101 protein-coding genes, 1 pseudogene and 2 riboswitches (2 of these 104 running past the window's edge) are annotated in these 114,484 nt (G+C 70.9%); of the genes and pseudogenes, 42 read left to right on the top strand and 60 right to left on the bottom strand.

Annotated elements, in window-relative coordinates:
* The 3 genes in view from modA to M1L60_RS08330 are tightly spaced (each overlapping or abutting the next) and all read left to right on the top strand, a layout consistent with a single transcriptional unit that may run on beyond the window.
* Positions 1-714: the 3' portion of a molybdate ABC transporter substrate-binding protein gene (modA, locus tag M1L60_RS08320; protein ID WP_253236739.1), read on the top strand. Its footprint begins 72 nt before the window's first position; the window shows 714 of its 786 coding nt (coding positions 73-786); its start codon lies off the left edge, out of view; it ends in the stop codon at positions 712-714.
* The gene (locus tag M1L60_RS08325; RefSeq protein WP_256516201.1) at positions 711-1,493 is read left to right on the top strand and encodes an ABC transporter permease; all 783 of its coding nucleotides are present in this window, start codon (positions 711-713) and stop codon (positions 1,491-1,493) included. Before modA ends, M1L60_RS08325 begins: the two co-directional genes overlap by 4 nt.
* Positions 1,490-2,524 (top strand): ABC transporter ATP-binding protein, encoded by a 1,035-nt coding sequence (locus M1L60_RS08330; protein WP_253236740.1) that lies wholly within the window; start codon positions 1,490-1,492, stop codon positions 2,522-2,524. The genes M1L60_RS08325 and M1L60_RS08330 overlap by 4 nt, the downstream gene beginning before the upstream one ends.
* A gap of 1 nt (position 2,525) precedes the next feature.
* Here the strand turns inward: M1L60_RS08330 and M1L60_RS08335 are convergent, their stop codons facing one another.
* Both M1L60_RS08335 and M1L60_RS08340 read right to left on the bottom strand, forming a co-directional pair.
* Entirely contained in the window at positions 2,526-3,089 is a 564-nt protein-coding gene (locus M1L60_RS08335; RefSeq protein ID WP_253236741.1) for a DUF1349 domain-containing protein, read from the bottom strand.
* 19 nt (positions 3,090-3,108) lie between these two features.
* Complete coding sequence (locus M1L60_RS08340) at positions 3,109-3,510, bottom strand: RidA family protein (protein WP_253236742.1); 402 nt, start codon at positions 3,508-3,510, stop codon at positions 3,109-3,111.
* Between the two features lie 62 nt (positions 3,511-3,572).
* Here M1L60_RS08340 and M1L60_RS08345 point away from each other — a divergent pair, with 62 nt between their 5' ends.
* Positions 3,573-4,517, top strand: coding sequence for a helix-turn-helix transcriptional regulator (locus tag M1L60_RS08345; RefSeq protein ID WP_253236743.1), 945 nt, complete (start codon positions 3,573-3,575; stop codon positions 4,515-4,517).
* On the opposite strand, the gene M1L60_RS08350 is transcribed toward M1L60_RS08345, so the two are convergent.
* Positions 4,490-4,987: a DUF1990 domain-containing protein gene (locus tag M1L60_RS08350; protein ID WP_253236744.1), complete on the bottom strand. Its 498-nt coding sequence runs from the start codon at positions 4,985-4,987 to the stop codon at positions 4,490-4,492. The two genes, M1L60_RS08345 and M1L60_RS08350, sit on opposite strands and share 28 nt — an antisense overlap.
* A 183-nt stretch (positions 4,988-5,170) precedes the next feature.
* Between M1L60_RS08350 and M1L60_RS08355 the strand changes: the two genes are divergently transcribed.
* A complete protein-coding gene (locus M1L60_RS08355; protein WP_253236745.1) occupies positions 5,171-5,536 on the top strand; it encodes a hypothetical protein in 366 nt (121 codons plus the stop codon).
* 46 nt (positions 5,537-5,582) lie between these two features.
* Here the strand turns inward: M1L60_RS08355 and M1L60_RS08360 are convergent, their stop codons facing one another.
* On the bottom strand, positions 5,583-6,788 hold the full coding sequence (locus tag M1L60_RS08360) for an amidohydrolase (protein ID WP_253236746.1): 1,206 nt from the start codon (positions 6,786-6,788) through the stop codon (positions 5,583-5,585).
* Between the two features lie 44 nt (positions 6,789-6,832).
* On the opposite strand from M1L60_RS08360, the gene M1L60_RS08365 reads away from it, so the two are divergent.
* Both M1L60_RS08365 and M1L60_RS08370 read left to right on the top strand, forming a co-directional pair.
* Positions 6,833-8,008, top strand: a complete 1,176-nt coding sequence (locus M1L60_RS08365; protein ID WP_253236747.1) for an alpha-amylase family glycosyl hydrolase — start codon at positions 6,833-6,835, stop codon at positions 8,006-8,008.
* 56 nt (positions 8,009-8,064) lie between these two features.
* A complete protein-coding gene (locus M1L60_RS08370; RefSeq protein ID WP_253236748.1) occupies positions 8,065-8,649 on the top strand; it encodes a DUF1684 domain-containing protein in 585 nt (194 codons plus the stop codon).
* On the opposite strand, the gene M1L60_RS08375 is transcribed toward M1L60_RS08370, so the two are convergent.
* Together M1L60_RS08375 and M1L60_RS08380 are read right to left on the bottom strand one after the other, a co-directional pair.
* Positions 8,636-9,394: an adenosylcobinamide amidohydrolase gene (locus M1L60_RS08375; RefSeq protein ID WP_253236749.1), complete on the bottom strand. Its 759-nt coding sequence runs from the start codon at positions 9,392-9,394 to the stop codon at positions 8,636-8,638. The genes M1L60_RS08370 and M1L60_RS08375 overlap by 14 nt on opposite strands.
* Positions 9,391-10,041 (bottom strand): GNAT family N-acetyltransferase, encoded by a 651-nt coding sequence (locus M1L60_RS08380; protein WP_308208438.1) that lies wholly within the window; start codon positions 10,039-10,041, stop codon positions 9,391-9,393. Before M1L60_RS08380 ends, M1L60_RS08375 begins: the two co-directional genes overlap by 4 nt.
* 99 nt (positions 10,042-10,140) lie before the next feature.
* On the opposite strand from M1L60_RS08380, the gene M1L60_RS08385 reads away from it, so the two are divergent.
* Positions 10,141-11,166, top strand: coding sequence for a hypothetical protein (locus M1L60_RS08385; protein WP_253236750.1), 1,026 nt, complete (start codon positions 10,141-10,143; stop codon positions 11,164-11,166).
* A gap of 62 nt (positions 11,167-11,228) precedes the next feature.
* Here the strand turns inward: M1L60_RS08385 and M1L60_RS08390 are convergent, their stop codons facing one another.
* Positions 11,229-11,597, bottom strand: coding sequence for a VOC family protein (locus M1L60_RS08390; protein WP_253236751.1), 369 nt, complete (start codon positions 11,595-11,597; stop codon positions 11,229-11,231).
* A 62-nt stretch (positions 11,598-11,659) separates the two neighbouring features.
* Between M1L60_RS08390 and M1L60_RS08395 the strand changes: the two genes are divergently transcribed.
* Positions 11,660-12,100 carry a MarR family winged helix-turn-helix transcriptional regulator gene (locus tag M1L60_RS08395; RefSeq protein ID WP_253236752.1) on the top strand — a complete coding sequence of 147 codons (441 nt, stop codon included), beginning with the start codon at positions 11,660-11,662 and terminating at the stop codon, positions 12,098-12,100.
* Here M1L60_RS08395 and M1L60_RS08400 read toward each other — a convergent pair.
* The 3 genes from M1L60_RS08400 to M1L60_RS08410 form a co-directional block, all read right to left on the bottom strand.
* Positions 12,097-12,846, bottom strand: coding sequence for a discoidin domain-containing protein (locus M1L60_RS08400; RefSeq protein WP_253236753.1), 750 nt, complete (start codon positions 12,844-12,846; stop codon positions 12,097-12,099). The two genes, M1L60_RS08395 and M1L60_RS08400, sit on opposite strands and share 4 nt — an antisense overlap.
* Positions 12,847-13,036: 190 nt before the next feature.
* On the bottom strand, positions 13,037-14,692 hold the full coding sequence (locus M1L60_RS08405) for a sulfatase-like hydrolase/transferase (protein ID WP_253236754.1): 1,656 nt from the start codon (positions 14,690-14,692) through the stop codon (positions 13,037-13,039).
* A 63-nt stretch (positions 14,693-14,755) separates the two neighbouring features.
* On the bottom strand, positions 14,756-16,975 hold the full coding sequence (locus M1L60_RS08410; protein ID WP_253236755.1) for a putative bifunctional diguanylate cyclase/phosphodiesterase: 2,220 nt from the start codon (positions 16,973-16,975) through the stop codon (positions 14,756-14,758).
* A 110-nt stretch (positions 16,976-17,085) separates the two neighbouring features.
* On the opposite strand from M1L60_RS08410, the gene M1L60_RS08415 reads away from it, so the two are divergent.
* The 3 genes from M1L60_RS08415 to M1L60_RS08425 are packed head-to-tail and all read left to right on the top strand — an operon-like array spanning position 17,086 to position 21,346.
* Positions 17,086-17,676, top strand: a complete 591-nt coding sequence (locus tag M1L60_RS08415) for a TetR/AcrR family transcriptional regulator (protein ID WP_253236756.1) — start codon at positions 17,086-17,088, stop codon at positions 17,674-17,676.
* Entirely contained in the window at positions 17,676-19,412 is a 1,737-nt protein-coding gene (locus tag M1L60_RS08420; protein ID WP_253236757.1) for an ABC transporter ATP-binding protein, read from the top strand. The genes M1L60_RS08415 and M1L60_RS08420 overlap by 1 nt, the downstream gene beginning before the upstream one ends.
* The gene (locus M1L60_RS08425) at positions 19,409-21,346 is read left to right on the top strand and encodes an ABC transporter ATP-binding protein (RefSeq protein WP_253236758.1); all 1,938 of its coding nucleotides are present in this window, start codon (positions 19,409-19,411) and stop codon (positions 21,344-21,346) included. The genes M1L60_RS08420 and M1L60_RS08425 overlap by 4 nt, the downstream gene beginning before the upstream one ends.
* 63 nt (positions 21,347-21,409) lie before the next feature.
* Here the strand turns inward: M1L60_RS08425 and M1L60_RS08430 are convergent, their stop codons facing one another.
* From M1L60_RS08430 to M1L60_RS08460, 7 genes are all read right to left on the bottom strand, one after another.
* Complete coding sequence (locus tag M1L60_RS08430) at positions 21,410-24,268, bottom strand: Calx-beta domain-containing protein (protein ID WP_253236759.1); 2,859 nt, start codon at positions 24,266-24,268, stop codon at positions 21,410-21,412.
* A 14-nt stretch (positions 24,269-24,282) separates the two neighbouring features.
* Positions 24,283-24,360: riboswitch (cyclic di-GMP riboswitch) on the bottom strand.
* Positions 24,361-24,744: 384 nt separating this feature from the next.
* Positions 24,745-25,935: a hypothetical protein gene (locus M1L60_RS08435; RefSeq protein WP_253236760.1), complete on the bottom strand. Its 1,191-nt coding sequence runs from the start codon at positions 25,933-25,935 to the stop codon at positions 24,745-24,747.
* 99 nt (positions 25,936-26,034) lie between these two features.
* On the bottom strand, positions 26,035-26,262 hold the full coding sequence (locus tag M1L60_RS08440) for a ferredoxin (RefSeq protein WP_253236761.1): 228 nt from the start codon (positions 26,260-26,262) through the stop codon (positions 26,035-26,037).
* A complete protein-coding gene (locus tag M1L60_RS08445) occupies positions 26,259-27,482 on the bottom strand; it encodes an NADH-ubiquinone oxidoreductase-F iron-sulfur binding region domain-containing protein (RefSeq protein ID WP_253236762.1) in 1,224 nt (407 codons plus the stop codon). The genes M1L60_RS08440 and M1L60_RS08445 overlap by 4 nt, the downstream gene beginning before the upstream one ends.
* Positions 27,479-28,249: a ferric reductase-like transmembrane domain-containing protein gene (locus tag M1L60_RS08450; protein ID WP_253236763.1), complete on the bottom strand. Its 771-nt coding sequence runs from the start codon at positions 28,247-28,249 to the stop codon at positions 27,479-27,481. The genes M1L60_RS08445 and M1L60_RS08450 overlap by 4 nt, the downstream gene beginning before the upstream one ends.
* A 99-nt stretch (positions 28,250-28,348) precedes the next feature.
* On the bottom strand, positions 28,349-29,284 hold the full coding sequence (locus M1L60_RS08455) for an FAD:protein FMN transferase (protein WP_253236764.1): 936 nt from the start codon (positions 29,282-29,284) through the stop codon (positions 28,349-28,351).
* Position 29,285: 1 nt separating this feature from the next.
* On the bottom strand, positions 29,286-29,525 hold the full coding sequence (locus M1L60_RS08460) for a hypothetical protein (protein ID WP_253236765.1): 240 nt from the start codon (positions 29,523-29,525) through the stop codon (positions 29,286-29,288).
* Between the two features lie 168 nt (positions 29,526-29,693).
* Between M1L60_RS08460 and M1L60_RS08465 the strand changes: the two genes are divergently transcribed.
* On the top strand, positions 29,694-32,360 hold the full coding sequence (locus tag M1L60_RS08465; protein WP_253236766.1) for a helix-turn-helix transcriptional regulator: 2,667 nt from the start codon (positions 29,694-29,696) through the stop codon (positions 32,358-32,360).
* Here M1L60_RS08465 and M1L60_RS08470 read toward each other — a convergent pair.
* From M1L60_RS08470 to M1L60_RS08495, 6 genes are all read right to left on the bottom strand, one after another.
* Positions 32,357-32,974 (bottom strand): response regulator, encoded by a 618-nt coding sequence (locus M1L60_RS08470; RefSeq protein ID WP_253236767.1) that lies wholly within the window; start codon positions 32,972-32,974, stop codon positions 32,357-32,359. The two genes, M1L60_RS08465 and M1L60_RS08470, sit on opposite strands and share 4 nt — an antisense overlap.
* A complete protein-coding gene (locus tag M1L60_RS08475; protein ID WP_253236768.1) occupies positions 32,971-34,080 on the bottom strand; it encodes a sensor histidine kinase in 1,110 nt (369 codons plus the stop codon). The genes M1L60_RS08470 and M1L60_RS08475 overlap by 4 nt, the downstream gene beginning before the upstream one ends.
* Positions 34,077-34,868 carry an ABC transporter permease gene (locus M1L60_RS08480; RefSeq protein WP_253236769.1) on the bottom strand — a complete coding sequence of 264 codons (792 nt, stop codon included), beginning with the start codon at positions 34,866-34,868 and terminating at the stop codon, positions 34,077-34,079. Before M1L60_RS08480 ends, M1L60_RS08475 begins: the two co-directional genes overlap by 4 nt.
* Entirely contained in the window at positions 34,865-35,701 is an 837-nt protein-coding gene (locus tag M1L60_RS08485; RefSeq protein WP_253236770.1) for an ABC transporter ATP-binding protein, read from the bottom strand. The genes M1L60_RS08480 and M1L60_RS08485 overlap by 4 nt, the downstream gene beginning before the upstream one ends.
* 94 nt (positions 35,702-35,795) lie before the next feature.
* The gene (locus M1L60_RS08490; protein ID WP_253236771.1) at positions 35,796-36,554 is read right to left on the bottom strand and encodes an ABC transporter permease; all 759 of its coding nucleotides are present in this window, start codon (positions 36,552-36,554) and stop codon (positions 35,796-35,798) included.
* Positions 36,551-37,468, bottom strand: a complete 918-nt coding sequence (locus tag M1L60_RS08495) for an ABC transporter ATP-binding protein (RefSeq protein WP_253236772.1) — start codon at positions 37,466-37,468, stop codon at positions 36,551-36,553. The genes M1L60_RS08490 and M1L60_RS08495 overlap by 4 nt, the downstream gene beginning before the upstream one ends.
* 53 nt (positions 37,469-37,521) lie before the next feature.
* Between M1L60_RS08495 and rnhA the strand changes: the two genes are divergently transcribed.
* From rnhA to M1L60_RS08510, 3 genes are all read left to right on the top strand, one after another.
* Positions 37,522-37,989, top strand: a complete 468-nt coding sequence (gene rnhA / locus M1L60_RS08500) for a ribonuclease HI (RefSeq protein WP_253236773.1) — start codon at positions 37,522-37,524, stop codon at positions 37,987-37,989.
* A gap of 77 nt (positions 37,990-38,066) precedes the next feature.
* Entirely contained in the window at positions 38,067-39,281 is a 1,215-nt protein-coding gene (locus M1L60_RS08505) for a hypothetical protein (RefSeq protein WP_253236774.1), read from the top strand.
* Positions 39,282-39,290: 9 nt separating this feature from the next.
* Entirely contained in the window at positions 39,291-39,632 is a 342-nt protein-coding gene (locus M1L60_RS08510) for an MmcQ/YjbR family DNA-binding protein (RefSeq protein ID WP_253236775.1), read from the top strand.
* 497 nt (positions 39,633-40,129) lie between these two features.
* Here M1L60_RS08510 and M1L60_RS08515 read toward each other — a convergent pair whose 3' ends face one another.
* The gene (locus M1L60_RS08515; protein WP_253236776.1) at positions 40,130-40,978 is read right to left on the bottom strand and encodes an NAD(P)-dependent oxidoreductase; all 849 of its coding nucleotides are present in this window, start codon (positions 40,976-40,978) and stop codon (positions 40,130-40,132) included.
* A gap of 18 nt (positions 40,979-40,996) precedes the next feature.
* On the opposite strand from M1L60_RS08515, the gene M1L60_RS08520 reads away from it, so the two are divergent.
* The 8 genes from M1L60_RS08520 to M1L60_RS08555 all read left to right on the top strand — a co-directional run bounded on the left by M1L60_RS08520 (position 40,997) and on the right by M1L60_RS08555 (position 48,352).
* On the top strand, positions 40,997-41,479 hold the full coding sequence (locus M1L60_RS08520) for a hypothetical protein (RefSeq protein WP_253236777.1): 483 nt from the start codon (positions 40,997-40,999) through the stop codon (positions 41,477-41,479).
* Positions 41,480-41,589: 110 nt separating this feature from the next.
* Positions 41,590-42,606: a LacI family DNA-binding transcriptional regulator gene (locus M1L60_RS08525; RefSeq protein WP_253236778.1), complete on the top strand. Its 1,017-nt coding sequence runs from the start codon at positions 41,590-41,592 to the stop codon at positions 42,604-42,606.
* 319 nt (positions 42,607-42,925) lie between these two features.
* Entirely contained in the window at positions 42,926-44,194 is a 1,269-nt protein-coding gene (locus M1L60_RS08530) for an ABC transporter substrate-binding protein (protein ID WP_253236779.1), read from the top strand.
* A 134-nt stretch (positions 44,195-44,328) separates the two neighbouring features.
* A complete protein-coding gene (locus tag M1L60_RS08535; RefSeq protein ID WP_253236866.1) occupies positions 44,329-45,156 on the top strand; it encodes a carbohydrate ABC transporter permease in 828 nt (275 codons plus the stop codon).
* A complete protein-coding gene (locus M1L60_RS08540; protein WP_253236780.1) occupies positions 45,153-46,037 on the top strand; it encodes a carbohydrate ABC transporter permease in 885 nt (294 codons plus the stop codon). The genes M1L60_RS08535 and M1L60_RS08540 overlap by 4 nt, the downstream gene beginning before the upstream one ends.
* Before the next feature lie 120 nt (positions 46,038-46,157).
* Complete coding sequence (locus M1L60_RS08545; RefSeq protein WP_253236781.1) at positions 46,158-46,511, top strand: hypothetical protein; 354 nt, start codon at positions 46,158-46,160, stop codon at positions 46,509-46,511.
* Between the two features lie 18 nt (positions 46,512-46,529).
* Positions 46,530-47,492, top strand: coding sequence for a DNA polymerase domain-containing protein (locus M1L60_RS08550; RefSeq protein WP_253236782.1), 963 nt, complete (start codon positions 46,530-46,532; stop codon positions 47,490-47,492).
* A gap of 53 nt (positions 47,493-47,545) precedes the next feature.
* Entirely contained in the window at positions 47,546-48,352 is an 807-nt protein-coding gene (locus tag M1L60_RS08555; protein ID WP_253236783.1) for a nucleotidyltransferase family protein, read from the top strand.
* Here M1L60_RS08555 and M1L60_RS08560 read toward each other — a convergent pair.
* Positions 48,319-48,924 carry an alpha/beta fold hydrolase gene (locus M1L60_RS08560; RefSeq protein ID WP_253236784.1) on the bottom strand — a complete coding sequence of 202 codons (606 nt, stop codon included), beginning with the start codon at positions 48,922-48,924 and terminating at the stop codon, positions 48,319-48,321. The genes M1L60_RS08555 and M1L60_RS08560 overlap by 34 nt on opposite strands.
* 119 nt (positions 48,925-49,043) lie before the next feature.
* Here M1L60_RS08560 and M1L60_RS08565 point away from each other — a divergent pair, with 119 nt between their 5' ends.
* Genes M1L60_RS08565 through M1L60_RS08575 form a run of 3 tightly spaced genes read left to right on the top strand, consistent with a single transcriptional unit; the run spans position 49,044 to position 51,341 of the window.
* Positions 49,044-50,162, top strand: a complete 1,119-nt coding sequence (locus M1L60_RS08565; RefSeq protein ID WP_253236785.1) for a sensor histidine kinase — start codon at positions 49,044-49,046, stop codon at positions 50,160-50,162.
* Positions 50,159-50,812 carry a response regulator gene (locus M1L60_RS08570; protein ID WP_253236786.1) on the top strand — a complete coding sequence of 218 codons (654 nt, stop codon included), beginning with the start codon at positions 50,159-50,161 and terminating at the stop codon, positions 50,810-50,812. Before M1L60_RS08565 ends, M1L60_RS08570 begins: the two co-directional genes overlap by 4 nt.
* A gap of 4 nt (positions 50,813-50,816) precedes the next feature.
* Entirely contained in the window at positions 50,817-51,341 is a 525-nt protein-coding gene (locus M1L60_RS08575) for a P-loop NTPase family protein (protein WP_253236787.1), read from the top strand.
* On the opposite strand, the gene M1L60_RS08580 is transcribed toward M1L60_RS08575, so the two are convergent.
* The 5 genes from M1L60_RS08580 to M1L60_RS08600 all read right to left on the bottom strand — a co-directional run bounded on the left by M1L60_RS08580 (position 51,328) and on the right by M1L60_RS08600 (position 54,093).
* Entirely contained in the window at positions 51,328-51,714 is a 387-nt protein-coding gene (locus M1L60_RS08580) for a GNAT family N-acetyltransferase (protein ID WP_253236788.1), read from the bottom strand. The two genes, M1L60_RS08575 and M1L60_RS08580, sit on opposite strands and share 14 nt — an antisense overlap.
* Positions 51,715-52,128 carry a pyridoxamine 5'-phosphate oxidase family protein gene (locus M1L60_RS08585; RefSeq protein WP_253236789.1) on the bottom strand — a complete coding sequence of 138 codons (414 nt, stop codon included), beginning with the start codon at positions 52,126-52,128 and terminating at the stop codon, positions 51,715-51,717. It abuts the gene before it with no gap.
* A 129-nt stretch (positions 52,129-52,257) separates the two neighbouring features.
* Positions 52,258-52,593 carry a PadR family transcriptional regulator gene (locus M1L60_RS08590; RefSeq protein ID WP_253236790.1) on the bottom strand — a complete coding sequence of 112 codons (336 nt, stop codon included), beginning with the start codon at positions 52,591-52,593 and terminating at the stop codon, positions 52,258-52,260.
* Between the two features lie 32 nt (positions 52,594-52,625).
* Positions 52,626-53,690: a DNA glycosylase AlkZ-like family protein gene (locus M1L60_RS08595; RefSeq protein ID WP_253236791.1), complete on the bottom strand. Its 1,065-nt coding sequence runs from the start codon at positions 53,688-53,690 to the stop codon at positions 52,626-52,628.
* A gap of 58 nt (positions 53,691-53,748) precedes the next feature.
* Positions 53,749-54,093, bottom strand: coding sequence for an ankyrin repeat domain-containing protein (locus M1L60_RS08600; RefSeq protein WP_256516213.1), 345 nt, complete (start codon positions 54,091-54,093; stop codon positions 53,749-53,751).
* Between the two features lie 169 nt (positions 54,094-54,262).
* Between M1L60_RS08600 and M1L60_RS08605 the strand changes: the two are divergent.
* The 3 genes and pseudogenes from M1L60_RS08605 to M1L60_RS08615 all read left to right on the top strand — a co-directional run.
* Positions 54,263-58,024, top strand: a pseudogene (locus M1L60_RS08605) (GH92 family glycosyl hydrolase); the annotation flags it as partial.
* A 132-nt stretch (positions 58,025-58,156) separates the two neighbouring features.
* Positions 58,157-60,199, top strand: coding sequence for an NAD(+) synthase (locus tag M1L60_RS08610; RefSeq protein ID WP_253236794.1), 2,043 nt, complete (start codon positions 58,157-58,159; stop codon positions 60,197-60,199).
* A gap of 73 nt (positions 60,200-60,272) precedes the next feature.
* Positions 60,273-60,953 (top strand): 4a-hydroxytetrahydrobiopterin dehydratase family protein, encoded by a 681-nt coding sequence (locus tag M1L60_RS08615; protein WP_253236795.1) that lies wholly within the window; start codon positions 60,273-60,275, stop codon positions 60,951-60,953.
* Positions 60,954-61,020: 67 nt separating this feature from the next.
* Here the strand turns inward: M1L60_RS08615 and M1L60_RS08620 are convergent, their stop codons facing one another.
* On the bottom strand, positions 61,021-61,779 hold the full coding sequence (locus tag M1L60_RS08620) for an SDR family NAD(P)-dependent oxidoreductase (protein ID WP_253236796.1): 759 nt from the start codon (positions 61,777-61,779) through the stop codon (positions 61,021-61,023).
* 85 nt (positions 61,780-61,864) lie between these two features.
* Here M1L60_RS08620 and M1L60_RS08625 point away from each other — a divergent pair, with 85 nt between their 5' ends.
* Positions 61,865-62,701, top strand: a complete 837-nt coding sequence (locus M1L60_RS08625) for a helix-turn-helix transcriptional regulator (RefSeq protein ID WP_253236797.1) — start codon at positions 61,865-61,867, stop codon at positions 62,699-62,701.
* Here M1L60_RS08625 and M1L60_RS08630 read toward each other — a convergent pair.
* Positions 62,680-65,562, bottom strand: coding sequence for a GH92 family glycosyl hydrolase (locus M1L60_RS08630; RefSeq protein WP_253236798.1), 2,883 nt, complete (start codon positions 65,560-65,562; stop codon positions 62,680-62,682). The genes M1L60_RS08625 and M1L60_RS08630 overlap by 22 nt on opposite strands.
* 166 nt (positions 65,563-65,728) lie before the next feature.
* On the opposite strand from M1L60_RS08630, the gene M1L60_RS08635 reads away from it, so the two are divergent.
* The 4 genes from M1L60_RS08635 to M1L60_RS08650 all read left to right on the top strand — a co-directional run bounded on the left by M1L60_RS08635 (position 65,729) and on the right by M1L60_RS08650 (position 72,849).
* Positions 65,729-68,479 (top strand): putative bifunctional diguanylate cyclase/phosphodiesterase, encoded by a 2,751-nt coding sequence (locus tag M1L60_RS08635; protein ID WP_253236799.1) that lies wholly within the window; start codon positions 65,729-65,731, stop codon positions 68,477-68,479.
* The gene (locus M1L60_RS08640; protein WP_253236800.1) at positions 68,476-69,690 is read left to right on the top strand and encodes a type III PLP-dependent enzyme; all 1,215 of its coding nucleotides are present in this window, start codon (positions 68,476-68,478) and stop codon (positions 69,688-69,690) included. The genes M1L60_RS08635 and M1L60_RS08640 overlap by 4 nt, the downstream gene beginning before the upstream one ends.
* Positions 69,687-71,198, top strand: a complete 1,512-nt coding sequence (locus tag M1L60_RS08645; protein ID WP_253236801.1) for a hypothetical protein — start codon at positions 69,687-69,689, stop codon at positions 71,196-71,198. The genes M1L60_RS08640 and M1L60_RS08645 overlap by 4 nt, the downstream gene beginning before the upstream one ends.
* A 445-nt stretch (positions 71,199-71,643) precedes the next feature.
* Entirely contained in the window at positions 71,644-72,849 is a 1,206-nt protein-coding gene (locus M1L60_RS08650) for an MFS transporter (protein WP_253236802.1), read from the top strand.
* A 71-nt stretch (positions 72,850-72,920) separates the two neighbouring features.
* Here the strand turns inward: M1L60_RS08650 and cobF are convergent, their stop codons facing one another.
* From cobF to dinB, 3 genes are all read right to left on the bottom strand, one after another.
* Entirely contained in the window at positions 72,921-73,670 is a 750-nt protein-coding gene (gene cobF, locus M1L60_RS08655) for a precorrin-6A synthase (deacetylating) (protein WP_253236803.1), read from the bottom strand.
* Between the two features lie 102 nt (positions 73,671-73,772).
* Positions 73,773-74,552: a maleylpyruvate isomerase family mycothiol-dependent enzyme gene (locus M1L60_RS08660; protein ID WP_253236804.1), complete on the bottom strand. Its 780-nt coding sequence runs from the start codon at positions 74,550-74,552 to the stop codon at positions 73,773-73,775.
* A gap of 500 nt (positions 74,553-75,052) precedes the next feature.
* Positions 75,053-76,246 carry a DNA polymerase IV gene (gene dinB, locus M1L60_RS08665; RefSeq protein ID WP_256516196.1) on the bottom strand — a complete coding sequence of 398 codons (1,194 nt, stop codon included), beginning with the start codon at positions 76,244-76,246 and terminating at the stop codon, positions 75,053-75,055.
* A 16-nt stretch (positions 76,247-76,262) separates the two neighbouring features.
* Here dinB and M1L60_RS08670 point away from each other — a divergent pair, with 16 nt between their 5' ends.
* Complete coding sequence (locus M1L60_RS08670; RefSeq protein WP_438862084.1) at positions 76,263-76,700, top strand: cupin domain-containing protein; 438 nt, start codon at positions 76,263-76,265, stop codon at positions 76,698-76,700.
* A 125-nt stretch (positions 76,701-76,825) separates the two neighbouring features.
* Positions 76,826-77,212 carry an Hsp20/alpha crystallin family protein gene (locus tag M1L60_RS08675; protein ID WP_253236806.1) on the top strand — a complete coding sequence of 129 codons (387 nt, stop codon included), beginning with the start codon at positions 76,826-76,828 and terminating at the stop codon, positions 77,210-77,212.
* 33 nt (positions 77,213-77,245) lie between these two features.
* Here M1L60_RS08675 and M1L60_RS08680 read toward each other — a convergent pair whose 3' ends face one another.
* The 13 genes from M1L60_RS08680 to M1L60_RS08740 form a co-directional block, all read right to left on the bottom strand.
* On the bottom strand, positions 77,246-77,851 hold the full coding sequence (locus M1L60_RS08680) for a carbohydrate-binding protein (protein WP_253236807.1): 606 nt from the start codon (positions 77,849-77,851) through the stop codon (positions 77,246-77,248).
* Positions 77,852-77,853: 2 nt separating this feature from the next.
* Positions 77,854-78,912, bottom strand: coding sequence for an ABC transporter ATP-binding protein (locus M1L60_RS08685; RefSeq protein ID WP_253236808.1), 1,059 nt, complete (start codon positions 78,910-78,912; stop codon positions 77,854-77,856).
* A gap of 11 nt (positions 78,913-78,923) precedes the next feature.
* A complete protein-coding gene (locus tag M1L60_RS08690) occupies positions 78,924-80,012 on the bottom strand; it encodes an ABC transporter ATP-binding protein (protein ID WP_253236809.1) in 1,089 nt (362 codons plus the stop codon).
* Positions 80,013-80,061: 49 nt separating this feature from the next.
* Positions 80,062-81,039, bottom strand: coding sequence for an ABC transporter permease (locus M1L60_RS08695; protein ID WP_253236810.1), 978 nt, complete (start codon positions 81,037-81,039; stop codon positions 80,062-80,064).
* Between the two features lie 157 nt (positions 81,040-81,196).
* Positions 81,197-82,939, bottom strand: coding sequence for an ABC transporter substrate-binding protein (locus tag M1L60_RS08700; RefSeq protein ID WP_253236811.1), 1,743 nt, complete (start codon positions 82,937-82,939; stop codon positions 81,197-81,199).
* A 31-nt stretch (positions 82,940-82,970) separates the two neighbouring features.
* Positions 82,971-83,996: an ABC transporter permease gene (locus M1L60_RS08705; protein WP_253236812.1), complete on the bottom strand. Its 1,026-nt coding sequence runs from the start codon at positions 83,994-83,996 to the stop codon at positions 82,971-82,973.
* A 610-nt stretch (positions 83,997-84,606) separates the two neighbouring features.
* A complete protein-coding gene (locus tag M1L60_RS08710; protein ID WP_253236813.1) occupies positions 84,607-85,512 on the bottom strand; it encodes a TIGR03619 family F420-dependent LLM class oxidoreductase in 906 nt (301 codons plus the stop codon).
* A 10-nt stretch (positions 85,513-85,522) separates the two neighbouring features.
* Entirely contained in the window at positions 85,523-86,944 is a 1,422-nt protein-coding gene (locus tag M1L60_RS08715; RefSeq protein ID WP_253236814.1) for an Hsp70 family protein, read from the bottom strand.
* A gap of 115 nt (positions 86,945-87,059) precedes the next feature.
* Positions 87,060-87,764: a tetratricopeptide repeat protein gene (locus M1L60_RS08720; protein WP_253236815.1), complete on the bottom strand. Its 705-nt coding sequence runs from the start codon at positions 87,762-87,764 to the stop codon at positions 87,060-87,062.
* A 21-nt stretch (positions 87,765-87,785) separates the two neighbouring features.
* Positions 87,786-88,436 (bottom strand): SDR family oxidoreductase, encoded by a 651-nt coding sequence (locus M1L60_RS08725; RefSeq protein ID WP_253236816.1) that lies wholly within the window; start codon positions 88,434-88,436, stop codon positions 87,786-87,788.
* 10 nt (positions 88,437-88,446) lie between these two features.
* On the bottom strand, positions 88,447-89,484 hold the full coding sequence (locus tag M1L60_RS08730) for a LacI family DNA-binding transcriptional regulator (RefSeq protein ID WP_253236817.1): 1,038 nt from the start codon (positions 89,482-89,484) through the stop codon (positions 88,447-88,449).
* A 76-nt stretch (positions 89,485-89,560) separates the two neighbouring features.
* Positions 89,561-90,817 (bottom strand): DUF1996 domain-containing protein, encoded by a 1,257-nt coding sequence (locus M1L60_RS08735; RefSeq protein WP_253236818.1) that lies wholly within the window; start codon positions 90,815-90,817, stop codon positions 89,561-89,563.
* Entirely contained in the window at positions 90,814-92,577 is a 1,764-nt protein-coding gene (locus tag M1L60_RS08740; protein ID WP_253236819.1) for a galactose-binding domain-containing protein, read from the bottom strand. Before M1L60_RS08740 ends, M1L60_RS08735 begins: the two co-directional genes overlap by 4 nt.
* Before the next feature lie 217 nt (positions 92,578-92,794).
* Here M1L60_RS08740 and M1L60_RS08745 point away from each other — a divergent pair, with 217 nt between their 5' ends.
* Complete coding sequence (locus M1L60_RS08745; protein WP_253236820.1) at positions 92,795-92,959, top strand: hypothetical protein; 165 nt, start codon at positions 92,795-92,797, stop codon at positions 92,957-92,959.
* Between the two features lie 53 nt (positions 92,960-93,012).
* Here the strand turns inward: M1L60_RS08745 and cobN are convergent, their stop codons facing one another.
* Positions 93,013-96,540: a cobaltochelatase subunit CobN gene (gene cobN / locus M1L60_RS08750; protein ID WP_253236821.1), complete on the bottom strand. Its 3,528-nt coding sequence runs from the start codon at positions 96,538-96,540 to the stop codon at positions 93,013-93,015.
* A 52-nt stretch (positions 96,541-96,592) separates the two neighbouring features.
* A riboswitch (cobalamin riboswitch) is annotated at positions 96,593-96,664 on the bottom strand.
* A gap of 176 nt (positions 96,665-96,840) precedes the next feature.
* Here cobN and M1L60_RS08755 point away from each other — a divergent pair.
* The 4 genes from M1L60_RS08755 (at position 96,841) to M1L60_RS08770 (ending at position 102,191) form a co-directional block, all read left to right on the top strand.
* Positions 96,841-98,178, top strand: a complete 1,338-nt coding sequence (locus tag M1L60_RS08755) for a ferredoxin-like domain-containing protein (protein WP_253236822.1) — start codon at positions 96,841-96,843, stop codon at positions 98,176-98,178.
* Entirely contained in the window at positions 98,178-98,795 is a 618-nt protein-coding gene (locus M1L60_RS08760) for a precorrin-8X methylmutase (RefSeq protein WP_253236823.1), read from the top strand. The genes M1L60_RS08755 and M1L60_RS08760 overlap by 1 nt, the downstream gene beginning before the upstream one ends.
* Before the next feature lie 103 nt (positions 98,796-98,898).
* Positions 98,899-100,455 (top strand): precorrin-2 C(20)-methyltransferase, encoded by a 1,557-nt coding sequence (locus tag M1L60_RS08765; RefSeq protein ID WP_253236824.1) that lies wholly within the window; start codon positions 98,899-98,901, stop codon positions 100,453-100,455.
* A 164-nt stretch (positions 100,456-100,619) separates the two neighbouring features.
* Complete coding sequence (locus tag M1L60_RS08770) at positions 100,620-102,191, top strand: glycoside hydrolase 5 family protein (RefSeq protein ID WP_253236825.1); 1,572 nt, start codon at positions 100,620-100,622, stop codon at positions 102,189-102,191.
* Here the strand turns inward: M1L60_RS08770 and M1L60_RS08775 are convergent.
* From M1L60_RS08775 to M1L60_RS08825, 11 genes are all read right to left on the bottom strand, one after another.
* Positions 102,125-103,363, bottom strand: a complete 1,239-nt coding sequence (locus M1L60_RS08775; protein WP_253236826.1) for a glycosyltransferase — start codon at positions 103,361-103,363, stop codon at positions 102,125-102,127. The two genes, M1L60_RS08770 and M1L60_RS08775, sit on opposite strands and share 67 nt — an antisense overlap.
* Complete coding sequence (locus M1L60_RS08780) at positions 103,338-104,561, bottom strand: glycosyltransferase family 4 protein (protein ID WP_253236827.1); 1,224 nt, start codon at positions 104,559-104,561, stop codon at positions 103,338-103,340. Before M1L60_RS08780 ends, M1L60_RS08775 begins: the two co-directional genes overlap by 26 nt.
* Positions 104,558-105,802, bottom strand: a complete 1,245-nt coding sequence (locus tag M1L60_RS08785) for a lipopolysaccharide biosynthesis protein (RefSeq protein ID WP_253236828.1) — start codon at positions 105,800-105,802, stop codon at positions 104,558-104,560. Before M1L60_RS08785 ends, M1L60_RS08780 begins: the two co-directional genes overlap by 4 nt.
* Complete coding sequence (locus tag M1L60_RS08790) at positions 105,796-106,560, bottom strand: hypothetical protein (protein ID WP_253236829.1); 765 nt, start codon at positions 106,558-106,560, stop codon at positions 105,796-105,798. Before M1L60_RS08790 ends, M1L60_RS08785 begins: the two co-directional genes overlap by 7 nt.
* Entirely contained in the window at positions 106,557-108,470 is a 1,914-nt protein-coding gene (locus tag M1L60_RS08795) for a putative glycosyltransferase family protein (RefSeq protein WP_253236830.1), read from the bottom strand. The genes M1L60_RS08790 and M1L60_RS08795 overlap by 4 nt, the downstream gene beginning before the upstream one ends.
* A complete protein-coding gene (locus M1L60_RS47750) occupies positions 108,467-109,591 on the bottom strand; it encodes a glycosyltransferase family 4 protein (RefSeq protein WP_253236831.1) in 1,125 nt (374 codons plus the stop codon). The genes M1L60_RS08795 and M1L60_RS47750 overlap by 4 nt, the downstream gene beginning before the upstream one ends.
* Positions 109,588-110,403, bottom strand: coding sequence for a glycosyltransferase family 2 protein (locus M1L60_RS08805; RefSeq protein ID WP_253236832.1), 816 nt, complete (start codon positions 110,401-110,403; stop codon positions 109,588-109,590). The genes M1L60_RS47750 and M1L60_RS08805 overlap by 4 nt, the downstream gene beginning before the upstream one ends.
* 77 nt (positions 110,404-110,480) lie before the next feature.
* Positions 110,481-111,257: an L-type lectin-domain containing protein gene (locus M1L60_RS08810; RefSeq protein ID WP_253236833.1), complete on the bottom strand. Its 777-nt coding sequence runs from the start codon at positions 111,255-111,257 to the stop codon at positions 110,481-110,483.
* A gap of 87 nt (positions 111,258-111,344) precedes the next feature.
* Positions 111,345-112,463: an aromatic ring-hydroxylating oxygenase subunit alpha gene (locus tag M1L60_RS08815; RefSeq protein WP_253236834.1), complete on the bottom strand. Its 1,119-nt coding sequence runs from the start codon at positions 112,461-112,463 to the stop codon at positions 111,345-111,347.
* Complete coding sequence (gene solA / locus M1L60_RS08820) at positions 112,460-113,596, bottom strand: N-methyl-L-tryptophan oxidase (RefSeq protein ID WP_253236835.1); 1,137 nt, start codon at positions 113,594-113,596, stop codon at positions 112,460-112,462. The genes M1L60_RS08815 and solA overlap by 4 nt, the downstream gene beginning before the upstream one ends.
* Positions 113,597-113,612: 16 nt before the next feature.
* Positions 113,613-114,484 carry the end of a GcvT family protein gene (locus M1L60_RS08825; RefSeq protein WP_253236836.1) on the bottom strand. The gene runs 1,480 nt beyond the window's last position, so the window shows 872 of its 2,352 coding nt (coding positions 1,481-2,352); the start codon falls outside the window, past its right edge; it ends in the stop codon at positions 113,613-113,615.

The raw sequence follows: 114,484 nt of genomic DNA on the forward strand, positions 1-114,484 counted from the left end.
GGCGGCCCGTCGAGCGGGGGCAGCGCCGCCGCCGGCGCCACCGGCTCGCTGACGGTGCTGGCCGCGGCGTCGCTGACCGAGTCGTTCAACCAGATCAAAGAAGACTTCCAGGCCCAGAACCCCAACGTCCAGGTCGTCATCTCGTACGGCGGAAGTTCGGGTCTGGCCCAGCAGATCACCTCGGGGGCGCCGGCCGACGTGTTCGCCGCGGCCAGCCCGGCCACCATGAAGACGGTGGTCGACGCGGGCGACGCCAACGGCGAGCCCACCGTGTTCGTCAAGAACCAGCTGGTGATCGCCACCGCCAAGGGCAACCCCGAGGGCATCAAGGCGCTGGCCGACCTCGAGAACACCGACCTCAAGGTCGCGCTGTGCGCCGAGCAGGTGCCGTGCGGGTCCGCGGCCAAGAAGGCGATCGAGGCGGCCGGGGTCGGCATCAAGCCGGTCACCCTCGAGCAGGACGTGAAGGCCGCACTGTCCAAGGTGAAGCTGGGCGAGGTCGACGCCGCGCTGGTCTACCGCACGGACGCCAAGGCGGCCTCGGCCGACGTCGACGGCGTCGAGTTCCCGGAATCGGCGGGCGCGATCAACGACTACCCGATCGTCACCCTCAAGAACGCGCCCAACCCGTCGGCCGCGACCGCGTTCGTCGCGTTCGTGCAGTCCGAGCCCGAGCTGAGGATCCTCACCGACGCAGGGTTCCAGAAGCCCTGAACAAGTTCCGCATCCCGCTCGCGCTGGCCGTTCCGGCCGCGATCGGCCTGACGTTCCTGATCCTGCCCCTGGCCGGGCTGCTGATCCGGGCGCCGTGGGCGACGCTGCCGGAACGCCTGACCGAGCCGGGCATCCTGGCCGCGCTGCGCCTGTCGCTGCTGACCGCGAGCCTGGCCACGGTGGTGTGCCTGATTCTCGGCGTACCTCTGGCCTGGGTTCTGGCCCGCACCGACTTTCCGGGCCGGCGGCTGGTGCGGGCGCTGGTGACCGTGCCGCTGGTGCTGCCGCCGGTGGTGGGCGGGGTGGCGCTGCTGCTCGTCTTCGGCCGGCGCGGGCTGGTGGGCGGCTGGCTCGACCAGAACTTCGGGGTCAGCCTGCCCTTCACCACGGCCGGGGTGGTCGTGGCCGAGGCCTTCGTGGCCATGCCGTTCCTGGTCATCGCCGTCGAGGGGGCGCTGCGCGGGGCCGACGCCCGCTACGAGGAGGCGGCGGCCACGCTCGGCGCGACCCGGTGGACGGCGTTCCGTCGGGTCACGTTGCCGCTGATCGCGCCCGGGGTGGCGGCCGGGGCGGTGCTGTGCTGGGCCCGCGCGCTGGGCGAGTTCGGTGCGACGATCACCTTTGCCGGCAACTTCCCCGGCCGTACGCAGACCATGCCGCTCGCCGTCTATCTCGCGCTCGAACAGGACGTGGACGCGGCCATCGTGCTCAGCCTCGTGCTGCTGGCCGTGTCGGTGGGCATCCTGGCCGCCCTGCGCGACAAGTGGGTGGCGGCATGACCCTGTCCTCCTCGATCAAGATCAAACGGGGCGACTTCACCCTCGACATCGAGCTGACCGCCGCCCCGGGCGAGGTGGTGGCGCTGCTGGGCCCGAACGGCGCCGGCAAGACCACGGCGTTGCGCGCGCTGGCCGGTCTGCTGCCGCTCGACGACGGCCGGATCGACCTGGACGGCATCCGCCTCGACCAGCTCGCCCCCGAGCAGCGGCGCATCGGCGTGGTCTTCCAGGACTACCTGCTGTTCCCGCACCTGACCGCGCTCGACAACGTCGCCTTCGGACCACGCTGCCACGGCGTGCCGCGGGCCGAGGCCCGGCAACAGGCCCAGGGATGGCTGGCCCGGGTGGGTCTGGCCGAGCACGTACGCAAGAAGCCCCGTCAACTCTCGGGCGGTCAGGCCCAGCGGGTGGCGCTGGCCCGGGCGCTGGCCGGCGAGCCTCGCATGTTGCTGCTCGACGAGCCGCTGGCCGCGCTGGACGCCCGCACCCGCCTCGACACCCGGGCCCAGCTGCGCGGCCACCTGACGGCCTTCGGAGGCGCGACGATCCTGGTCACCCACGACCCGCTCGACGCCCTGATGCTGGCCGACCGACTGGTCATCATCGAGGACGGCCGGGTCGTGCAGACCGGCGACGCCGCCACCATCACGGCCCAGCCCCGCACCGACTACGTGGCCCGCCTGGTCGGCCTGAACCTCTACCGCGGCCACGCCTCGGGTTCGACCGTGCGGCTGCCCGGCGGTTTCGACCTGGTGACCGCGGCCGAGGAGTCGGGCGAGGTCTTCGTGGCGTTCCCGCCGTCGGCGGTGGCCCTCTATCCGAGCCGCCCCGACGGCAGCCCCCGCAACACCTGGCCGGCCACGGTGTCCACCGTCTCGCGCCAGGGCGACGCGCTGCGCATCGAGCTGGGCGGCCCGATCCCGGTGGCGGCCGACGTCACGCCGGCCGCCGCCGTCCACCTCGGACTGGAACCGGGCCGCGAGCTCTGGGCCACGGTCAAGGCAACCGAGGTCCGCTCCTACCGCGCCTGAGTCATTCGAGACCGTCCCGCGAGATCGGCGGGCCGACCCGGAAGCCCCGGAAGGTGACCTCGAGCCCGGCCCGCTGCGGCGAGCAGCACATGACCCCCACGTCGACCGTCCCGGGCAGGTCCAGGTGGCCCAGCCGCACCAGATCCCACCCGCCGTTCCCGTCCCCACGGTGCACGCACACCGCCGACCCGAAGCGCGTCAGCCGGAGCGTGACCTCGCTGTGCCCTTGCGGGACCGGCGCCACCGACAGATCGGAGAAATCCCGGGTGAGTACGGTGCTCAGCTGCACCGCGCCCGACGTGACCTCGAGCCCGGTCTTGAGCCAGGTGCGCTCGTCGGCCCGCAGCATCAGACCCGCCTGGTCGAACAGGGCCGCATGCCCGGCCGCGACCACCACCTCGGCCGTGAAGTCGCCCGTCACCGGCCGGTGGTAGAAGTGCCCGTTGTCGGTGACGTACCCGTAGAAGGTGGTGCGCCAGAAATCCGTCTCGAGCCCGGTCACCGCCCGGATCCGACCGCCCTCGTCCGTCCACTGAGGTGGCTCGTTGAGCCAGACCATCGACATCACGCCAGTCTAGGTACCGTCAGGCGACGGCGGTGCCCTCCAGTTCGACCAGTTGGCCCGGGATCGCCAGCCGGGTGACGCCGAGCATCGTGGTGGCGGGGGCGACGCCGGCCGCGCCCAGCCGGACGGCCAGCACCCCGTAGTGCTGGAAGAGCAGGTCGACGTCGGTCGTGTAGACGGTGAGCCGGACCAGGTGGGCCAGAGTCATGTCGGCCGCGGCCAGCGCGGATTCGACGTTGTCGAGGCTCAGGGCCAGCTGGGCGGGCAGGTCGCCGTCGTGCTGGGGTTTGCCGTCGGCGTCCATCGCGGTCTGGCCCGACAGGTAGAGGGTGCGGCCGGCCCCCGAGACGAGTTCGCCCTGGTTGAACCCCAGCGCCACGGACCACGGGACCGGGTTCACCGCCGTGCGTTGAATTGTCATGCGGTCAGCCTGCCGACGAATCACGACAACCTGTGTCGTGTATTCCTGTTAGCTTTCCTCGGGTGCGCGCCGACCGGCTGGTCTCGCTCGTGCTGTTGCTGCGACGGTACGACCGGTTGTCGGCGCCCGCGCTGGCCCGGGAACTCGAGGTGAGCACCCGGACGGTGCTGCGGGACATCGAAGCCCTGTCGGCGGCCGGGGTGCCCGTCTACGCGGAACGCGGGCGACACGGCGGCTTCGCGTTGATGCCGGGGTTCCGTACGGAATTGACCGGCCTCAACCACGACGAGGCGCTGGCTTTGATGATCGCCGGCGCCCGGCACGGCGCCTTCGGCCTGGGCCCCGCGCTCGCGTCGGCCATGCTCAAGGTTGCCGACGCCCTGCCCGAGACCACCCGGGCCGCGGCCGAACGCCTGCTGATCGAGCCCGAGACCGACCTGCTGGCCCGCCGCCGGGCCACCGAGGACCTCGCGGGCCCGCTCGTCGCCGAGATCCGGAACGCGGTGCTGACCGGCCGCAAGCTGCGCCTGAAGTACGCGGCGAGCTGGCGCACGGTCGACCCGATCGGGCTGGTCACCGTCCGGGGCCAGACGTATCTGCTGGCCACCAAAGAGGGCGCCGACCGCACCTACCGCCTGTCGCGGGTGCAGGCCGCCGAGCAACTCGACGAACCGGCCGACCGCCCCGACCACGTCGACCTCGACGCCGTCTGGCGCGACCGCAGCACCCGCTTCCGCACCGGCGGCGACCAGATCACGGTCGAATTGCTGCTCGAGCCGGCCCGTCACGAGGAGCTGCTGGCCACTGCGTTGACCGTTCTCGCCGAAGAGGCCGGCCCGGGCGGCCGGCTGCGGCTGACCGTCACCTTCCAGGACGCGAGACACGCCGAATGGGCGCTGTGGCAGCTGGACGCCGAGGCCCTCACCCCGCAATCTCTGCGTACTGCCCTGCACGACCGGGCCACCGCCATCGCCGCGCGCTACGAACGCCCCATCGACCGCAGGTAGCGGCGGCGGTAGACGCGCTGGGCGACCAGCAGGGCCGGGAAGGCCCAGCGCCAGGCGCCCGGGGCGGGCCGGGTCAGCGAGCGGATGGTCAGCCAGACCCGATCGTCGGCCGACCGGTGCACGATGAAGGCTTCCTCACCGCTGACGGGATGTCCGACCAGAGTTCCGTACGAGAATCCGCGCCGATCCGGCCGGTCGACGACCTCGATCCGCCGGACGGGCTCGGTCACCGTGACCGGCCCGACCCGCGCGGTGAGCTCGAAATCGTCGCCACCGACCGGAGTCACGGTGAAACCGCTGCGGGTCTTCACCTGCCAGTCGAGCACACCGGCCCCGACCCGCTCCCAGTCCTGCGGGCCGCGCCCGACGCCGACCGTCCGCTCGAACGGCCGGTAGCCGGCGGGCCGCTCGTCCCAGACCGCCTGCCCCGGCCGCGTTCGCCCGACCACGTCATAGTTGAGCTCCGGCACCCCACCATGATCGCAAACGGCCGGCGGTGCGGAGGTGCAGCGTGATGACGGGACGTCACAGCCGAAGTCGAGCGCAGCAGCTGGATCGCGATGTGGCCGCGCTGCTGTCGTACATGGCGTTCATCGGGATCCGGAGCTTGACCCGGTCTTCGGTCGAGGAGGTGGCGCCGGCTACGCCTGGGGATGGGCGGCGGCGGACCGTGGCTGCCGGCCCACCTGGACCCCGAGGCCGTCCACTACGTGGTGCCCGACCCGGACAGCTTCTATTGGCCCGGCAACCCGAACGGCTCGGGCGGCACCATCCAGTGGTGGCAGTGCACCACCCTGCTCCGGATGACCGACGGAGAACAGGTGACGACCGGCCTCGCGGTGATGCCGGAAACCTTCACCGCCCTACCCTCGACCCTCCCCCGCCGACAACAACGCCGCCTGCTCCACACCGCCCGAACCACCGAGCGCGACGCATACCTCTGGAGCCGCGACCACAAGCCCGACTGCAGCCCCCAACGCTGCGGCTTCACCCCAGAACCCCGCCCGCAGCGGTCGTGACGGCATGTCCGCGTGGATCGGCGCGGATTCCTGACTGCGCCCCGGCTCACGTCGAGGGGTCGAGCCATTCGCGGGCGGCGGCGGTCAGGGCGGCCACGCCAACCTCGATCGTGGGGTCGGGGATGGGGTGGTAGTGCGGGGAGTGGTTGGAGGGGATCTTGCCGGCCGCCTCTAGGAACTCGGGGATCGTGGTGGCGGCGGCGAACGGGGCCGGGTCGGCGCCACCCAGGAGCCAGTAGGTGATGGGGGCGCCGGTGGCCGAGGCCAGGATGCCGACGTCCTCGCTGCTGGGCAGGGGGCCCGGGTTGAGCACGCGGGCCGCGCCGACCACCGACTCCAGGGCGGGGCGGGTGCGGTCGGTGGCGGGGACGTCGTTGGTCAGCGTGGGGGCCGACTCCTCGATGACGATCGTCGGCTCGCGTGGGGCGCCGGCCGCCGCGGCCTCGGCGGCGACGATGCGGGTGATCGCGGCCAGCACCCGGGTGCGGACCCCCAGGTCGTACGTGCGGATGTTGAGCAGCAGGGTGGCCGAGTCGGGAATGATGTTGTGCTTGGTGCCGGCCTGGACGGCGCCGACGGTGAGCACGGCGGTCTCCGTGGTGGCGATCTCGCGCGCGACGATGGTCTGCAGGCGCAGGACCGTGGCCGCGGCGATGACCACCGGGTCGATCGTCGTTTCGGGGCGCGAGCCGTGGCCGCCCTGGCCGTGGATGGTGACGCGCAGCGAGTCGGAAGCGGCCCACATCGGGCCGGGGGTCAGGCCGATGCTGCCGGCGGGGAGCGGGGCGACGTGCTGGCCGAGCACGATCTCGGGGCGGGGCACGCGGTCGGCCAGGCCGTCGTCGATCATCGCCTGGGCGCCGCGGGCCAGCTCTTCGGCGGGCTGGAAGACGGCGACCACCGTGCCCTGCCGATCCTGGGCCGCGGCCAGTTCGGCGGTGGCGCCCATCAGCCAGGTGACGTGCATGTCGTGGCCGCAGGCGTGCGAGACCCCGTCGACCGTGCTCGCGTAGGGCAGGCCGGTCTCTTCGGTCACCGGCAGCGCGTCCATGTCGGCGCGCAACCACACCGTGGGGCCGGAGCCGCGGCGCAGGACGCCGGCCACTCCGGTGCCACCGAGGCCCTCGATCACCTCGTACGCGTTCTCGCGCAGCCACGCCGCCGCGATGCCGGCCGTCCGATGTTCGTGGAACGACAGCTCGGGGTGACGGTGCAGATCCTTGTATACGGCGCGCAGCTTCGCCGGGTCCATCATCCGGACGTTACGCGGACCGCGAAGCAGGGGATAGTGGGCGGATGCGCGAATGGGTCGACCATGTGATCTGGTGGCACGTCTATCCGCTGGGGTTCGGCGGCGGGTTCCGGCGGCTGACCGGGTGGCTCGACTACGCCGTCGAGCTGGGCGTCAACGGGCTGCAACTCGGGCCGATCTTCGCCTCGGAGACGCACGGCTACGACACCACCGACCACTTCCGGCTCGACCCGCGGCTGGGTGACGACGCCGACTTCGACGCGCTGATCGCCGGCTGCCGGGAGCGCGGGCTGCAGGTCATGCTGGACGGGGTGTTCAACCACGTCGGGCGCAGCTTCCAGGCGCCCGAAAGCTGGTTCAAGCACACGGCTTCGGGCGAGCGGGCGGTGTTCGAGGGGCACGGCGCGCTCGTCGAGCTGAACCACGACGAGCCCGAAGTGCTCGATCATGTCGTACGGGTGATGAACCACTGGCTCGACCGGGGCGCGACGGCCTGGCGGCTCGATGTGGCGTACGGGGTGCCGCCCGCCTTCTGGAAGGCCGCCGTCGACCGGGTGCGGCCCGAGCGGCCCGAGGCCTGGTTCACCGGCGAGATCCTGCAGGGCGACTACGTGACGTTCCTGCGCGACAGCGGGCTCGACTCGATCACCCAGTACGAGTTGTGGAAGGCCACCTGGAGCAGCCTCAACGACGGCAACTTCTTCGAGCTGGCCTGGGCCCTGGAGCGCAACAACGAGGTGCTCGGGGCGGGGCAGCCGCTAACCTTCGTCGGCAACCACGACGTGACCCGCATCGCGAGCAAGCTCACCGACGAGCGGCACCTGGGCCACGCGCTGGCCGTGCTGTTCACCGTGGGCGGGGTGCCGAGCGTGTACTACGGCGACGAGCAGGGCTTCCGCGGCGTCAAGGAGGACCGGGAGGGTGGGGACGACGCCGTGCGGCCGGCCTTTCCCGAGTCGCGTGACGACCTGGCCCCGTACGGCTGGCCGGTCTTCCACCTGCACCAGCGGCTCATCAGCGTGCGGCGGCGGCACCCGTGGCTGGTCCGGTCGCGCACGACGGCCGAGCAGCTCACCAACGAGGCGGTCGCGCTCGTGTCGGCCGACGGCGACAACCGGCTGGTGACGCTGCTGAACGTCGGCGACGAGCCCTACCGCTTCACCGTCGACGGCTCGGAGGTCGAGGTGCCGGCGCACGAATGGAAGATCGTCGGCGAGTGAGGCGTGAGGGATTCATCACCCCGCGCCACACCTGATCCCGGCCTAGATTGACAGGCATGCAGGCACTCGAGCTGACCGACTACCGCGCCACCGTCGCGCGGATGTACCTGGCCGACACGAGCCTCGAGGAGTTCCGCGCCGAACGCGACAAACTGTTCGGCACCCACCCGCAGTCGGCCATCCCCTCCGACGAGCGGGCCGCGTTCACCGGCCTCAACTACCTCCCCCGCAACGACGACTTCATCGTCGAGGCCGACGTGCGCCCCGCGTCCGGCTCGATCGACATCGACACCGGCGGGCCCGACGGGGTGGTGCACTACAACCGGGTCGGCGTCATCGACTCACCGTTCGGCGAGCTGTCGCTGTGGTGGATCGCCGCCTACGGGGGCGGGCTGTTCCTGCCGGTGCGCGACGCCACCTGCGGCAAGGGCGCCTACGGCGGCGGGCGCTACCTCACCGACACCGTCAAGGGCACCCACGGCCGCGGGCTCGAAACCCTGTCCGGCTCGCGGGTCAGGCTCGATTTCAACTATCTCTACAACCCGTCCTGCGCGTACGACGACGCCTGGCTGTGCCCCCTGGCCCCGCCGGAGAACACGATCTCGGCCGCCATCGAGGCGGGCGAGCTCACCTACCACTGACGCCCCGGGTGCGCACCGCTTCATAGGCCGCACGCGCCAGCTTCGCCCCCCAGAACGACCGCGGCCCCGCATAGGCCGCGACCGGCCACTCGGCCGGGCTTTCATTGCGGACCTCGGTCGGGCTTTCGTTGCGGCTTCCGGCCGGGTTTTCTGTACGGGGCCCGGCCGCACTGTCGCTGCCGAGCTCAGCCGAGCTCTCGTGGCGGGGCTCAGCCGGGCACAGCACGCACACGGCGTCGGTCGGGGTGCCGGTGGCGTCCCAGCCGAGGTCGCGGATCGCTTGCGCCTTGGCCTCAGTGATGGTGGCCACGGCATTGACCAGGGCGCCCGCGCTGAGCCGGGCCGGCACCCAGGCCACGAAGTTGACCGTGCCGACGCGCGGCGCGAGCTCGACCGGCGGGGCGGCGGCCCGCACCGGCACGCCCAGCCCCACCGTCGCCCACAACTGCACGCCGCCGTCCGTGGTGGCGATGACCTCGGCCACGTCGACCCCGGTGAGCAGGCCGATGCCCGGGCCGCGCAGGCCCAGCCCCTCGGCCATGCCACGCAGGTGGTCGGCGGGGTCATCGCGGTCGTACGACATGGGCACGGTGGCATTGACAACCCACTCGCAGCGACCGATTCCGCCACCGAGGACGGCCGACGAGATCGCCAGCACCGGCTCGGGCAATTGCCAGACCAGCAGCGGCTCGTCCCGCCCGCCCTCGGCGCGATGCGTGAGAGTGGGCTCGGGCAGCGCAGTCACACCGGGTCTTCGGCGGCGCGAGCGCCAAGGCCGTCGGCGGCGGAAGCGTCAGGCTCTGCGGCAGCGGGGGCATCCGGGTCTTCGCCCGCAGCGTCCGGGTCTTTGCGGCCGGACCATTCCGGGGCCAGGACGGCCCAGATCTCGCTGTCGTGGCGGACGCCCTGCCACGGGAAGTTGGCCCGCAGCGTGCCCTCGTGGGTCATCCCGAGGCGGCGGGCCACGTTCGAGCTGGCCACGTTGTCGGGGCGGCAGTGCCACTCGACCCGGTGGACGCCGCGCTCGGTGATCAGCCAGTCGATCAGCCGCTCGGCGGCCCGGGTGATCAGCCCGCGCCCCGTGCCGGCCGGTTCGAGCCAGCAGCCCACCTCGACCACCCCGCTGTGCGGGTCGAGGTTGAACGCCATCACCCCGCCCACGAGCACGTCCTCGAGCCAGACGCCGAGGATCCGGCCCTCGCCGCCGGCCTGCAGATCGGCGTACCGCTGAAGGGTTTTGCGCGCTGACTCGAGGTCGGTGCTCCGGCTCGCCCACGGGATCCAGGGGTCGACGGTCGCCCGCGCCCTCTCCATGTGTGCGAGGAATTCCTCGGCCTGCCACGGTTCCAGCGGTCGGAGCTCGGCGCTCCCACCCAGATCGACCTTGAACACCGGGCAAGCGTAGCCGCCGCGTCCCGGAAATTTTCCCTTCGCCTCTCGTCCACCCGCCGCCTTTAGATTTACGATCATCGATCTACAGGAGGTAGGGTCATGGGCATTCGTCGCGTGATCGCGTGCGGCGTGGCCGGCGCGCTGACGGCAGTCGGCCTGGCCGCGCCGGCGCAGGCAGCACCGAGCCGGGCCGAGCTGGCTCTGCGCTGGGCGCCGATCCATTATCAGGACGTCGACTCCACCGGCAGTCACGCCCTGGGCGGCAAGAGCGACTTCATTACCCGGTACGACTTCGACGGCAACCTGAACGGCCGCGACAACTGGGACAACACCGGGAAGAACACTGCCGCCGCGGCGTACTACTCGGTGCTCGAGACCGGCACCCACTACTACCTCACGTATTTCTTCTTCCACCCGCGCGACTGGATCGACCACCCGTTCTTCGAGACCGAGCACGAGAACGACGGCGAGGGTGTGCTCGAGATCGTCGAGAAGGACGGATCCGAGTACGGCCAGTTGAAGGCCGCGGTCACTGTCGCGCACAGCGATTTCTTCTCGTACGCCCCGGCCGGCAGCGACTGGACCAACGGCGGCGAGACCATCGACGGCACGCTGCAGTTCAAGGCGTCCCCGCACGACGACTTCCAGCACCCGGTGACGGCGCAGGAGCGGGGTGGCCACGGGCTGAAGGCGTGGCCGCAGTACGACATCAACGGCGACGGCGTCGTCTATTACCCCTCGGCCACCGTGTCGGAGTCGCCCAGCAGCTCGAACGACCGCGACGTGCGCTACGAGCTGATCGACATCTTCGCGAGCGGCGGCCTGTGGGCGCAGCGCAACAACACCAACCTCTTCGCCAACCTGGGCACCTTCGCCGGCGACACGACCGGCGGCTGCGGTGTCGGGACGTTCTCGTGCGGCACCAACTCGGCCAATGCGCCGTGGGGCTGGGACGACGGCAACGACATCCCGGCCCGCGGTGAGATCGCTTCCGACCCGGCCAAGCTGGCCGCCGCCTACTTCACGATCCCGGGAACTCCGGCCCGGACGTACACCTACAACCCGTACGCCGGTGCGGCCGCGGCTCTGAAGGCCGCCCAGAACCTGCCTCCGACGATCGACTAGGTCCCGAGCCGATCGTCAAGGCGCTCCCCGTGGGTCGGCGTGACCCGCGGGGAGCGCCTCGTTCAGGCACGGTCGTGCAGCGTGATCCGGTAGCCGTCGGGGTCGGCGAAGGTGAACGTGCGTCCGAACGGCCCGTCGATGGGCGCCGTGACGATGGTGTGCCCGTCGGCGACCAGGGCGTCGTGGATGGCCTGGACGTCGGTGGCGTGCAGCCAGATCGCGGCGCCGAGGCCGGGCTGAGCGACCGAGTCGAGGTCGGTGCCGGGAACGAGGTCGCGCAGCGCGAACGCGATCGGCTTCGTGTCGAAGACGACGGCGTGGGGCGGACCGACCGGCGAGCGGACGAGCCCGAGATAGCGCTCGTAGAACGCCCGCGAGGCGTCGAGATCGCGGGCCTGCAGGGAAACGAAGTCGGGACCGGTGACCGGCATGGCAGCTCTCCTTCTGTCGTGTCAGTTAACTGACATGCATCAAGGTATGTCAGGATACTGACATGAGTCAAGACGGCATCGACCTGCCGACGTCACTGGGCTACCTGCTAAAGGAGGCGTCGAGCGCCCTGCGCGCGGCCATGGAAGAGGTGTTGCGCCCGCTCGACATGAGCGTGACCCACTACTCCTGCCTCGAACTGCTGGCGCAACGGCCCGGCCTGTCCAACTCCGAGTTGGCGCGCGGCGCGTTCGTCACCCGCCAGACGATGAACGTGCTGCTCCAGGCCCTGGAACGCGACGGCTACGTGACCCGCCCGGCCGCCGCCCCGGTCGGCAAAGCCCTGCCCACGCGCCTGACCCCCCGCGGCCGCCGAAGCCTCGAAAAAGCCAGCGCCGCCGTCCGATCCGTCGAACTCAAGATGCTGGCGGGCATGACCGACGCCGAACAGGCGGCCGCCTTCCAAGCCCTGCAGAGCATGATCACCTCGCTGCGCACCGGCTAGCGGATCTCCAACTCCCAGACGGAAAAGCCGTACTGGTTCGAGCGCTTGGTGCCGTACATCCGCACGTAGCGGGCCACCGCGCTGCCGGTGTCGACGCGGACGGTGCCGCCCTCCCCCGCCGTTGTCGACCAGACTGTGCGCCACTTCTTGCCGTCCAGGGAGACGTCGATGCGGTAGGCGACGGCGTGCGCGTGTTCCCAGATCAGGGTCACCTCGCTGACGATCCGGCGGGAGCCCAGGTCGACCTTGAGCCACTGGGGTTCGGCGAAGCCGCTCGACCAGCGGGTGGCCGGGTCGCCGTCGGCGGCGTCGGCGGCCGGCCACGGGGCACCCTCGCTGCTGCTCGCGGTGACCGTGCTGGTCAGGGCCAGGTTGGCCCGGGACGGGTTGGTGCGGGCGGTGACTTTGGGCGCAGCCGGCTTGACGGTCACCGAAGGTGACGGTGACGGCACTCGGCTGACCGGGGCGGCCACGGCCGACCGAGGCGCCGGGGACTCGATCGGCGCCGGGCCGGAGCCGGCCACCGTCTCGGTCGGGATCGCCACCGGGGGCACCCCGCGGTCGGGGATCGTCGCGTCGGCGGTGGCCCGGTAGGCCACGGCCAGGCCGCCCGCGGCGGCCACCACGACGGCCACGCCCGACGCCACCCACCAGCCCTTACGGGACTTGCGGCGGGGCGGCGGAGGCGGTGGCGCGGGTGGCGGCGGCGCGACCGGCGGGCGGCTGCGCGGCCGCGCCCCGGGCATGTGGGTCAACCTGAGGCTGTCCGCGCGGGACGGCCGCTGACGGTCTTCCACGAGAGACTCCCGTTCGTCCTTGGTGGACGCCCCCTCGCGGCCACCAAGCACGTATCTTGACGGAAGTTGGTTACGGAATGGAGTTACGGACGAGTAGACGGCTGTCGATCATGCGATAGCGATCTACGTCACTCTGCGTTCAGTGAGGCTCCCCTTGCGGGCTGTACGCGGTGAGGAACTTGTCACGGAACTCGTCCATCGGCCACAGCGGCGCGTCGGGCGCCGGCTTCAGGCCGTCGGTCCAGCCCCAGCCGTTGATCCGTTCGAGCACCTTGGGGTCCTTGGCCACGACCGAGATCGGCACGTCCTTGGTCGAATTGGTGCCGACGACGACCGAGGCCGGCTGGTGGTCACCCAGCAGCAGGAGCACCAGATTGTCGTCGCCGAAGTTCTCGACGTACGAGACGAGGCTGTCGACCGAGTAGGCGATCGACCCGGCGTACGCCTGCTTGGCCTTCTTGCCGTCCGACAGCACCTGCTGGGCGGTGGGCTTGCCCTCGATCATCGGCCCGTAGACCCGGCCGTCGCCGATCTTGTCCCACGGCAGCATCGCCGGCACCGGCGTCCACGGGGTGTGGCTCGAGGTCAGCGTCACCTCGGCCAGCAGCGGCGGGCGCTTCGCCTTCCCGAACTCGTACTCGTGGACCTGCTTCATCACGAACTGGTCGGGCATCGTCGACCAGCTCAGCATCGGGCCGTTGTAGCCGAGCGTGTGCGAGTCGTAGATCTGCTGGTAGCCGTAGAACTGCCCCTCGGGCCAGGCGAACGTGACACCCGGCTGGAAGCCGACGGTGCGGAACCCGGCCCGCTTGAACGCCGAGGTCAGCGTCATGCGGTCGGTCGCCACGAGGCTGCGGTAGCGGTTTTGGTTGTCGATCCACAGGCCGGACAGGAACGTCGAGTGGGCCAGCCAGCTGCCGCCGCCGAAGGTGGGCGAGGTCAGGTAGCCGCTGCGCGCGGCGAACCCCTTGGCCGCGAGCTTGGCCTGCCCGGTCTGCAACTGGGCCAGTACGGGTTGATTGAACTCGGGGTTCTCGACGGCGTCACGGCCGTAGCTCTCGACGAAACCGATGATCACGTCCTTGCCCCGCAGCGCGCTCAGCAGCTGGTCGTCGGGCATGTCGGCGAACGCGTCGTCCCGCACCTCGAGGGCGAAGTCCTTGCGGTCCTGGATGTCCTGGGGCACGGCGAGCACGGTGTCGCGGGCCAGCTCGGCGGCGCTCTGGCTGGCCACCGGGATGCCCCCGACGAGCTGGAAGCTCATCACGGCCAGGGTGACCCACGCGGCCGACAGCGTGACCACCGTTCCCCGTACGGGCCAGGGGTGGGCCCCGATGAGCCGGCTCAACCGGCGGACCGAGAAGGTCATCGCGACCAGCGTCACCACGGCCAGCAGCACGGCGGCCGCCGCGGCCAGCAGCGCACCGCCCCGGCCGAAGGAATCGATCATGAAGTTGAAGCCGTCCCGGAACAGCACCCAGTCGAGCACCGGGTCGAACGGGCGGGCCAGCACGGCGAAGAAGCCGATGTCGATGATCTTGAGAATGGTCAGGAGGCCGAGCACCACGCCCAGGACGGTCGCCGTGATCCGGCGGGCCCGGGGCGGCAGGGCCAGCAGCAACGCCACCGCCAGCAGCGCTTCGATGGGCACCCGGACCAGGGCGGTGAGCCAGAAGTTGCCCGGGGCGAGCCGGGTGATCTGATCCGGGAGCACCAGCGCGAGAAAGACGAGGAGGGCGGCGAGGGTGGTGACCACCCCGCCGGCGATCCGGCGCACGTGCTTGTTGACCGACACGGAGATTCCTTACCCGCAGAGTTGCACCTACCAACAGGTACACGCTGGGTGAGGGTAAGCGGTTCAAGCCGAGATGGTGCTCACCCCGTTCAGCAGGGCGCGGATCTGCTCCGGATCGGCCGGCCGGCCGAACAGGTAGCCCTGGCCGTGGTCGATGCCGAGGCGGCGCAGGGTCGCCCACTGGGCATCGGTCTCGATGCCCTCGGCCACCGTCTGCATCTTGAGCGCCTGCCCGAGACCGGCCACGGCGTCGACCAGGGCCACGTCGTCGGCGTCGGTGTCGACGTCGTCCACGAACGTCTTGTCGATCTTGATGACGTCGACCGGGAGCTGTTTGAGGTAGCTGAGCGACGAGTAGCCGGTGCCGAAGTCGTCGATGGCCAGCCGGACGCCGAGCCCGCGCAACGCGTGCAGGGTGCGCTTGGCCGTCTCGATGTCCTCCATCAGCATCGACTCGGTGATCTCGAGGGTCAGCGCGGCGGCGTCGAGGCCGGCGTCGTGCAGGGCGCCGGCGACGTCGTCGACCAGACCGGCGTACTGGAACTGACGGGCTGAGAGGTTGACGTTGATCTTGAGCGTGGCCGCGGCGGGTGACTCGGCGCGCCAGCGGGCGAGCTGGGCGCAGGCCTCCCGCAGCACCCACCGGCCGAGCGGGACGATCAGGCCGTTGGCCTCGGCCGCGGCGATGAAGTGGTAGGGGCCGAGCAGGCCGTCGCGCGGGTGGTTCCAGCGGACCAATGCTTCGACCGAGGTGACACTCTGGGTCTGCATGTCGACGACGGGCTGGTAGAGCACGGCGAACTCTTCGCGCTCCAGCGCCTGCTCGAGGTCGATGCGCAGCTGAGCTTCCTCGAGCACCGACATCGTCATGGTCGGGTCGAACACCGCGTACCCGTTGCGACCGGCCCGCTTGGCCGCGTACATCGCCAGGTCGGCGTTGCCGAGCAGCTGGTCACCCTGGTGGTCGCCGGCCGCGGCGGTCGCGATGCCGATGCTGAGCGAGCAGGTGACGTCCCGGCTGCCCAGGCGGATCGGCTCGCGGATGGTGCGGACCAGGCGTTCGGCCAGCGCGGCGGCGTCACCGGGCTCGAGGTCGCGCATCAGGATGGCGAACTCGTCGCCGCCGAGACGGGCCAGCACGTCGGACGGGCGGACGTGCCGGCGCAGCCGCCCGGCGATCGTGGTCAGCAACTCGTCGCCGGCGCTGTGCCCCAGGTTGTCGTTGACCAGCTTGAAGTCGTCGAGGTCGAGCAGCAGCACGGTGACCGGCCGGTCGTCGTCGGCGCCGGCCACGGCCTCGGCCAGGCGCTGCCGGAACAGGGCGCGGTTGGGCATCCCGGTCAGCGAGTCGGTGAACGCCTGGACGTGCAGCTTGTCCTCCAGCACGCGGCGGGCGCCGATGTCGCGCAGGCTGATCACAGCGGCCTCGATGTCGGGAGCGGCGACCCAGTTCGTCGCCAGCACGTCGACGTAGACCCAGCGACCGTCGGCCGCCTGCAGCTGGGACTCGGACCGCAGGCTCTGCCCGAGCGGGAGCGCCATCAGGTCGTCGAGGAACTTCTGGGCCGGGACGACGCGTTCGGCCGGCATCAGGTCGCTGAAGTTCCGGCCGACCAGCCGCTGCTTCGGCACCCCGAGCATGTGGGTGATCGACTCGGTGGCGTACACGACCATGCCGTCCGGCCCGATGGCGATCACCGCGTCGGCCGAGGCGGCGAGCAGGGTCTCGGCCCGCTGCTCGGCGACCCGGCGCCGGTTGTCCAGGGCCCGGCGGCTCTTGGCGTACAGCGCGGTCAGGCCGACGACGCAGCCCATCATCGCGACCAGCACCAGCGTGGTGCCGGCATTGGCGCCGGCCCGGTACGGCAGCAGCAGGGCGTACCCGCCGACCGACATCACGCCGAGCGTTATGACGAAGCGGGGTGACCAGAGCGCGGCCGCGGTGATCAGCAGCAGCACGACGGCCGGCACGTAGAGCATCCAGCCGTCCGGGTCGACGAACCCGAACAGCAGCATCACCGGCATCTCGCCGAGCCACCAGGCCGTCAGCCACCAGCGGGTCCGCTCCTGGCGGACCAGGCGGGCCCAGGGCAGCGGGAAGATCGCCACCTGAGCGGCCACGGCCAGGAGCACCGGCAGCAGCCACCAGCGGTCGGCGCCCTCCCACTCCAGGGCTATCCGGACGCCACCGATCGCGGTGACCACGGCCGCCATCGCCGCACCGATGCGCAGCTGGCGCGCCCAGTACTCGGCGGTGTGATCGTCCATCTCGACTGACTGCACGGGCGCACCGATCGGCCCGGTCGGCTTCGTCTTTAGTCTTTCGCGCCGGACCGAGGGACCCATGACAAATGTCAGTGGATGAGTGAGTGCTCGCTCAGTAGAGTGGCCGCGTGGAGAACAAGCGACGGCGGGTGCCCGCGCTCGCACCCGAGGAACGCCGCGCGGCCCTGATCGACGCGACCATCCCGCTGCTGCACGAGCACGGGGTGGACGTCAGCACCCGGCAGATCGCCCAGGCCGCCGGCGTGGCCGAGGGCACGATCTTCGGCGTCTTCGAGACGAAGTCGTCGCTGGTCGTGTGCTCGGTGATCAAGGCGCTCGACCCCGAGGAGACGGTGGCCGCGCTCACCGCGATCGACCGGTCCCGGCCGTTGCGCGAGCGGCTGGCCACGGCGGCCGAGCTGATCCACGCCCGGTTCCGCGAGAACGCGCAGCTCATGACGGCCGCCCGCAAGCTCGTCATCACCGGCGAGCTGCCCAGACAGATGATCGCCAACCGCGAGATCCTGCACGCCGCGCTGACCGAGGTGATCACGGAAGGCGCTGATCAACTGCGTCGCCCACCGGCGGCGGTGGCCTCGCTGCTGCTGCTGTTCTGCGGCGCCAACACGTACGGGCCGTTCGGCGACCCGGACAACTTCAGCGGCGAGGAGACGGTCTCCCTGCTGCTCGACGGACTGCTCCGACGGGGGACCCAGTAGTGCTCATCAAACTGCTCAGAATCTACTTACGCCCGTACCGGCGGGAGATCACGCTCGTCGTGCTCTTCCAGTTCCTGCAGACGCTGGCCACGCTCTACCTGCCCACGCTGTTCGCCGACATCATCGACAACGGCGTGGTCAAGGGCGACACCGGCTACGTCATGCAGATCGGCGGGTGGATGCTGGCCATCACCCTGGCCAGCATCGCGGCCCAGGTCGTGGCCGTTTACTTCGGCGCCCGTACGGCCATGGCCGTGGGCCGCGACGTCCGGGGCTCGATCTTCGGGCAGGTGCAGAAGTTCTCGGCCCGCGAGGTGGGCCAGTTCGGCGCCCCGTCGCTGATCACGCGCACCACCAACGACGTCCAGCAGGTGCAGATGCTGGTGCTGATGACCTTCACGCTGATGGTCTCGGCCCCGATCATGTGCGTCGGCGGCATCGTGCTGGCCCTGCGGCAAGACGTTCCGCTGTCCGGCCTGTTGCTGATCATCGTGCCGGTGCTGGTGGCCACGGTGGCCGCGATCATCGTGCGGATGCGGCCGCTGTTCCGCACGATGCAGGTGCGCATCGACCGGGTCAACCAGGTGATGCGCGAGCAGATCACCGGCATCCGGGTGATCCGCGCCTTCGTCCGCGACGAGCGGGAGCAGGAGCGCTACCGCCGTTCCAACGACGAGCTGACCGACGTGTCGCTCAAGGTCGGCAAGCTGATGGCGCTCATGTTCCCGACGGTCATGCTGATCGTGAACCTGTCCAGCGTGGCCGTGATCTGGTTCGGCGGTCACCGGATCGACTCGGGCGCGATGCAGATCGGCGCGCTGACCGCGTTCCTCAGCTACCTGATGCAGATCCTCATGTCGATCATGATGGCGACCTTCATGTTCGTGATGATCCCGCGGGCCGAGGTCTGCGCCGAGCGGATCGATGAGGTGCTGAGCACCGAGTCGAGCGTCGTCACGGCGAAGCAGCCGGTCACCACGGTCACCGAGCACGGCCGGCTCGACCTGCGCGACGTCGGCTTCCACTACCCCGGGGCCGAGGCTCCCGTGCTCAGCGGCATCGACGTGACCGCCCGGCCGGGCCAGGTCACGGCGATCATCGGCAGCACCGGCAGCGGCAAGACGACCCTGCTCAACCTGGTGCCACGGTTGTTCGACGCCACCGCCGGGCAGGTGCTGGTCGACGGCGTCGACGTGCGCGACCTCGACCCCGGCCTGCTGTCGCGGCTGGTCGGGTTCGTGCCCCAGCGTCCGTACCTGTTCTCGGGCACGGTCGGTTCCAATCTGCGGTACGGCAATCCGGACGCGACCGACGAGCAGCTGTGGTCCGCGCTCGAGATCGCCCAGGCCCGGGACTTCGTGGAACGGATGGAGGGCGGGCTGGACGCCCCGATCGCCCAGGGCGGCACCAACGTGTCGGGCGGTCAGCGGCAACGGCTGGCCATCGCCCGGGCCCTGGTCCACCGGCCCGAGATCTACTTGTTCGACGACTCGTTCTCGGCGCTCGACTACGCCACCGACGCCGCGCTGCGCTCGGCCCTCACCGAGAGCATCGCCGACGCCACCGTGGTGATCGTGGCCCAGCGGGTGAGCACCATCCGCGACGCCGACCGGATCGTGGTGCTCGACGACGGCCGGGTGGCCGGCACCGGCACCCACGCCGAGCTCATGTCCGGCAACGAGACCTATCGCGAGATCGTGCTCTCCCAGCTCACCGCGCAGGAGGCGGCCGCATGACCCGTCCCATGGGAGGTCCCCCGGCCGTCCGCGCCATGGCCGGCCCGATGCCCACCGAGAAACTGCAGGACTTCAAGGGCTCGACCAAGCGGCTGCTCGGGCTGCTCAAGCCGCAGCGGGTGCTGGTCGGCTTCGTGCTGCTGGCCGGCGCGGTCAGCGTGGCCCTGTCGGTGATCGGGCCCTACCTGCTCGGTCACGCCACCGACGTGATCTTCCAGGGGGTCGTCGGCCGCATGGTCGACGGCGGCGTGACCAAGGCCGAGGCCGTCGCCGCCCTGCGCGCCCGCGGCGAGAACACGCAGGCCGACCTGCTGTCCGCGGTTGACTTCACGCCCGGTCAGGGCATCGACTTCGACCGGCTGGCCCAGGTGCTCATGTGGGTCGCGATCGTCTACGTCTTCGCCTGGCTGTTCGGCGTGCTGCAGGGCCGCATCACGGCGACGGTCGTGCAGACCGCGGTCTACCGATTGCGCGAAGAGGTCGAGGCCAAGCTGTCGCGGCTGCCGCTGTCGTACTTCGACCAGCAGCCGCGGGGCGAGGTGCTCAGCCGGGCCACCAACGACACCGACAACATCGCCCAGACCCTGCAGCAGACGTTCGCCCAGCTCGTCACGTCGCTGCTGATGATCGTCGGGGTGCTCGGCGCGATGTTCTGGATCTCGCCCCTGCTGGCCCTGATCGCGCTGATCACCGTGCCGGTCTCGTTCCTGGTGACGATGGCCGTGGGCAAGCGCTCACAGCCCAACTTCGTCGCCCAGTGGGCCACCACGGGCCGGCTCAACGGCCACATCGAGGAGATGTTCACCGGGCACTCGCTGGTCAAGGTGTTCGGCCGGCAGGACGAGGCGTCCCGGGTCTTCGCCGAGCACAACGACAAGCTCTACGCGTCGTCGTTCCGGGCCCAGTTCATCAGCGGTCTCATCCAGCCCGCCATGATGTTCATCAGCAACCTCAACTACGTGCTGGTGGCCGTGGTCGGTGGCCTGCGGGTGGCCTCGGGGTCGCTGTCGCTGGGCGAGGTGCAGGCGTTCATCCAGTACTCGCGGCAGTTCAGCCAGCCACTGACCCAGGTCGCCTCGATGGCCAACCTGATCCAGAGCGGCGTGGCCTCCGCCGAGCGGGTGTTCGCCCTGCTCGACGCGCCCGAGCAGTCCCCCTCGGTGCCGCCTGTCGATCTCGGTCGGGTCCGCGGCGAGATCACCTTCGAGGACGTCTCGTTCCGATACCTGCCCGACAAGCCGCTGATCGAACACCTGTCGCTCGACGTCGCGCCGGGCCAGACCGTGGCGATCGTCGGGCCGACCGGGGCCGGCAAGACCACCCTGGTCAACCTGTTGATGCGGTTCTACGACGTGGACTCCGGGCGGATCCGGCTGGACGGGGTCGACATCGCGACCATGCCACGGGAACAGCTGCGCGAAGAGATCGGGATGGTGCTGCAGGACACCTGGCTGTTCGGCGGCACGATCGCCGAGAACATCGCGTACGGGGCTGACTCGTTCGACATGGCGGCCGTGGTCGCGGCGGCTGAGGCGGCGCACGTCGACGCCTTCTGCAAGACGCTGCCCGACGGCTACGACACGGTGATCGACGAGGAGGGCTCGAACGTCAGCGCCGGCCAGAAGCAGCTGATCACCATTGCGAGGGCCTTCCTGGCCGAACCCAGCATCCTGATCCTGGACGAGGCCACGAGCTCGGTCGACACCCGCACCGAGGTGCTGATCCAGCGGGCCATGGCAACGCTGCGCGAGGGCCGCACCTCGTTCGTGATCGCCCACCGCCTGTCCACGATCCGCGACGCCGACGTGATCCTGGTGATGGAACACGGGCAGATCGTCGAACAGGGCACGCACGACTCCCTGATCGCGGCGGGCGGGGCGTACGCGGCGCTGTACTCGGCCCAGTTCGCCCAGGCCGTGGCCGAAGTGGACTGACCCTCTGTCCCGACATGGAAACGGGGGCGGCCAGCTGGCCGCCCCCGTTCTCAATGCTCTTGCTTACTTGATGACGGGACGGACGATGTCCGACCAGCCACCGTTGATGCCCCAGTCCTCGGCACCGTCAACCCAGGCGCGGAGCGCCACGGTGCCCGAGGGCACAACCGTCGTGGCGGTGTACGCACCGTTGACATTGGCCTTGCTCACCAGGATGTTGGTCCAGGTGTTGGGACCGGTCCAGCGCTGAACGACGACCTTGCGGCCGGACGCATTCGGGTTGGTCTTGACGACGACCGAGACGCGGCCCTTCGAGGGCGAGGTGGCGGTGAGCGAAGCCCACTGGTTCACCCAGACCGTCTTCTCGACCGAGTTGACCTCCTGGGACTGCGTGACGAACCGCATGCCCTGGCTGATCGACCGCGAGAAGGAGTACATGCCCATCGCACTGGCCTTGGTGTTCGCGATCCACTTCAGCTCGCCACCGGAGACCGGGGCGCCCCACAGCTCGACCGCAGCGTTGGCCGCGACCTTACCGGTGATCGAGACCGGGCCCGTGCCGTTGACCGACATCGGAGCGTTGATCGTGGGCTTCGGGGCCTCACCGGGCTCGCCCGGCTCGGAACCGTCGTTGGCGGCGATCGTGATGACGCCGTCGGTCACGGTACCCACGTTGCCCAGGCCCACGCCGGTGCCGAGGATCGTCTCGGCCGGCTCAGGCAGCTTGTCGGCGTTGATCCAGATGCTCTGGACCGGCATGACCGTACCTGGGACGGTGCCCGCGGGGATGGTGATGACCTTGGCACCCGGGTTCTCGAAGTCGGCGGCGTCGGCCGCGCGGCTGCCCTTGACCGAGGCGCCGGCGAAGGAGACGGTCAGCGTGGTGCTGGTCGAGGAGCTGCCGGTCACCGTGCCGGTGACCTCAACCTTCTCGCCCTCCTTGGCCATGACGCTGTTGATCTCCAGGTCCGGCGCACCGTCGTCGTTGAGCAGCGTCACCGTGGCCGGGTCGGCCGCCGGCGCGGTCAGCCAGTCGGCGCCGGCCGTGGTCGCGCCCGGCGTAGCGGTCAGGTCGACCGTCTCGTCGGCCTCGTACATGTGATCGCCGTTGACGAGCACAACCGCGTAGCCGTTGCTCATCTCGGGAGCGATCGTCACCGAGGTGTTGAGCAGGTTGTAGTCGTTGTCGCCGATCGTCGTGCCGATCGTGCTCTTCGCCGTGCCCGTGCCGGCGTCGGCGACCGCGAAGGTGATCGGGTGGTCGCTCGAGCCGGTGAGCTTGATCGGCGCGAGCACGGCGCTCGCGTCCGTACCCTCCTTGACCTTCACGTCGTCGAAGGTCGCGGTCGGCATGGCGTCGTCGTCGGCGATGGTGATCACCGCCGTCGCACTGTTGCCGAGGCTGGCCGTCACATCACCCACGACAGCGGACGGGACGATCTGGAACTTCTCGCCCTCGCCGGCCGCGTTGGTGCGCGGAACCGGGCCCTCGTCGATCGTGTCGCCGATGATGTCGACGGTGACGGTCTTGGTGGTCGTGCCCGGCTCGAAGCTGAGCCGACCGTTGGCGGCAACGTAGTCCTTGCCCGCCACGGCGTCGCCGTAGGTCGCACCGGTGGGGTTGGTCTTCCAGTCCACCTGGACGGTCTTGCCGGACTTGGCGCTCAGCGTCGCGGTGAACGTGTGCGTCTTCTTGCCCGAGTTGCCCTCGACGACGGAGGTCGGCGTGAACGTTACGGTCGGCGCGTTGTCACTGTCGGTAATCGTGCTGGTCACCTTGGTGACGGCCCCGAGAACGGCGTTCGTCGGACTGGCCAGCTCGATCGTGTAGTCCTCGTCGAGCTCGTCGGTCTGGTCGGCGATCGTCGGAATAGTGATCGCCGCCGTCGTCGAGCCGGCCGGGATGGTCACGGTGCGGTTGGCCGGGTAGGTGAAATCGTCACCCGGGGTGGCCTTCCAGTGGCCCGAGACCGGGACGGTCTCGACCGCGTTCCACTGCACGGTGATCGGCAGCTCCGACACGGTGTCGGTGGTGACCGTGAAGGTGGCGTTCTGCCCCTCGGTCGTGGCGCCGCCGCTCGACAGGGTCAGCTTCGGCGTGCTCTGCGCGTCGGTGATGTTCACCGTCGTCGTGGCGGCCGTCGGCGACACGTTGGTCGCCGTGCCGCTGACCGTGAACGACTCCGTGTCGAGCTGGTCCTTCTTGTTGTCGTTGGTGATCAGGATCTCGGCCGTGCCGGTCAGCGAGCCCGCGGCGATCGTGACCGTCTGGTTGGTCAGAGCGGTGTAGTCGGCGCCCGCGATCGCGGTGCCGTTCGCCGTGTTCAGCGTGACGACCGAGTCGAGACCCGAGATGGCGCTGAGCTTCGCGGTGACCGTGGCTTTGGCGTTGACCGCCTCGACAACCGGGTTCGGCGCGGCGGTCAGCGTGTATGACGGCGCCGTGTCGTTGTCGTTGATCGTCGCCGTGGCCTCGGTCCAGTCCGTACCGTTGGCGTTCGTAGCCCGGAGCACGAACGTCTCGTTGGCCTCGTACAGCGAGTCATCTGTGGTCGCGATGGTGATCGTCTGCGGGGCCGTAGTGCTGAACACAGCAGTCTGCTGCTGCACTGTGAGCGCGGTGTAGTCGGTGCCGGCGACGGCACCATTGGGACTGCCGGCGATCGTCGAGATCGTCCAGGTGCCCGGAACGGTCGGGGTCAACGTGAAAGTGACGTTCGCCCCTTCGGCCGCCGCAGCAGAAGCGCTGACAGCCATGGTGGCATCTGGAGCAGCGGAGGCCGGCGACGCCACGTAGGCGACCGGCACGAGGCCGATGGCGCCCGCGACGGCGGTCGCCAGGACCGTCCGCGCGGACTTGGAGCCACGCAGGGCGAACGGAACCGAGCCGCTCGAGTCTGCATGGGCTTTGGGATAGCGCATGTCTTTCGTTCTCCTTCGGCGGCTGGGCTGCCTCCGTCGGGAGGCCCCTGGCTTTGCGTCTCCGCCTCGCGGCGGGTTTGCCTGTTCGGGTACCGCACCGATGGGCGGGGCTCTAAAAGCCGGTTCGGACCGGCCCGAGCAGCGAAAACCGAGAAAGATCCGGCTTATCGCCTTCCGTAATCTAACCGGCACATCACCGCGTTAGCGGCGGAACGCTTTTTTCGGCTCAAATCGGCCTTACCGCTCAAGGCCACCCGAGCGAGCGACCACCGGAGACTGCATCCAGCGCCAGAAGAGTGACCACGAGGCGCGTTGATCGTGTAGGGGTTACTCCACCCAAACCCCCACCCACCCGGGGCGGGACGACCCTACGATTTTTTGCGCCCTTATGGCGGTTATCCACAGGCCGGCAGCGGGTGCCTTGTCCACAGGCAGTCCCCTCGCCCACGCCCGACGCCGCCGCGGCACCGGGCAGGCTAAGGCTGGGCGGTACGGCGACGGCGGAGAGCCGCCCTCAGCAGCCACGGAGACAGGCCCACCGCCAGGAAGAACGTCAGCAGGGGCAGCTGCCACCAGATCGACAGGACTCGGGGCGGCGGTGGAACCGGCGTGGCCACCCACGGGTGGGCGGATTTCGACCAGGCCAGGAAGGCGTCGCCGATGGGGGCCGCGCCGAACGCGTACCTCTTGCTCCACGGGGTGTGGACGGGCAGGCCGGCCACCTCGCCGAAGCGGGCCAGCCCGTCGGCCAGGGACTCGTCGCCGTGGACGTTGGCTGCCCCGATGGTTACCACCGTGGCCGACAGGCTGACGCCCAGTACCAGCGGGCCCGAGTCGACGTTTGACGGGCCGGAAACGCCGACCGGGTATTCGCGGACGGTCGGGCCCAGGCCGAGCGGGGCGGCCAGGAACCACGTACGGAAGCGGGTGTACTGCTGGCGGGCGAAGTCGGGGTCGATCTCGGGCAGGAACCGGTTGATGATGCTCTGCGAGGTGCCCTGCGCGCCCGAGGTCGGCTCGCCGGTTTCGACGTCGGCCGTGTGCGGCATCAGCTGGGTCGCCGGGTCGAGCCGGGCCTGCACGTTGGCCAGCCAGCGGATCACCGTGACGTCGTACGCGGGGGTGCGCAGTTTGTCGTGCAGCCGCAGCGAGGCGATCGCCACCGTGGAGTCGACCGGCCAGGCCTGCCCGGGGTACGAGGCCAGGAACGGCGTCGCCGACGCGTCGAAGGCGGCGGCGATCGCGGCCGAGTCCTCGTCGAAGGCTCGCACCTGGGCCGTGTCGCGGGCAGCCTCGGGCACGCGGGACAGGATGCCACCGCGCAGCCAGTTGACCCAGCCGCGATAGAAGACGCCGTTGGGCAGGGGCATCTCGCCCGTGAACGGCGCCCGCCCGGCGTCCGATTCGAGCCGGCTCAGCGCCCACCGCGCGTCGTCGAGGCGGCCCGCATCGACCGAGGCGAGACCGTACAGCGCGTACGAGAAGAAGTAGCCCTCGGGGAAGAGCTGTTGCGCGTCCTCGGCCGACCCGGATTCGAGCTCGGCCCGCAGAAAGGCCAATTGCTTCCGTACGCCGTGATCGCCGTCGGCCGGGGCCGTGAGCCGGACCACGGCGAGAGCGGCGGCGGCACTCACCAGCACCGCCAGGATCAGCCGCAGCACTCTCACCGGACGAAGCTTAGACAGCGACGCAAACGGGGAGTTTTATCCACTTACGTGTCGCGCTGATCATCGGTGGCGGCGTGACCGACCAGACCGGTCTGTTCTTCACGATGAACCGGGCGCTCGGCCTGCGCTGACCCGGGTCAGCTTCAAGGCCAGGGCCGGGCACCGGTCCACGGCCTGACGTGCCGCCGGCTCCAACGCCGGTGGCACGCTCATCTCCCCGCGTGGCGCCGGGTAGCCCCACTCGTCCTCGACCAGCAGTTCGGGCAGCAGTTCGGCGCAGAGCCCCCGCCCGTCACAAGCCGTCCAGTCGACATGCAGCCGGTTCATCGCTGTCCCTCCTCGGCCAGGCAGCGACCCGCCAGGTGGGCGGCGACGTCCGCCTCGAAAGCGCGCAGGGCGCTGAGGACGAGCCGGGCGGTGCCGTCGGGATGGCGGCAGGCGCCCCGGCCGGTGACCAGCCGGGCCAGCCGGTCGACCTCGGCCGGCAGTCCGGGACGGGCGCGGCGGTGGGCCAGATCGCTGAGCGTGCTCGCGAGCCGGGGCAGGCCGTTGACGCAGGGCCCGCACTGACCGGCGACCTGATCGGCCAGACAGCCCGCGATCCGGGCCGTCTCCAGCAGACCGCACGCGGTCCGCGGCAGCGCGACGATCACACCGGCGCCCGGGCTTATCCCGTACGGGGTGAGAGCGGCCCGGCTCACCGGGAGCGCGGCGTCAGCCGGCACCCAGCCGCCGTGATACCCGCCCACGAGCACGGACCTCAGGGGCGCGGTGGCACCACCGGCGGCCGCGACGAGATCGCCCAGCGCCACGCCGTATCCGGCCTCGACCACGCCCGGTGCGGCGACAGCCCCGCTGACCGTGGCCAGGAAGGTCCCGGGCTCGTCGGGTGTGCCCGCCGCGCGGAACCACCCCGGCCCGTAGCGGGCGATCATCGCGAGGTGGGCCAGGGTCTCGACGTTCTGCACCAGCATGGGGGCGCCGCCCGGCCCGGACTCGGTGATCCGCACCAGCTTGTCGGCGGGGACCGCGGCTCGGCCGGCCACGGCGGCCGCGGCCGCCGACTCCTCCCCCGCCACGAACGCGTCCGGCGCCGCGACCAGCCGCACCGGCACCCGGTCCAGACCCGCCCCGCGCCGGGCGTCTATCAACTCCCGCAGCGCCCGGTGCGCACCAAGGGGTGCATAAAGGACAGCGCTTCGGGTCCCCGACGCCGCGAGCTGCAGACCGTCCAGAACCAGATTCGGTGCGTACGTCAGCAGGGCCCGATCCTTCCCGCTGGCCGGCTCGCCCTCGGCTCCGTTGCCGATGACGACGGCCGGCCGACCGGCTGCGGCCACCGCGCTGAGCTTGCGCCACAACGGAAAGCCGGCCCCGCCGCGCCCGGTGAGCCCGGCGTCGCGCGCCATCCCGATCACCTGGCTGGTGTCGAACGCGGGCAACCGCCCGTGCTGCGCCAGGTGGCTGTCCAGCCGCCCGTCGTTGCTGCCGGCCAGCAGCCGCAACTGCACGCGGCTCCCCGGCGGCGCCTCCACAGTGCTCGTCATCGTGCCTCCTCAGGAAGACCGGGCCGCGCCGCCACTTGGGCGGACGCGGTGGGCGTGCGGGCCGGCGCAGTTGGCGGGGTGGACGTGCGGGCCGGCGCCGTTGACGGGGTGGACGTGCGGGCCGGCGCCGTTGACGGGGTGGACGTGCGGGCCGGCGCCGTTGGTGCGGTGGACGTGCGGGCCGGTGGGGATGGGGTGGGGAGCAGGCGTGGGTTGACCCGGCGCAGGGCGCGGTGGGGGAAGCGGCCGAACGTAGGCGTCAGACGCCAGACGACGGCGGCCAGAACGGTGGCGGCGCAGACGGCCGAGATCGACCAGAGCCAGACCGTGCCGTTGTCCGAGCCGGTGCCCAGGCCGTGCATCAGGGCGATCGGCCAGCTCAGATAGGCCAGCCAGTGCACGATGCGCCAGGTGCGCACGCCGAGCCGGTGCCGCAGCAGGCTCGTGACGACGATCGCCACGATCACGTCGAAGGCCAGCGTGCCCAGGCCCTGCCAGAACGGCCGGTAGTTGCCCACGAACGGCAGCACCAGGTCGAAGACGCGTAGCTGGGCGTACGGGTCGAACAGAAGACTGACCATGTGCCCGGCCAGGAACACCACGGCGAGCAGGGCGGCGTTGCGGTGCAGCAGGTTCACGGCGAAGGCCGGTAATCCGAAGGCGGTGCGGCCGCTGCGGGCGCCGATGCCCAGCGCGACCACCACCGTGAGCAGGATCAGCGAGATCACACCGCTGCCCCGAGCGAAGTACCAGAGCGCGTCATCCATGCCGGCCCACCGAGGCCGATGTGGACGTATGTACTTGACGTGTTGACCGAATCAATATGTACGTCAACACATCAACATGTTGATGACTCGCCCGCCCCGTCATGCCGGCCACCCGCCCCGGCGCACAACGTTCAGGGCCGGGGTGACCAAGCGGCTCGGAGCGTTTCCGAGCAGCGCCGGCGCCCGCTGACCACGGACTATCGCGGCCGTGGTCAGGGTGTTGGCGCGCAGGCACGAAGCGGCGGCGACCGAGACGGTACGCCAGACTCGCGAGGCTGAGCGGCCGGTGCGCGGGTCGACGATGTGGTGCAGCAGCTCACCGGGGCGGCCCCACGTGCGGGACACGGTGCTGGAGGTGGCCAGGGCGGCGCCGCCCGGGAGTCGTACTGTGCAGGAAGGGTCTTCCGGGCCGTCCTGCACGAGGACCCGCCAGCCGCCGTCGGGGGCCGGGCCCGCAGTGGCGATGTCGCCGCCCAGCGCGACCAGCACGCCGACGCCCAGCTCGCGGAAAACCCGCGCGGCGGCCCGATCAGCGGCGACCGCCTTGGCCGTGGCGCCCAGATCGAGCAGCACCCCGTCGGGCACGGTCAGCTCACGGCCACGCAGCCGCACCGACCGCCAGTCGGGCGAGTCGAAGACCCGCACGGAGGGCGAGCCGAACACCCGCACGGCCGGCGCGGCCGGACGACCGGTCAAGGCAGCGAAATCGCGGTCGTAGCCGAGGCCGCACATGGCCGCGCCCACGGTCGGGTCGACATCGCCGCTCGTCTCGCGGGCCGCGGTCAGGGCCGCGCCGACCAGCATCGCCAGCAGCGGGCTGACCACGACCGGCCGCCCGGAGCGACAGGCCACGCTCAGCTCGGAGTCCTCCCGGAACCGGCTGCAGGCCTCGTCGACCGCGGCCAGCTCGGCCCGGACCAGCGCCGCCGCTTCGCCCGATTTGTCGGCCACGACGGTGACCACCCGAGCGGTCGTTCCCCACACCTCCCATTGGGCGGTGTCGGCCCCGACCGGCAAGGTCTCGACCAACGGCATCTCAAGAACCCCCCGAAGTCGCCTGGCCACCGCGGCTGCTCCCACTGTCGTCGGACAACGTCGGCCAGTCGTCGGTCGTGGTGGAGGAGGACGACGAGTCCGAGGTGGCGGAGTCGGTGGTCGTAGCGGAGCTTTCGGACGCGTACGCGGCGGCGGCCACGGCTGCCGTACCGGCCGCGCTCGCCACCACCAGCACTCCGGTGAGCAGCGCGGCCCGGCGCCGGCCGGTTTCCCGTCTCATGGTCTGCCTCCGTTCGTCGGTGCCCCCTCATGGGTGACACCTCAGCAACGGTGCGCGTTCCGCCTCGCCCGGACCTATGGGCAGCCTTGGCGGTTCCTGTGAACATTTCCGGCCCCGACGGCATGCCCGAGACCGGTTCCGGCGGCTACTTTCGCTGGGGGGCGATCAATGAGTGAGCAGGTCATCGGGCGTGCGGGCGAGATCGGGCGGTTACGGGCCGAACTCGACCGGCTGCCGCAGCGGGGTGGCTCGCTCGTGCTGCGGGGCGACGCCGGGGTGGGCAAGTCCACGCTGCTCGAGTGGGCCGCCGGCGAGGCCGGGCGACGGCAGCTGCGGACGGTCACCCTCACCGGGGTGCAGGCCGAGTTCGACCTTCCGTACGCCGGTCTGGACCGCCTCGCGGCCGGCCTCCCCGCGTCGGCGGCGACGGCGGCCGACCGGGACGTCGTGCGCGCGGCCCTCGACGGCGACCTGACCCCCGTACGCGTAGCTCTGGCTCTTCTGACCCTGCTGACCGACGCGGCGGAGACGCTGCTGCTGGTCGACGACGCCCAGTGGCTGGACGCCGCGAGCTGGGACGCGCTGACGTTCGTGGCCCGGCGCCTGTCCGGTGACCCCGTCCTGATCCTGCTGACGATGCGCAACGGCGCCGAGACCACCGCCCGGCTGGCCGGCGCGGCCCTGCCCGAGCTGGCCGTGGAGCCGCTGGCCGCCCCCGACGCCGCCGCCCTGCTCGACCAGCGGGCGCCCGCCCTGCGCGCCGATCTGCGGGACCGCATCCTGACCGAGGCCGCCGGCAACCCGCTGGGCCTGGTCGAGCTGGCCTCGCTGGGCGACCGCTCGGGCCGCGTACCGGATGATCTGCCGTTGCCGGCCCGGCTGGAGCGCTCGTTCGCCCTGTCGGTGTCGGCCCTGCCCGAGGCCACGCAGCTCCTGCTGCAGGTGGCCGCGTTCAACGACGGTTCCGACGGGTACGAGACCGTGGCCGCGGCGGCCGATCTGGCCGGCATCACCCTCGACGACCTCACCCCGGCCGTCGCCGCCGGTCTCGTGCAGGTCAGCGAGTTCGGCGCGTTGCGGTTCCGGCACCCGCTGGTCCGGTCGGCCCTGCGCCAGGCCGTGCCGGCCGGTCGGCGCCGCGACATCCACGCCGCGCTGGCTGCCGTCATCCCCCGGGCGCCGGGCGACGAGCGGCGCATCTGGCACCTGGCCGCGGCCACCACCCGCCCCGACGAGCAGGTCGCGGCCGAGCTGGCCGAGGCCGCTCAGCGGGCCCGTCGCCGGGGCACGCTCGGCGCCGCGATCACCGGCCTGGAACGCGCGGCCCAGCTCACGCCCGACCCCGACGTGCAGGCCCACCGGCTCATGTGGGCGTTGACGACGGCCCACGAACTGGGTGACCACGAGACGCTGCACCGGCTGATCGCCCTGCTGTCGGCCCGCCCGCTGCCACCCACGGTCCAGGCCCGGCTGAGCTGGTTCCGCGAGGTGATGCTGGGCAGCGGCTGGTCGGGCGCCGACCGGCTGGGCTCGTTCATCGAGGCGGTCGACCGGGTGCGGCAGGACGGCGACCCGGAGCTGGCGCTGACCGAGCTGGCCATGAACGCGCTGCGCTGCTACTGGTCCAATGCGGACGACGAGACCCGGATGGCCATGGTCGACGCGGTCGAGCGGTTCGACCTGCCGGCCGACAACGCCGAGCGCATCGCCGTGCTGGCCATGGCGGCCCCGCTCGAGCGCGGCCCGGAGGTGATCGCCCCGATCGAGCGGATGTCGCGCCAGCTCGACGGCACGGCCGACCAGCTCGACCTGCTGGCCGTGTCGGCCTCGGGCATCGGCTCGTGGCGCCGGTCGAACATCCTGGGCCGGGCCGCGGCCGATGCCGCGCGGTCCGAGGGGCGACTCGGCCTGCTGACCCAGACGCTGGTCACCGAGTCCGTCGTGGCCGGTCAGCTCGGCGACGTGCGGCTGGCCGAGCGGGCCGGGACCGAGGCGCTCACGCTGGCCCAGGAGACCCGGCAGCCGCGCTGGGAGCTGACGGCGTCGATCGCGCTCGGCTACGCCGCCGCCCTGCGCGGCGACAGCGCCACCGCTCAACAGCGGGCCGACGAGGCCGAGGGGGCCCTGCTGCCCGTCGGCGCCTACCCGATGCTGGCGCTGGTGCAGCTCGTCCGCGGGGTCGACGCCCTCGCGCAGGGCCGGCACGCGACCGCCTTCGAACGCCTGGCCCCGATCTTCGACCCGGGCGACGTGCCGTTCCACCCGGCGATCCGGCTGTGGGCGGTGAGTCACCTGGCCGACGCCGCGGTCGGCTGCGGGCGGGAGGACGACCTGCGGGCGATCGTCGACGGGCTGCCCGACGTCGACCTGCCGCTGCTGCGGATGGGCCGGGCCTACGTGGCCGCGCTGCTGGAGCCGGGTGAGATCGAGGGGGTCATCGACGCCGACTATCCGTTCGAGCGGGCCCGGTTGCAGCACGCGCACGGCTCCTGGCTGCGCCGCCAGCGCCAGGTCAGCGAGTCCCGCGTGCACCTGCGGGCGGCGATCACGGCCCTGACCGCGCTGGGCGTCACGCCGTGGGCCGAGCGGGCCCGGGCCGAGCTGCGGGCGGCCGGCGAGAGCCAACCGGCCCGCGAGGACGCCCGGGACAGGCTGACCCCGCAGGAGCTGCAGATCGCGATGCTGGCCGCCGACGGGTTGACCAATCGCGACATCGGCGAGCGGTTGTTCCTCTCGCACCGCACGATCAGCACGCACCTGTACCGCATCTTCCCGAAGCTGGGCGTCACCTCGCGCACGGAGTTGGTCCGCACGCTCATCAGCCACCCGAGTTAGATCAGGCCGTGCTCCATGGCCGTAGTTACTGCGGCCGTACGGTCGGCGACGTCGAGCTTGTTGAACGTGCGCAGCAGGTGGGTCTTGACCGTGGCTTCCGAGATGAACAGCTCGCGGCCGATGTCGGCGTTGGTGAGCCCCCGCGCGACCAGGCGCAGCACCTCGGTCTCGCGGGCCGAGAGGGCGGGCGGGGCCGGTCGGCGCACCTGGCGGACGAGGGTGGAGGCCACGCTCGGGGCCAGCACCGTCTCGCCGCGGGCGGCCGCGCGCACGGCGTCGGCCAGCTCCTGCGGCGACGCGTCCTTGAGCAGGTAGCCGTTGGCGCCGGCCTCGATGGCCCGCAGGATGTCGCGGTCGGACTCGTACGTGGTCAGCACCAGAACTCGTACGCCCGGGGCCGACGCCACGATCCGCTCGGTGGCCGACACCCCGTCGCCGCCGGGCATGCGCAGGTCCATCAGCACGACATCCGGCTTCAGCTCGACGGCGCGCTCCACGCCCTCGGCGCCCGACGAGGCTTCGCCGACCACGCTCAGGTCGGGCTCGGCGTCGAGCATGCCGCGCAGCCCGTGCCGCACGACCGGGTGGTCGTCGACCAGCAGGATCGTGATCACGCGGGCACCTCCAGCTCGATCGTCGTGCCGGTGTCGGGGTCGCTGCGCACCGTCACGTTCCCGTTCACCTGTTTCGCCCGTTCCCGCATGCCGGCCAGACCGTAGCCGTCGGCCGCGCCGGGGACGAAGCCGCGGCCGTCGTCGCGCACCACCAGGCGTACCGAATCGGGGGTGTAGGCCAGCAGCACCGCTGCCTCGCGTGCTTCGGCATGCCGCCGCACATTGGTCAAGGCCTCCTGGGCCGCCCGCAGCAACACGACCTCGATCGCAGTCGGCAGCGCCCGTTCGTCGCCGGTGACCCGCAGGCCGGCCTCGACCCCGGACTCCTCGGTGAAGCGGGCCGCCTGACGCCGTACGGCCGAAGTGAGTGACCCCGACGTCAGGTCGGCCGGCGCCAGGGCCGCGACCAGGCTACGGGCCTCGGCCAGGTTCTCCCGGGCCGTCCGCACCGCGAGCGCCACGTCCGGTTCGGGCGCCTGCAGCAGCGTGATGATGCTGGTAAAGCCCTGGGCCAGGGTGTCGTGGATCTCGCCCGCGAGCCGGGTCCGCTCGGCCGTCACACCGGCCTCCCGCGAGAGCCGGGCGACCTCGGCCCGGCTGCTCTCCAGCTCCTCGATCAGGCGGTGCCGCTCCTGGCTCTGCTGCACGACGCGGACGATCCAGGTGCCCAGCCAGACGCCGGCCGCGCTCGAGATCAGCGCGATCACGAGGTCGCCCGCGACGGCATGGGGCCGCAGGAACACGTCCGAGACGGGCAGCACGGCGTTCGTCGCCACCACCGCGATCACCGCCGTCCGCAGCGGCACCATCTGGAAGATCAACGGGTTGACCCCGAAGAGCAGCCAGTTCGCGTTGGGCACCAGCGCGACCGCCAGGCCGAACAGCGCCAGCTGGGCCGCCAGCAGACCCGGCCGCGCCTCGTCACGCTCGATCGCCCGCCGCCCGGCCGCGAAGTGCAGCACGAGAATGCCGGCGATCGCCCCCGTCGCGACGAGTCGCGGGTTCAGGCCGGCGGGTTCCGAGGCGAGGATCACGACCGCCACCGCGACCGTGATCACCACCAGATAGACGTCCCACCAGAAGGTGCGGGACAGATCCGACCTCACCGGTCGGGCCGGGTCCACCGGAACGTCACCAGACACAGGACCAATCCGATCACACACCAGGCGCCCAGCACCAAGGCCACGCGGCCCAGCTCCCATTGGCCGGCGGCCTCGTTGATGCGCATGCCGTCGGGCAGGAAAACGTAGCGGAAGCCCTGGGCCATCCATTTGACCGGAAAGATCGCCGCGACATTGATGAGCCACGACGGCAGCTGGGTCACGGGATAGATGAAGACGCCGGAGATGAATTGCAGCGCCACCACGGGCACGTTCAGAATGGCGCCGGCCGTGCGGGCGTGTTTGACGATCGCGCTGACCGCCATGCCCAGCAGCGAACAGGCGGTGATCGACAGCAGGAAGACCCACGCGAAGGTCAGCCAGTGCGAGGCATCGGGCAACGACATGCCGAAGACCACAGCGCCGAGCGCGATGAGAACAATCGTCTCGACCACGCTGAGAACCAGGACCAGAAAGAGCTTTCCCAGTACGTACGAAGTGGCGCTGATAGGCGTGCCGTGCAACCGCTTGAGCGTGCCGTCCTCGCGGTCCATGGCCAATCCCGCGCCCATCGTCACGAAGGCGGTGGCGAGGATCCCGTACGCGATCATGCTGGCCGAGAAGACGTGGCTGGCGCTGACCCCGGGCTGGTCGTACGAGTCCTGGAAAATGGTGCCGAACAGCAGGAGCAGCATGCCCGGGAAAGCGAACGTGAACACGACGGCCGTGCGGTCCCGGAAGAACTGGAGCAGCTCGACGTGGCCGCGGCTGACTCCCCAGGTGAGAGTGCTCATCGGTGAGCTCCGATCAGGGTCAGGTACGTGTCCTCGAGGGTCGGCCGGGTGACCGTCAGCGAGCTCAGGTCGGTGTCGGCCGCGACCAGTTTGCGGATCAACGGGGTCGGATCGGGCACCTGCTCGCTGTGCAGCACGCCGTCCTCGCGCCAGCTCACCGTGGCCCCGGCCGTGGCCCGCCCGCCCAGCCCGGCCGGGGTGCCCTCGGCCACGATCTCCCCGGCCGCCAGCACGGCCAGCCGGTCGGCCAGCGCCTCCGCCTCCTCCAGGTAGTGCGTGGTCAGCAGGATCGTCGTGCCCTCGGCGGCCAGCGTCCGGATCAGGTCCCAGAAGTGTCGGCGCGCCTCCGGGTCGAACCCGGTCGTCGGCTCGTCCAGGAACAGCAGCTCGGGGCGGCCGACGATGCCGAGCGCGACGTCCAACCGGCGCCGCTGGCCGCCGGAGAGCGTACGGATCCGGGACTTGCTCTTGGGGGTGAGCCCGACCAGGTCGATCACCTCGGCATACGGCCGCGGATCGGGATAGAACCCGGCCAGGTGCCGGACCATCTCGGCCACGGTCAGGTCGGCGGCGTCGTCCGTGTTCTGCAGCACGATGCCGATCCGGGCCCGCCAGTCGCCGCCGGCCGTGCCCGGGTCGGCGTCCAGCACCCGCACCTCGCCGCTGTCCCGGCGGCGGTGGCCCTCCAGGATCTCGGTCGTCGTCGTCTTGCCCGCGCCGTTGGGGCCGAGCAGGGCGAACACCTCGCCCCGGGCCACCTCGAGATCGATGCCGCGGACCACCTCGTGGCCCCGGTAGGCCTTGCGCAGGCCTCGCACCTCAATCGCTGTCATGCCATTGATGGTGCTGGTTGAAGGCGGTGTGGCGCGACGACCGTGCGGTCGTCAGTGGTTGTCCACCGAACGGTGGACAGCCCCTACTCCGCCTTTATTCCCAGCGGAACTTCTTCGCCGCGGCGGTGACCAGCACCAGAGCCCACGCGCCGAGGCTGAGCCAGATCGCGGTGGGCACACTTCCGCCGTACGACAGGGTCTCGCGCAACGCCTCGGCGTGGGCGGCCAGCGGCAGGACGAACCACCCGAAGGTCCCCAGGTCGGGCGCGGCGAACATGATCCCGCCGGCCGCCAGCATGAGCACGTAGATCAGGGTGGCCGCGCCCGTCGTCGCCTCGGGCCGCAGCAGGCTGGCCATGAGCAGAGCCAGCCCCGAGTACGCGGCGGTGGCCAGCACGGTGACGCCGAGCGCGGGCAGCACGGCCTCGAAGTGCGGCCGCCAGCCGACCGCCAGCCCGACCGCGGCCAGCGCGATCAGCTGCACGACGATCAGGCCCAGCACCGCCGCGGTCTTGGCGAAGAGCAGGCCGGGACGGGTCAGCGGGGACGCGCCGAGTCGCTTGAGGACGCCGTAGCTGCGCTCGTAGCCGGTCGTGATCGCCTGACCGGTGAAGGCCGTCGACATCACGGTCAGCGCGAGAACACCGGGCACCACGAAGGCCAGGCGGTCGTCGCCGGGCACGTTGGTGACCTCGGTCAGCCCCGCCCCGAGCAACACCAGCAGGGGTACGCCCATGGCCAGTACGACGGCCTCGCCGCGGCGCGCGGTCAACGTCAGTTCCATCCGGATCTGGCTGGCCACCACGCTGCGCATCGGGGCCCGGCCCGGAGCCGGAGCGAAAACGCCGCTCATCGGGACACCTTGGTCTTCTCTCCGGTGGTCAACGCCAGATACACGTCCTCGAGCGTGCGGCGCCGGGTGTTCACGGCGGTGACCTGCGCGTCCTTGGCCGCGAACCAGCCCAGCACGTCCGAGATGACGGCCGCGTCGAGGGCGCCCGCGATGGCGTACTCACCCGGGGTGGTCTCGGTGACCTTGAGATCGGCCAGCCGGCTGTCGGGCACCAGCCCCGGATCGGCCCGCACCTCGAGCAGGTCGATACCGGCGGCCGCGGTCAGCTCGGCCGGCGTGCCGGTGGCGGCCACCACGCCCGACCGCATGATCACGACCTCGTCGGCCAGCCGCTCGGCCTCGTCGAGCAGATGCGTCGTGAGCAGCACCGACACGCCGTCGGCGCGCAGCTCCTCGATCAGGCGCCAGGTGGTGTGGCGGGCCTCGGTGTCCATGCCGGCCGTCGGCTCGTCGAGAAAGACCAGCTCGGGGCGGCCGACCAGGGCCACGGCCAGGGACAGGCGCTGCTGCTCGCCGCCGGACAGGCGACGCCACCGCGTGCGTTCGAACTTGCGCAGGCCGAGCCGGTCGAGCAGCATCTCGACGTCGAGCGGGGCGGCGGCGAAACTGGCGAACAGCCGCAGGATCTCGCCTGCCGTGGCCCACGGATAGACGCCACCCGACTGCAGCATGATTCCCAGGCGAGGCATCAACGCATCGTGGTCACCGACCGGGTCGAGACCCAGCACCCGGGCCGTGCCGCCGTCGGCCCGGCGGAAGCCCTCGCACACCTGCAACAGGCTCGTCTTGCCGGCGCCGTTGTGCCCGAGCAGGGAAAGCACCCGGCCGCGGGGGACGGTCAGTGACACACCGTCGACGGCTGTGGTGTCGCCGTAGCGCACCACCACGTCCCGTACCTCGACCGCGTCCGTCACGGTCAACCACTCTACGTGGCGCTCGATCCCGCCCGTCCCGTTAGGGTGCTCACATGACCGTCGTGGAGATCTACACCGACGGGGCCTGCGCACCCAATCCCGGCCCCGGCGGATGGGGGGCCGTGCTGCGCTACGGCGCCAAGGAAAAGGACCTGTTCGGCGGCACGGCGGCCTCGACGACGAACAACCGCATGGAACTGATGGCGCCGATCCGGGCCCTCGAAACACTCAACCGGGCGCCGCTGACGGTGAAGCTCTACACCGACAGCATTTACGTACGCGACGGCATCACCAAATGGCTGCCGCGCTGGTCGGCCAACGGCTGGCAGACGTCGGCCAAGCAGCCGGTGAAGAACGTCGACCTGTGGCAGCGGCTCGACGAGGCGGTCAAGCGTCACGACGTGCAATGGCACTGGGTGAAAGGGCACGCCGGCCACCCCGAGAACGAGCGCGCGGACCGTTTGGCCGCCCGCGGCCTGCAGGCGGCGGTCGAGTCGGGGGAAATCGTCGGCGGGGCCTGAACAGTCCCGGTCATTCGAACGGGGTACGTCAAAAGGGCCATAGCTCTCGGTCTATCGACTTCGGAAGAATTGGGCGCATGACCGCGCCCGGCGACCTTGTGCTGATCATTCTTCTCGTGGCCGTATTCGTCGCCTCCTGCGGATATGCGGCGGGCCGCATGCACCAGCGCTACCAGCTGAAGCAAGATCGCGAAGCGGCCTACCGCGACGGCTACGAGACCGCCTCCAGCAAGGTCTTCAGCCTGGCGGCGCGGGTGGCGTCCCGTAAACGCCCGGCCCGGGGCGCCGCCGCCGTCCAGCCTGGGTCGGCTGCGGGCGGCGCTGCATCACCCGGTTCCTCCGGCGCCGGCCTTCCCGGTTCGGGGCGGGTGCGGCCGGGCGCAAGTCCTTCGGGCGCGGCCGCACCCGGCCCGGGGCGGGCGGGATCGGACCTTCCCGGTTCGAGCCTGGCCGGCGCGGGGTCGCCCGGCGCGGGCGTCGATGCCGGGAAGCCGTTCGACCTGAGCCGCGAAGGCGGTGCGGTGACGTCGGCGGCGACCGGCGTCGGTGCGCCCGGCCCTGCCGGTTCGATGGCACATTCCGCCCACAGCGCCGATCCGGGCCGCGCCTTCCGCCACCAGGGCGTCCCCGGGCCCGAGCTGATCATTCCTCGCCGCCGCCGATCAGCCTCGGACGACCTGGTGGAAGAGGCAAACGGACTCGGCTTCCCGGCTCCGCCACCGCCCCCGCGCAACACCGTGGCCGAACCGGCCGCACTCGGCGGCGTCAACTACCAGCTGTTCCGGGACCCCCGCCCGGCCGACGGTTCCGCTCCCGTACTGGGCCGCCGAGACACCCCCGCCGACGCCTCCATGACAGCCGGCGGCAAACACACCTGCCCCACCGACCGTTCATCCGAAGCCGGCGGCAAGCACACGGTCCTCGCCGACGCTTCATCCGCGGCCGATGGCAACCACACCGTGCCTACCGATCCGCCCCCCGCGACCAGTGGCAAACACACCGTCACCACCCACGCCTCTTCAGCGGCCGACGGCCTCCACACCAGCACCGCCAACTCCTCATCCGCGGCTGACGGCCTCCACAGCAGCACCGCCAACTCCTCATCCGCGGCGGGCGGCCGGCACACCGTGCCTGACGAGCTGGTGCAGGCCGCGACCTATCGCCTTCCGCCCGACCGGGTCTTCCGGGCCAAGGTCCCCAACAGCACTCCCCTGCCCGAGCAGACGACAACTCACCTGTCGGTCCCCAAGCCCCGCCGCCGGGCCGACGACAATGTCGTACCCCCGTCGTAGGTTCTCCGCATGGTCACCGTCGAGGACGTCCGGCGGGTGGTCCGCGACCTCCCGCGCAGCTCGGAACACCTGATAGCCGACCGCGTGAAGTTCCGCGTCGGCACCATCGTCTACGTCGCGTTCTCCCGCGACGAGACCACCATGGGCTTCACCTACCCCAAAGAGGAACGCGACGCCCTGATCACCGCCCAGCCGGCCACGTTCCACCTGCCCCGCGAGTCCGACCTGCGCTTCAACTGGGTCCAGGCCTGGCTGTCCGCCCTCGACCACGACCAGATGACCGAACTGATCCGCGACGCCTGGCGCATGGTCGTCCCCAAGAAAGTCTGGTCCGCCCACCTTCGCACCTGATCCACCCCCACCGCACCCGCCCCTCCCGCGCAGACAGCCGAGTGTCATCCGCGGAGCCCAGCAGCCCTCCCGCAGAGACGGCGGCCTCGTTCCCGGGCAAACGTCTCCCACCCGCCCAGCCGGGCAGCCCCGCTTGCACAGGCGCGACCCGCTCGCGCAAGCGGGCGATCACTTTGTGAACGCTCGGCTCTACTCGCGCAAGCGGGCGACCCGCTCACGCAGGCGTGCGACCCCGCTCGCAAGACGTCTCCCACCTGCCCAGCCGGGCGACCCCGCTCGCGCAAGCGGGCGGCTCGCACAGGCGGGCGACCCCGCTCGCACAGGCGGGCGATCACTTTGTGAACGCTCGGCTCTACTCGCGCAAGCGGCGACCCGCTCGCACATGCGCGCGACCCCGCTCGCACAGACGAATCCCACCTGCCCAGCCGGGCGACCCCGCTCGCGCAAGCGGGCGACCCGCTCGCACAGGCGGGCGATCACTTTGTGAACGCTCGGCTCTACTCGCGCAAGCGGGCAGCGATCTCGGCCGGGGTGAGGGTGCGGTCGTCCTCCGGGTCGGCGTCGGCCAGTGGGGTGCGGGCGATGGTGGCGTAGACGTCGGCGATCGCGGTGAACAGGTCCGGGGGTAGGCCGGCGGCCTGCTGGGTCGCGGCCACCTCGCGCATCTCGTCGACGAAGCGGGCGGCCTTGGTGGCCGAGCGGGCCACTCCCGAGACGTCGGCCAAGCCGTTGCGGCCCAGGTCGGCCAGCACTTCGTCCAGCACGCCGTGAGCGTCGGCCATGCGCAGGGACTGGGTGATCAGGGCGGTCAGGCCCTTGTAGACGCTGCCCGTGCACATCTTGAGGGCGCTGGCCGAGCCCATCCGGTCGCCCAGCACGATCGGCTCGACCTGGCCCGACCACGGAAGATCGGCCACCATTGCTGCGTCCGGGCCGGAGAGATAGAGCCGGGCCCCCGGTCGTACGGTGGGCGGTGGGCCTGAGATCGACCCGTCGATCACTCTCACACCGGTCAGCGCCTCGGCCACCTCGACCATCGTCGTCGGGGACACCGCGTTGAGATCGGCCACGATCAAGTCGCCGGTTGGCCGGCGGCGGTTCTGCGCGGCTATCGCTTTCGCGGTGGCGACAGCCGATCCGGGTGGCGTCACCGAGAGCACGATGTCGGCCGCCGCGATCACCTCGGCCAGACTGGGGAGCAGCTCGAGCCCGGCCTGGGTGGCCAAGCGCGCGGTGCGGGCCGACCTCCCCTCGAGCGTGGTGATCACCCGGGCGCCGCCCTCGCGCAGGGCCGCCCCCAGACCTGAACCCATGAACCCCGCGCTGACCAGCCCGACCGTCGACACCGCCCGATCCTCCCCCGCGTGACACGCAACATCAACAACACCGTGCCGAGTGGCCACGCCGCCGCGCCGCCGTGCCACCGCCGCGCCGCCGTGCCACCGCCGCGCCGCCGCCACGCCACCCCGCACCGCCACGCCACCGCACCGCACTGCCACGCCACCCCGCCACGCCACGCCACGCCGCTCAGCACCGCACCGCACCGCACCGCCACGCCGCGCCGCACCGCCACGCCACCCCGCCACGCCGCACCGCCGCACCACTCCACTCCGCCGCACCACCGCGCCGCGCCACCCCGCCACACCGCTGCACCGCCCCGCCACGCCGCACCGCCACCCCGCCGCACCGCCGCACCACCCCGCCCCGCCGCCCCGCCACATCGCTGCACCGCCCCGCACCGCCGCACCGCGCCGCCGCACCGCCCGCTGCGCCACCGCACCACCGCACCGCGCCGCTGCGCCGGGTGGCAACGGCCGACGCGCCGAGACGCCACGCCGTGGACTTAGAAGTTGGTTGATCGGTGTGGTAGCTCTACTAGGGCATGTGCTGGCAGTTGGCCATGTCACAGCCGATGTCATACTTTGGCTGTCCCGCCACTGAGAGTGCTCGGAGCGTTATGCCCGCCGACGATGTGACCGTTCGCCGGCCCACGTTGACTCAGGTGGCCGCGCTGGCCGGTGTCAGCCTCAAGACCGCCTCCCGGGCGCTCAACCAGGAACCCAACGTGGCCCCCGCCACCGGCCGCCGGGTGCGGGACGCGGCCGACCTGCTCGGCTACCGGCTCAACGGGATCGCCCGCGAGCTGCGGCGCGGCGCCACCTCGGCCCTGGTCGGGCTGGTCAGCGGCGACCTGACCAACCCGTTCTATTCGGCCGTGGCCTCGGGGATAGAGCGTGAGCTGCGGCAACACGGGTTGCTGCTGATCACGGCCAACAACGACGAGGACGCCATGCTGGAACGCAGCCTGGTCGACGCCTTCCTCGAACGACGCGTACGGGCCCTGCTGGTGATCCCCAGCGCCGACGACCACGAGTATCTGGCCATCGAGGGCAATCACGGCGTGCCGTTCGTCTTCCTCGACCGGCCGCCGGACGGGCTGGCCGCCGACGCCGTCCTCATAGACAACGTGGGCGGCGCGCGGTCGGCCGGCGAACACCTGCTGGCCGCCGGACATCGGCGGATCGCGCTGGTCGCCGACCTGGTGCGCATGGCCCCGCAGCAGGGCCGGATCGACGGCTTCGTGGGTGCGATGCGGGCCGCCGGCAACAACGCGTGGGAGCCCTACATCCGCACCGATGTCCACGATGTACGGCATGCCGAGCGCACCGTGCGCGAGCTGCTCACGCTCGACCCGCCCCCGACGGCGATCTTCACGACCAACAACCGGCTCACCACCGGCGCCCTGCGCGGCATGCGCGGCCTGGCCGACCCACCGGCCCTGCTCGGCTTCGACGACTTCGACCTGGCCGACGTGCTGGGCACCACCGTCGTCGCCCACGACATGACCGCCCTCGGCCGCGAGGCAGCCCGGCTCGCCTACGAGCGCATCAGCGGCCACACCGGCCCCGCCCGAACCATCGTGATTTCCACATCTATCATTGCCCGCGGCTCGGGCGAGCGTCCTCCCCGCTGACCCACCAAGAACGAACACGAGCGGCGAAGAGATCGACAGTCGGCGAGACGGAGGGTGCCCGAAATGACCGCACCCGCTGCCCGCGCCAGGAGTTCGACAAGTGCCGAAATAAGGCCTCAGAACGGCGTTTTCGCAGGCCAGCTAGGGATCGCTCAGGTAGCGACAATCAGCGCACGTAACGACACGGAAACAGCCGTTGACACTTGTGCGGTTCAGGCGGCACGGTAACCCCCATCGCGTGACAACGATGTCAATATTTCGATGGGAGATAGTCGGGATGGTCTTCAGTCCTGTTAAGGGTGGCGGGCGGGGCGGTCGGATGGGGCTCACTCGACGGGCTGCCGTTGCGGCTGTCGGTGTCGCCGCGCTCCTGACCGCCGGGGCCTGTGGGTCCAGTGACGACAATGGCGGCGGGTCCGGCTCGACAAAGGTAGAAGTCTTCACCTGGTGGGCCGACGGCGGCGAGAAGGCCGGCCTCGACGGCCTGGTCAAGCAGTTCGGCACCGACTGCGCCGGGCAGACCTTCGAGAACGGCGCGGTGGCCGGTGGCGCCGGCGCCAACGCGAAGTCCGTGCTCGCGTCCCGCCTGCAGCAGGGCACCCCGCCCGACACGTTCCAGGCCCACGCCGGCGCCGAGCTGAGCGACTACATCCTGGCCGGTCAGGTCGAGGACATCAGCGCCGACTACGACGCGTGGGGTCTCAAGCAGGCCTTCCCGCAGGGCCTGATCGACAACCTGACCGTCGAGGGCAAGATCTACTCGGTCCCGGCCAACATCCACCGCGCCAACGTCGTGTGGACGAACAAGAAGGTGCTGGCCGACGCCGGTATCACCAAGGACCCGACCGACCTGGCCGGCTTCATCGCCGACCTGGACAAGGTCAAGGCCAAGGGCATCAAGGCGCCGCTCGCGATCGGCAAGGACTGGACGCAGCTGATGCTGTTCGAGTCGGTGCTGATCACCGACCTCGGCCCGGAGAAGTTCACCGGCCTGTGGAACGGCACCACCGACTGGAACGACCCGCTGGTCACCAAGGCCATCAACGACTTCAAGACGCTGCTGACCTACACGAACACCGACCGCGACGCGCTCGACTGGACCGACGCCGAGAAGCTGGTCATGGACGGCAAGGCGGCGTACCAGCTGATGGGTGACTGGGAGGCGGCCGACCTGGACGCCAAGAAGTTCACCGACTACGCGTGGTTCACGTTCCCGGGCAACGGCGACACGTTCCAGTGGCTGGCCGACTCGTTCGTGCTGCCCAAGGGGGCCAACAACCCCGAGGGTACGAAGTGCTGGCTGAAGACCGTCGGCTCGGCCGCCGGCCAGAAGGCGTTCAACACCACCAAGGGCTCGATCCCGGCCCGTACGGACGCCGCGCCGGCCGACTACCCGAAGTACCAGCAGGCCGCCATGGCCGACTGGAAGTCGTTCAAGCAGGTGCCGTCGTGCGCCCACGGTTCGGCCTGCTCGCAGGGCTGGCAGGGGGCGGCCAACTCGGCCCTCGGCGCCTTCTCGACCAAGCAGGACGTCCCCGCGCTGCAGAAGGCCCTGGCCACCGCCGCGTCGCAGTTCGTCAAGAAGTAAGCACCTTCAGGTGATGGGGGCGGCCACCGAGCCGCCCCCATTTTCCGCTTTTCCCAAAAGGAGCCCGGATGCGCAAACTCCGGCACTGGGGACCGGGCCTCTTGCTGCTCTCCCCGTCGCTGATCCTGCTGGCCATCTTTGTCTACGGCCTGATCGCCTGGACGACCAAAGTCTCCGTCTCCGACGAGCACAACGCGCTCGGGTCGAAGGGCTTTGTCGGCCTGGAGAACTACACGAAGCTGTTCACCGAGGACATCAACGACCGGTTCACCCACTCGCTCAAGAACCTGGCCCTCTTCACGATCGTGTTCCTGGTCGGGGCGATGTTCTTCGGTCTGCTCTGGGCCTTCATCCTCGAGCGCGGAGTCAAGGCGGAAGGCTTCTTCCGTACGGTCTATCTGTTCCCCATGGCCGTGTCGTTCGTGGCGTCGGGTGTGGTGTGGCGCTGGTTGATGAATCCGAACAAGGGCGAGAACGCGGGCGGTCTCAACGCCGTACTCGGGGGTCTCGGTCTTGATTTCGCCCAGAGCACCTGGTGGACCAATCCGAACTGGGGCATGGCGTCGATGGCCATTCCCGCCATCTGGCAGCTCGCCGGTTATGTGATGGCGTTGTTCCTGGCCGGCTTCCGGGGCATCCCGGCCGAACTGCGCGAGGCCGCCGCCATGGATGGCGCTTCGACGTACCGGCTGTACCGCAACGTGATCTTCCCGCAGCTGACGCCGGTGGCGCTGTCGGCGCTGATCATCCTCGGCCACATGTCGATGAAGATGTTCGACCTGATCATGAGCGTCTCGGGACCGCAGTGGCTGACCGAGGTGCCCGCCATCTATGTCTGGCAGACGCTGCTGACCAGCGACTACGCCAAGGCCGCGGCCATCTCGATCATCCTGCTGCTGCTCGTCGCCGTCGTCATCGTGCCGTATCTGATCTACACGAACCGGCAGGAGAAGAACGCATGACGACGGTCGCCACTCCCCCGGCCGCGGTCGAGACGCTCGCGCCGAAACGCAAGCCGCGCCAGAAGACCGGACCCGGGTCGATCTTCAAGTACCTGCTGGCGCTGATCTTCCTGATCATCGTGCTCATGCCGATGTACGTGCTGATCGTGACCAGCTTCAAGTCGGGCGCCGACATCGGCGTGACCAGCCAGTGGAACCTGCCCGAGACGTGGACCCTGGCGTCGTGGGAGAAGGCCTGGAACGTCCTGCGCCCGTCCTTCATCCGCACGTTCGAGCTGGCCGTCCCGGTCGCGATCATCTCGTCGCTGATCGGCGCGGCCAACGGCTTCGTGCTCAGCCGCTGGCGCTTCCCCGGCGCCGACGTCGTGTTCACGCTGATCCTGTTCGGCATGTTCATCCCGTACCAGGCCGTCATGATCCCGCTGCGCGAGATCGTCACGACGCTCGGCATCCCGCCCGGCATCACGACGCTGGTCTTCGTGCACTGCGTGTACGGCATCCCGATCTGCACGCTGATCTTCCGGAACTACTACGCCACCACGGTTCCCGAGGAGCTGATCGAGGCGGCCCGGGTCGACGGCGCGGGGCTGCTGCGCACGTTCGGCCGGATCATCCTGCCGATCTCGATCCCCGGCTTCGTGGTCACGATCATCTGGCAGTTCACGTCGGCCTGGAACGACTACCTGTTCGCCATCTTCCTGTCGAACACGCGGAACGGCCCGATCACCATCGCCCTGAACGCTCTGGCCGGGGCCCAGTCCCCCGACTACGCGGCGTCGATGGCCGGCGCGCTCATCACGTCGCTGCCCACGCTGCTCGTCTACGTGTTGCTCGGCCGCTGGTTCATCGGCGGCCTCATGGCGGGGTCGGTCAAAAGCTGACTCGCGGCCCCCGGCTCGCCCGACCGGCGGGCCGGGGGCACAGCACGGAGGATGACGATTCGGACAAATAACCCGTGGCGCAGGAGACGGCGGGGCAAGATCAGCCGTACTCTCTCGCCTGTGACCACCGAGGACGTCCGGCTGCCGCGCACCGCTCAGGGCTTCGCCGAGCGCATGGCGTACGCCTGCCAGAAAGACCCCGCCGAGATCGCGCGCCGCGTTCGGGTGCGCCGCGTGACCACCGCCCTGCTCGTGGGCTGGGCGGTCATCGTCCCCATTCTCGTCGTTTACGGCGTGACCGGCCGCCGGCACGAACCCGAGATCATCTCGATCGCCGCCGCCCTGACCGTGGGGCTGCCCTTCCTGGCCGCCGTCATCGCCACGCACGGCCGCCGGTTCGGGCTCGGTGGAACGTACGTCGTCCTGACGCTCCTGATGGTCCTGCCCGCGATCTGGGTCGCCCAGCTGCGCTAGGTACGGCACGATGGGGCGATGGCGGGCAAGAGTGCTGGTGAGGAGCGGGACGGGGTCGCGCTGACGAACCTCGACCAGGAACTGTTCGAGGACGCGGGCGCCACCAAACGCGACCTGGTCGACTATCTCGACGCGGTGCGCGACTGCATGCTGCCGGTGCTGCACGATCGGCCGCTGTCGGTGATCCGCCTGCTGCGCGGCCAGGACAGATTCATGCAGAAAAATCTTCCGAAATACACGCCGGACTGGGTGCCGCGGACCAAGGTGTGGGCCGAGGCGTCGCACCGCGAGGTCACGTACGGCCTGTGCAACGACCGCCGCACGCTGCTGTGGTTCGGCAACCAGCGCGCGATCGAATACCACCCGGCCCTGATGCTCACCGGCTCCCACGCCCCGACCCACCTGATCATGGATCTGGACCCGCCCGAGGGGGAGCACTTCCGGCTGGCCGTGCAGGCCGCCAAGCTCGTGCGCGAGGCTCTGGCCGGCGCCGGCATGTCCGGGGCGGTGAAGACGAGCGGTTCCAAGGGCGTCCACGTCTTCGTGCCGCTCGACGGCCAGGCCGACGCCGAGCAGGTGGCGGCCGCGACCCGCGCCGTAGCGGCCCGGGCCGAGCGCCTCGACCCCGAGCTGGCCACCACCGCGTTCATCCGCGACGACCGGCACGGCAAGGTCTTCCTCGACGCGACCCGCTCGGGCGGGGCGACGGTGGCCGCCGCGTTCAGCCCGCGCGTCCGCCCCGGCGTGCCCGTCTCGTTCCCGGTGCCGTGGGACGACCTCGACGACGTCACCCCGGCCGACTTCACCGTCCACACCGCACCCGGCCTGCTCGGCGGCGGCGACCCGTGGGCGTCCGCGATGCCGGCGCCACAACCGCTCGACCCGGGCCTGATCGACGAGGGCCGCACCATCCCGGTCGCCCGCGTCCAGGCCATGCACGAGGGCAAACGCCGCGCCAAGGCCCGCCGCGAAGCCGGCTGACCTCGTCCCGTGTCCTTGGCGCGCCGACCGCAGGATCTTCCTACCCTGAGCGCATGCTGATCCAGCAACGCCTGCGCGACCGGGTCACCCACCTTTGTCGCGACGACCCGGCACTGGTGGCGGCGCTGACGTACGGGTCGTTCGTGAGCGGTGAGGCCGACGCCTACAGCGACATCGAGTTCTGGCTGTTCTTCGACCCTGCCGCGGCGCCCGACGCACCCACCTGGCTCGCTGCCGTCGGCGAGTTCCAGCACGTCGTCGTCAACGAGTTCGGCGCGCACGTCGTGTTCTTCCCGGGCCTGATCCGCGGCGAGTTCCACTTCGTCACGGCCGCAGACATTCCTTCCGTACGCTCGTGGCCCGCCCGCAGCGGCCCGGCCGACCGCATGATCGTCGTCGACCGCACCGGCGAGCTGCGCCGGGCCCTGGACACGTTGCCCGCCCAGCCGCCCCGGCCCACGACCGCCGGCGAGGTCGGGGAGCTTTGCGGCCGCTTCGCGAACTGGCTGATCCTCGCCCACCACGTCACCCGACGGGGCGAACTGCTGCGCGCCCTCGACGCCCTTACTCACACCCAGCGCCACCTGCTGTGGATGACGAGGTTGACCACCGACAGCACCCAGCACTGGCTCACGCCGTCCCGCCACGCCGAGACCGATCTGCCGACCGAGGTCACCCGCATGATCCATGGCGCAACAGCAACCGCCGACCCCTCGTCGCTCGCGGCAGCCCTTACCGCAAACTGGCGCCTCGGCCGTTCCTGCTGGCGGCAACTCGGTCTGAGGCACGGGTTCGCCGTGCCGGAGGCGCTGTTCCGCGAGCTCGATCAGCGGCTCGGCGACGAGGCCAGCCAGTCGTAGATGTCGGCGTAGATGTCGGGGCCGGGCAGGTGGCCGCCGGGGTAGACGTGGCCTCGGGCGTCGGGGTTGTCGCGGGCCGCGGCGCCGGGCTCGGTGGGGAACTCGGGGCCGCCGGCGGCGACCTTGGCCAACACGCCGGCACCGATCTCGGCCAGTTCGGGGCGCAGCGTGGCCTCGTCCAGCTCGGGTTTCGCGGTGGGTTTGATGCCGGAGAGCACGGCGCAGCGCAGCACCCTCCCGGGCAGCAACGCGGCGGCAGCCAGGGCGTGCGGCCCCCCACCGGAACCACCGAGGACGGCGAACCGCTCCCAGCCCTGCGCGTCAGCCAGCGCGGCCGTGTCCGAAGCCGCGTCGGCGACCGTACGGCCGGGTTGGCGGGTCGAACCGCCGTAGCCGGGGCGGTCGTAGTAGAGCAGCCGCAACCTGCTCTTTTCCATCGTCTCGACCATGGACGGGCGCTTCGAGCGGCTGCTCGGCGTGCCGCTGTGCGCGATCACCGGCACGCCGTCCTCGGGGCCGTAGAAGCAGTGACGCAGAGTACGGCCGTCGGCGGTCACGAGATGCGGGGGCACCGCGTCACGGTAGCGGGCGGGATACTCCGAATGGTGCAGCCGGTAGTCGGGAGGCGTCGATGGAAGTGTCAGCGGCGGGACGACGTGCGGCACCCCCGGCCGCCCCTAGCGTCCCGGTCATGAACAGATATCTTGCTCCCGCGCTCACCCTGGTCGGCGTGCCCGCGGGTCTCGCCGTCACCGGCGGCAATCAGCAGACCGTCATGACGCTCGCGCTGGCCGGCTGGCTGGCGCTCGCCGCCTGTTTCGCACCCCGATTTCCCCGTACGGTGCTCGTGCTCTCCCTGTCGTTCGTGATCGGCCTGCGCGGCTCGAACCTGGTCGACGCCGGCTGGGTGTGGCCGGCCACCGCGGCCTTCGTGGTGGCCGTGCTCGCCGGTCATCTGCGGTTCGCGATCGCCGCGGGTGGTCTGGCCCTGCTCTACGGCGCGGGCTGGGACGGCTTCGTGATGATGGAGGAGCACAGCGTCGACTGGACGCTGGCCCACGTCGGCGGGGACGCGTTGTGGCTGGCCGCCGTGCTGGCCGCGGCCACCGCCTATCTCAGCACCCGCCGCTGGCAGCACGAGATGTCCCTGCGCCAGGTCCAGGACCAGCACGAGCGTGAGCTCGAGGCCCGCCGCCGCCGGGCCGAGGAGCGGGTCGGCATCGCCCGCGACCTGCACGACGTCGTCTCGCACACGCTGGCCGTGGTCGGGGTGCACCTCAACGTGGCCCTCGACGCCTTCGACACCGACCCCGAGGAGGCCCGCTCGTCGCTGCGCCTGGCCCAGGACGTCCGCGGGCAGGCCATGACCGACCTGAAGTCGCTGGTCGACGTGCTGCGCGACGGCGCCGCCCCGATCGTCGCCGAGCCCACCGACGGGCTGGGCGGGCTGGACCGGCTGGCCGAGCAGGTGCGGGCGGCCGGGCTGACGGTGTCGGTGACCGAGTTCGGCGAGCGGTCGGACGTGCCGGCCGCGGTGGCCACCGCGATCTACCGGGTGGTGCAGGAGTCGCTGACCAACACGGTGCGGCACGCCGGCGCGAGCCGGGTGGTGGTCACCCTGCGCTACACGCCGACGAGCGCGGTGGTGGACGTGCAGGACGACGGGCCGGCGTCGGCCGCGGTCGTCGACGGCAACGGCATCGCGGGTATGCGGGAGCGGGTGGCCGCCCTGGGCGGCGCGCTCACGGCCGGCCCGGGGAAGACCGGTTTCTCCGTACGGGCGACGATCCCCTACCTGGAGCGCGAATGATCAACGTACTTCTCGCCGACGACCAGCATCTCGTCCGCGCGGGTTTCCGCAGCCTGCTGCGCCGCGACAAGCAGATCCAGGTCGTCGGCGAGGCGTCCACCGGTGACGAGGCCGTGCGCACCGCCCGCGCCCTGGGGCCCGACGTGATCCTCATGGACATCCGGATGCCGGGGATGGACGGCATCACGGCCACCCGCGAGATCCTGGCCGTCGCGCCGGACACCCGCGTGATCATCCTGACCACGTTCGAGACCGACGAGTACGTGTTCGCGGCGCTCGCGGCCGGGGCCAGCGGCTTCCTGACCAAAGAGATCGGCCCCGACGGCCTGCGCCAGGCGGTCCGGGTCGTGGCGGCCGGGGACGCCCTGCTCTCCCCCAGCGTGACCCGGCGGGTGGTGGGCCAGTTCGCCCACCGCCCGGCCGCGGCGCCCGGCGGCAACCGGCTGGCCGTGCTGACCGAGCGCGAACGCGAGGTGGTGCGGCTGGTGGCGACCGGGCTGTCCAACGACGACATCGCCCGCGAGCTGGTGATCAGCCCGTTGACGGCCAAGACGCACATCACCCGGGCCATCGCCAAACTGGGCGTACGGGACCGGGTCCAGCTGGTGATTATTGCGTTCGAGGAAGGCCTGGCCGGGCCGTTATCTTGACCCCATGCAACGGATCCTGGTCTACGGGGTGACCGGTTCCGGCAAGTCGACTCTGGCTGCCCGGATCGGTGAGCGCCTCGGCCTTCCGTACCACGCGGTCGACGATCTGACCTGGAGACCCGGCTGGGTGCCGCTCTCCGAGCCGGAGCAGCGCAAGGTCATCGGCGAGCTGCTCAGCGCCGACACCTGGGTCATCGACGGCGGTTACGCGATCTGGCTCGACCTGGTGATGGAGCGGGCCGACCTGATCGTGGGTCTGGACATGCCGCGCTGGGTGTCGTGGAGCCGGATGGTGCGCCGCTCGGTCCGCCAGATCGTGCGCCGCACCCCTACCTGCAACGGCAACTACGAGACGTGGCGGCTCTTTCTGTTCGACCGCGAGTCGTTGCTCTACTTCCACTTCCGCTCGTTCCGCCGCAAGCAGGCCCGCATGCGCCAGTGGCACGACAGCCCCGAATTTCCCGAGACGGTGCTGCTGCGCTCCCCGGCCGAGGTCGAGCGCTGGCTGGCCGGGCTCAAGGTCGGTTGAGGTCGAGCTGGTAGAGCGCGCTGCGGTGGGTCGGCCGGTAGCCGAGGGCGTCGTTGACCCGGCGCATGGCCGCGTTGTCGTCGGCAGTGTCGGCCAGCAGGCCGTCGAGCCGCGGGAACCGGGCCCGGGTCCGGTTGATCTGTTCGGCCTTCATCCAGCGGCCGAGCCCGTGCCCGCGGTGTTCGGGCAGCACACCGGTGCCGTAGTGCTGGGCGTCGCCGGCGCCGTCGCCGGGCACGACCAGTTCGGTGAAGCCGGCGATCTCGCCGTCGGCGGCCACGACGGCGGTGGTGCACAGGATGTCGCCGCGGTCGGACGCCAGCCAGGCCAGCCGGCGTGGGCGCGCCGGGTCGGTCAGAGGCGTGATCGTCATTCAGACGGTGTAGCGGTTCACCGCCGACGGCCGCAACACGATTCGGACCAGGCCGGTCGTGCGCCATTCGTCGATGAGCTGCCGCTGGTCGGCGTCGAGCGTGCCCCAGTAGCGTTCGGCCAGCCGGGCCGCGAGTTCGGGCCCGCCGTCGTCGTGCAGGGTGACCGGGCCCTCGACCGCCACCCAGTACTCGGGCTCACCCGTCGGGGCGGCCACGACCACCGACGCCCGGGGCTGCTCGCGCAGGCGGGCGACCTTCGGCGCACCGGGCGTCGAGAACATCTGCAGGTCGCCGTCGGCGGTCACCTCGAACCACACCGGCCGGGGCGACGGCCAGCGTTCGCCCCGCGGCGCGACAGTGAGAAAGGCGTAGAGCGGCCGGTTGAGCAGCGCAAGATCCTCGTCTCGGAACATGCGATCAACCTTAGGGCCTGTTTCGCAGCAGGGGCGGGAGCGAGGTGCGGTCACCGGGATTCGTGCGGGGCACCGCAGGGCCAGCAGGACCCAGGCGTCGACGCAGCCGCTGGTAGCGACGATCGAGGGTCACGCCGTGGCCCCGCCGAACGAGGCCTGCGGGCGGCGGCGCAGCTGTTGCTCGGCCGCGGTGGCGTTGCGGCGCAACCGCTCGATCTCGGCCGCCAGCGCCCCCGCGCCGCTGTCGGTCAGCCGGTAGTAGCGCCGCAGGCGCCCGTCGACCGCCTCTTCGCGGTCGACCTCGATGAGGCCCTGGTCGTCGAGCCGGTCGAGCGCGCCGTAGAGCGTGCCCGCCCGCAGCTTGACGTCGCCGCCCGACAGGTCGGCGACCGCCTGGATGACCCCGTAGCCGTGGCGCGGCTGCTCGGCCAGCGCGGCCAGGATCAGAAAGGTGGGTTCCTGCATGTCGACGACAGTACGGGCGACGATATATACCGTCAAGCGATCAGTGGGCGGTCGAGACCCACGTGCAACCAGCGGGCCAGGTCCTCGATCTCGCGGTCGACCGCGGCCGCCGTGGCCCGGGTGACCGGCTCGTCGAAATGGATGGCGTCGACGCGCAGCACGCCCTGTTTGCGGTCGGTGGTGGCGTCGAGCTTGCCGATCAGGCGGTCGCCGCTGAGGATCGGCAGGGCGAAGTAGCCCCAGCGACGCTGGGCGGCCGGCTTGTACATCTCGAGGTTGTAGTCGAACTCGAACAGGTCGACCATCCGCTTGCGGTCGAAGATGAGCCGGTCGAGCGGGGACAACAACGCCGTACGCCCCTCGAACCCGCCCCCGAGGAAGGCCGGGTCGACCCGCCACTTGCCGCGCACACCCTCGACCACGGCCGGCTCGCCGGCCTCGCTCTTGCGGGCCAGGCCCAGTGACCGCAGCAGCCGCTCGGCCCGGGTCCGGGACGCCTCGGGCTCGGGCACCACGTCGTCCGGATAGACGCGACGGGCCAGGTCGAACATCCGCTCGCGGCCGTCGCGGTCGGCCACCGCGACCTCGCCCCGCACGATCAGGCACTCGAGCATCATGCCGACGTTGCGGTTGTTGTTCCAGCCCGACGAGCCCCACGGCACCTGGGCCGTGTCGGGGATCGAGGCCTGCGGCACGGGCCCGTCGACGTCCAGGATGTCGAGGATGTCGGTCCGGAACTTGTCATTGGCGTCGACCCAGTGCTGGGCGCTGGGATGGCCGAACTGGGAGTCGGGCGCCTGATGGGCGGCCATCTCGGCCCGGAACAGCGGGATGTCGTCCATCGGCCGGATCATGCCGCGCAGCTCGACGTACGTGCGGTCGGCCAGCCCTTCGGCCAGCTCGGACGGGCGGTACGAGGAACCGAGCCGGCTCCAGGCCACGAGGTCGGCGCTGGGGGCGACCGCGGCCGTCTGGTCGTACTGCAGGAACGTCAGGCGGTCGACCAGATCGAACAGGTCGGCCGGGCGGTGGGCGTCGAGCAGCTGGGCCCGCACAGCGATGCGGCGCGCTTCTTGACGGCTCAGCTCGACGACCACTCACCAGACGCTAAAGGAATCAGCAGAGCGGCGCAGCATGCCCGCCGCGTGAAGCTGGTCAGCCGCGCAACAGCGTGGCCATCTCGGGCAGCTTGAAGAACTCGGCCGTGGCCACCGCGGACGGGGTGCCGGCGTCGGGGTCGGCGCCCGCGGCGAGCAGCACCTTGACGGTCTCGGCGCTCTGCCGGAAGACCGCGGCCGACAGCGCCGTCTGCCCGCGGTCGTTGACCCGGTCCGGGTCGGCGCCCCGGTCGAGCAGGGCCGCCGCCGTGTCCGGATGCTCGTGATAGGCGGCCAGGATCAGCAGCGTGTCGCCCTTGGCGTTGGTCAGGTTGGCCGGCACGCCCGCCGTCACGTGGGCGGCCAGCTCCTCGGTATCGCCCGCGCGGGCCAGGTCGAACATCCGGTGGGCGTACGCGATCGTCTCGTCATCCAGGTCGGCCACGCCCGACCGATAACCCGATTCGCACACGATCAAACGTGCGGAAACAGCATTTCACTTGCCTCTCCATCAATTGACGAGTAACGATGTCTGACAGATGGGCGGCATGTGACGATGTGGGGAGTTACGGATGCACCGATCGCGAGGGCTGATGGCCCTGACTGTCCTGGGAGCGATGATGATCGGGACGCCGGCTCACGCGGCAGCCGGGCCGGGGTTCACCTCGTCGTTCGAGAACGGCCAGCCGCAGCCTGACTGGATCGACACGACCGAGCGGGCGGCCGGGGTCGACGGCACGGTGACCGCCGGAATGCCGGGCAGCCTGCGCGACCGGGTCGTCGCGATCGCGGTGAACGCCGAGCCCAACAGCAACGAGGGCGGCGCCAACCTCAACGACGGCGACCCCGCGACCAAGTGGCTGACCGACACCCCCACGAGCTGGGCGCAGTACACGCTGGACGAGCCGATCGAGGTCGTCCGGTACGCCTTGACCAGCGCCAACGATGCCCCCGAGCGCGACCCCCGGGACTGGACGCTGGCCGGCTCGGCCGACGGCGCGAGCTGGACCACCGTCGACACCCGGGCCGGCGAGACGTTCGGCGAGCGGTTCCAGACCAAGACGTACGAGGTGGCGACGCCGGGCGCCTACAAGGTGTACCGCCTGACCGTCACCGGGCACCCGTCGGGCGATCTGAGCCAGCTCGCCGACCTGGAGCTCGCGGACGCCGACACCACACCCCCGCCGGCCGGTCCCATGCAGAGCCGGGTGGGTGACGGACCGGCCAGCTCGCCGACCGCGAAGGCCGGCGCCGGCTACACGGGCCTCAAGGCGTTCCAGATCGCCGGGCGCCACACGGCCGAGGGGCGCGGGTACGCGTACAACAAAGTCTTCGACGTCAACATCAAGGTGAAGGCCGACACCGAGCTCTCCTATCTGGTCTTCCCCGAGTTCAACCGCACCGACCTCAGCAACCCGGCCACGTATGCGGCGGTGGACCTCGCCTTCACGGACGGGACCTATTTGTCCGACTCGGCGGTAAGGGACCAGCACGGCGCGGGACTCAGCCCGCGCGCGCAGGGCGAATCGAAGACCCTCTACACCGCGCAGTGGAACCTCAAGAAGGCCCGCCTCGGTCAGGTCGCCAAGGGCAAGACCATCGACCGCATCCTCGTCGGCTACGACAAGCCCAGCGGCCCCACCACCTTCCGCACCTGGTTCGACGACATCAAGATCAGCGAAGTAGCTCCGGCCGAACCCCACAAGAACCTTTCGGCGTACGTCGACACGCGCCGGGGCACGCAGTCGTCCGGCGACTTCTCGCGGGGCAACAACTTCCCCGCCACCGCTGTGCCGCACGGTTTCAACTTCTGGACGCCGGTGACCGACGCCGGATCGACCAGCTGGCTCTACCAGTGGTCGCGGCAGAACAACGCCGACAACAAGCCGACGATCCAGGCCTTCTCGACCAGCCACGAGCCCAGCCCGTGGATGGGTGACCGCCAGACGTTCCAGGTGATGCCGTCGACCGGGCTCGACCCGGGCCGCACCGCGCGGGCGCTGCCGTTCAGCCACGACAACGAGGTCGCGAAGCCGTACTACTACGGCGTCACGTTCGACAACGGGCTGCGGACCGAGCTCGCCCCGACCGACCACGCCGCCCTGTATCGGTTCACCTTCCCCGGTGACGCGGGCAACCTGATCTTCGACAACGTCAACAACAACGCGGGCCTGACGATCGACGCCGCCCACCGGTCGATCAGCGGCTGGACCGACGTCAACAGCGGCGGGCTCTCGGCCGGGTGGACCCGGATGTTCGTGTACGCCACGTTCGACAAGAACGTGACCGCGAGCGGCTCGCTGGCCGAGGGCAACCGGCCGGCCACGGGCTACGTGAGCTTCGGCGACAAGACCGTGCACATGCGGATCGCGACCTCGCTGATCAGCGTGGCCCAGGCCAAGCACAATCTCGACCTCGAGATCGGCGCGAAGGAGAAGCTCGATTCGGTGCGCGACCGGGCCCAGAAACTGTGGGACAAGAAGCTGCGCACGGTCGAGGTGGAAGGCGCGTCCGAGGATCAACTGGCCACGCTCTACGGCAACCTCTACCGCCTTTTCCTCTATCCCAATTCGGCGTACGAGAACACGGGTACGAACGCCAAACCGGTCTACAAGCACACGGTGCAGTCGGCGGTGACCAGCCCGGCCGGCACGCCGACCGAGACGGGGGCGCCGGTCAAGGACGGCAAGGTGTACGTCAACAACGGTTTCTGGGACACGTATCGCACGACCTGGCCGGCGTACTCGTTGCTGACCCCGGAAATGGCGGGCGAGATGGTCGACGGGTTCGTGCAGCAGTACCGCGACGGCGGGTGGATCTCGCGGTGGTCGGCGCCGGGTTACGCGAACCTGATGGTGGGCACGAGCTCGGATGTCGCGTTCGCCGACGCGTACCGGAAAGGGGTGAAGGGTTTCGACATCGAGGAGGCCTACGCCGCCGCGGTGAAGAACGCGACAGTCACCCCGCCCGATCAGAACGTGGGCCGCAAGGGCCTGGCCGGCTCGATCTTCAAGGGTTACACGCCGAGCGACGTCACCAGCGAGGCGATGAGCTGGGCCCTGGACGGTTACATCAACGATTTCGGCATCAGCGAGATGGCAGCGGCGCTGGCCGCCAGGACCGGCGAGAAACGGTACGCCGAAGAGGCCGAGTACTTCCGCAACCGCGCTTTGAACTACGTCAACATGTTCGACAAATCCGTCGGCTTCTTCCAGGGCAAGACGTCGGCCGGCGTCTGGCGTCAGACACCGGCCAACTACGACCCGCGGGTGTGGGGTTACGACTACACCGAGACCAATGGCTGGAACATGGCCTTCCATGTGCCGCAGGACGGGCAGGGACTGGCCAATCTGTACGGCGGTAAGAAGGGACTGGCCGACAAGCTCGACCAGTTCTTCGCGACGCCCGAGACGGCGAAGTTCCCCGGCTCGTACGGCGGCACGATCCACGAAATGGTCGAGGCGCGCGACGTGCGGATGGGCCAGTACGGCCACAGCAACCAGCCGTCGCACCACATCATCTACATGTACGACTACGCCGGGCAGCCGTCGAAGGCGCAGAAGCTCGCGCGAGAGGCATTGTCACGGCTCTATCTGGGCAGCGAGATCGGCCAGGGCTACCCCGGCGACGAGGACAACGGCGAGATGTCGGCCTGGCAGGTGTTCTCGGCGCTCGGCTTCTATCCGCTGCGGATGGGTTCGCCGGCCTACGCGATCGGGTCGCCGCTGTTCACCAAGGCCACGGTCAACCTCGAGAACGGCAAGAAGATCGTCGTCAATGCGCCCAAGAACTCCGCGAAGAACGTCTACGTCCAGAGCTTGAAGATCAACGGCAAGGCGTACGGGTCGACCTCCCTGCCGCACTCGGTGCTCGCGAAGGGGGCGACGCTCGACTTCACGATGGGCCCGAAGCCCTCGGCGTGGGGCGCCGACTCGCCGCCACCCTCGCTGACCAGCGGTGATGCGGTGGCGAACCCGCTGCGCGACCTGACCGGGCAGCAGGCGGGCACGGCCTCGGCGCCGGCCCTGGTCGACGACACGACGGCCACCCGGGCCACGGTCGACGGCACGTTCACCTACGAGTTCGGCCCGTCCGGCGAAAAGGTCACGCACTACACGCTGACCTCGGCCGACACGGCCGGCGCAGACCCGTCGTCGTGGACCGTGCGCGCCTCGGCCGACGGCGTCACGTGGACGACGATCGACACCCGATCGGCCGAGACGTTCGACTGGCGGCTGCAGACCCGCCCGTTCAAGATCGCAAAGCCCGGGCTGTACAAGTTCTACTCCGTCTCGTTCGGCGGTCCCGTCGCCCTGGCCGAGGTGGAACTGCTCGGGAAGCCATAGTTCGTGGCCCGGACCCCACTCGGGGCCCGGGCCGCTTCGTCTTGTCCGCGGTGAGGCGGATGACACTCGCCCCTGCTCTGACGCCGGGATTTTCCGCGGGGCGTGCCTGAGAATGGGGCGGTGAACTTCCGCTCGATCTACCAGCACGGGTTCGCGCGGGTTGCCGCGTGCACCAACCACGCCGCCGTCGCCGACCCGGCCGCCAACGCCGAGGCCATCCTGCGTACCGCAAGGGAATGCTCTGATCAGGGTGTGGCCGTCGCGCTCTTCCCCGAGCTGGGGCTCAGCGGCTACTCGATCGAAGACCTGCTCATGCAGGACGCGCTGCTCGACGACGTGCTGGCCGGGCTGCGCACGGTCATGGCCGGGTCGGCCGAGCTGCTGCCCGTGCTGGTGGTCGGGGCTCCCCTGCGGCACCGCAACCGCATCTACAACTGCGCGGTCGTCGTGCACCGCGGCCGGATCCTGGGCATCGCCCCCAAGTCGTACCTGCCGAACTACCGCGAGTTCTACGAGAAGCGCCAGATCGCCGCCGGTGACGACGAGCGCGGGGGCAGCTTCACCTTCGACGGGCAACAGATCCCCTTCGGTACGGACCTGTTGTTCGACGCGACCGACGTGCCCGGCCTCGTGGTGCACGTCGAGATCTGCGAGGACATGTGGGTCCCGATCCCGCCCAGCGCCGAGGCCGCCCTGGCCGGTGCGACAGTGCTGCTCAACCTGTCGGGCAGCCCGATCACCGTGGGCCGGGCCGAGGACCGCAAGATGCTGTGCCGGTCGGCGTCATCGCGCTGCCTGGCCGCGTATGTCTACGCCGCGGCCGGCCTGGGCGAGTCCAGCACCGACCTGTCCTGGGACGGGCAGACCATGATCTATGAGAACGGGGTGCTGCTGGCCGAGTCGGAACGGTTCCCGCTGGGCGACCTGGCCTCGGTGGCCGACGTCGACCTCGACCTGCTGCGCCAGGAGAGGCTGCGGATGGGCAGCTTCGACGACAACCGGCGCACCCACGCGGCCCGCACGAGCGACTTCCGTTCCGTACGCTTCGAGCTGGCCCCGCCGACGGCCGACCTCGGCCTGCGCCGGCGGGTCGAACGCTTCCCGTTCGTGCCGGCCGACGTGGCCCGGCTCGCCCTGGACTGCTACGAGGCGTACAACATCCAGGTCGCCGGGCTGCAGCAGCGGCTCGGGGCGATCGGCAACCCCAAGGTGGTCATCGGCGTCTCGGGCGGGCTCGACTCGACCCACGCGCTGATCGTGGCCGCGCGGGCCATGGACCGGGCCGGGCGGCCCCGCAGCGACATCCTCGGGTTCACGATGCCGGGCTTCGCCACCAGTTCCGGTACGAAAGAGAATGCTCTGCGGCTGATGCGGGCGCTCGGGGTGACCGCGGCCGAGCTCGACATCACGTCCACGGCCAAGCTCATGCTGACCGAGATGGGCCACCCGTTCGCGTCGGGCCAACCCGTCTACGACGTGACGTTCGAGAACGTGCAGGCCGGGCTGCGCACCGACTACCTGTTCCGGCTGGCCAACCAGCGCGGCGGCATCGTGCTGGGCACGGGCGACCTGTCCGAGCTGGCCCTGGGCTGGTGCACGTACGGCGTCGGCGACCAGATGAGCCACTACAACGTCAACGGCGGCGTGCCGAAAACCCTGATGCAGCACCTGATCCGCTGGGTCGTCAGCGAAAAGATCTTCAGCGACGAGGTGGGGGCGGTGCTCACGGCGGTGCTCGACACCGAGATCAGCCCCGAACTCGTGCCCGGGGCCGAACTGCAATCCACGGAAGACACGATCGGCCCGTACGCGTTGCACGACTTCGCGCTGTTCCACGTGCTCCGCTACGGCATGCGCCCGACGAAGATCGGCTTCCTGGCCTGGCACGCCTGGCAGGACGCGGCGGCCGGCGCCTGGCCGCCCAACTTCCCGGAACCGAAGCGGGTCGCCTACGACCTGCCCGAGATCCGGCACTGGCTCGAACAGTTCTGCCGCCGGTTCTTCGCGTTCGCCCAGTTCAAACGCTCAGCCATGCCCAACGGCCCCAAGGTGACGGCCGGCGGCTCCCTGTCGCCGCGCGGCGACTGGCGGGCCCCCTCCGACGGCAACGCGAACGCATGGCTGCGCGACCTGGAACGCTGGGACAAGGCCGACGACGTCTGACCGGCCACGGGCGCCGCCGCCGGCTGATCGCGCGCCGGCGGAAATGTCGTAGGGGCCTGAGAGGATGCGCGGCATGGAGAAAAGGCTGAGCCGCCAGGCGGCTTCGGATGCGGTGGGCGACCACGGGTGGCGGCTCGTGCTCGGGGTCTTGAGCAGCTGGGTCGCGGTCGGCTCGTTGGCCGAGGCCGTCGAGGTCGCGTCCCGGGCGGTGGCGGCCTGCGGCCCGCAGGCCGACGGGCATCTGCGCGTCGACGTCCGGGCCGATCGGGTCGTGCTTTCGCTGCAGACGCTCGCCCTCAGCGCGGTGACCACCACCGACACCGACCTGGCCCGCGCGATCACGGCGGCCGGCCTGAAGACCGAGCCCGGGCCGGGCCTTGACGGTCAGCGGTCCGTTCAGGTGCTCGAGATCGCCATCGACGCGCTCGACATCGCCTCGGTCCGCCCGTTCTGGCAGGCGGTCCTGGGCTATGTCGACGAGCCCGGCGCCGACGACGACGGCCCGCTGATCGACCCACTCGGCCAGGGCCCGGCTCTCTGGTTCCAGCAGATGGATGCTCCGCGCCCCCAGCGCAACCGTGTGCACTTCGACGTCTCGGTCCCCCACGACGAGGCTGCCCGCCGCATCGAGGCCACCGTCGCCGCCGGCGGCCGGGTGCTGTCCGACGTCCGGGCCCCCGCGTTCTGGGTGCTGGCCGACCCCGAGGGCAACGAGGCCTGCGTGACAACCTGGCAGGCCCGCGACCCACACTGAAGCGCCGCGCCCACTCCCGCCGGGCAGGGCTGCCGCGGCAGCCGCGGGGTGGTCCGGCGGGGTGGGTTCAGGCGCCAGCGCCTCCGTCGACCGGGATGATGGCGCCGGTGACCATCGCGGCGCGGTCGCTCAGCAGCCAGGCGGCGACTTCGGCGACCTCGGTCGGGGTGGCCATGCGGCCCAGCGGGGTCGAGGCGTTGATGCGGGTCTTGATGCCGGGGGTCGCGGCCTCCCACTCCTCGATCATCTCGGTTGCTGTGCCGCCCGGCGTGATGCCGTTGACCCGGATGCCTTGCGACGCCCACGTCACCGCCGCGGTTTCGGTGATGCTGTTCAAGGCGCGCTTCATCGCGCCGTAAGCGGGCAGGGCCGGGTTGGCCCGCCGGCTGCCGATGCTCGACGTGTTGACGATCGCGCCGCCGCCGTTGGCGCGCATCAGCTCGGCTTCCGCGTTCATGGCCGTCCAGTGGGCTCGGAAGTTCACCTCGAACTGGTTGTCGATGTCCTCGTCGCTGGTGGCGTCGAGCGGCCCGGGCTGCTGGATCGCCGCGCCATTGTTGAAAGCGCCGTCGAGCCGGCCGTGCAACTCGCCGGCCTTCTGGACGGCGGTCCGGATGCCCGCCCGGTCGGCCAGATCCAGCGTCACCGCGTCGGCCACGCCCCCTTCGGCCCGGATCTCGGCGACGATCTTGCCGAGGGCCTCGGTGCTGCGGGCGGCGAGCACGACGGAGGCCCCCTCGCGGGCGAACAGGTGGGCCGCGGCGGCGCCGATGCCGCGGCTGGCTCCGGTGATGAAGATGACCTTGCCGGTCAGCATGTCTGTCATGCCGAAAGCGTGGCCGCCGAGCCGATCCTCAGACAGGCATCAGTGGTACCAGGATGCGCCCGGCTCCGGCGGGCACACTGGGGGCATGGACAAGCTGGAGCTCGGCGCTTTCCTTCGCAGCCGGCGCGAGCGGCTGCGGCCGGCCGACGCCGGCCTGCCCGCCGGCCCCCGGCGCCGCACCCCGGGGCTGCGGCGCGAAGAGGTCGCGGTGCTCGCGCACATCTCGACCGAGTACTACGTGCGCCTCGAGCAGGGCCGCGCGCCCCGGCCGTCCGGTGAGGTGCTGGCCGGCATCGCGGCCGCGCTCCGTCTGACCGGCGCCGAGTCCGATCACCTGCACCTGCTGGCCGGCACGGCGCCGGTTCGCACCGGCCTCCTTCGACGCGACGTGCGGCCGAGCATTCTGGCTCTGCTCTCCCGGCTGCCGCAGACGGCCGGGTTCGTGACGTCGGCCGCCTTCGAGGTGCTGGCCTGGAACGACCTGGCCGTCGCGCTGATGGAGGACTTCGGCGCGCTCGACCCGCCGGACCGCAACCTGGCCCGGCGGGCCTTCCTGCCGCCACCCGGGGCCCCGCTCTACGGCGTCTCCGATCTCTCCGAGTTCCGGCATCATGCCGTCATGCAGCTCCGGACCACGCTGGCCCGCTACCCGACCGACCCGTACGTGGCCGAGTTGATCGCCGATCTGCGGTCGGGCAGCTCCGACTTCGAGCGGCTGTGGGAGCGGCACGACGTCGAAGCCGCGCCCATGCTGACCAAGACGTTCCACAACCCCGTGGTGGGCCGGGTGACCGTCGACTGCGACACGATGGCGCTGACCGACCGCGACCAGCACCTGGTCCTCTACACCGCCGCGCCGGGCACCCCGGACGCCGACGCCTTGGCCTTGCTGGCCATGGCTCAGCTGAACGTGACCGCATAGATATAGACGCGCGGGTCGGCGGGCAGGGTGATCGAGCGGATCTGCTTGCCCGCGGTCAGCGGCAGGCGCGCCCCGAACAGGGCCGTCGCCGGGCCGTCGACGCCCTGGCCGGCCTTGATGCGGTGCGGCATCGAGAGCACCGCCGTGGTGCCGGAGGCGGCCGGGCCGCACCAGTCGGCCACCGTCACCGGCGTGGCGACGTAGGTGCCGTCGGTGTAGCCGATGGTGACCGAGGTGCTGATCGGGCCGTGGTGGCTGGTGAGCACCAGGTTGGCCGCCGAGCGGGACCCGGCCGGCGGCAGCAGGGTCTGGCCGGTGGCGGGCACGAGGTTCGGTCTCGGGCCGGTCGGGTCGGGGGCGTCGTACGTGATCCCGCCCCACGTGACCGGGCCGGCCGCCGGCATGCGGGCGGCGTCGTAGCTCCAGCCGCCGCCGTCGAAGTTGCCCTCGGCCGGGGCGGCGACGGTGGCCGTCCCGTCGCGGGTGCGGAACGCCGACAGATTGACCGCGCACTGGTTCGCCGCCGACGACGCCGCGCAGGTGACGGGTACGTCCGGCGCGGCCTGGTTGACCGACGGCGGTTCGGCCGCGGCCGCGGTGCCCCACGACGACGGGGTGGTGCCGAGCGTGTGGGCGATCGTGCCGCCCGAGCCGACGGCCGACCACGGCATCCAGTTGCGGGTCAGGTCGGCGTTGTTGACCCGTACGCCCTGGATGTAACGGTTTTGATCTGACGCCCCGGGCGCGGTGATCGTGAGCGTGCCGCTCTTCAGGGCCAGCACCGCCGAGGGGAACTGGGGACTGGACACGGCCAGGAAGTTCGCGCCGCTCATCGTCGGATACAGGCCCAGCGACGAGAACACGTACCAGGCACTCATCGTGCCCAGGTCGTCGTTGCCCGTCATGCCGTCGGGGCCGGTCGTGAACAGGGTCATCGCGGCCCGGACGACCGTGGCCGTCTTGGCCGGGGCGCCGGCCCAGTGGTACATGTACGGCGCGAGCAGGTCGGGCTCGTTGTTCGGGTTGTAGGTGGGCTTGGCGTAGTAGTCGTAGGGGCTGGCGATCCAGTCGGTGCGCGCGGTGCCGGCCGGGTCGGTCAGCAGCTTCGGGTACGCGAAGAAGTCGTCCAGCCGCCGCTCGGTGCTCGCGCGTCCGCCCATCAGCCGGACCAGCCCGGCCGGATCCTGCGGTACCAGCCACTGGTACTGGTAGGCGCCGCCCTCGTGGAACTGCTGGCCCGCCGCCACCGGGTCGTACGGCGTGACCCACGTGCCCGCGGTCGTGCGCGGCCGGAACTGCTTGATCGAGCTGTCCCACAGGTTGCGGTACCACTGCCCACGCCCGGCGAACAGTTGCGCGTCGGCCGTTCTACCCAGGCCGGCCGCCATCAGGGCCAGCGAGGCGTCGGCCGCCGCGTATTCGAGGGTGGCCGAGGCCGGGTGCACGCAGTCGTTGTCCCCGCCCTTGTGCACGCAGTCCCGGCCGAGCTGCAACCCGGACGGGATGTAGCCGCGGTCGTTGTAATACCTGATTCCCGTACGACCGTTGAAAGGCGAAGCCGCGGGCGGTTCGCTCAAAGCGTTGGCCCGCAACAACTCGTACGCGGAAAGTTCTTGCCCTTGCAGCAACCCCTTGGACCAGGCCTCGACGAGGAAGGGCGTCACCGGATCGCCGGTCATGATGTTGGTCTCGCTGTTGGCCAGGGCCCAGCGGGGCAGCCAGCCGCCGTCGCGGCCGATCGCGAGCACGCTGAGCGCCACGTCGCGGGCCACGTCCGGGGTGAGCAGTTCGAGCAGTTGGTTCTGCGGGCGGTACGTGTCCCAGAGCGAGAAATTCTGGTACGGCGTGTAGCCCTGGGCCTTGTGCACGACGCGATCGAAGCCGGCGTACGAGCCGTCGACGTCCCCGGCCAGGTTCGGGTGCAGCAGCGAATGGTAGAGCGCCGTGTAGAACGCCGCGCGCCGATCCGTCGTACCCCCATCGATCTTGATCTTGCCCAGGGCAGTTGCCCACTTGGCCCGCAGCGCGGCCCGGGTCGCGTCGAAGTCGTGGCCCGCGGTCTCGGCGGCCAGGTTGGCCCGGGCCCCGGCCACGCCGGTGTACGACAGCCCCACCTTCACCACGACATCCCGGTCGGATGAGGCGTTGAACCGGACGTACGCGCCGTTGCCCCCCGATCCGGCCGCGTCCCGGCTGCCGTCGGTGCGGGTGGAGCCGCGCCACGTGCCGAACGACGCGAACGGCCGGTCGAACGAGGCCGTGAAATAGACGGTGTGCCGGTCCTGTCCGGCGCAGAAGTTGCCCGCCTCGACCCGCCCCTCGATCGTCCGGTCGCCGACCACGTGGACCTCGGAGCCGAACACGGTCTGGTTGGCCTTGCCCGTGTTGAACAGCACGTTGGCCGAGCCGGTGGCCGGGAACGTGTAGCGCTGCCAGCCGGTGCGCTCGGTCGCGGTCAGTTCGGCCCGGACGCCGTACGTGGAAAGACCGACCCGGTAATAACCGGGCGAGGCCTCCTCGTCGGCGTGGCTGTAGGCCGACCGGTAGCTGTTCGGGTCGACGCTGGTGATCGTGCCCGTGGTCGGCATGATCGGCAGCTCGCCGGCGACGCCGCAGCCCACCCCGGACAGATGGGTCTGGCTGAAGCCGTAGATGGTCGACTGCTTGTAGTCGTAGCCACCCTGACCGCCGGTGTCGGGGCTGACCTGCACCATGCCGAAGGGCGCGCTGGCCCCCGGGAACGTGTTGCCGAAGTTCTCGGTGCCGACGAAGTTGCGGACGAGATCGACCGGCTCTTCAGCGGCAGCAGCGGGGGCGGCCGCGAGTCCGGCGACGAGGACAGCGCTGAGCAGCAAGTGCATGGGGAGACCTCCTGGTGACAACGTTGTCGTAATCAAGAGACGTACGTCAATGCCTTTGCACCTGATTTGCCTCTGAGAACTGCTCAAGCTCGCCCGTCCGGTCCCGATCTAGGCCCTACGACCGCCCACCTCGGGGTGGTTTCTTGGTGGACCGGAGACACGTCTGATGGCAGCCAGCACCGAAGCGCGGGCCGGTAACCGGCGACCCGCCGGGTGGTACGCGCTCTGCTCCCTGGTCGGCGCGTTCGTGGTGACGTTCGCGTTCGTGCTGAGCACCGGGGCCGGGGGCGCCGGCTTCGGCCTGGTCGTCTCCAACTTCGGCCTGTGCTTCGCCGCCCTGGCCGCCGCCGTGGCCTGCTTGTGGCGCGCCCGCCGGTTCACCGGGCGGATGCGCTGGGGCTGGGCCCTGGTCGGGCTGGGCGTGCTCAGCTGGGGTCTGGGCCAGGCCGCGGCCTGCTACATCCAGACCGTGCTGGGCCGCGAGGTGCACCTGCCGTCGCAGGCCGACATCGGCTACCTCGGCATGGTCGTGCTCACCCCGATCGGCCTGCTGGTGCTGCCGAGCCGCACCCAGGCCCTGGCCAGCCGGGTCCGCAGCGTGCTGGACGGGCTCATGGTCGCCGCCTCGCTCGTGCTGATGGCGTGGATCTTCGTGGTGCAGCCGCTGCTCGACGCCGGCCAGAGCGGCCCGCTCGCCCTCTACGTCAGCCTGGCCTACCCGCTGGGCGACGTGGTGATCGTCACGATGGTGCTGTACATGCTGGCCCAGCAACGCCGCAGCGGCCGCACCTTCAACCAGCTCTCTCTCGTCGGCGCCGGCATCGCGGCGTTCGCGGTCTCCGACATCGGGTACGCCTACCTCAACCTGCTCGGCAGCTACAGCCCGGGCGGGGTCACCGACATCGGCTGGTTCACCGGGTTCTCGCTGATCCTGGTGGCCGCGCTGATGCCGGTGCGGCGCAACCACGAGGTCGCCGAGTCGGACAGCGGGCAGCCGGTGGGCATCCTGCTGCCGTACGTGGCGGTGCTCGCGGCCCTGTTCACCTCGGTCGTCTGGTACGCCACGACCGGCCACAGCAACGGGTTCGTGGCCTACACCCGGTCCGTCCTGATCCTGCTCATCGTCGGCCGCCAGCTGCTCACGCTGCGCGAGAACCGCAACCTCACCCGTACGCTCGAGGCCCGGGTCGAGGCCCGCACGGCCGAGCTGTTCGCCAGCGAGCAGCGCTTCAAGGCGCTCGTGCAGCACAGCTCCGACGTGGTCACCGTGGTCAGCCCCGAGGCCGACGTGCTCTACCAGAGCGAGTCGGTGCAGCGGGTCTTCGGCTACCCGGCCCGCTTCCTGCACAGCCGCCGCCTGACCAAGCTGCTCGACCCCGAGTCGGGTCTGCGGCTGGCCCAGGCGCTGCGGCAGGTGGCCGGGCGGCCGTACGCCACGACCGTGCTCGAGCTGACCGTCCAGCACCGCGACGGGCGGCTGCGCCAGGCCGAGATGACCATCACCAACCTGCTCAGCGACCCCAGCGTGGCCGGCCTGGTGCTCAACACCCGCGACATCAGCGAGCGCAAGGAGCTGCAGGACCAACTGGTCCACGAGGCCTACCACGACGCGCTGACCCAGCTGGCCAACCGCGCGCTGTTCCGCGAGCGGGTCGGCGACGCCCTGCGCACCCGCCCCGAGGCCGGTGAGGTCACCGTGCTCTTCCTCGACCTCGACGGCTTCAAGGAGGTCAACGACAGCCTCGGCCACCTGGCCGGCGACCAGCTGCTCGTGCAGGTGGCCGACCGGCTGCGGGCCTCGGTGCGCGAGGGCGACGTGGTGGCCCGCTTCGGCGGCGACGAGTTCGCCGTGCTCATCGAGTCGGACCGCGGCGGCGACGACGCCGAGCAGGTCGCGCAGCGCATCATCGACGTGCTCGAGGAGCCCTTCGCCAGCGAGAGCCGCGACATCCACGTGCAGGCCAGCATCGGCCTGGCCGCGGCCGGCCTGCTCGCCGACGGCGAGGACGACGGCGCCGAGCAGCTCATGCGCAACGCCGACCTGGCCATGTACAAGGCGAAGTCGGCCGGGGGCAGCGGCTATGCGGCGTACGACCCCGAGATGCTCTCGGGTCTGGTCGCCCGGCTCGAGCTCGAAGCCGACCTGCGGGTCGCCCTCGAGCGCAACCAGCTCAAGCTGCACTACCAGCCCACGGTCGACCTCGGCAGCAGCGAGGTCATCGGCTTCGAGGCGCTGGCCCGCTGGATGCACCCGACCCGCGGCCTGATCCCGCCGGCCGAGTTCATCCCGATCGCCGAGGCCACCGGCCTGATCGTGCCGCTGGGCCGCTGGGTGCTGCGCGAGGCGTGCCGCCAGGCCGTCGAGTGGAGCCAGGCCGGCGACGGCCGCCCGGTCAAGATGGCCGTCAACGTGTCGGTCCGCCAGTTCGACCGCGCCGACCTGGTCGACGTGGTGGCCGAGATCCTGGCCGAGACCGGCATGCCGGCCGACCAGCTCTGCCTCGAGATGACCGAGAGCGTGCTGATGACCGACACCGACGACAACCTCGAGCAGCTGCTGCGGCTCAAGGCGCTCGGCGTGACGCTGGCCATCGACGACTTCGGCACCGGCTACTCGTCGCTGGCCTACCTGCGCCGCTTCCCGGTCGACACGCTCAAGATCGACCGCTCGTTCGTCGAGCGGCTGGGCGCCCTGACCGACGACACCGCGCTGGCCGACACCATCGTGCAGCTCGGCAAGAGCCTCGGCATGGCCACCGTGGCCGAAGGCATCGAGGAGTTCGGGCAGCTGGCCGCGCTCCGCGACATGGGCTGCCACTTCGCCCAGGGCTACTACTTCTCCCGCCCCGTGCCGGCCGCCGAAGCCGGGCGGCTGTTCCTCGAAGGCGCCGACCCCCGACTGGAGATCCCCGCATGACCTCGTGGCCCACCCCGCTCGCCCCCGCGACGCTCGGCGGCATCGTCGACATGCCGACGCCGTACCTGGTGACCGATCTGGACACGGTGACCGCCCGGCTCTCCTCGTTCCGGGCCGCCCTGCCCGGCGTGGCCGTGCACTACGCGATGAAGTGCAACCCGTCCGACGAGATCCTGCGCACCCTGCACGCCCAGGGCGCGCAGTTCGAGATCGCCTCGCTCGGTGAGCTGCGCCGGCTCCAGGCCATCGGCGTCGACCCGGCCGACGTGCTCTACAGCAACCCGATCAAGCCACCGGCCCACATCGCCGCCGCCCACGCGGCCGGCCTGTGGCGCTTCAGCTTCGACTCCCCCAACGAGCTGACCAAGATCGCCGAGCACGCCCCCGGCGCCGCCGTCTACGTCCGCCTCCGCGTCGACGACGAGGCCAGCGTCTTCCCCCTCAGCCGCAAATTCGGCACGGACGCCGAAGATGCCTACGACCTGCTGCTGCTCGCCCAGCGGCTCGAATTGCGGCCGTACGGTGTGACCTTCCACGTCGGATCGCAGTGCTTGCGACCCACGGCGTGGGCATCGGCCGTCGACACGGCCGGCAAGCTCATGGACCGCCTGCGCCACGACGGCATCAACCTCGAGATGCTCGACCTGGGCGGCGGCTTCCCGGCCCGCTACACCACCGATGTGCCCACCATCGAGCAGATCGGCGCGGCCACCACCGAGGCCCTGAACGCCCTGCCCTACCGCCCCGGCCTGATCGTGGCCGAGCCCGGCCGGCACCTGGTGGCCGAGTCGGGCGTCATGGCGGCCACGATCATCGGGCACGAGAGCCGCGACGAGGAGAACTGGCTCTACCTCGAGGTGGGCGCGTTCAACGGGCTCATGGAGGTGCTGCAGACGCCGGGCGGCTGGGACTTCCCTCTTTTGACTTCGAAATCCGGTGTGGAGCCAACGGTGCCCTACACCATTACCGGCCCGACCTGCGACAGCAGCGACACCATCGGCTACGGCATCATGCTGCCGGCAGGGTTGGCGACCGGCGACGTGATCTACATCGGCACCACCGGCGCCTACACCCTGGCCTACGCCTCCGACTTCAACGGCTTCGACCAGCCCACCCCGCTCTTCGTCGGGGCTGGTTCGCCCTCCTACGACGCGACTTCGGTTCGGGTGCCGCTCGCGCGCGTGGCTTCCACCCTGGGGCCGGTCGCGTGATTGATGCGCTGGCAGCACGCCGCGGACGCCGCCGGGCCGGTCCCGGCGGCATGCGGCGGGCCGGCCGGCTGCGCGAACTCGTCGTCTCCGGCGTCATCGACTCCTTCGGCATGGCCCTGGGCTGGACGTTCGTCGTCCTCATCGCCACCGCCCGCGGCGGCCTGGCCGAGGCCGCCCTGTACAACGCGGCGATGCTGGTCGGCGTGGTGCTGTCGGCCCCCGTCACAGGCTGGCTGGCCCGCCACCTCGACGGCCGCACCCTGCTGCGCGGAGCCGCCGGGATCGAGGTGCTGCTGCGCTTCGGCACCCTGTACGGCCTGATCGCGGGCTGGCCCTCCTGGCTGATCGCCCTGCTGGTCCTGCTGCAACACGTGGCAGCATGGGCGGGCTTCGCCGGCATGCGCGCCGAGGTGTCGGCGGTGGACGCTTCGCCCCGCTCGATGACCCGCTATGCGGTAGCCATCGCCGGCGTGGAGGCGGCCGGCACGGCGATCGCGGCCCTGCTGCCGACCGGCACCCTCGGGTATCCGACGGGGTGGCTGCTGGTCGCGGTGTTCGTGGTCTATCTGGGCTCGCTGCTGCCCACGGTGCTGATCGCGCGGCGCGCCCGGATCACGCCCAACCCGGCGCCGTCCCGCTTCCCCGCTCCGGCCCACGCCGGCGCCCTCTCCGCCGCGGCCCGCACCACCACACCTGGCCTGCCGGCCGCCGCGCTCCCTGTCCCCGGCACTGATTCTTTGGCCGCGGCCGTCTCCCCTGCTGCTGGGTTCTCCGCTGCTGGGTTCTCCGCTGCTGGCGCTGCTTCTACGGCGTCTGGTGCTGAATTTTATTCTGCGGCCGGCGCTGCTTCCGCGTCTGGGTCTGCTGACGCTGACCGTGGTGGCACGGTGCCGCCCCGCTGGCGGCACGCGGCCAGCTCGCCCGCACCCAACGGCGCGTGGCGCCTCCCCCAGCCCCGCATGCTGGTAGCCGGAGCCGGAGTCATGGTTTTGGCCTCCGGCCCGACCCTGCTCGCCGTACCGGTAGTAGCCGAACTCCACGGCCACAACTGGGTGGCCGTCTCCGCGATTGCCTTCTGCGTGGGCACCCTGCTCGCCACCCGCGCGGTAGCCGCCCTGAGCCGCCTACGCCTCCCCGCCGTACTCCGCTGGTGCCTGTGGGGCCTGGGCATGCTGGCCGGCTGGATCCTGGCCCCCGTCTACGCCCCCATGGTCCTGGTAGCCCAGTTCGCCGCCGGCCTGAGCCAAACCGCCTTCGAAGGCGACATGGACGCCCGGGTAGCCGCCGAAGCCAAACCAGAATCGGTGACCCGGGACCTGGCCTACAGCGCCTCGGTCCGCGCCATGGGCGGCGCCCTCTCCGTACGCCTGCTACCCATGGTCGTAGCCACCCCCGCCATCGGCGTCGCCGCCAGCGCCTCAGCCCTGATCCTGGGCATAGTCACCCTGATCCTCTGGGCCGGCCTGTCCACAGCCCCCCACCTGTTCCGCCGCCCCGCCCACTCCTGACCACCCACCCCTGTGGACAACCCGCCTCCCCGCCGCCCCACCCCGATAAACTGGACCAGGGTCAGCCCCCAAGGGTGGGCGGGGTATGGCCGGTCGGCCGGCGCACATTCCCGGGTGCGGCCGCGCCGCTGACCTACTTGTCCTGCGCGGTTCCCCGAGCGGCGCTTTCTACCTCTGGACGGGCGTCCGAGTGGTGGACGGGGCCCTCGCGTACACCAAGCATCGGGTCGCGGCAGGCGAAGTCGGCAACACGCTGCGGTGCGGCCGCTCGGCTGAAAATCGGTTGACCGACCTGTACGAAGGTCAGGAGCATGGCGGCATGACAACTGCGTGTGGCATCGCTTCGTTCGTCCGGTGCCCTGTGGCCTCTGCGGGCTGATGACCCCTTAGCAGCAGCGAACCACCCCGGCGCCGGGTCGGCTTTTCGATCCCGGAGTGATCGCGCATGTCTTCGTATCGTCTCTATCTGCTCGTGTGCGGGGTCGGCGCGTTCGCGTCGACCACCGCTTTCACACTCAATCTCATCTATCAGGCGACCGTCGTCGGGCTGTCGCCGCTTCAGCTCGTGCTCGTGGGCACGGTCATGGAGGCCGTCTGCTTCGTCGCCCAGGTGCCGACGGGGGTGATCGCCGACCGGTACAGCCGCCGCCTCAGTGTCATTGTCGGCTACCTGTTGATGGGCGTCGGTCTGGTCGTCTGGGGGCTCGTGCCGGCGTACGGCGCGATTCTGGCCGGCACCGTCATCTGGTCGATCGGGGTGGTCTGCGTCGACGGGGCCGAGCAGGCCTGGGCCGCCGACGAGATCAACCAAGATCAAGTGACCAGTGCTTTCGTACGGGGTGGGCAGATCTATCAGGGCGGCAGCCTGCTCGGCATCGTCGCCGCGGTCGGGCTCACGGCGATCACGCCGGCCCTGCCCATTGTGGTCGGCGGGATCGTCACGCTGGCTCTCGGCGTACTGCTGATGATCTTCATGACCGAGAACAACTGGAGCCCGGCGCCGATCGGCTCGTGGCGATCGATGCACCGCCAAGTGGCGGACGGGGTGCGGGCCGTGCGGCACAGCGCCGTGCTGGCCGGCATCGTCGGGGCCACGCTGTTCGCGGGCATGAGCAGCGAGGGGTTCGACCGGCTCAGTCAACCCTTCCTGCTGCCGCATATCGGCGATCATCCGGTCGAGCTGGTCTTCGGGGGCCTCGCGATGATCGCCGCGCTCGGCTCGATCGTGGTCACCGGCATGGCCGGCCAGTGGATCGACGTCGTCCGCCCGCAGCGGGTCGGCCGGGTGCTGGCCGTCATCCAGGCGCTCACGGCGATCGGCATGATCAGCCTCGGCTGGGCCGGTCACTGGTGGGCGGCGGTCGGCCTCTATCTGGGCGTACGGCTGTTGCGCGACACGGCCGAGCCGGTGCTCAACGTCTGGCTCGTCTCGGCCACCGCGCCCCAGTCCCGGGCCACCGTCTTCTCGATCGTGTCGCAGGCCGACGCGCTCGGCCAGATCGCCGGCGGCCCACCCGCCGGGCTCGTGGCCCAGCGACGGGCGATCGGCGCCGGCATCTCGGTGGCAGGCCTGTTCGTACTGCCCGCGGTGGCCCTGTTCGCCCTGGCCGCAAAGCGCTCATCACAACCCGACCAGGCCATGACGTCGTAAGAAGCCACCCCGCTCAGGCTGCGACGGCGAACCTGGCCGCCGCGGCCGTGGCGGTGTGGGTGGTCGGCTGATCAGTCCGGCCGGCGGAGCAGGTAAGTGTCCATGATCCAGCCGTGTTGTTCGCGGGCGTCGGCGCGGGTGCGCAGGATTTCGTCGGCGACCTCGGACACCCGGCCCGAGCGCAGGATCTCGTCGGGCGTGCCCACGTAGGCGCCCCAGAAGATGTCGACGTCGGGGTGCGCGGTGAACGCCTGCTGGGCGTCGAGCATGACCACCACGTCGTCGACGCCCGCGGGCCACCCCTCGGCGAGCCGGCGGCCGGTCGTCACCTGGTACGGCCGGCCGACCCGGTTCAGCGGCACCCGGTGCTTCGCCGCGAGCGCCGACACGCTGCTGATGCCGGGGATCACCTCGTACTCGAACTCGATCGCGCCCCGGGCCAGCACCTCGTCGAGGATGGCGATCGACGAGTCGTACAGGGAAGGATCTCCCCACACCAGGAAGGAGCCCGTCTCGTCCTCGCGCAGATGCTCGACCAGCATCTCTTCCATGACCAGGGCCCGGCGGTGCCGCCAGTCCTCGACCGTGCCCTGGTAGTCGGCCGGCGTGCGGTCGCGATCGGGGTCACGGCCGGTGACCATGCGGCGGGTCGGCTTGGAGTAGCCGCGAATGATCCGCTCCCGCAGATCGATCATGCTCTGCTTGAGCTCACCCTTGTCGAGCAGGAAGAACACATCGGTACGCCCGATGGCCTTGGCCGCCTGCAGGGTGAGATGGTCCGGGTCGCCCGCGCCGATCCCGATCAAACTGATCTTCCGCACCCGCACCAGTGTGCCCGAAGCCCGCGACCCCCACGCCCACCCGGGTCACCTTCGTGATCCACACCCGGGAACCGACGCCGGTGGGCCTCAGTCATCCGCACGTCAGTCGGCGACGTGGGCGGTGTTGTCGATCCAGTGCTGGGCGAGGTCGGCGTTGCCGGTCACGTCGACGCCGGCGAGCGGCAGCCGCCGGGTCAGGGTCAGCAGCAGCGTCGCGGCCGGGCCGGTCACTGTCACGTCGGCCGGGCGGGTTCCGGGCTGCCAGGTCGCGCCGTCCGGCTGCCGCTCGACGAACCAGCCGTCCGGGCTGTCGGTCGGGGCGAACTGCAGGGTCTGCCCGGCGCCGCGCAACGCGTCGGCGGACTCGGATCGCAGCATCCGCCACGTGGGCGAGGTCAGCATCGCGAAGTGGTTGCTGATGAGCGCGGCGGCAACGTCGGCGTCGACCTCGGTCGTGCGGCCTGCGGCGTTGTCGGCGTCGGCCCCGTGGACGACCGACTCGTTGAGAACGCCGGCCATCCAGAACTGCGTCCCGGTCCGCCCGTCACCTGCGGCGTTGAACACCGGCGCATCCATCGCGTCATCCGAGCAGGCATCGGCCGCCCGTTGCGCGGACTTCGACAGCCACCCTGTCCATTCGCCGGGATCGGCGGGGAGAACCGCCATCTCGGTCGGCAATTGGGTGGGGTCGGTGATGCGCCGCTCGATGATCTCGGCCACCCAGTTCTGGGTCTGCCCCACGTGCTCGACCAGTTCGGCCACGGTCCACTCCGGTGCCGTCGGCACCGCAGCGGCCGGTCCCGCGGCGACGGCGGCCTCGGCCAGACGCCGCGTGTGTTCGACGATCGCCCGCCGGGCGCGGTCCGCGTTCAACTCAGTCATGAGATCCGCCCCTTCGTGTTTTCGGTATGCCCTGCAGACTCATCAAATCGCCCGAACTCATCGGCCGCCCCGGTCTGAGCGCGCGCGGCCTGGCCCCCGCGGTGACGACCGCATGCTGAGTCCCACGGCGGCGACAGGCAGTTGAAGCTCGGCATGACACCCGGCAGCCGATCCTCCGCGCGGCACTCCCGAGAGCGGGACTCGCACAGAAGCCGGACTCGCGCGGAAGCGGGACTCACGCGGAAGCCGGACTCGCGGGCCGCCACCGCTCGGATCTGGATTGCGCCGCTGGCACTCAAACCCTTGTCGAGCGCGCGGGAGCGGGCCGGGCAGGTGGGGTCGGCCGAACGGCTTCCAGCGTGTGGAAGCAAGCCGCAGGGCAGGCGGAGTCGGCCGAACGGCCTCCAGCGTGTGGAAGCAAGCCGCAGAGCAGGCGGGGTCGGCCGAACGGCCTCCAGCGTGTGGGAGTAGCCGCAGAGCAGGCGGCGTCGGTCGACTTTCTAGTCGGGGAGGATCGGGACGGAGGGGCCCAGGTCGCGGCCGATGGTGGCGGCGCGGGTCAGGGACGTGGAGCCGAAGCGGTCGCGGACGGCGTCGACGGCCACGTCCAGGCGGTCGTCGTCGGCCTCGTCGAACAACGACGGCTGGACGTGGCCGTCGCCGTCGAGGTTGCTCACGGCCACGCCGATCAGGGTCAGGCCGCGTTCGGTGATCAGTGGCTCGGCCTCGTGCAGCAGGGCCCGGGCCGTGGCCTGGATCGCGCGGGTCTGCATCGTCGCCTTGAGCAGCGAGCGCGACCGGGTCGCGCGGCTGAAGTCGTCGAAGCGGAAGCGCACCGTCACCGTGCGCCCGGCCCGGTGGGCGCTGCGCATGCGGCGGGACACGCGGTCGACCAGCGCGTCCAGCGTGGCCTCGATCTCGGCCGAAGGGCGCGGCCGGCGACCCAGAGCACACTGCGCACCGATCGAGCCGCGCCGGTGCCCCACCCGTACGCGCCGGGGGTCCCGGTTCTGCGAGAGCGCATGCAGGTGGCGGCCGGCCCCGGAGCCCAGCATGGAGACCAGCGCCGCCTCGCCGATGCGGGCCACGTCGGCCACCGTCGTGATCCGGTGTTCGCGCAGCTTGGCCGAGGTGACCGGGCCGACGCCCCACAACCGCTCGACCGGCAGCGGGTGCAGGAAGGCCAGCTCGCCGCCGGCCGGAACCTCGAGCAACCCGTCCGGCTTGCCCACGGCGCTGGCCACCTTGGCCAGGAACTTCGTGCCGGCAATGCCGACCGTGATGGGCAGGCCGACCCGGGACCGCACCTCGGACCGCAGGCGGGCCGCGATCTCGCGCGGGGTGCCGCTGACCCGCAGCAGACCGCCGACGTCGAGGAACGCCTCGTCGATGGAGATGCCCTCGACCAGCGGGGTGGTGTCGCGGAAGATCTCGAAGACGGCCTTGCTGGCCGTCGAGTACGCCTTCATGCGCGGCGGCACCACGATCGCCCGCGGGCACAGCGCCTTGGCCTGGCTGATGCCCATCGGGGTGCGGACGCCAAGGGCCTTGGCCTCGTAGCTGGCGGCCAGCACGACCCCACCCCCGACCAGCACCGGACGACCACGCAGGGCGGGGTCGTCACGCTGCTCGACCGACGCGTAGAACGCGTCGAGGTCGGCGTGCAGGATCACCACGGCGACACTATAGAACATTTGTTCGAAAACCAGAATGGTCGCCATGACACGACCACCCCTGGCCGAGCAGTACGACCTGTCACCTCACCCCGAGGGTGGGTGGTTCCGCGAGACGTACCGTTCGGAGACGACGCTCGCGGCGCACGGTGGCACCCGCGCCGCTGCCACCGGCATCTACTTCCTGTTGCACCCGGGCGAGAAGTCGGCCTGGCACGTCGTACGGTCGGACGAACTGTGGTTCTGGCACGGCGGGGGCCGGTTGACGCTGCGCTTCGGCGGTGACGGTGAGCACCCGGTCGAGGAGAGGACCGTCACGCTCGGTGTCGGCGAGGGCGATCACCCGCAGGTGCTGATCCCGGCCGGCGTGTGGCAGGCAGCGGAGCCCGCCGACGAGGAATACGTGCTGGTCAGCTGTGTTGTCGCGCCCGGCTTCGACTTCGCTGACTTCCGCCTCGAGGACAACGGATCGTAACGAACAATTTGCCCGGATCGTGACGCCGGTCATGTCCTGAAGGGAATTCGAGGACCACAATCTCCGTTGGTCAGAAGCGGCCCCGGGCCTACCCCGTCCGGGCCGAAGCAACGGAGGAAACCACCATGTCGCCTCACGGCGCGACGGTTCGGGAGCTCGACCAGCTCACCTGCCGCGTGTTCGACAGCACCCGCAGTTCCGGGGCGCGCCTCGCCGCGTACCGGATCGACGGGACCTTCTACGTCGACATCGACCTGCCGGGAATCGACAAGGCCGGAATCGACATCTCGGTGGCCGACGGCGTCCTGACCGTCCGCGCGGAGCGCCGTGCGGATGCGGTCGAGGCCGGCGCTCCGGCCGCGGGCCCGGTGACCCGCGAGGTCGACCTGAGCGAGGCCGAGTCGCTGGACACCGACCGCCTCGAGGCCCGGTGTGACAACGGAGTGGTCACCCTGCACATTCCGGTCGTCCACGAGCCCCGGACGAGCGAATTGGCAGCAGCCGCCGCCTGAAATGAGAAAAGCCGCGCCCGAGGCGCGGCTTTTTCAATGAACGAACTGCACCCAGTTCAGGTTGACGAACTCATTGCCGTCGTCCCGGACGAAGACCAGATAGACCGTGTGTTCGCCGGTCGTGGGCTCGATGTCCACCTGGTCGGTGCGCCACTTCTGCCACCCACCCGTACGCGTGACGTTGAGCGTGCCGATGGCCGCCCCGTCGGCGCTGTCGAGCCTGATCTCCATCCGCCCGCGCTCGGCATCCGACGCCACCCGCACGTCGAGCTTGGTCGCCGGCACCGCCCCGAAGTCGACGTCGTCGAAGCGCAACTGGTCGCCATTGGCGATCCAGCCGACGTTCTGGCCGCCGTCCTCGTCCTCGGTCGGCTGCGCCTCGATGCCCACCAGCGCCGCCTCCTCGGCCTCGAGCCGCGGATAGACCGTCGGCGAAGGCGGCGGGGACGACGAAGGCGCCGATGAGAAAGACGGCGACGGCGACGGCAGAGGTGCCGCCACGACCGCGGGCGTGTCCTGCCAGCGGCCGAGGCCGTAGCCGACCAGAACCAGGCCGAGCCCGGCCAGCGCGATCAACGAGCGCTGCCGGACCCGGTGGGTCTTGGTGCGATAGACGGACGGGCTGGGCGGCGGAACCAAGGTCAGGCCGTCTCGGCCAGGATCGACTCGGCCGGCGGCTCGGCGAAGTGGCAGGCCACCCGCTGGGCCGGGGCCCGCTCGATCAGCGCCGGGTCGTCGGTGGCGCAGATGTCCTGAGCCTTCCAGCACCGGGTGCGGAAGCGGCAGCCCGACGGCGGGTCGACCGGGCTCGGCACGTCGCCGACCAGGCGGATCCGGTTCTTCGGGGGCACGCCGCGGACCACCCCGATGTCCGGGACGGCCGAGAGCAGCGCCTGCGTGTACGGGTGCTGCGGCTTCTCGTACAGGGAGTCACGCGGACCCTCCTCGACCACCCGGCCGAGGTACATGACGGCGATCCGGTCGCAGAAGTGCCGCACCACGCCGAGGTCGTGCGCGATGAACACGAACGCGATGCCGAGCTCTTTGCGCAGGCTCTCGAGCAGGTTCATGACCTGGGCCTGGATCGACACGTCGAGCGCCGACACCGGCTCGTCGGCCACGATGATCTTCGGACGGGCCGCGAGCGCGCGGGCGATGCCGATGCGCTGCCGCTGACCGCCGGAGAACTCGTGCGGGTACCGGTTGTAGTGCTCGGGGTTGAGGCCGACGACCTCGAGCAGCTCCTGCACCCGGGACAGCTCGCCGCTCTTGGCCACCATGCCGTGCGTACGCAGAGCCGTGCCCACGATCGTGCCGACCGTGTGCCGCGGGTTGAGCGACGAGTACGGGTCCTGGAAGATCAGCTGGATCTCGCGGCGGTACGGGCGCAGCTTGCGCTCGGACATGTGCGCGATGTCCACGCCCTGGTAGCGGATCTGGCCGGCGGTGGGCTCGAGCAGCCGCGTGATCAGGCGCGCGGTCGTCGACTTGCCACAGCCGGACTCGCCGACCAGGCCGAGCGTCTCGCCCGGCTGCACGGTCAGGTCGACCCCGTCGACGGCCTGGACCCACTGGGTCTTACGGGCGAGAAGACCCTCGCCCTTGGCCTTGAAGTGCATCTTGACGTTCTCGAGCTCGAGCAGCGGGGCCCCGGGGACCGAACGGACGCCGGACTTCGCGGGGGTGGTGGCAGCGGTCATCGTCGTGGTCCTTATGGCAGCCGGGGCAGAACTTCGGTCGCGAAGACCTTGTCGGGTTCCTTCAGGTGGCACCGCGAGGTGCGGCCCTGATCAGCCGTCCGCGGGACGAGTTCGGGGCGCAGGGTCGTGCACCAGTCGTCCGGCACCCGGTCCTTGAACTCGCAGCGCGGGTGGAACGGGCAGCCCGACGGCACGGCCAGCAGGCTGGGCGGCGAGCCGGGGATCGGGTGCAGCGGCTGCGGTTCGCCGGTGAGCGCCGGGATGCTTTCGAGCAGACCCCAGGCGTACGGGTGCAGGGGCTCGCCCAGGATCTTGTTGACCGGGCCGTGCTCGACGGCCGTGCCCGCGTACATGACCAGGATGTCGTCGGCGATCTCGGCCACCACGCCCAAGTCGTGGGTGATGAAGACGACGGCCGAGCCGAAGTCGCGCTGCAGGTCGGCGATCAGGTCGAGGATCTGGGCCTGCACGGTCACGTCGAGGGCCGTGGTGGGCTCGTCGGCGATCAGCAGCTTGGGGTCGTTGACCAGGGCCATCGCGATCATCGCGCGCTGCCGCATGCCGCCCGAGAACTCGTGCGGGTACTGGTCGACGCGCCGCTTCGGGTTCGGGATGCCGACCCGGTTGAGCATGTCGATCGCGCGTTCCTTGGCCGCCCGCTTGCTCACGTTGTTGTGGGCCCGGTACGACTCCATGATCTGGTCGCCGACCGTGAAGTACGGGTGCAGCGACGACTGCGGGTCCTGGAAGATCATCGCGGCGTCGCCACCGCGGAAGCCCTCGAGGTCCTTGTCGCTCATGTTGACGATCTCGCGGCCGCCGACCTTGATCGAGCCGGTGATCCGGGCGACCCGGCGGTCGTGCAGGCCCAGGACGGCCATGCTGGACACGCTTTTGCCCGAGCCCGACTCGCCCACGATGGCCAGGGTGCGGCGCAGCGGGACCGAGTAGCTGAGGCCCTGCACGGCCCGGACCAGGCCGTCGGCCGTCGGGAACTGCACCTGCAGATCGGTGACCTCGAGGTAGGCCTCTTCGCCGGCCGCCGATTCGCGGGGCACGCGGGAGACGGTGGTCGGGGCCCCGGGGGTCTGGTCGCTCATGCTGCCGCCTTCGTGCTGCGGGGAGTGGGTAGCGGGTGACGGACCGGGATCATCCGAGCCGGACCCGCGGGTCGAGGAATGTGTAGACGATGTCCACGACCAGGTTCATCACAACAAGTAGTACCGAACCGATGAGCACGCCGCCCATGAGCACCGGGAGGTCGTACTGCCCGAACGCCCGCAGGGCGAGCTGGCCGAGGCCGGGCAGGTTGAAGATGCTCTCGGTGAAGATCGCGCCGGTGAGCTGGAACGCGAGGTCGATGCCGAAGATGGTGACGACCGGGGTCAGGCCGGCCCGCAGGCCGTGGCGGTAGACGACACGCCGGCGGCTGATGCCCTTGGACGTCGCCGTGCGGACGAAGTCCTGGCCGAGCGCCTCGATCATCGAGGCCCGCGAATATCGGGTGTACGACGCCGCGTTCGTCACCCCGACCGTCAGCCAGGCCGCGAGCAGACCGCTGGCCCAGAGGAACGGATTCTCGGTGATCGGATGATAACCGGAGTCGGGTAGGAAGGTGGCGTAGAGGGCGATCAGCAGGGCGAAGACGAAGTACGGGATGGCCTGGACGACCAGTGTCGTGCCGACCACGAAACGGTCGAGCGACGTTCCCCGCACCTGGGCCGCGATCGTGCCGGCCAGAACACCGACGAGGAGGTAGACGACCGCGCCGCCGAGGACGATGGAGACGGTCACCGGCAGGGCGGCGCCGATCAGCTTGGTGACCGGCTGGCCGAGCGTGTACGAGTAGCCGAGGCAGGGCGCCGCGCACTCGCGGACGACGCCACCGGTGGAGTACTCACGCCCGACGACGATGCCCTTCATGTAGAGCAGGATCTGCTCGGCCTTGGGCTGGTCGAGGCCGAGGCTGGCCTCGATGTCGGCGACCCGCTCGGGCGTGCAGCGGGGGCCGCAGATCACGCCGGCCGGGTCGGTCGGGGCGAAGAAGAACAGCGCGAAGCTGGCCACCAGCGTCACGATCACGACGGAGATCGCGCTCAGGACGCGTTTCAGGATGTACAGCAGCACCGCTGGCTCCTCTTTCATCACGGCGCCGGGGATGGTTCCCGGAGGTCGATCGGACGCGCGTCGGTAGCCGCGGCGCCGGAGGTCTCATCTTGCGCCCGGGGTGGCCCGGCCCGCTCAGCGGCAGGCCGGACCACCCCGGGTTGTAGCGGTTAGTGCGTCAGCTCTTCAGGTACATGTTCACGAAGAGCGGCATACCCATGGTCGGGTCACCGGCCGTGGTGCCGACGTTGGTGCCCTTCACGACAGCGAGCTTGTCGTAGTAGGTCGGCAGAGCGACGTACTGCTCCATGATCTTCTTGTCGAGCGCGGCCCACTTCGAGGTCGACTCCTCCGCCGGCAGGTTCGCGACGTCGTCGATCTCCTTGTCGAGCGCCTTGTCGCTCAGCATGCCCCAGCTCTGGCCGTCGGCGATGCTGTGCGTCTGGAACAGCACCGGGAACCAGGAGCCACCGGTCGGCCAGTCGGAGCACCAGCCGGCCGGGCTCTGGCCCATGTTGACCGGGGCGTCGTAGTCGCCCTTCTTGCTCCGCAGGTCGGCGGTGGAGACGCCGATCGGCTTGACCTTGAAGCCGGCCTTGGTCAGGGCGTCGGCCCGGATCTGGCTGACCTGCTGGGTGAGCGGCTTGGTGTTGTCGAAGTAGTACTGCAGCTCGAAGCCGACCTTGCCGGCCGCCTCGAGCATCGCCTTCGCGGCGGCCGGGTCACCGGCGCCGGAGCCGGCCAGGTCGGCGACCGGGGTGTACTTCTCGTAACCCTGGACCGACGGAGGCATGACCGTGCTGGCCGTCTCGGCGACGTAGTCGTTGAGACCGGCCGCCTTGTACAGCGCGTCGTACGGGTACGCCTTGGCGATCGCCTTGCGGATCGGCAGGTCGATCTTGCGGGTGTCCAGCTGCCACACGATCGTGCAGGAGCTCTGCCCCTGGACCAGCTGCTCGCGCTTGTCGCCGGTCAGCTGCGGGATCAGCGACGCGTCGAGCTCGTCGTAGTTGATCGAGTTGGCGTCCTGGCCGTTGCTGTTGAGCACGGCCTGCTGCGACTTGATGGCGTCGCCGCCCCACTGGAAGTTGAAGCCGTCCAGGTACTGGTGGCGCACCGGGTCGGTGTTGGCGTCCCAGTTGGTGTTCTTCTCGAGCACCAGCGAGGTGCCGGCCTGGTAGGTCTTGAACTTGTAGGGGCCGGTCGCCAGCGGCTTGTTCTTGTAGTCCTGCCGGGTGTCCTTCTCCTTGGGGATCGGGGTGAAGGCCGGGAAGGTCAGGTAGAACGGCAGGTCGGAGAACTGACGGGCCAGGTGGATGATCAGGGTGTCGGTGCCCTGGGTCTCCACGCCCGCGTAGTTGTCGCCGTCCTTGTACGGGCCCTTGTACTTGTCGCCGTCCTTGAAGTACTGCATCTGGTACGTCGGGCCGTTGACGAACACGTCGTGGGCGAACGACCGCTTGATCGAGTACGCGAGGTCCTCGACCTTGACGGGCGTGCCGTCCTCGTACTTGATGTTCGGCTGCATCTTGAAGGTCCACGTCAGCTTGTCGGCCGACGGGGTGCCCAGGTCGGTGAGGTCCGGGACGAGAACGGCCTTGCCGTCACGGATGTCGAACTGGGTCGGCGTACGGAACAGCGTCTTGCCGATCTCGTTCGAGTCGACGTAGTAGATGTCCGTCGGGTCGAAGGTGTTCGGCGTGGTCTGGGCCACGACGTTGAGCACGCCGCCCGGGCGGGCGCCCTCGATCTCCTTGGCCGGCCCCTTGGCGTTGGGGTCGGTCGCGTTGACCTGTCCCTCGATCTTGTTGCTGTCGCCGCTGCCCTGGGTGTCGTTGTTCGACGACGGGCTGCTGCAGCCGGCCACACCTAGCGCCAACGCGGCGGTGGCCGCAATGGCAACGTTAAATCGCCTTGCCATTTCTCCTCTTCTCATACTGGGCGTCACCACGTCACCTGCGGGTGCGGGGATCGAAAGCGTCACGAATCGAGTCGCCGAGCAGGCTCAGCGAGAGCACGAGGATCGTGATGGCGGCCACCGGGATCCACAGGTAGAGCGGATCGGCCCGGTACCAGTTCTGGGCGGCGGCGATGGTCAGACCCCAGGACGGCGTGGGCTCGGTGAGCCCGACGCCGAGGTAGGTCAGGCCCGCCTCGGTGACGATGTAGGCCGGTAGCGCCATCGAGACCGAGATGACGATGGGCGCCACCAGGTTGGGCAGCAGTTCTTTGAAGAGCACCTTGCGGGTCGGCACGCCGAGCACCTTGGCCGCGGCGATGAACTCCCGCTCGCGCAGGCCCAGCACCTCACCGCGGATCAACCGGGCCAGGCTGGCCCAGCCGAAGAATGAGAGCACGATGATCAAGGAGTAGAAGCGCACTGTCGCGACCTCGTCGTTGCCGACGTTCTCGGTGTTGCCGACGAACACCGCCAGCAGGGCGGCCGGGACGGCGATCGCGAAGAGCAGGTAGGGCAGGCTCAGGACGAAGTCGATGACCCAGGACAGGATCCGGTCGACCCAGCCCCCGAGGAAGCCGGCGACCAGTCCGATGGTCACCCCGATGACCGTGGTGATCACGGTGACCGAGCCGGCCACGATCAGCGACGGGCGGGCGCCGTAGACCCAGCGCGCGAACAGGTCGCGGCCCAGTCGCGGCTCGACGCCGAACCAGTGCTCGCCGTTGGGGGCGACGGTCGGGTAGCCGTACTGGTCGATCAGGTTCTGGTTGAGCGTCGTCGGGTCCTGGCCCTCGAGCTTGGCCAGCAGCGGCGCGAAGATCGCGACCAGCACGAAGAAGAGGAAGATGCTCGCGCAGACCACCGCGACCTTGTCCTTGCGCAGGCGCGCGAGGGCAATCTGGGTCGGCGACTTCCGCCGGGTGTCCACCTTCTTCACAGACTCGCCGGTCGGCGCCGTAATCGGGTCGGTCGACTCCCCCTTGCGGGCGAGCCCGGCCTCTTCGATCAGCGGTTCCAAGCGTCGGTCACCTCCATCGGACGACACACCTCGCATGCGTCGTGCGTGAGAGGTATTCGGATGCTGCGCTGGGAAAGGTAGCCCGGATCTCGGTCGTAGGAAATGAGTTGACGCATCGAATGAATAACAGCCCGCTGAAAGCGGCTGATGACAGACGTCACAACCGACCTCGCCGTCGTACGGTGCGAAGCACCACTCGGATGGATAAATCACCCGTAACGTCGATCAACTTACCCGCCTATGTCCGTTATGGAAAGTCAGAGGGCAATCGTACTGTTGCGCAAAGTTATCGAAGTCATCCTCGCCGCCCGACTGCCCGCTGTTTCGTCACGGTTTCCTGAAAGTATCGATCTTGACTGTGAACGGCCGTGGGTTTCTACGGCGAGGCCCGCTCGGGGGCGCAAGATCTTCGGTCGGTACGCCATCACGGGGTCGTATCGACGGTCATCCCGCCCATCGGAACGTGGTTCTGTCGTGATCTTCACTGTCCCGTTGTGTCGGCCGGGTGACCCGGTGTAGATGCCGGAAAGGCCGCCATACGGAGACGGCGGCCATTCCGATAACGAATCGGGGTGCCATTCGCGGCCCTTTCCAGACTTCGAAGTCGGTCTTAGCCGGGCGGGGCGAGGGCGGTGAGGATCTCCTCGGCCCGTTCCCGGGCGGCCTCGCGCCCGGCCCCGGGCGCGCCGACGAGCGGATCGAAGTTGAGGTCGTAGAACAGCTCGGTCACGCCCGCCTCGGCGTACCGCTCGGCGCCGGCGCGGATCTGGGCCCAGTCGCCTGAGAGCGGCACCGCGTCGTCCCGGCGGCCCGGCCGCACCACCGCGCGGACCACGATGCGCACCTCGTCGGGGTCGTGACCAGCTTCTTCGGCCGCCCGGCGGACGATCTGGGCGCCTCGGGCGACCTCGTCGAACGTGAGCCTGCTGCTGCTGACCCAGCCCGCGGCCAGCCGCCCGGCCCGGCGCAGCGCGACGTCGGCGGTGCCGCCCAGCAGCACCGGCGGACCGCCCGCCTGCACCGGCGAGGGCGCCATCGAGCTCGGCGGCACGCGGTAGAGCTCGCCCTCGAACGAGGCCACCGGGTCGGTCCACAGCGTGCGCAGCACCTGCAGATACTCGGCGACCCGACGGCCGCGGGGTTCGGGCTCGGAGCCGGTGGCGGCGAACTCGGGCGCCGACCAGCCGGTGCCCAGTCCGAGGTCGAGCCGGCCGCCGGAGAGCACGTCGAGGGTCGCCGCCTGCTTGGCCAGATAGGCCGGGGCGACGTACGGGATGTTGATCACCGCCACGCCCAGCCGGACCCGGCTGGTGTACGCCGCGGCGAAGGTCAGCGCGAGCAGCGGGTCGAGCACACTCCGGTAGACCGGCGGCAGTTGCTGATCGACCCCGGCCAGCAGCCGCTGGAACGACCAGATGCCGTGGTAGCCGAGATGCTCGGCCCGCCGCGCGAAGACGCTCAGCGACTCCGGATCGGCCCAGGCCCCGGCCACGGGCGCGCCACAACTGATCAACATCCCGACCAGGTTATCCGGAGTGCTGTTCGTACTCGATGGTCAGTGCCTGGCCGAGCTCGGCCAGCCGGTCGTCCGGGGCGGCGGCCTGCACGGCCGAGATGAAGGCGCCGTACGCCGTGGCCAGCCCGTCCAGGTCGCCGTCCTGCAACAACACCATGTACGTGGCCTCGGCCACCCGGCGGAAGTCGGCCGGGGTCTCGGCCGGCGGCCCGGCCGGTCCGGGCGGGTCGGGCGTCTCGACCAGCTCCTCGGAGGCGGGGCCGACCTCGGGCACCGCCATCTCGGACCGCAGCCGCAGGCTGGCGCTGAGCAACCCGACCGGCGAGCCCTCGAACAGCGACGCCGGCTCGTAGTCGCGGGCCACCAGCCCGGCCCCGCGGGCCACCATCTCGTCGGGGTCGAGGTCGGTCCGGATGCGGGCGGCGCCCCAGCCCAGGTACGCGGCCAGGCGCTCACGGATGGCCGGGATCCGGGTCGAGCCGCCGGCCAGCACCACCTGGTCGATGTCGCCCCAGCCCACCCCGTGCACGGCCCGGGCGGCCGCGATGGCCTCGCTCAGCAGGTCGAGCGAGCGCTGCACGTCGGGCTCGATCATCGCCTCGAAGGCCCGCCGGCTCAGCGGCACGCCGGCGCTGACCGTGGCCGTGAGCAACGGCAGCTCCAGGGTCGTGGTGTCGGCGTCCGACAGCTCGCGCTTGCGAATCTCGGCCTCCCACCGCACCCGCTGCCGGATCGCCGGGTCCCGGCTGAGGTCGACGTGGTGGCGCTGGCGGATCTGGCGCAGCGCGTGGGCGACGATCAGCTCGTCGAAGTCGTCGCCGCCCAGCACCTGGTCGCCGGCCGTGCCCAGGACGTCGACGGTGCCGTCCTCGACCCGCACCACCGAGGCGTCGAACGTGCCGCCGCCGAGGTCGTAGATCGCGTACGTGCCGGGCACGGCGTCCACCCCCAGCGCCATGGCCGCGGCCACCGGGTCCTCGACCAGCCGCCGCACGTTGAGCTGGGCCAGCCCGGCCGCCTCGCGCAGGGCCCGCCGCTGGGCCTCGCCGGCCACGGCCGACACGGTGATCACGGCGTCGTGGATCGGCTCGCCGATGAACGCCTCGGCCTGCCGCTTGAGCTCGATGAGCAGATAGGCGCCGATGTCGCGGGGCAGGTAGGCGCGGCCGCGGAACCGTACCCGGTCGCCGCTGCCCAACCGGCGCTTGATGCCGGCGATCACGTTCTCGGGGTCACCGGCCGGGGGCACCCCGGCCACGACCTGGCCGTTCCTGTCCTGGCCGACCGTGGCCGGCATGGTGGACGCGCCGCTCGGGCCACGGACGACGAGAGGCTTGGCCCCGTCCCAGACCGAGACCGCGCACGAACTGGTGCCGAGGTCGATCCCGACCACACGATGGAAAGAGGGGTACGCGTCGGGATGCTCGGTCAAGGCCGCCCCCTGTGACCAGCAGTGCTCGGTGCTGCTGGCCGTCAAATTAGCGACTGAGCGGAAAAGATCGCGATCGATCCGTCGGACATCCGACGAACGCTGGACAGATTCCGGGTCAGGCGGCGGCGCGCTCGGCGTCGGCCAGCGCGTGCTCGGCCCAGCCGATCCGCTGGCCGGTCAGGCCGGCCTGCCGGGCCTGGTGGACGGCCTCGCGCAGCAGCCGCAGGGCCTCGGGCAGGTTGCCCGCGGCCAGTTCGGCCTCGCCCAGGGCCAGCGTGCCGGTGGCGACCCGGCGCGGGTCGCCGAAACGCTCCCGCAGCACCTGGGACATGCGCAGATGGCGCAGCCCGCGCTCGGTGTCGCCGGCCACGAAGACGTGGAAGAAGCCGATGTGCCGGTGCACCTCGGACCGGACCATCTCGTCGGCGTAGCTCTCGGCCAGGGCCAGCGCCTCGGTGTAGTACGGCATCGCGGTCGTCCAGTCGCCCCGCAGCACCTGATGGACCAGGCCGAGGCCGAACAGCGACTCGGCGGCCCCGGCCGCGTCGCCGACCTCGCGCTGGATGCGCAGCGCGGCGGTGAACAACTGCTCCTCGGTCGACCAGTCGGCCCGGGCCAGGTCGCCGCCGATCGCGGCGAAGTGGGCCAGCATGCCCAGCCGGGTCAGCGCGGCCGCCTCCTCCACCGGCTGACCGGCGTCGCAGGCCTGCCGGCGCGCACCCTCGAGCATCTGCCACGCCGGCAGGAAGTCGCCCGTGCGGAACGCCGCCTCGAGCATCGCCTCGTTGCCCGCCGCCAGCAGCGCCCCCGCGGTCTCCATGGACGCTACGTTAGCTTCTCATCACACTCCGAGGCCGCCCAGAGCCTCATCGATGGGATCCGACCCGCCGAAGAGCTCGAACGTCACCCCGACGGTGGCCGGCGTGGTCAGGCAGGTGGCCACCACGGCAGCCACGTCGTCGCGCGGCACCGGGCCGCGCCCGCCCATCTCGCGGCGCACGGTGACCAGTCCGGTGCCCGGTTCGTCGGTCAGGCTGCCCGGGCGCACGATCGTCCAGTCGAGGGCCTCGAGCGCGGTCACGTACGCGTCGGCCTCGCCCTTGGCGGCCAGGTAGGGGCCCATCGTGTCGCCGCCGGCGGCCGGGTCGTGGGCGCCGATCGACGAGATCATGACGTAGCGGCGGACGCCCTGCTCGACGGCGGCGTCGGCCAGCTTCACGGCGCCGCCGAGGTCGACCGTCCTTTTGCGCGCGGGGCCACTGCCTGGCCCGGCGCCGGCCGCGAAGACGACGGCGTCGGCCCCCTTGACGTACGGGGAAAGGGTCGGATCGTTCTCGAGGTCGCCGATGACCGGGACCGCGCCCACGGCTTGCAGGTCGGCCGCCTGCTCGGGCTTGCGGATGAGCCCGCGCGCGGTGTGACCCGACGCGGCAAGAATTTTGAGCAGACGGAGAGCGATCTGGCCGTGGCCGCCCGCGACGAGGATGTCCATGCCCTCCAACCTATGCCGAGTCGCGCACCACCAGCGTGGGCTGGAAGGTCACCGAGCGCGGCAGCCGGCCCGGGGTGGCGATGTGAGCCATCAGCACCTCGGCCATCTCGGCCGCCATCTCTTCGACCGGCTGGCGCACGGTGGTCAGCAGCGGGCGGCAGTCGAGGGCGGCGCTGCTGTCGTCGAAACCGACCACGGCGATGTCCTCGGGCACCCGGCGGCCCAGTTCCTGCACCGAGCGCAGCGCGCCCTCGGCCATCAGGTCGTTGGCCACGAAGAGCCCGTCGATGTCCGGGTGCTCCGCGAGCAGCCGGCGGGCCGCGGTCTCGCCGCCGGCCCGGGTGAAGTCGCCCTCGACCGCCGGCACCTCCCGGCCCGACAGATGGGCCCGGAAGCCCTCGAGCCGGTCGAGGCCGCTCGGGATGTCCAACGGTCCGCTGATCGTGGCCAGCCGGGTGCGGCCCAGCGCCAGCAGCCGGTCGGCGGCCAGCCGCGCGCCCAGCCGCTGGTCGACGTCGACGTAGCTGACCGCGATGGGCGAGGTCGGCCGGGCCGAGACGACGGCCGGGATGCCCAGCTCGTGCACCTGGCGGGGCAGCGTGTCCTGCTCGTGGCTGCTGATCAGCAGCACCCCGTCCACGTGGCCCTGACGCAGATAGCGGATCACCTGGTGGTGGTCGGTGGAGTCGGTCGGGATGACGACCAGGTGGATGTCGTGGGGGCGCAGCGCCCCCGTGGCGCCCGCCGTGATCCGCCCGAAGTAGGGGTCGGTGAAGATGCGGTTGAGGAACGAGTGGTTGTCGGGCCGGTCGGGCTCGCTGATCACCAGGGCCACCGAGTTCGAGCGGCGGGTGACCAGGCTGCGAGCGGCCACGTTGGGCACGTAGCCGGTGTCGGCGATCGCCCGCTGCACCATCTCGCGGATCTTGGCGTCGACGCTGGGGGCGCCGTTGATCACTCGGGACACGGTCGCGCGCGACACCCCGGCCGCCTCGGCGACCTGGTCCATCGTCGGATGCTGCCCACCGCGCGCGGGCCGGGTTGTCATGCGGTCCGTTATAGCAGCGAGCTGGGGACGGGTGCCGCCGCCGTCAGGTCCACCGCCGGCGACACCCGTGGTCATATCAGGGACGTCCGTCCGTGCCGCACTTGACGATCGGGCGGATGCAGTCGTTCACCCGGCGCGCCAGCTCCTCCACCGGCCAGGCGTTGAAGAAGTCGCCGTGCATGGTGTAACCCGGGCCCGAGGCCAGCCGGAAGTTGGCCGGGTTGCCGTTGACCGGGTACCGCATGACCTGCCGCAGCTTCGGCACGACGACCGGGTGGCTGGGCGGGCAGGCGTTGTTGACCGGGTACGCCATGTGGCTCTTGTGATCGGTCGAATCCAGGTTCACGCCGTCCCAGCAGTGCGGGAAGTCGAGGTACGACTCCAGCATCGTGCCCGGCGGGCAGGTGACGAAGTCGTGCGACGACCCGGCCTCGCCGGCGTGCAGGCACGACCAGCGCGAGATGGTGTTGTCGTTCGGACCCGTCGCCTTGGCGTTGCCGGCCACGATCCGCAGCCCCAGCGGGAAGGGCTGCGTCTGGGCGATGAGGTCGTCGCGGACGCCCTCACCCAGGTAGTAGAAGATGCCCGTCGTCGGCTCGACCGGGGTGTTGCCGTTGTACAAGGTCGGGATCCAGTACGACGACTTGTCGATCGACGGGTTGCAGTTGCTGTTCGCGTTGAGCAGGTCCTGCGTCGTCGAGAACGCGTTGGTCACCTCGCTGCCGAAGAAGCTGTGCATGTGCGAGGCGCCGGGCATGTTGGGGAAGATGATCGGGTCGTCCGGCAGCCGGTGGCTGAACGGGCAGTCGGCCAGGAACTCGGCGACCCGGACGGCCCCGGGTGGGATGGTCGGCGGGGTCGTGCCGCCACCACTGCCGTACACCTGGAACTCGGTTAGAGAAACACCCCACTGCGTGGCCCGTACGGTGGTTTCGAGCCGGACATATCGGCCCGTGCCCGCAGCCGTGATCGTCTGGCGGCCGCCCGTGCCGTTCGCGGTGCTGTAGAGCGTGCTCCACGACGAGCCGTTGGCCGACACCTTCACGCTGAAGGCCCGGGCGTACGCGGACTCCCAGTTGAGCACCACCGACGAGATACTGGCGCTCGCGCCCAGGTCGACCTGCAGCCACTGCGGGTCACTGAACGCGCTCGACCACCGGGTGCCGAGGTTGCCGTCCACGGCGTTGGCGGCCGGGAAGGCGGCCGACTCGGTCGAGCTGGCCGTGGCCGTCCTGCCCTGGGAGATCAGGGAGTCGGCGGCGTCGGCCCGGGTGGCGACCGTCAGCAGGGCGGCGCCCAGCAGCGTCGCGGCCAGGATCCCCCGGCCCCTCACTGGTACACCCGCACGTAGTCGACGAGCATCCGCGACGGGAACGGGGTGGTGGCGTCGATCGGACCGGGGAAGTCGCCGCCCACGGCCAGGTTGAGGATCAGGTAGAACTTGTGGTCGAAGATCCACGGGCCCCGGGTGTTCTCCACCGTCTCCTTGCCGGCCGTGAACACCAGCCGGCTGTCCAGGAAGAACCGGATGCCCTTGCTGTCCCACTCGGCCGCGTACACGTGGAAGTCCTGCGACAGGTCGACCCCGGCCGCGCTCTTCTGGCCGTAGCCGCCGGCGCCGTTGTAGGCCGGGGCGTGCAGCGTCGTGTACGTCTCGTTGGTGTTGCGGCCCAGGACCTCCATGATGTCGATCTCGCCGTTGTACGGCCACGGGCGTCCGCTGAGGAAGTCGTCACCCATCATCCAGAACGCGGGCCACAGGCCGTTGCCCTTCGGCACCTTGATCCGGGCCTCGAACCGGCCGTACTGGGTGCTGAACTTGCCGCCCGTGTTCATGCGGGCCGAGGTGTACTGCCGGCCCTGGTAGTCCTGCCGGCGGGCCTCCATGACCAGGTTGCCCTGACCGTCGGTCTGCGCGTTCTCGCTGTTCGGCGTGTAGTACTGGATCTCGCCGTTCTGCGGGACACCCGGGTCGTACGTCCACTTGGCCGTGCTCGGCTTGGTGCCGGCGGCCTCGTTGAAGTTGTCCTCGAAGACCAGGCGCGAGGCCGGAAAGGCCGGGTCGGCGGGCGGGGCCGGCGGGGCGACCGGGGCGCCGCCGGTGCCGTAGACGCTGAACTCCCAGAGCGAGTACCCGTAGGCGCTGGCCCGGGCGGTGCCGTACATCCGCACGTAGCGGCCGGTGCCGGTGGCGTTGATGACGTCCTTGAGGCCGTCACCGGTGGTGGTCGTGAAGATCGGGTTCCAGTTGACGTTGTCGTTGGATACCTGGATCTGGTAGTTCTTCCCGTACGCCGGGTCCCACTGCAGCACGACCTGGCTGATGGTCGCGGTCGCGCCCAGGTCGACCGAGATCCAGCCCGGGTCGACCCAGCCGTTGGTCGAACTGGTGGCCCAGCGGCTGGCCGGGTCGTTGTCGAACGCCTTGTCCGGGCTGCACGGGTTGCAGTTGACGTCGTTCTGCCAGGTCGACGCGGCGGCCGGCTTGTTGTACGACAGCAGCCGCGCGGTGCCGCTGGGCGGCGGAGTGGTGGTCGGCGGCGGCGTGGTCGGCGGCGTGGTGCCGCCCGAGAACACCTGGAACTCCCAGAACGAGTAGCCGTAGATCGGCAGCGCCCGCTCGGTCAGGTTGATCCGCACGTAGCGCGCGGTGCCGCTGACCGCGATGCTCTGCTGGCCACCGGCGCCGGTCGTGGTGGCGTAGGCCTGGGTCCAGGAACTGCCGTTGGCCGAGAACTGCAGATTGAAGGCCTTGGCGTACGCGCCCTCCCAGTTGATGGCGATGCGGCTGACCGCGGTCGGCGTGCCGAGGTCGACCTGCCACCACTGGCTGGCCGAGAACGAGCTGGCCCAGCGGGTGCCGTTGTTGCCGTCGACCGCCTCACCGGGCAGGTAGGCGCCGGCCACCTCGGTCGAGCTGGCGGTGGCGGTCTTGCCCTGCGAGACGACGACCTCCGCCGCCTCGGCTTTTCCGGTGGTGGCGACGAAGAAGGCGGCGAGCAGACCCACGAGGGCCGCGCCGAGAGTGAGAATCCGGGCCGGAGACAGCCTGCTGCGAGGCGTCCCGAGCCCGTCCAGGACCGGGGATGTCATGGAGGGACTCCAGGGGATCGGGGATATGAACGCTCGGGGAAGCGCTCTTTGTAACGCCACTGTCATCCGCGCTTCGTCAGGTGTCAATGCCTGGTAGCAGGCCGGGAAGCGCTTTCTTGGAGGTTCCCGCAGGTGGAGGCCCGGACGCGTGCCACGGTTCCGGAACCGTCGTCCGTCCTATTCGCCAGGAAACCCGAAGGCTGTACAGTTTCGGGCCATGACCGACACCGACCAGCCGACCGGACGTCACGCCGCCAAGCAGGACGACCTGGGCGCCCGCTCCACCGTCAACATCAAGAAGTACCTGGAGAAGGACGAAGCCCTCGAGCGCCAGGCCGCCACCGGCCGCCACGCCGCCCCCGAGGAGAAGCCCGAGAACTGAGGCTGACGCACGCTGACCGGGCCCTCGCGCGACGCGGGCGGCCCGTCAGCAGGCTAGTTGTCCTCGAGGTCGCCCTCGGTGTCGAGGTAGAGCTGCTGCAGGGCGCTCAGCGTCTCGGGGTCGGGCGACTCCCACAGCTTGCGTTCGGCCGCTTCGAGCAGGCGTTCGCTGATGCTGTGCAGGGCCCATGGGTTGGACTGCTGGAAGAACTTCTGGTTCTCCGGGTCTAGGGCGTACGTAGTCGCCAGCTGCTCGTACATGTAGTCGGTGACCACGCCTGCTGTGGCGTCGAAGCCGAACAGGTAGTCCACAGTGGCGGCCAGTTCGAAGGCGCCCTTGTAGCCGTGGCGGCGCATCGCGGCGATCCAGCGCGGGTTGACCACGCGGGCGCGGAAGATGCGGGCGGTCTCCTCGGTCAGGCTGCGGGTGCGGGTGGCGTCGGGGTTGGTCGAGTCGCCCACGTAGGCGGCGGGGGCCTTACCGGTCAGCGCGCGCACCGTGGCGATCATGCCGCCGTGGTACTGGAAGTAGTCGTCGGAGTCGGCGATGTCGTGCTCGCGGGTGTCGATGTTCTTGGCCGCGATGTCGATGCGCCGGTAGGCGTTCTCCATGTCCGGGCGGGCCGGCACTCCGTCGAGGTCACGGCCGTACGCGAAACCGCCCCAGACCGCGTAGACCTCGGCGATGTCGGCGTCGCCGCGCCAGTTGCGGCTCTCGATCAAAGGCAGGATTCCCGCACCGTACGCCCCGGGCCGCGACCCGAAGATGCGGGTGGTGGCCCGGCGCCAGTCGCCGTGGTCGTCGCGGTCGGCCAGCGCGTGCTGGCGGACGAAGTTGTCGGGCTCGTCGAGCTCGGCGATCATCTGGAAGGCGTCGTCCATCATGGCCACCACGTGCGGGAACGCGTCACGGAAAAAGCCCGAGATGCGCACGGTGACGTCGATCCGGGGACGGCCGAGCTCGTCGCGCGTGATCGGTTCCAGGCCGGTGACCCGGCGGGAGGCCGGGTCCCAGATCGGGCGTACGCCGATCAGGGCCAGAATTTCGGCGATGTCGTCGCCGGCCGTGCGCATGGCGCTGGTCCCCCAGGCCGACAGCCCGACCGAGCGGGGCCAGTCGCCGTAGTCCTCGCGGTAACGCTTGAGCAGCGACTCGGCCATGGCCTGGCCGGTCTCCCAGGCCAGCGCGCTCGGGATCGCCTTGGGGTCGACCGAGTAGAAGTTGCGGCCGGTCGGCAGCACGTTGATCAGGCCGCGCAGGGGCGAGCCGCTCGGGCCGGCCGGCACGTACCCGCCGTCCAGCGCGTGCAGCAGGTTGCCGAGCTCGTCGGTGGTGCGCTCGAGCCGGGGCACGACCTCGGTGGCCGCGAACGCGAGCACCCGCCGCACGTTCTCGTCGTCCGTGAGGCCGGCGGGCACCTCGACCGGCCAGCCCGCCTCTTCCATCGCGGTGACCAGCTCACGGGCCAGCGCCTCGACGCGGTCGGTCTCGGCGGTCGACGCGTCCTCGGCCAGGCCGAGCGCCTCGCGCAGGCCGGGCAGCGCCGCGACCTTACCGGCCCACATCTGCCGGGCCCGCAGCATCGAGAGCACGAGGTTGATCCGCGCCTCGCCCTGCGGGGCCGCGCCCAGGATGTGCAGGCCGTCGCGGATCTGGACGTCCTTGACCTCGCACAGCCACCCGTCGACGTGCAGGATGAACTCGTCGAACTCCTCGTCGTCGGGCCGGTCCGACTGGCCCAGGTCGTGGTCCATCCGCGCGGCCTGGATCAACGTCCAGATCTGGGCCCGGATGGCCGGCAGCTTGGCCGGGTCGAGCGCGGCGATGTTGGCGTGCTCGTCGAGCAGCTGCTCGAGGCGGGCGATGTCGCCGTACGACTCGGCCCGGGCCATCGGCGGGATCAGGTGGTCGACCAGCGTGGCGTGGGCCCGGCGCTTGGCCTGAGTGCCCTCGCCCGGGTCGTTGACCAGGAACGGATAGATCAGCGGCAGGTCACCGAGCGCGGCGTCGGTGCCGTCCGAGGCCGACATGCCCACGTTCTTGCCGGGCAGCCACTCCAGGTTGCCGTGCTTGCCGACGTGCACCACCGCGTGCGCGCCGAACTCCTCGGCCACCCAGCGGTACGCGGCCAGGTAGTGGTGCGAGGGCGGCAGGTCGGGGTCGTGATAGATCGCCACCGGGTTGGCGCCGAACCCGCGCGGCGGCTGCACCATGACGACCACGTTCTCGTCGCGCAGGGCGGCCAGCACGATGTCGCCGTCGTCGACGTAGAGCTCGCCCGGCGCCTGCCCCCAGTGCGTGGTCATCGACTCGCGCAGGTCGTCGGGCAGGGTGGCGAACCAGGCGCCGTAGCGCTCGCCGCTGATCCGCACCTTGTTCTCGGCCAGCTGGTCCTCGGTGAGCCAGTCCGGGTCCTGGCCGCCCGCGGCGATCAGGGCATGGATGAGCCCGTCGCCGTCGTACTCGTCGAACGAGCCGATCCGGTAGCCGCGCTCCCGCATGGCCGCCAGCAGCGCCACCGTCGAGGCCGGCGTGTCCAGCCCGACGGCGTTGCCGATGCGCGAGTGCTTGGTCGGATAGGCCGAGAGCATCAGCACGATGCGCCGCTCGGCCGGCGGGATGTGCCGCAGCCGTGCGTGGGACACCGCGATGCCGGCCACGCGGGCCGCCCGCTCGTCGTCGGCCACGTAGACCGACAGCCCGTCGGGGTCGATCTCTTTGAACGAGAACGGCACGGTGATGATCCGGCCGTCGAACTCGGGGATGGCGACCTGGGTCGCCGCGTCGAGCGGGGACAGGCCGTCGTCGCTGGCCTCCCACTGGGCCCGGCTGCTGGTCAGGCACAGGCCCTGCAGGATCGGCACGTCCAGCCCGGCCAGCACGCCGACGTCCCAGGCCTCGTCGTCGCCACCCGCGCCGACGGTCGCGGGCTTGGTGCCACCGGCGGCGAGCACCGTCACCACCAGGGCATCCGCTGTGCGCAGCTCGGCCAGAAGATCTTCCGGCGCCGTACGCAGGGAGGAGGTGAACAACGGCAACGGGCGCCCGCCCTTGGCCTCGATCGCGCGGCACAACGCCTCGACGAAAGCCGTGTTGCCGGCCATGTGGTGGGCGCGGTAATAGAGCACGGCGACCGTCGGCCCGGTCGCGGTCGTCTCGCGCGGCAGCGGCCCCCAGTCGGGCGCGGCCTGCGGCGGGGCGAAACCGTGACCGGTCAGCAGCACGGTGTCGGAGAGGAAGGCGTAGGCCGAGGCCAGGTTGTCGGGACCGCCCTGGGCCAGGTAGATGTGCGTCTCGGCGGCCACCCCGGCCGCGACCGACGACAGCTTCATCAGGTCGGCGTCCGGCGCCTGCTCGCCGCCCAGCACGACCACCGGGATCTCGCCCCCGAGCAGCTCGTCGAGCCCCTCTTCCCAGGCCCGGCGCCCGCCCAGGATGCGCACCACGACCAGCTCGACCCCGTCGAGCAGCGCCGGCAGGTCGTCGACCCCGGTGCGGGCCGGGTTGGCCAGGCGCCACGGCGAACCGCTGGCCCGGGCGCTGAGCAGGTCGGTGTCGGACGTCGACAGCAGCAGGAACACGCCAAGCTCCCCTCGGGGTCCGCGCCCCGGGTAGTAGAGATCACGGCGACCGGAGTTCCTGGCTCCCCGGCCGGCAGGCCGGGTGACAGTGGCGGGACCGCGCCGGATTCGCACCGGCTTCCTCCGCGGCGTCGCCGCTTGTGACCTCCCACCCTTCCGGTCCCCCGCCGCCGCCGTCAAGGAGGGCACCCGGGTGTGACGATGCCGACCTCCCCGACCGCTGCCGAGTTTCGGAGCGCGGTGTGATCATCCCGACCCGAGGATGCGGTTCTGTCGGTGGGCGAACGTAGTATCCGGGCCGTGCCTGCCCGTGACTCCGACGTCGATGCCTGTCCCGGCGCGCTGCGTCTGCATGCCGCCGCCGACGGGCCGCTGGCGCGCGTCCGGCTCCCCGGCGGGCTACTGACAGGTGAGCGGCTGGCCGTCCTGCTCGAACTCGCTGAGGCCTACGGCGATGGCCATCTGGAGTTGACCTCTCGCGGGAACGTGCAGCTCAGAGGCCTGCGTTCCGCAGACCCCGCGGTGCTCGCGGCCCGGCTGTCGGCCGCCGGCCTGCTGCCCTCCGAAAGCCACGAGACCGTACGCAACGTCGTTGCCCCGCCGATGGCCGACCTCGCACTCCGCACCCTCGTGGAGGATCTCGACCGCGCCCTCTGCGCCGACCCGGCCCTGGCCGCGCTGCCCGGCCGTTTCCTGTTCGCCCTGGGCGAGGTGCCCCTGGCCGCCGACGTGGCCGCCGTCCCCTCCAGCGACAAGTTCACGATCCTGTTCGCCGGTCACGACCACGGCGTGCGCGTGCCCGCCAGCGAGGTCGTCCCCGCCCTGCTGGCCGCCGCCCACGCCTTCCTCGCCGAACGCGCCGCCGCCCCGGTCGGCGCCCCCGCCTGGCGCCTGCACGAACTCCCCGACGGCCCGGCCCGAGTGGCCCACCGCACCGCCACCACCCTCGCTACGCCCACCGCGCAAGACACGCCCGACGACGCCCCCGGCACACCCATCGCAGGCGCTGGCACACCCGCCACCACGCGTGGCACATCCGCTACCGCGGTTGGCGCCTCTGCCACCGCGGCTGGCACGGCTTCCGCTGCCCTGAGTGCTTCGGCGGAAGCGGGTCGAGAACCTGGCGGCGCCGAGCCCGCATCCGCGGCGTCGCTGGTCGGCGTGCTTCCGCAGGACGACGGGCTGGTCGCGGTCGGGGCGCTGGTGCCGTTGGGGCGGCTCGGCGGGGAGGCGTTGCGGCTGCTCAGCACGGCTCGGCGGCTGGTCGTCACGACCGCGCGCGGTGTGATCGTGCCCGACCTGACGCCCGAGGCCGCGCGCCGCTGGATGCGGGCGCTGGCCGAGGCCGGGCTGGCGGTCGAGGACACCTCGCGCTGGGTCGGGGTGACCGCGTGCGCGGGCCGGCCGGGCTGCGCCAAATCCCTGGCCGACGTGCGGGCCGACGCCGATAGCACGAGCACCTACGCGGACGGCCTGCCCGTCCACTGGATCGGCTGCGCCCGCGGGTGCGGCAGCCCGTCCGGCCCGCACGTGCGGGTCGAGGCCACCCCCGCCGGTTACGCCGTGACCCGGCAGCCGGACGGGGAGACGTACACCGGCGACCCGGCCACCGCGGTCGCCGCCGCTAGGAGGAACTGATGGAGTACGAGAAGGACGGCGCCGAGATCTACCGGCGTTCCTTCGCCACGATCCGGGCCGAGGCCGATCTGACCGGCCTTCCCGCCGACGTGGCCCGGGTCGTCGTCCGGATGATCCACGCCTGCGGCATGGTCGACCTGGTTCAGGACGTGGCCTTCAGCCCTCACGTGGCCACTGTCGCCCGCAAGGCGCTGCTGGCCGGCGCCCCGGTGCTGTGCGACGCCGAGATGGTCGCCTCCGGCATCACCCGCAAGCGCCTGCCCGCCGCGAACGAGGTCATCTGCACGCTCCGTGCCCCGTCCGTGCCGGCCCTGGCCGCCCAGCTCGGCACGACCCGCAGCGCGGCCGCCCTCGACCTCTGGCTCGACCACCTGGAGGGCTCGGTGGTGGCCATCGGCAACGCCCCGACCGCGCTGTTCCGCCTGCTCGAGATGATCGCCGCCGGCGCCCCCCGCCCGGCCGCGATCCTGGGCATCCCGGTCGGCTTCATCGGTGCCGCCGAGTCCAAGGAGGCTCTGGCCGCCACCGACTTGGAACACCTGATCGTCCGCGGCCGCCGAGGCGGCAGCGCCATCACCGCCGCCGCCGTCAACGCCCTAGCCTCAGAGGCGGAGTGAAGTGACCACCAGCGCCAACCCCGGCTCTTCCGGAACGCAAGGCGGCCCCGCCGCGCCGTCAAGCACTGCAACCTCAGCCTCGGCGACGAGCGGCCAAGACACGGTGGGCCGCCTCTATGGCGTCGGCGTCGGGCCGGGCGATCCCGAGCTGATCACGGTGAAGGCGGCCCGGCTCATCGAGAGCGCCGACGTGGTGGCCTATCACGCGGCCCGCCACGGGCGGAGCAACGCGCGGGCGATCGCGGCCGGCCTGCTGCGCGACGGGCAGGTCGAGGAGCCGCTGATCTACCCGGTGACCACCGAGACGACCGACCACCCGGGCGGCTACCAGGGCGCGATCGACGAGTTCTACGCCGAGGCGGCCGACCGGCTGGCCGCCCACCTCGACGCCGGGCGCGACGTGGTCGTGCTCGCCGAGGGCGACCCGTTCTTCTACGGGTCTTACATGCACATGCACAAGCGCCTCGCCCACCGCTACCAGACCGAGGTCGTCCCCGGCGTCACCTCGGTCAGCGCCGCCTCGGCCGTGCTCGGGCGCCCGCTCATGGAACGCGACGAGGTGCTGACCGTTCTGCCGGGCACCCTGCCCCCGGCCGAACTGGCCGCTCGCCTGACCGGCACCGATTCCGCTGCCGTGATGAAACTAGGACGCACCTTCGACGGCGTACGCGAGGCCCTCACCCAGGCCGGCCGCCTCGAAGACGCCTGGTACGTCGAGCGCGCGACCACCGACCACGAGCGCAGCGCCCCGCTGGCCGAAGTCGACGCCGATTCCGTGCCGTATTTCTCGCTCGCCCTGCTCCCCAGCCCAGCCGCCACGGCATTTGTGGAAGGGGATGGGAAAGGCGCCGGCCGATCCGAGGAGGCAGGCCGGCCCGCCGCTGGGAGCGAGAGCCGGCCCGGCGCTCCGGGTGGGAGCGTGACTGTCGTCGGGCTGGGGCCGGGTGATCCGCTGTGGTTGACGCCGGAGGCTCGGGGTGCGCTGGCCGAGGCGGATGATCTGGTGGGTTATCTGCCGTATCTGGAGCGGGTGGCAACCGGGGCGCACCAGCGCAAGCACCCGTCCGACAACCGGGTCGAGGCCGAGCGGGCCGCGTTCGCGCTCGACCTGGCCAAGCGGGGGCGCCGCGTGGCCGTCGTGTCGTCGGGGGACCCCGGCGTGTTCGCGATGGCGGCGGCCGTACTCGAAGTCAGTGAGGACCCGCAGTGGAAGGACGTGCCCGTGCGGGTCGTCCCGGGTCTCACCGCCGCCCAGGCCGTGGCCGGCCGGGCCGGGGCGCCGCTCGGGCACGATTTCTGTGTGGTCTCGCTGTCCGATCGGCTCAAGCCGTGGCCGGTCATCGCCCGCCGGCTCGGCGCGGCGGCCGCGGCCGACCTGGTCATCGCGATCTACAACCCGGCCTCCAAGACCCGCCGGGAGCAGCTCGTCAACGCCCGTGACCTGCTGCTCGAGCACCGTGACGCCACCACGCCGGTGATCGTCGGGCGCGATGTCGGCGGGCCGCAGGAGGACGTCCGGGTCACCACGCTGGGTGAGCTCGACCCGGCCACGGTCGACATGCGCTGCCTGCTGATCATCGGCTCGTCCCAGACCCGGGCCGTGGCGCGCAGCGACGGCAGCACCTTCGTCTACACCCCCCGCAGCTACCCGGCCGAGTAGCCCGCAGCACACCCGAACCGGCGCCGATCGAGGCGTTCGGTCAGCGCACCCTGCCCGCTCCCCACGGCAACGGCACTGCAATCCACGAATCCGACAGCGGCGAACTGTCCGACCGATGAAAGGGGCGCCACCGAAAAGACTCCTACCGAAGGGCACGACCCACTGTGATCTCGCCTCGCCGCTGCGCCGCAGTCCTGGCCTCATCGCTGCTCCTGGGCCTTGCCCTCCCGCACGCCCCGGCCACCGCGGCCACCGCCAAGCCGGCGGCGAAGACGACGACCACCACGACGAAGACGACCGTCAAGTCCGTCATGACGACCAGCGCCGCCCCGGCCAAGGCCACCGCCAAGGCCGAGACGCCGGCCGTGCCCACCCTGGCCTCCCGCCTGGCCGCGGTGAAGTCGGCCAAATCGCTGAACTACTACCCGTCCGGCGGCGGCTGGTCGAAGATGTGGATGGACTGGAACCCCGCCAAGATCGACGCCGACCTGGCCAAGGCCGACGCGCTCGGGGCCGACAACGTCCGCGTCATCATCTTCCCGACCACCTTCGGCTGGCCCAAGCCGTGGTACGCCTACCAGGACAAGCTGGCCGCGTTCGTCGACATGGCGGCGGCCCGTGGCATGACCGTCAAGTTCACCCTGTTCGACTGGTGGGACGGCTACGAGGAGGTCGCCAACAGCGTCTCCTGGGCCAACACCGTGCTCAGCCGCTACAAGGACGACAAGCGCGTCATCTCGGTCGAGCTGCAGAACGAGTTCAACGCGAACGACGCCGCGGCCGTCGCCTGGGCCAAGAAGATGGTCCCGGCGATGCGGGCCTCGTTCCCGACCATGCCGCTGACCTTCTCGGTCGACGGCACGTCCGGCGCCCCGGGCATGGCGAAGATCAAGTCGGCGCTGGCCTCGACCCCGATCGACTACTTCGACTTCCACTTCTACGGCAACTCGGAGCGCGCGCTCGCCGTCATCCAGAACGCCCAGGCCACGGTCGCGCCCTACCCGATGGTGATCGGCGAGGTCGGCCTCAACACCCTGCAGAACACCGAGGGTGAGCAGGCCGCGTTCCTGGCCCGCGTGTTCGAGGCGGCCGAGGTGGCCGGCGTGCGGTCGGTGGCCCCGTGGACGCTGAACGACTTCGCCCAGGGCGCCATCCCGTCCTCGGCCGTCTCCCGCATCCCGGCCCAGTACAACTACGGCCTGTACCGGCTCGACGGCTCGGCCAAGCCGGCCGCCGCGGTCGTCAAGGCCGGCTGGACCAACACCGCCATGCCCGCTTCGCTGATGGACCCGAGTTTCGAGCTCTCCGCCGGCCAGAGCCCGTGGCGCGCCTACATGCCCGAGCTCGGCCTGGCCGTGAAGACGCAGTCGGCCGCCCGCACCGGCAAGTGGTCGATCAGCCTCACCAACACCGGCAAGACCTCGGCCGGCTCGCCCTCGTACCGCGTCTCGCCGGTCGACCCGGTCAAGGCCGGCCAGAAGTGGCGGGGCGAGGTGTGGGCCAAGGGCAGCGCGGCCACCGGCACCACCCAGATCGCGCTGAGCTGGTTCGACGCCAAGGACAAGTGGCTGGGCGGCGCGACGTCGACGTGGCTGCCGGTCGGCACCACCGGCTGGACCAAGCTGGTCGTGGACGGGGTCGCCCCGGCCGGCTCGACCAGCATGCAGGTTCACCTCAAGTCGGGCGAGAACAAGGGCACGGTCTGGTTCGACGACGCGGTGATCACCGCGTCCTGAGCCACCGGCAGACCGAGACGGGCGAACAGGCGCGTGAAGGCGGCCACCGATTCTTCCCATGAGGAAGGGTCGGTGTGCCGCCGTCCGGCGTTCGCGGAGGCCGCGACGATGGCCTCAGCCAGAGCCGACGGCGAGCCGGCCGAGACGAAGGTCGTCCCCGAGTACTTCTCGGCCGCCTCGACGAGCCCACCCACCGCGGTGACGACGACGGGCAGCCCGTGGCTCATGGCGATGTGCAACGGCCCGCTGGCCGAACTACGCCGATACGGAAGCACCACCACATCGGCGGCCGCGAAGAACTCATCCACTTCGGAGTCGGCGACGTAGCGGTTGACGAAGGTGATGCGATCCCGGGCCGACGAGTCGGCGATCATCTCAGCCGGAAGGGTCCAGCCTTCCCAGGTCTCCCCGACCACCGTCAGCGTGTAGTGCGAAGGAAGCTGCCCGAACGCCTGAACAAGATCTTCCAGTCCCTTGTACGGCCGGATGGTGCCGAAAAAGAGCAGCCGGCAGCTTCCCCCGGCGGCGCGAGGCCGAGGTGGGGCGGCGGTAAGAGATGCGGAGCGATCGTGATGGTCGAACGGCCCATGCAGCGCGATCTCGTCCGGGACCCCGTCCAAGCCGTACGTCGCGCGGAGGGCGACACGGTCGAAGCCGGAATGGACGATGACTCCGTCCGTCCGGCGCAGCAGCGGCTTGATCAATTTCCGGCAGTAGAGCGACGCCCACCGATGCTGCGCCTCCCCCGTGTCCTGCACCTCGTGGAACTCGACCACCACCTTGATCCCGGCCAGCCGCGCGACCAGGCAGAGCACGAGATACGAGTGCAGCACGGTGCCCGTCCACCACTGGAAGACGATCACGTCGGGCCGGAACGAGCGCAGGAACCGCACCGCCCGGAACAGGCTCGGCACCGCCCACCAGTCGACACCGTCGAGGACGCGTACCGAAGGGTCGTACGAAAGCTTGTTCAAAGAAACACCAACCCGGTCGCGGCCCGGGTAGAGCCGCGTCGGCAGCAGCTGCCGCATGAGGATCACGCCGACGTCGAAGCGGGAGTCCAGGGCGTTGCTGAGCCGGCAGGTGTAATAGCTGATCCCGGAGAGGAACCGCCAGCCCGAGCCGACGACCACCATCCGGGGCTTCTCAGGCGAAGGCGGCGATGCAGTCACGGTAGACCTCCTCGATCTGCGGAACGACGCGCGCGGCCGTGTAGTCGAGCCCACGCTGATGCCCGGCCACGCGCAGCCGCGCGGCCAGGCCGGGGTCGGTGAGCACCCGGGTCAGGGCGGCCGCGAGCGCGTCCGGATCACCCACCGGCACCTGCAGCCCGCTCTCGCCGTCGCGGATCATGGTGGCCAGCCCGCCGGCGTCGGTGGCGATCAGCGGCGTCCCGGCCAGCAGCGCCTCGACCGCCACCTGCCCCATCGGTTCGAGCACGGACGGCACGACCCCGGCCGCCGCGTGGTGCCAGGCCGCCATCACCTCGGGGTGCGCGACGTTGTGCCGCACGAGCACCCCGGGTGGGATCGGCGGGGTGTCCGCGCGGGGCGTTCCGAGGCAGACGAGGGCCGGTCGCGGGTCCGGCAATTTCGCGTACGCCTGAAAGAGCACATCGATGCCCTTGTGCGGCCCGAGCTGACCGACGAACAGCAGGTACGGCCCGTCCGGCAGCCACTGCGGCCGCGGCGTGTCCCGGGCCAGTTCGTCGAGGCCGTCCGGCACCAGGCTGCTGATCACCTGGACCGGCACGTGGCCCGGCAGCCGCCCGTTGATCACTCCGTCGGCCACGGACGGCGAGATGGCCGTCAGCGCGTCGATCCCCCGGTGCCGGTGGGCCCGCAACGCGGTGGTGAGCAGCGCCGACTTCGGCCGCCCGTACTGCTCGCTCGCGCACGGCACACACCGGCCCAGTCGGGGCCCGCCGCAGGGGCGGCCGTCCCGGGCGTACGTCTTCTTGACGCAGGTGAACCCGAAGTCGTGCGCCGTGTGCACGTGGGGCAGCCCGTCGCGCCCGTACCGCAGCGGCAGATAGCTGTACATCATCCAGTCGTGGCTGTGCACCACGTCGTACTCGCCGGTGCGCAGCACCCGCCGGATGGCCGCGGTGGTGAGCGGGTCGGCCGTGGTCGGGTGGAACGGCTTGGCCGCGTCCTGGTTCATCCCGGGCAGCAGCGAGTTGGCCACGCTGCGGACCCGCTTGACCCGTACGCCCCGGATCGTCTCGTCGTGGCCGGCCGCCGGTGTCGCCAGCGTCAGCACGGTGACCTCGTGCCCGCGCCGCACCAGCTCCTCGCTGCTGGTGGCGATGCTCCGCTCGAGCCCGCCGATCACCGGCGCGTACAGGTTGGACAGATGCAGGATCCTCATGCCCCTCTTTTCCGGACGGAGCTGACCGCCACCGCCACCGCGCCCACCGACTGCCCGACCAGCCAGGCGAGGCCGGCCGCCTCGATGCCGGTGCCGGGCAGCCAGAGCCAGGTGAGCGTCAGGCAGGTGGTGGCCATCAGCAGGTTGAGCCGCAGGCAGCGGCGGAACTGGCCGAGCGCGCGCCAGTGGGCGACGACGAGGTTGGTCACGGCGTCGGGCAGGGCGGCCAGCACCAGGATCTTGAGCAGCAGCCCGCCCTCGGCCGCGAAGTCGGCGCTGAACAGGCCGAGGATCCGTTCACCGGCGAAGAACAGCAGCAGCGCGGGCGGGCCGGTCACCGCCAGCACCACCCCGGCCGCCCGGGTCAGGCCGGTCGGCGCCGCGTTGGTCCGCTCGGCGTAGAAGGCCGAGGCCACCGCGGGCGAGACCATGAACAGCATCGAGGCGGTCATCCAGGCCACGTAGAAGTGGGCGTTGGCCTCGGGTCCGAGCCGGGCCGTGACCAGCACCGGCAGCAGCGCGGTGGGCCCGGCCTGGGCCAGGTTGATCAGGTGGTGGCCGCGCAGCGAGCCGCCGACGGGGCGCAGTTCGGTCCCGATCCCGCTGACGCCGAGCCGGGCGCCGGGACGCAGCCGGGGCAGGCTCGAGACCAGGGTGTACGCGGTGACCGCGACCGACGGCGCCGTCCAGGCGATCAGCACGACGGCGGCCCCGCCGTAGCCGGCCCACGTGAGCACCGCCAGCGTGACCAGCTTGCCCGCGGCCAGGGCCAGGTTGCGCAGCAGCATGCCGTGGCCGGCCCGGTGCGCGACGAACACGTTGTCGAGCAGTGTCGACGCGGTCAGGGCGACCGCGGTGACGACCAGCGCCGCGACGCCGGACGAGTCGCCCAGGAAGGCGAAGTGGCTCCCCAGCTCGGGCAGTGCGAGACCCGCGACCAGCGAGACGAGCGCGGTGGCGCCGCAGCCGAGGAACAGGCCGGCGCTGACGATCCGGGACCACTCGCCGACGGCGGTGCCGGGCAGCCGCTGGATGAACATGTGCCCGACGCCCAGGTTGGACACCATGCTGACCACGGCCGAGATCGAGATCAGCGCGGTCGCCGGGCCGATCGCGGCCGGGGCCAGCTCCCGCGCCGCCAGCAGCCAGTACAGGTATCCGAGCCCGGCGCTGCCGGCCGTGCTCGCCATGATCAGGACGCTGTTGCGGGCCAGCGAGTCCCGCGCCACGGTCTTCAGCACCGATGCCGTCCCGGCCCCTGGGCATAGAAGACGGTGCTGGTGGCGCCCAGGCTGATCTCGACGCGGTGCAGGCAGTTGTCGGGCGGCGCGGGCACGAAGACGTCGACCGAGCGGGTCGTGTCGGGGGTGACGGCGAGCGGCCGGCCGCTGACCAGGCGGGCACCGACCCGGACACGCAGGGGCTGGGTCGCAGCCGGTAGCCCGGCGCTGCTCACCCGCACGGGCACGTGGACGCCGCGGGCCGGGATGGTGACCGGGCCCCGGAGGTCGCCGGCCCACCCGTTGAGGGCCAGGCTCGTGTAACCCGGCAGCGGGGGGTGCGGCAGTCGGTCGTACGCGGAAAGGGCGACGAACCCGACGGCCAGGGTGAGCGCCCCGGAGGCGGCCACGACGGCGACGGTGCGCGGCAGGCGCGCGTCGACCGGCGCCCCGTGCGCGCGCTCGCGCAGCAGCACGACGACCCCGAGCACGGTGGCCAGGACGGCCAGCCCGATCGCGACCGTGCGGGGCCGGATGAGGATGCCCGTGGCGTGCAGCGTGATGGCCAGGAAGGGCAGGCTGACCAGCCCGGCCGCGATGGCCAGCCCGATCCGGGTGACCGTGGGCATGGCTTCGCCGGTGAGCGCGCGCAGCCACAACTCGCCCAGGGCGACCAGCGCGCCCAGGCACAGCGGCGTGAGGGCCCAGGCCGGCCCGTCAGCGAACGCGAGGACGGCCAGCGCGACGTAGGTGGCGGCGAGGATCCGGGGCGTCGTCACCGCACGGCCTTCCCGAGCGAGGCGAAGTCGAAGCGGTAGATCGCGATGTTGCCGCTGTCGTAGATCTTGATCGTCCACGGCGTCCGGTCGAACTTGGTCAGCTGACCGAGCGTGAACGCGGGCTGGTCACCGTGCGGCACCGGTTCATTGGTCTCGAAGTAGATCTGGATCTCCGGCACCTCGCGGGCCATCCGCCGGTCGACGATCAGGTAGGTGAAGCGCCACTCGCTGAGCTGCGTGATCAGCTGGGGCGAGATCTTCCGGTCGGGCTGGGCCAGGTAGAGCTCGTACGTGGGGAACGTGACCGAGCCGGTGACCGGCCGCTGCCCGCCGAACGAGCCGAAGATCAGCCCGGAGTAGCGGTCGGCCACGATCCGCAGGTCCCGGCCCTGGGTCGAGCGCAGCCAGGCCGACGCGGCCGACACCTCGGGGATGGACGAGCGGGTGTCCGAGCCGAAGACGGGCGGGCCCGGGAACCGGTAGGACGGGTTCATGCCGGCCGCCGTGTTGCCGACCATGACCACCGCGCACACCGCCAGCAGCGCCGGGCCGGTGTACCGGGGCGCCCGGTCGAGCAGCCAGATCACCAGCGGGGCCACGACCAGTGCGATCCCCAGATAGCTGAAGGCCCACGAGCGGCGCGCGCCCTCGGCCCCGCTCGGGGTCAGGATCAGCAGGGCCGCCGGGAAGTAGCACGAGCCGAGCACGAACATGGCCAGCGCGCCGTTGCGCGACACCGCGTCACCCTCGCGCTTGCGCCGCAGCCACAGCGCGGCGGCCAGCATGCCGAACGCGGCCACACCTTGCGCGCCGAACGCCGCCGCCCGCTCCCACCAGGGCGCGATCGACTCCCGGAACAGGGTGCGGCCGCCGCCCCCGCCCTCGCCGGCCATCCCGGCGATCTGGTCGAGGGCCTTGGCCAGGTACGGGTCGAGGTAGCCCGCGGTCCGTGGGGCGACCACCCACAGATAGGCCACCACCAGCACGGTGGCGGCCACGGTGAGCGCCCAGGCGGTCCAGGTGACCGCGCGCGGGTTGATCCGGCGCAGGGCCCGGGCCGTGGCCACCGCGCACAGGATCAGCATCACGCCGAGCAGCCCGAGCGCGGTCAGGTGGTGGGTGGCGATGGTCGCGGCCGACAGCATCACGGTCACCGCCGACCAGCCCAGCCGGGCCCGGCCGGCCGGCCCGCGCATCGCCCGGTGCAACGCGACCAGGGTCCACACCAGCAGCGGGATGGCCAGCGACTCGTACCCGAACTGGGTGTCGAAGAAGAGGAACGAGCTGTTGAGGCTGTAGATGATCGTGGCCACGGCGGCGATCCGGGCGTCCTGCCAGATCTCCTCGGCCAGCACGGCCACGCCCAGCACGACGAGCAGGTGGGCCACGATCAGCACGATCAGCGCGCCGTGCCAGATCGAGACGCCGGTGAGTCCGCTGATCGCGGCCACCGTCGAGTGCAGACCCGGGAAGTCGCCGACCACCTTGACGATCGGGTTCTGCTCGAACAGGTGGCCGTCGAGCAGGATCTCGCGGGCCTGACGCCAGTGGGCGAACTCGTCGTGGAACAGCGGCCCGTCCGGCGTGCGCAGCAGTTTGGGCAAGTAGGTGAAGCCCGCGTACGCGGTCAGCACCGCCACCCGCAGCCGGGCCCCCGAACCGCGGCGGACCAACCAGTACACGGCGGGCAGGGTGAAGACCAGCATGCCCGCCCAGAACAGGGCGAACTGCCGGCCGGTGTCCCACTCGGCGGCACGGTTGGCCGCCACCAGCAGGGCCGCCCCGGCCGACCCGGCCCCGGTCAGGGTGGCCGCGCAGAGGACGGCCGGTCGGCGCGACGCCGTCGCGGGCGCCTCGGGCGGGCTCGCGACGGCGGCGGTCGGGCCGGGGGCCGGCCGGGTCAGGGTCATCGGTCGCCGGCTCCGGCGCCGGCCTTGGCCTGCTGGATGATGTGGACGGGCGGGGCGACGCTGGCGTAGATCTCGCGGGTCGCCAGCACGACGTCGCTCCAGGTCGGCAACGCGTTGCGGCCGTGCTCGGCCCGGGCCGTGCCCGCCGCGACCCGCAGGGCCTCGGCCAGCGCGGCCTCGTCGTCCGGGTTGACCAGCCACAGCGGGGCGCCCGGGGTGACCATCGCGGCCAGCTCCCGGTGAGCCGGGATGAAGCTGGCCACGGTCGGGATGCCGGCGGTCAGCGCGTCGGCCACGGCCATGCCGAACGCCTCGTGGCCGGACGCCGAGACCACCGCGGCGGCCGACGCCATCCGGGCCTGGAAGGCGCCGCCGGGCAGCCGCCCGTGGAAGACGACCCGCTCCGGTCCCAGCCCGAGCCGCTCGGCCAGGTACTCCCACTCCTCGCGGGCCGGCCCGGCGCCGACCACGTCGAGCCGGTGGTCGGCCGGCAGGTGGACCATCGCCTGGATCACCCGATCGACCCGCTTGTAGCGCTCGAGCCGCCCGACGCAGAGGATGCTGCGTCCCGGCTCGGGCCCGGCCACCAGGTCGGGGGCCGGGTCGGTGCCGTTGGGTACCACCACCAGCCGCCCTCGCGCCTCCGGGAAGTGGTTGATCAGCAGTTCCCGCTCGGCCCGGGAGACGCAGATGATCCGCCCGGCCCGGGCCACGATGCGCCGGCCCAGCGGCCGGTAGATCGGGTGCAGCGCCGCGCGCAGCCGGCTGTGCCCGGTGCCGTGGTAGTGCGGCGTGAACACCAGGGGCGTGCGGTTGGTGAGCGCGGCCGGCAGCGCGGCCAACGCGTGATAACTGTGCGCGTGCAGCACGTCGTAGCGGCCGGCGTTGCGGCGCAGCCACCGCCACAGGCCCATCGACAGCCGGTAGTTGGCCGCCTTGACCGTGAGCGGGAACCGGCGGACCAGCACTCCGTCGATCGATTCGACCGAGCCGATGGTGTGCTGGGTCAGCACCTCGACCTCGTCGCCGGTGGCCACCAGCGCGGCGCACAGCCGCCGGACGTGCGTCTCGACGCCCCCGATGTCGGGATGATAGGCGCTCGTGACGACGCCGATCCTCACCGCGCGCGCTCCGGCGCCGGCTGGGTCGCGGCCCGCCGCCGGCGCGGCCACTCGCGGGCGATCGTGCGCAGCACCCGCAGCCCGTCGGTGAACGCGTTGAGGTTGCTCTCGCCGTGGATGCGCTGCTGCTCGTAGCTGGGCACCTCGACGATGCGCAGCCGGGCCCGGGCCGCCCGCAGGGTCAGCAGGGTCTCGATCTCGAAGCCGTCGCCCCACAACCGGCCGTCGGCCCGGGTCGTGCTGTCCAGCGCGAACGCGTCGAGGTGGCGGGCCCAGAAGGCGTTGTAGCCGTAGCAGAGGTCGCTGTAACGGGTGTTGAAGAGCAGGTTGACCATGGCACTCAGGCAGCGGTTGCCGGCCCGGCGCAGCCGCGTGATGTCGGCGCTGCCGCCGCTGCCGGCGAAGCGGGAGCCCTTGGCGAAGTCGGCCCCGGCCCGCAACTCGGCGATGAAGCTGGGGATCTCGCGCGGGTCGGTCGACCCGTCGGCGTCGATCATGACCAGGATGTCGCCCGTGGCGGCGGCGAACCCGCAGGCCAGCGCGTTGCCCTTGCCGCGGCGGTTCTGCCGGACGACGCGGATGCCCGGCATCAGGCGGCGGGCCACGTCGACCGTGTCGTCGGTGGATCCGCCGTCGACCAGAATGACCTCGTCGACCGCGGGCAGGGCGGCCATCACGTGGGGCAGGTTGAGCGCCTCGTTGAGCGCGGGGATGATGACGCTGACCAGGGGCTCACCGGCCGCGACAAGCATCGGCGGCGGGATCTCGGCGCCCGCTCCGGCCTCCGGGCGGGTGTAGGGAACCGTGGACATGACTTCACTCCAAGACTCGGTGGGGTCGTGCGGGAGGCGCCCGCCGGGGCCTGTCGGGGCACCGGCGGGCCACCTGGTCAGACGCCGGAACCGTGAACGGTCCAGGAGTAGATGTCCTGCTTCGACAGGCCGGTGCCGGTGGACGCGGTGAAGCCGATCCACGCCTCGGAGTCGCGGACGTGCTGGGCGAGGTCGATCCCGCGCTCCAGCACCAGTTGCTCGGTCGAGCCGGCGCTCAGCGCCTTGACGTAGACGCGCAGGCGGTGGTCCTCGGCGTCGTAGACGATCCGGGCGTTGAACGGCTTGCCGAACAACGGGATCGGCGCCTCGGTCGTGTCTTCCTGGTAGTCCGGGTTGCCGCCGAGCACGACCGCGAGGTGGTTGCGGCTCGGGTCGTACGAGTTCTGGTAGGTGTCGAACTCGACGGCCAGGCTCGGCTTGATGCCGCGGTAGCCCAGGCCGCCGCCCCACCCGCCGAGCGCCCGCGGACCCTCGGTCTGCACGACGAACGCGATGCCGTCGGCCCCGGGCCGGAAGTGGTGCAGGTAGACCTTGAACGCGGACTCGAACGACTGCGTGACGTCGAGCTTCTCGAGCGACCAGGCCGAGCCGGACTGGCGGTAGCCACCCGGGGTGAGCCGCAGGATCTTCTGCCGGACCTTGTCGCCGGACGACAGGATCAGGTCGGCCGCGCCGTTACGGTCGAGGCTCTTGCCCGCGCCCTTGAAGGTCGGGTAGTCGATCAGCGGGTCGTCGTCAGCCGCGAGGGCGGGTGCTCCCGCTGCGGCTATCGAGAGGGTCAGGGCGGCGGCGAGGCCACCCCACACCACCCTCGAGGAACGTGAGGAAGACACAGTTCTGCGCTCCAATTCGGATATTTTGCCCCACTAGGACGTGGCCTAAGGTAGGGCAGCGCGCAGAACCGCGTGAGTGAGATGAGGCTATTTATCCCGAATCGGAGGCACTTGCTCCGTTAGCCACGAATGGAACGCGCCGATGTGGTGCTCGCTCGGCACGAGCACACCCCCTTGCGCGTACGTCCGGGAGGCCATCGACGGCTGGCAGCGCTCGCACGCCTCGAAGTCCTGACGGTTGACCCGATCGAACAGCTCGACCGAGCGGCTCAGGTCGACGCCCGAGGAGACCACGTCGGGCCGGAACAACCAATCGCACTCGACGATGGTGCGATCCACGGCCAGCGGATACATCCGGTGGAAGATCACGTGGTCGGGCACCAGGTTCACGAAGACCTGGGGCTTGATCGTGATCGCGTAGTAGCGGCGGTCCTGCTCGGCGGCCAGGGTGCCGATCGGGGCCACGCCGGGGCTGCCGTCCACCGTGAAGCCGGCCACGTCCCGGCCGAACTCGGCGCCGTGTCCCACGTAGTACTGCGCGGCGTAGCCCCCGGCGAACTCCGGCAGCACGTGCACCAGCTCGGGGTGGATCGTCGCGCAGTGGTAGCACTCCATGAAGTTCTCGATGATCAGCTTCCAGTTGGCGGCCACGTCGTACCGGATGCGCCGGCCCACCTCGAGCGTCTCCAGCGCGTACCGGCCGATGGCGGCGAGGTCACCGAGGCGTTCGGCGCAGGCCCCCATGACGTCCTGCTCGAAGCTCGGCGGCTCGTCGGCCAGGCATACCCAGACGTAGCCCAGCCACTCCCTGACCTGCACTTTTCTTAACCCGAACTCATCTCGGTCGATGTCCGGCATCTTGACCAGGTTGGGCGCGGCCACGAGCTTGCCGTCGAGGCCGTACGCCCACGCGTGATACGAGCATCTGAACGTCCGCTTCACGTTTCCCGACTCCTCGACGCACAGCCGGGCGCCGCGGTGGCGGCAGACGTTGAGGAAGGCTCTGGCCTGTCCGTCGGCACTGCGGGTGACGATCAAGTTCTCCCGACCGACATTCACCGTACGGAAGGAGCCCGGCTCGCCGATGTCGGTGCTCCGGGCGACGCAGAACCACATCCGCTCGAAGATCGCCTCCTGCTCGGCCGCGAAGATCGCCGGGTCGGTGTAGTAGCGGCCGGCCAGCGTGGGCATCAGGGACGACGTCATCCGAACCTCCGCGGATCGAACAGCCCGATGGGGTGGACGGTCGCGCCACAGGTCGCCAGGTCGGCCAGGATCTCGCCCACCACGGTCACGAACTTGAACCCGTGGCCCGAGAACCCGCAGGCCACCGTCACCGACTCATGGGCCGGATGGCGGGCGATCACGAAGTGCTCGTCCGGCGTGGTGCTGTACATGCAGGGCTCGCCGCGCAGGAACCGGCCGGGCAGGTCGGGCAGCCGCCGCCCGCAGTAGGCGACCATCTCGGCGATCTCGTCCTCGTGGACCGCGGTGTCCAGGGTGTCCGGCGTGGTCGGCGTGCCCCGCCGGAAGAACGCGATCTTGGCGCCGCCCTCGGGCCCGTCGATGGCCGGGAAGCCGTAGATCTGGCCACCCTCGGCGTCCTCCCAGACATAGATCGGGTGCCGGTCCGGCCGGAACGGCTCGACGCCGCCGCGCGGCTGGTACCAGTGCTGCACCTGGCGCTCGATGCGGAACTCGATCCCCAGGTCGGCCAGCAGCTCGGGCGCCCACGGCCCGGGCGCGAGCACCAGCTGACCGGCCGTGTACGAGCCGCCCGCGGTGGTCACCCGCACCCCGTCGCCGACCGGCTCCCAGCTCGTCATCGGCTCGTGGAAGCGCAGGTCGGCGCCGTGCTTGCCCGCGAGCTGCAGGTTGGCGGCGACGGTCGCCTCGGGCCGCACGAAGCCGGCCTTGGCCTCGTAGAGCGCGATCTCGTCGGGCTGCGGGGCCAGGGTCGGGAAGCGTCGGCGCAACTCTTCCGCGTCCAGGATCTCGTGCTCCAGGCCCCACTGCTCGGCGCTGGCCCGGCTGCCGGCCACGGTCCGGCTGTCCGGGCGGCCGATCATCAGGCCACCGGTCAGTGTGATCACGTCCCGGCCCGAGTCCGTGGCGAGCTGGTCGAACAGGTCGTACGCGCGCAGCAGCAACGGCACGTACTCCGGGCCTTCGAAGTACGACTGCCGGGTAACCCGGGAGCCGCCGTGGCTGGCCCCGCGGTCGTGGGCCGGACCGTACTTCTCGAGGCCGAGCACCCGCTGACCGCGCGCCGCGAGCTGGAAGGCGGCGGCACTGCCCATGCCGCCGAGACCGACAACGATGACGTCGTACGCCGACAAGATGCCTCCAGGTGGTTCAGGCGCGCAGCCGTTCGTGCTCGGGGTCGAACAGGGGCTCGGCGGCGACGGTGGCGCGGAGCCGGCGGTCGAAGTAGCCGATCGTGACCTCGGCGCCGGGCCGGGCCAGGGCGGCCGGAAGCCAGGCGTACGCGATCGGCGCCCCCACCGTGTGGCCGTAGGCGGCGCTGGTCACGAAGCCGACCGGTGTCCCACCGTCATACACCGGCTCGCGGCCCATCGGCACGGAACCGGCGTCGTCCAGCACCAGGCAGGTGAGCAGCCGGTCGGTCTTCTCGTCGAGCGCATCCCTCCCGATGAAGTCACCGGCGTCGCGGCGAACGGCAAAACCGACCCCGCTTTCGTACGGGGTGTCCTCGGCGGTCATGTCGGTGCCCCACAGCCGGTAGCCCTTCTCGAGGCGCAGGCTCGTGAAAGCGGCCCGCCCGGCGGCGATGAGGCCCAACCCCTGGCCCGCCGCCCACAGGGTGTCCCACAGTTTCAGGGCACAATCGGCCCGGGTGTAGATCTCCCAGCCCAGCTCGCCCACGTACGACAGCCGCAGCATCGTCACCGGGACCGTGCCGACATAGCCCTCCCGAGCCTGGAAGTAGCGGAAGCTCTCGTTGGACACGTCGATGTCGGTGAGCGGGGCGACCAGCTCGCGAGCCCGCGGACCCCACACGCCGAGCCCGCCGGTGCTGCCGGTGACGTCCCGGATCCGGACGCCGGGCGGCGCGTGCCGGCGCAGCCAGTGCAGGTCGATCGGGCCGTTGACACCGACCTGGAACCTCTCCTCGCCCAGCCGCGCCACCGTGACGTCGCTGCGGACCTTGCCGGCCTCGTCGAGCAGCATCGTGTACGTCACCGAGCCAGCCCGCTTGTCCACGT

It is taken from the genome of Paractinoplanes aksuensis, assembly GCF_024137025.1.
Lineage (GTDB): Bacteria > Actinomycetota > Actinomycetes > Mycobacteriales > Micromonosporaceae > Actinoplanes > Actinoplanes aksuensis.

What these genes read in the sequence shown, in the direction of transcription:
- M1L60_RS08330 (WP_253236740.1), top strand. Translation starts at nt 1,490, where the DNA reads ATGACCCTGTCCTCCTCGATCAAGATCAAACGGGGCGACTTCACCCTC.
- M1L60_RS08335 (WP_253236741.1), bottom strand. Translation starts at nt 3,089, where the DNA reads ATGTCGATGGTCTGGCTCAACGAGCCACCTCAGTGGACGGACGAGGGC.
- M1L60_RS08340 (WP_253236742.1), bottom strand. Translation starts at nt 3,510, where the DNA reads ATGACAATTCAACGCACGGCGGTGAACCCGGTCCCGTGGTCCGTGGCG.
- M1L60_RS08355 (WP_253236745.1), top strand. Translation starts at nt 5,171, where the DNA reads ATGGGCGGCGGCGGACCGTGGCTGCCGGCCCACCTGGACCCCGAGGCC.
- M1L60_RS08360 (WP_253236746.1), bottom strand. Translation starts at nt 6,788, where the DNA reads ATGGACCCGGCGAAGCTGCGCGCCGTATACAAGGATCTGCACCGTCAC.
- M1L60_RS08365 (WP_253236747.1), top strand. Translation starts at nt 6,833, where the DNA reads ATGCGCGAATGGGTCGACCATGTGATCTGGTGGCACGTCTATCCGCTG.
- M1L60_RS08370 (WP_253236748.1), top strand. Translation starts at nt 8,065, where the DNA reads ATGCAGGCACTCGAGCTGACCGACTACCGCGCCACCGTCGCGCGGATG.
- M1L60_RS08385 (WP_253236750.1), top strand. Translation starts at nt 10,141, where the DNA reads ATGGGCATTCGTCGCGTGATCGCGTGCGGCGTGGCCGGCGCGCTGACG.
- M1L60_RS08390 (WP_253236751.1), bottom strand. Translation starts at nt 11,597, where the DNA reads ATGCCGGTCACCGGTCCCGACTTCGTTTCCCTGCAGGCCCGCGATCTC.
- M1L60_RS08395 (WP_253236752.1), top strand. Translation starts at nt 11,660, where the DNA reads ATGAGTCAAGACGGCATCGACCTGCCGACGTCACTGGGCTACCTGCTA.
- M1L60_RS08400 (WP_253236753.1), bottom strand. Translation starts at nt 12,846, where the DNA reads ATGCCCGGGGCGCGGCCGCGCAGCCGCCCGCCGGTCGCGCCGCCGCCA.
- M1L60_RS08425 (WP_253236758.1), top strand. Translation starts at nt 19,409, where the DNA reads ATGACCCGTCCCATGGGAGGTCCCCCGGCCGTCCGCGCCATGGCCGGC.
- M1L60_RS08430 (WP_253236759.1), bottom strand. Translation starts at nt 24,268, where the DNA reads ATGCGCTATCCCAAAGCCCATGCAGACTCGAGCGGCTCGGTTCCGTTC.
- M1L60_RS08440 (WP_253236761.1), bottom strand. Translation starts at nt 26,262, where the DNA reads ATGAACCGGCTGCATGTCGACTGGACGGCTTGTGACGGGCGGGGGCTC.
- M1L60_RS08445 (WP_253236762.1), bottom strand. Translation starts at nt 27,482, where the DNA reads ATGACGAGCACTGTGGAGGCGCCGCCGGGGAGCCGCGTGCAGTTGCGG.
- M1L60_RS08450 (WP_253236763.1), bottom strand. Translation starts at nt 28,249, where the DNA reads ATGGATGACGCGCTCTGGTACTTCGCTCGGGGCAGCGGTGTGATCTCG.
- M1L60_RS08455 (WP_253236764.1), bottom strand. Translation starts at nt 29,284, where the DNA reads ATGCCGTTGGTCGAGACCTTGCCGGTCGGGGCCGACACCGCCCAATGG.
- M1L60_RS08460 (WP_253236765.1), bottom strand. Translation starts at nt 29,525, where the DNA reads ATGAGACGGGAAACCGGCCGGCGCCGGGCCGCGCTGCTCACCGGAGTG.
- M1L60_RS08465 (WP_253236766.1), top strand. Translation starts at nt 29,694, where the DNA reads ATGAGTGAGCAGGTCATCGGGCGTGCGGGCGAGATCGGGCGGTTACGG.
- M1L60_RS08480 (WP_253236769.1), bottom strand. Translation starts at nt 34,868, where the DNA reads ATGAGCACTCTCACCTGGGGAGTCAGCCGCGGCCACGTCGAGCTGCTC.
- M1L60_RS08485 (WP_253236770.1), bottom strand. Translation starts at nt 35,701, where the DNA reads ATGACAGCGATTGAGGTGCGAGGCCTGCGCAAGGCCTACCGGGGCCAC.
- M1L60_RS08490 (WP_253236771.1), bottom strand. Translation starts at nt 36,554, where the DNA reads ATGAGCGGCGTTTTCGCTCCGGCTCCGGGCCGGGCCCCGATGCGCAGC.
- rnhA (WP_253236773.1), top strand. Translation starts at nt 37,522, where the DNA reads ATGACCGTCGTGGAGATCTACACCGACGGGGCCTGCGCACCCAATCCC.
- M1L60_RS08505 (WP_253236774.1), top strand. Translation starts at nt 38,067, where the DNA reads ATGACCGCGCCCGGCGACCTTGTGCTGATCATTCTTCTCGTGGCCGTA.
- M1L60_RS08510 (WP_253236775.1), top strand. Translation starts at nt 39,291, where the DNA reads ATGGTCACCGTCGAGGACGTCCGGCGGGTGGTCCGCGACCTCCCGCGC.
- M1L60_RS08525 (WP_253236778.1), top strand. Translation starts at nt 41,590, where the DNA reads ATGCCCGCCGACGATGTGACCGTTCGCCGGCCCACGTTGACTCAGGTG.
- M1L60_RS08530 (WP_253236779.1), top strand. Translation starts at nt 42,926, where the DNA reads ATGGGGCTCACTCGACGGGCTGCCGTTGCGGCTGTCGGTGTCGCCGCG.
- M1L60_RS08540 (WP_253236780.1), top strand. Translation starts at nt 45,153, where the DNA reads ATGACGACGGTCGCCACTCCCCCGGCCGCGGTCGAGACGCTCGCGCCG.
- M1L60_RS08550 (WP_253236782.1), top strand. Translation starts at nt 46,530, where the DNA reads ATGGCGGGCAAGAGTGCTGGTGAGGAGCGGGACGGGGTCGCGCTGACG.
- M1L60_RS08555 (WP_253236783.1), top strand. Translation starts at nt 47,546, where the DNA reads ATGCTGATCCAGCAACGCCTGCGCGACCGGGTCACCCACCTTTGTCGC.
- M1L60_RS08565 (WP_253236785.1), top strand. Translation starts at nt 49,044, where the DNA reads ATGAACAGATATCTTGCTCCCGCGCTCACCCTGGTCGGCGTGCCCGCG.
- M1L60_RS08570 (WP_253236786.1), top strand. Translation starts at nt 50,159, where the DNA reads ATGATCAACGTACTTCTCGCCGACGACCAGCATCTCGTCCGCGCGGGT.
- M1L60_RS08575 (WP_253236787.1), top strand. Translation starts at nt 50,817, where the DNA reads ATGCAACGGATCCTGGTCTACGGGGTGACCGGTTCCGGCAAGTCGACT.
- M1L60_RS08580 (WP_253236788.1), bottom strand. Translation starts at nt 51,714, where the DNA reads ATGACGATCACGCCTCTGACCGACCCGGCGCGCCCACGCCGGCTGGCC.
- M1L60_RS08585 (WP_253236789.1), bottom strand. Translation starts at nt 52,128, where the DNA reads ATGTTCCGAGACGAGGATCTTGCGCTGCTCAACCGGCCGCTCTACGCC.
- M1L60_RS08590 (WP_253236790.1), bottom strand. Translation starts at nt 52,593, where the DNA reads ATGCAGGAACCCACCTTTCTGATCCTGGCCGCGCTGGCCGAGCAGCCG.
- M1L60_RS08600 (WP_256516213.1), bottom strand. Translation starts at nt 54,093, where the DNA reads ATGTTCGACCTGGCCCGCGCGGGCGATACCGAGGAGCTGGCCGCCCAC.
- M1L60_RS08615 (WP_253236795.1), top strand. Translation starts at nt 60,273, where the DNA reads ATGGAGAAAAGGCTGAGCCGCCAGGCGGCTTCGGATGCGGTGGGCGAC.
- M1L60_RS08620 (WP_253236796.1), bottom strand. Translation starts at nt 61,779, where the DNA reads ATGACAGACATGCTGACCGGCAAGGTCATCTTCATCACCGGAGCCAGC.
- M1L60_RS08625 (WP_253236797.1), top strand. Translation starts at nt 61,865, where the DNA reads ATGGACAAGCTGGAGCTCGGCGCTTTCCTTCGCAGCCGGCGCGAGCGG.
- M1L60_RS08630 (WP_253236798.1), bottom strand. Translation starts at nt 65,562, where the DNA reads ATGCACTTGCTGCTCAGCGCTGTCCTCGTCGCCGGACTCGCGGCCGCC.
- M1L60_RS08635 (WP_253236799.1), top strand. Translation starts at nt 65,729, where the DNA reads ATGGCAGCCAGCACCGAAGCGCGGGCCGGTAACCGGCGACCCGCCGGG.
- M1L60_RS08640 (WP_253236800.1), top strand. Translation starts at nt 68,476, where the DNA reads ATGACCTCGTGGCCCACCCCGCTCGCCCCCGCGACGCTCGGCGGCATC.
- M1L60_RS08650 (WP_253236802.1), top strand. Translation starts at nt 71,644, where the DNA reads ATGTCTTCGTATCGTCTCTATCTGCTCGTGTGCGGGGTCGGCGCGTTC.
- M1L60_RS08660 (WP_253236804.1), bottom strand. Translation starts at nt 74,552, where the DNA reads ATGACTGAGTTGAACGCGGACCGCGCCCGGCGGGCGATCGTCGAACAC.
- dinB (WP_256516196.1), bottom strand. Translation starts at nt 76,246, where the DNA reads ATGTTCTATAGTGTCGCCGTGGTGATCCTGCACGCCGACCTCGACGCG.
- M1L60_RS08670 (WP_438862084.1), top strand. Translation starts at nt 76,263, where the DNA reads ATGGTCGCCATGACACGACCACCCCTGGCCGAGCAGTACGACCTGTCA.
- M1L60_RS08675 (WP_253236806.1), top strand. Translation starts at nt 76,826, where the DNA reads ATGTCGCCTCACGGCGCGACGGTTCGGGAGCTCGACCAGCTCACCTGC.
- M1L60_RS08685 (WP_253236808.1), bottom strand. Translation starts at nt 78,912, where the DNA reads ATGACCGCTGCCACCACCCCCGCGAAGTCCGGCGTCCGTTCGGTCCCC.
- M1L60_RS08690 (WP_253236809.1), bottom strand. Translation starts at nt 80,012, where the DNA reads ATGAGCGACCAGACCCCCGGGGCCCCGACCACCGTCTCCCGCGTGCCC.
- M1L60_RS08700 (WP_253236811.1), bottom strand. Translation starts at nt 82,939, where the DNA reads ATGGCAAGGCGATTTAACGTTGCCATTGCGGCCACCGCCGCGTTGGCG.
- M1L60_RS08710 (WP_253236813.1), bottom strand. Translation starts at nt 85,512, where the DNA reads ATGTTGATCAGTTGTGGCGCGCCCGTGGCCGGGGCCTGGGCCGATCCG.
- M1L60_RS08720 (WP_253236815.1), bottom strand. Translation starts at nt 87,764, where the DNA reads ATGGAGACCGCGGGGGCGCTGCTGGCGGCGGGCAACGAGGCGATGCTC.
- M1L60_RS08725 (WP_253236816.1), bottom strand. Translation starts at nt 88,436, where the DNA reads ATGGACATCCTCGTCGCGGGCGGCCACGGCCAGATCGCTCTCCGTCTG.
- M1L60_RS08730 (WP_253236817.1), bottom strand. Translation starts at nt 89,484, where the DNA reads ATGACAACCCGGCCCGCGCGCGGTGGGCAGCATCCGACGATGGACCAG.
- M1L60_RS08740 (WP_253236819.1), bottom strand. Translation starts at nt 92,577, where the DNA reads ATGACATCCCCGGTCCTGGACGGGCTCGGGACGCCTCGCAGCAGGCTG.
- M1L60_RS08745 (WP_253236820.1), top strand. Translation starts at nt 92,795, where the DNA reads ATGACCGACACCGACCAGCCGACCGGACGTCACGCCGCCAAGCAGGAC.
- M1L60_RS08760 (WP_253236823.1), top strand. Translation starts at nt 98,178, where the DNA reads ATGGAGTACGAGAAGGACGGCGCCGAGATCTACCGGCGTTCCTTCGCC.
- M1L60_RS08780 (WP_253236827.1), bottom strand. Translation starts at nt 104,561, where the DNA reads ATGAGGATCCTGCATCTGTCCAACCTGTACGCGCCGGTGATCGGCGGG.
- M1L60_RS08795 (WP_253236830.1), bottom strand. Translation starts at nt 108,470, where the DNA reads ATGACCCTGACCCGGCCGGCCCCCGGCCCGACCGCCGCCGTCGCGAGC.
- M1L60_RS08805 (WP_253236832.1), bottom strand. Translation starts at nt 110,403, where the DNA reads ATGTCCACGGTTCCCTACACCCGCCCGGAGGCCGGAGCGGGCGCCGAG.
- M1L60_RS08815 (WP_253236834.1), bottom strand. Translation starts at nt 112,463, where the DNA reads ATGACGTCGTCCCTGATGCCCACGCTGGCCGGCCGCTACTACACCGAC.